The sequence below is a fragment of the Amycolatopsis lexingtonensis genome (assembly GCF_014873755.1).
In the GTDB taxonomy this organism is placed as follows: domain Bacteria; phylum Actinomycetota; class Actinomycetes; order Mycobacteriales; family Pseudonocardiaceae; genus Amycolatopsis; species Amycolatopsis lexingtonensis.
The window spans coordinates 8570543-8682809 of the sequence record NZ_JADBEG010000001.1; the positions used below are offsets into that span (position 1 = coordinate 8570543).

General features: G+C 69.7%; 110 protein-coding genes, 1 tRNA gene and 1 pseudogene (2 of these 112 cut by a window edge). 54 read left to right on the forward strand and 58 right to left on the reverse strand.

Annotation, left to right across the window (positions count from 1 at the left end):
• The 6 genes from H4696_RS39950 to H4696_RS39975 all read left to right on the forward strand — a co-directional run.
• Window positions 1-561, forward strand: partial view of a hypothetical protein gene (locus tag H4696_RS39950; protein WP_143265312.1) — the 3' portion only. 246 nt of this gene lie to the left of the window's left edge; 561 of the gene's 807 nt are visible here — the last part of the coding sequence; its start codon lies beyond the left edge, outside the window; the stop codon is at window positions 559-561.
• A gap of 66 nt (window positions 562-627) precedes the next feature.
• A complete protein-coding gene (locus H4696_RS39955) occupies window positions 628-1383 on the forward strand; it encodes a hypothetical protein (protein ID WP_192782793.1) in 756 nt (251 codons plus the stop codon).
• A complete protein-coding gene (locus tag H4696_RS39960) occupies window positions 1380-2159 on the forward strand; it encodes a hypothetical protein (protein ID WP_143265143.1) in 780 nt (259 codons plus the stop codon). Before H4696_RS39955 ends, H4696_RS39960 begins: the two co-directional genes overlap by 4 nt.
• 48 nt (window positions 2160-2207) lie before the next feature.
• Complete coding sequence (locus H4696_RS39965; RefSeq protein ID WP_143265144.1) at window positions 2208-2993, forward strand: hypothetical protein; 786 nt, start codon at window positions 2208-2210, stop codon at window positions 2991-2993.
• Window positions 2990-3817: a hypothetical protein gene (locus tag H4696_RS39970; RefSeq protein WP_086861735.1), complete on the forward strand. Its 828-nt coding sequence runs from the start codon at window positions 2990-2992 to the stop codon at window positions 3815-3817. Before H4696_RS39965 ends, H4696_RS39970 begins: the two co-directional genes overlap by 4 nt.
• A complete protein-coding gene (locus tag H4696_RS39975; protein WP_086861736.1) occupies window positions 3814-4608 on the forward strand; it encodes a hypothetical protein in 795 nt (264 codons plus the stop codon). The genes H4696_RS39970 and H4696_RS39975 overlap by 4 nt, the downstream gene beginning before the upstream one ends.
• Here H4696_RS39975 and H4696_RS39980 read toward each other — a convergent pair.
• On the reverse strand, window positions 4586-6079 hold the full coding sequence (locus H4696_RS39980) for a S10 family peptidase (RefSeq protein ID WP_086861737.1): 1494 nt from the start codon (window positions 6077-6079) through the stop codon (window positions 4586-4588). The genes H4696_RS39975 and H4696_RS39980 overlap by 23 nt on opposite strands.
• Before the next feature lie 31 nt (window positions 6080-6110).
• Between H4696_RS39980 and H4696_RS39985 the strand changes: the two genes are divergently transcribed.
• From H4696_RS39985 to H4696_RS39995, 3 genes are all read left to right on the forward strand, one after another.
• Complete coding sequence (locus tag H4696_RS39985) at window positions 6111-6770, forward strand: endonuclease V (protein WP_086861738.1); 660 nt, start codon at window positions 6111-6113, stop codon at window positions 6768-6770.
• Window positions 6767-7450, forward strand: a complete 684-nt coding sequence (locus H4696_RS39990; RefSeq protein ID WP_086861739.1) for a uracil-DNA glycosylase — start codon at window positions 6767-6769, stop codon at window positions 7448-7450. The genes H4696_RS39985 and H4696_RS39990 overlap by 4 nt, the downstream gene beginning before the upstream one ends.
• Window positions 7451-7534: 84 nt before the next feature.
• Window positions 7535-8869 carry an NAD(P)/FAD-dependent oxidoreductase gene (locus tag H4696_RS39995; RefSeq protein ID WP_086861740.1) on the forward strand — a complete coding sequence of 445 codons (1335 nt, stop codon included), beginning with the start codon at window positions 7535-7537 and terminating at the stop codon, window positions 8867-8869.
• Between the two features lie 52 nt (window positions 8870-8921).
• Here H4696_RS39995 and H4696_RS40000 read toward each other — a convergent pair whose 3' ends face one another.
• Complete coding sequence (locus H4696_RS40000; RefSeq protein WP_158104339.1) at window positions 8922-9089, reverse strand: hypothetical protein; 168 nt, start codon at window positions 9087-9089, stop codon at window positions 8922-8924.
• A 78-nt stretch (window positions 9090-9167) separates the two neighbouring features.
• Window positions 9168-9878, reverse strand: coding sequence for an NUDIX hydrolase (locus H4696_RS40005; protein ID WP_086861741.1), 711 nt, complete (start codon window positions 9876-9878; stop codon window positions 9168-9170).
• A 169-nt stretch (window positions 9879-10047) separates the two neighbouring features.
• Here H4696_RS40005 and H4696_RS40010 point away from each other — a divergent pair, with 169 nt between their 5' ends.
• The 5 genes from H4696_RS40010 (at window position 10048) to H4696_RS50440 (ending at window position 15111) form a co-directional block, all read left to right on the forward strand.
• Window positions 10048-10920 carry a 5'-methylthioadenosine/S-adenosylhomocysteine nucleosidase family protein gene (locus H4696_RS40010; RefSeq protein WP_086861742.1) on the forward strand — a complete coding sequence of 291 codons (873 nt, stop codon included), beginning with the start codon at window positions 10048-10050 and terminating at the stop codon, window positions 10918-10920.
• Window positions 10917-13052, forward strand: coding sequence for a hypothetical protein (locus H4696_RS40015; RefSeq protein WP_086861743.1), 2136 nt, complete (start codon window positions 10917-10919; stop codon window positions 13050-13052). The genes H4696_RS40010 and H4696_RS40015 overlap by 4 nt, the downstream gene beginning before the upstream one ends.
• A 188-nt stretch (window positions 13053-13240) precedes the next feature.
• A complete protein-coding gene (locus H4696_RS40020) occupies window positions 13241-14569 on the forward strand; it encodes an RICIN domain-containing protein (protein WP_086861744.1) in 1329 nt (442 codons plus the stop codon).
• 23 nt (window positions 14570-14592) lie between these two features.
• A tRNA-Leu gene (locus H4696_RS40025) sits at window positions 14593-14669 on the forward strand.
• Window positions 14670-14733: 64 nt separating this feature from the next.
• Window positions 14734-15111, forward strand: coding sequence for a hypothetical protein (locus H4696_RS50440; RefSeq protein ID WP_225955938.1), 378 nt, complete (start codon window positions 14734-14736; stop codon window positions 15109-15111).
• 105 nt (window positions 15112-15216) lie between these two features.
• Here H4696_RS50440 and H4696_RS40030 read toward each other — a convergent pair.
• The 12 genes and pseudogenes from H4696_RS40030 to H4696_RS40085 all read right to left on the reverse strand — a co-directional run.
• Window positions 15217-16347 (reverse strand): annotated as a pseudogene (locus H4696_RS40030) (recombinase family protein); the annotation flags it as partial.
• Window positions 16348-16377: 30 nt separating this feature from the next.
• Window positions 16378-16830, reverse strand: a complete 453-nt coding sequence (locus tag H4696_RS40035; protein WP_086861745.1) for a recombinase family protein — start codon at window positions 16828-16830, stop codon at window positions 16378-16380.
• A gap of 181 nt (window positions 16831-17011) precedes the next feature.
• Complete coding sequence (locus H4696_RS40040; RefSeq protein ID WP_225955939.1) at window positions 17012-17446, reverse strand: hypothetical protein; 435 nt, start codon at window positions 17444-17446, stop codon at window positions 17012-17014.
• On the reverse strand, window positions 17443-18480 hold the full coding sequence (locus tag H4696_RS40045; RefSeq protein WP_086861747.1) for a DNA-methyltransferase: 1038 nt from the start codon (window positions 18478-18480) through the stop codon (window positions 17443-17445). Before H4696_RS40045 ends, H4696_RS40040 begins: the two co-directional genes overlap by 4 nt.
• Complete coding sequence (locus tag H4696_RS40050) at window positions 18477-19289, reverse strand: replication-relaxation family protein (RefSeq protein ID WP_249027049.1); 813 nt, start codon at window positions 19287-19289, stop codon at window positions 18477-18479. Before H4696_RS40050 ends, H4696_RS40045 begins: the two co-directional genes overlap by 4 nt.
• A 128-nt stretch (window positions 19290-19417) precedes the next feature.
• Entirely contained in the window at window positions 19418-21580 is a 2163-nt protein-coding gene (locus tag H4696_RS40055; protein WP_086861748.1) for a type IV secretory system conjugative DNA transfer family protein, read from the reverse strand.
• A 529-nt stretch (window positions 21581-22109) separates the two neighbouring features.
• Window positions 22110-22277, reverse strand: a complete 168-nt coding sequence (locus H4696_RS40060) for a hypothetical protein (protein ID WP_158104340.1) — start codon at window positions 22275-22277, stop codon at window positions 22110-22112.
• A gap of 60 nt (window positions 22278-22337) precedes the next feature.
• Window positions 22338-22499, reverse strand: a complete 162-nt coding sequence (locus H4696_RS40065; protein ID WP_192782794.1) for a hypothetical protein — start codon at window positions 22497-22499, stop codon at window positions 22338-22340.
• Complete coding sequence (locus tag H4696_RS40070) at window positions 22496-22726, reverse strand: hypothetical protein (RefSeq protein ID WP_225958356.1); 231 nt, start codon at window positions 22724-22726, stop codon at window positions 22496-22498. Before H4696_RS40070 ends, H4696_RS40065 begins: the two co-directional genes overlap by 4 nt.
• 14 nt (window positions 22727-22740) lie before the next feature.
• The gene (locus H4696_RS40075) at window positions 22741-22986 is read right to left on the reverse strand and encodes a hypothetical protein (protein WP_086861750.1); all 246 of its coding nucleotides are present in this window, start codon (window positions 22984-22986) and stop codon (window positions 22741-22743) included.
• The gene (locus H4696_RS40080) at window positions 22986-23291 is read right to left on the reverse strand and encodes a hypothetical protein (RefSeq protein ID WP_143265145.1); all 306 of its coding nucleotides are present in this window, start codon (window positions 23289-23291) and stop codon (window positions 22986-22988) included. Before H4696_RS40080 ends, H4696_RS40075 begins: the two co-directional genes overlap by 1 nt.
• A 59-nt stretch (window positions 23292-23350) precedes the next feature.
• Window positions 23351-23764, reverse strand: a complete 414-nt coding sequence (locus H4696_RS40085) for a hypothetical protein (protein WP_086861752.1) — start codon at window positions 23762-23764, stop codon at window positions 23351-23353.
• A 369-nt stretch (window positions 23765-24133) separates the two neighbouring features.
• On the opposite strand from H4696_RS40085, the gene H4696_RS40090 reads away from it, so the two are divergent.
• Window positions 24134-24652: a hypothetical protein gene (locus H4696_RS40090; protein ID WP_158104341.1), complete on the forward strand. Its 519-nt coding sequence runs from the start codon at window positions 24134-24136 to the stop codon at window positions 24650-24652.
• Window positions 24653-24845: 193 nt separating this feature from the next.
• Window positions 24846-25385: a hypothetical protein gene (locus H4696_RS40095; protein ID WP_143265147.1), complete on the forward strand. Its 540-nt coding sequence runs from the start codon at window positions 24846-24848 to the stop codon at window positions 25383-25385.
• 152 nt (window positions 25386-25537) lie between these two features.
• Here H4696_RS40095 and H4696_RS40100 read toward each other — a convergent pair whose 3' ends face one another.
• From H4696_RS40100 to H4696_RS40130, 7 genes are read right to left on the reverse strand one after another with little or no spacing between them, the layout of a single operon-like run.
• Window positions 25538-26713: a methyltransferase domain-containing protein gene (locus H4696_RS40100; RefSeq protein ID WP_086861753.1), complete on the reverse strand. Its 1176-nt coding sequence runs from the start codon at window positions 26711-26713 to the stop codon at window positions 25538-25540.
• On the reverse strand, window positions 26710-27678 hold the full coding sequence (tgmB, locus tag H4696_RS40105; protein WP_086861754.1) for an ATP-grasp ribosomal peptide maturase: 969 nt from the start codon (window positions 27676-27678) through the stop codon (window positions 26710-26712). Before tgmB ends, H4696_RS40100 begins: the two co-directional genes overlap by 4 nt.
• 29 nt (window positions 27679-27707) lie before the next feature.
• Complete coding sequence (locus H4696_RS40110) at window positions 27708-27959, reverse strand: hypothetical protein (protein ID WP_086861755.1); 252 nt, start codon at window positions 27957-27959, stop codon at window positions 27708-27710.
• Window positions 27960-28019: 60 nt separating this feature from the next.
• Entirely contained in the window at window positions 28020-28436 is a 417-nt protein-coding gene (locus H4696_RS40115; RefSeq protein WP_143265148.1) for a hypothetical protein, read from the reverse strand.
• Window positions 28433-28831, reverse strand: a complete 399-nt coding sequence (locus H4696_RS40120; RefSeq protein WP_086861756.1) for a hypothetical protein — start codon at window positions 28829-28831, stop codon at window positions 28433-28435. Before H4696_RS40120 ends, H4696_RS40115 begins: the two co-directional genes overlap by 4 nt.
• Window positions 28828-29214 (reverse strand): hypothetical protein, encoded by a 387-nt coding sequence (locus H4696_RS40125; RefSeq protein WP_225955940.1) that lies wholly within the window; start codon window positions 29212-29214, stop codon window positions 28828-28830. The genes H4696_RS40120 and H4696_RS40125 overlap by 4 nt, the downstream gene beginning before the upstream one ends.
• Window positions 29215-29246: 32 nt before the next feature.
• Window positions 29247-29492 carry a hypothetical protein gene (locus tag H4696_RS40130; protein ID WP_086861758.1) on the reverse strand — a complete coding sequence of 82 codons (246 nt, stop codon included), beginning with the start codon at window positions 29490-29492 and terminating at the stop codon, window positions 29247-29249.
• 233 nt (window positions 29493-29725) lie between these two features.
• Between H4696_RS40130 and H4696_RS40135 the strand changes: the two genes are divergently transcribed.
• Complete coding sequence (locus H4696_RS40135; RefSeq protein ID WP_086861759.1) at window positions 29726-31180, forward strand: helix-turn-helix domain-containing protein; 1455 nt, start codon at window positions 29726-29728, stop codon at window positions 31178-31180.
• 139 nt (window positions 31181-31319) lie between these two features.
• Here the strand turns inward: H4696_RS40135 and H4696_RS51570 are convergent, their stop codons facing one another.
• Window positions 31320-31529, reverse strand: coding sequence for a hypothetical protein (locus H4696_RS51570; protein WP_158104342.1), 210 nt, complete (start codon window positions 31527-31529; stop codon window positions 31320-31322).
• A gap of 134 nt (window positions 31530-31663) precedes the next feature.
• On the opposite strand from H4696_RS51570, the gene H4696_RS40145 reads away from it, so the two are divergent.
• Window positions 31664-31861 (forward strand): hypothetical protein, encoded by a 198-nt coding sequence (locus H4696_RS40145; protein ID WP_086861761.1) that lies wholly within the window; start codon window positions 31664-31666, stop codon window positions 31859-31861.
• A 141-nt stretch (window positions 31862-32002) separates the two neighbouring features.
• Here H4696_RS40145 and H4696_RS40150 read toward each other — a convergent pair whose 3' ends face one another.
• Entirely contained in the window at window positions 32003-32830 is an 828-nt protein-coding gene (locus tag H4696_RS40150) for an alpha/beta hydrolase (protein ID WP_086861762.1), read from the reverse strand.
• Between H4696_RS40150 and H4696_RS40155 the strand changes: the two genes are divergently transcribed.
• Window positions 32829-33209 (forward strand): NUDIX hydrolase, encoded by a 381-nt coding sequence (locus H4696_RS40155; RefSeq protein ID WP_086861763.1) that lies wholly within the window; start codon window positions 32829-32831, stop codon window positions 33207-33209. The genes H4696_RS40150 and H4696_RS40155 overlap by 2 nt on opposite strands.
• A 206-nt stretch (window positions 33210-33415) precedes the next feature.
• Here the strand turns inward: H4696_RS40155 and H4696_RS40160 are convergent, their stop codons facing one another.
• From H4696_RS40160 to H4696_RS40170, 3 genes are all read right to left on the reverse strand, one after another.
• Window positions 33416-34285: a hypothetical protein gene (locus H4696_RS40160; protein ID WP_143265150.1), complete on the reverse strand. Its 870-nt coding sequence runs from the start codon at window positions 34283-34285 to the stop codon at window positions 33416-33418.
• Between the two features lie 1391 nt (window positions 34286-35676).
• Window positions 35677-36540 carry a DUF3825 domain-containing protein gene (locus tag H4696_RS40165; protein ID WP_086861764.1) on the reverse strand — a complete coding sequence of 288 codons (864 nt, stop codon included), beginning with the start codon at window positions 36538-36540 and terminating at the stop codon, window positions 35677-35679.
• Between the two features lie 174 nt (window positions 36541-36714).
• Complete coding sequence (locus H4696_RS40170; protein WP_143265151.1) at window positions 36715-37314, reverse strand: hypothetical protein; 600 nt, start codon at window positions 37312-37314, stop codon at window positions 36715-36717.
• A gap of 379 nt (window positions 37315-37693) precedes the next feature.
• Between H4696_RS40170 and H4696_RS40175 the strand changes: the two genes are divergently transcribed.
• Complete coding sequence (locus H4696_RS40175; RefSeq protein WP_086861766.1) at window positions 37694-39292, forward strand: ATP-dependent nuclease; 1599 nt, start codon at window positions 37694-37696, stop codon at window positions 39290-39292.
• 133 nt (window positions 39293-39425) lie between these two features.
• On the forward strand, window positions 39426-40313 hold the full coding sequence (locus H4696_RS40180) for a UvrD-helicase domain-containing protein (protein ID WP_338064931.1): 888 nt from the start codon (window positions 39426-39428) through the stop codon (window positions 40311-40313).
• 16 nt (window positions 40314-40329) lie between these two features.
• Here H4696_RS40180 and H4696_RS40185 read toward each other — a convergent pair whose 3' ends face one another.
• The gene (locus H4696_RS40185; protein WP_143265152.1) at window positions 40330-40716 is read right to left on the reverse strand and encodes a helix-turn-helix domain-containing protein; all 387 of its coding nucleotides are present in this window, start codon (window positions 40714-40716) and stop codon (window positions 40330-40332) included.
• A 420-nt stretch (window positions 40717-41136) separates the two neighbouring features.
• On the opposite strand from H4696_RS40185, the gene H4696_RS40190 reads away from it, so the two are divergent.
• The gene (locus tag H4696_RS40190; RefSeq protein WP_086861769.1) at window positions 41137-45222 is read left to right on the forward strand and encodes a DUF7507 domain-containing protein; all 4086 of its coding nucleotides are present in this window, start codon (window positions 41137-41139) and stop codon (window positions 45220-45222) included.
• Between the two features lie 79 nt (window positions 45223-45301).
• Here H4696_RS40190 and H4696_RS40195 read toward each other — a convergent pair whose 3' ends face one another.
• A complete protein-coding gene (locus H4696_RS40195) occupies window positions 45302-46519 on the reverse strand; it encodes a cytochrome P450 (RefSeq protein ID WP_086861770.1) in 1218 nt (405 codons plus the stop codon).
• 64 nt (window positions 46520-46583) lie between these two features.
• On the opposite strand from H4696_RS40195, the gene H4696_RS40200 reads away from it, so the two are divergent.
• The 5 genes from H4696_RS40200 (at window position 46584) to H4696_RS40220 (ending at window position 51396) form a co-directional block, all read left to right on the forward strand.
• Window positions 46584-47192: a TetR/AcrR family transcriptional regulator gene (locus tag H4696_RS40200; RefSeq protein WP_086861771.1), complete on the forward strand. Its 609-nt coding sequence runs from the start codon at window positions 46584-46586 to the stop codon at window positions 47190-47192.
• Between the two features lie 273 nt (window positions 47193-47465).
• Window positions 47466-48596, forward strand: a complete 1131-nt coding sequence (locus tag H4696_RS40205; RefSeq protein ID WP_249027051.1) for a thioester domain-containing protein — start codon at window positions 47466-47468, stop codon at window positions 48594-48596.
• 131 nt (window positions 48597-48727) lie between these two features.
• Window positions 48728-49624, forward strand: a complete 897-nt coding sequence (locus H4696_RS40210) for a helix-turn-helix transcriptional regulator (RefSeq protein ID WP_169735032.1) — start codon at window positions 48728-48730, stop codon at window positions 49622-49624.
• Window positions 49625-49703: 79 nt separating this feature from the next.
• Window positions 49704-50525, forward strand: coding sequence for a dioxygenase family protein (locus H4696_RS40215; protein WP_086861774.1), 822 nt, complete (start codon window positions 49704-49706; stop codon window positions 50523-50525).
• A 124-nt stretch (window positions 50526-50649) separates the two neighbouring features.
• Window positions 50650-51396 (forward strand): thioesterase II family protein, encoded by a 747-nt coding sequence (locus H4696_RS40220; RefSeq protein WP_086861775.1) that lies wholly within the window; start codon window positions 50650-50652, stop codon window positions 51394-51396.
• Window positions 51397-51418: 22 nt separating this feature from the next.
• Here the strand turns inward: H4696_RS40220 and H4696_RS40225 are convergent, their stop codons facing one another.
• Together H4696_RS40225 and H4696_RS40230 are read right to left on the reverse strand one after the other, a co-directional pair.
• The gene (locus tag H4696_RS40225) at window positions 51419-52435 is read right to left on the reverse strand and encodes a chitinase (RefSeq protein ID WP_086861776.1); all 1017 of its coding nucleotides are present in this window, start codon (window positions 52433-52435) and stop codon (window positions 51419-51421) included.
• Window positions 52436-52758: 323 nt separating this feature from the next.
• On the reverse strand, window positions 52759-53007 hold the full coding sequence (locus H4696_RS40230) for a hypothetical protein (protein ID WP_086861777.1): 249 nt from the start codon (window positions 53005-53007) through the stop codon (window positions 52759-52761).
• A gap of 317 nt (window positions 53008-53324) precedes the next feature.
• Between H4696_RS40230 and H4696_RS40235 the strand changes: the two genes are divergently transcribed.
• Both H4696_RS40235 and H4696_RS40240 read left to right on the forward strand, forming a co-directional pair.
• The gene (locus tag H4696_RS40235; protein WP_086861780.1) at window positions 53325-53501 is read left to right on the forward strand and encodes a zf-HC2 domain-containing protein; all 177 of its coding nucleotides are present in this window, start codon (window positions 53325-53327) and stop codon (window positions 53499-53501) included.
• Between the two features lie 44 nt (window positions 53502-53545).
• The gene (locus H4696_RS40240; RefSeq protein ID WP_086861778.1) at window positions 53546-54178 is read left to right on the forward strand and encodes a class I SAM-dependent DNA methyltransferase; all 633 of its coding nucleotides are present in this window, start codon (window positions 53546-53548) and stop codon (window positions 54176-54178) included.
• A gap of 3 nt (window positions 54179-54181) precedes the next feature.
• On the opposite strand, the gene H4696_RS40245 is transcribed toward H4696_RS40240, so the two are convergent.
• Entirely contained in the window at window positions 54182-55129 is a 948-nt protein-coding gene (locus tag H4696_RS40245; protein ID WP_192782796.1) for an Lrp/AsnC family transcriptional regulator, read from the reverse strand.
• A 172-nt stretch (window positions 55130-55301) separates the two neighbouring features.
• On the opposite strand from H4696_RS40245, the gene H4696_RS40250 reads away from it, so the two are divergent.
• A complete protein-coding gene (locus H4696_RS40250) occupies window positions 55302-56762 on the forward strand; it encodes an MFS transporter (RefSeq protein WP_086856787.1) in 1461 nt (486 codons plus the stop codon).
• On the opposite strand, the gene H4696_RS40255 is transcribed toward H4696_RS40250, so the two are convergent.
• The 6 genes from H4696_RS40255 to H4696_RS40280 all read right to left on the reverse strand — a co-directional run bounded on the left by H4696_RS40255 (window position 56740) and on the right by H4696_RS40280 (window position 62266).
• On the reverse strand, window positions 56740-57147 hold the full coding sequence (locus H4696_RS40255) for a hypothetical protein (RefSeq protein ID WP_086856785.1): 408 nt from the start codon (window positions 57145-57147) through the stop codon (window positions 56740-56742). The genes H4696_RS40250 and H4696_RS40255 overlap by 23 nt on opposite strands.
• A 44-nt stretch (window positions 57148-57191) precedes the next feature.
• Entirely contained in the window at window positions 57192-58061 is an 870-nt protein-coding gene (locus H4696_RS40260) for an oxidoreductase (RefSeq protein ID WP_086856784.1), read from the reverse strand.
• A 707-nt stretch (window positions 58062-58768) separates the two neighbouring features.
• Window positions 58769-59995: an RNA polymerase sigma factor gene (locus H4696_RS40265; protein ID WP_086856783.1), complete on the reverse strand. Its 1227-nt coding sequence runs from the start codon at window positions 59993-59995 to the stop codon at window positions 58769-58771.
• Window positions 59992-60315: a YciI family protein gene (locus H4696_RS40270; RefSeq protein ID WP_086856782.1), complete on the reverse strand. Its 324-nt coding sequence runs from the start codon at window positions 60313-60315 to the stop codon at window positions 59992-59994. The genes H4696_RS40265 and H4696_RS40270 overlap by 4 nt, the downstream gene beginning before the upstream one ends.
• Before the next feature lie 31 nt (window positions 60316-60346).
• Window positions 60347-60961 carry a dihydrofolate reductase family protein gene (locus tag H4696_RS40275; RefSeq protein WP_086856781.1) on the reverse strand — a complete coding sequence of 205 codons (615 nt, stop codon included), beginning with the start codon at window positions 60959-60961 and terminating at the stop codon, window positions 60347-60349.
• A gap of 114 nt (window positions 60962-61075) precedes the next feature.
• Window positions 61076-62266 (reverse strand): glycoside hydrolase family 3 N-terminal domain-containing protein, encoded by a 1191-nt coding sequence (locus H4696_RS40280; RefSeq protein ID WP_225955942.1) that lies wholly within the window; start codon window positions 62264-62266, stop codon window positions 61076-61078.
• 137 nt (window positions 62267-62403) lie between these two features.
• Here H4696_RS40280 and H4696_RS40285 point away from each other — a divergent pair, with 137 nt between their 5' ends.
• Genes H4696_RS40285 through H4696_RS40305 form a run of 5 tightly spaced genes read left to right on the forward strand, consistent with a single transcriptional unit; the run spans window position 62404 to window position 67376 of the window.
• A complete protein-coding gene (locus tag H4696_RS40285) occupies window positions 62404-62982 on the forward strand; it encodes a helix-turn-helix transcriptional regulator (protein ID WP_086856779.1) in 579 nt (192 codons plus the stop codon).
• A gap of 8 nt (window positions 62983-62990) precedes the next feature.
• Window positions 62991-64247, forward strand: a complete 1257-nt coding sequence (locus H4696_RS40290) for an ABC transporter substrate-binding protein (RefSeq protein ID WP_086856778.1) — start codon at window positions 62991-62993, stop codon at window positions 64245-64247.
• Window positions 64247-65152, forward strand: a complete 906-nt coding sequence (locus H4696_RS40295; RefSeq protein WP_086856777.1) for a carbohydrate ABC transporter permease — start codon at window positions 64247-64249, stop codon at window positions 65150-65152. Before H4696_RS40290 ends, H4696_RS40295 begins: the two co-directional genes overlap by 1 nt.
• Window positions 65149-65973: a carbohydrate ABC transporter permease gene (locus H4696_RS40300; protein ID WP_086856776.1), complete on the forward strand. Its 825-nt coding sequence runs from the start codon at window positions 65149-65151 to the stop codon at window positions 65971-65973. Before H4696_RS40295 ends, H4696_RS40300 begins: the two co-directional genes overlap by 4 nt.
• Window positions 65970-67376, forward strand: a complete 1407-nt coding sequence (locus H4696_RS40305; RefSeq protein WP_086856775.1) for a GH1 family beta-glucosidase — start codon at window positions 65970-65972, stop codon at window positions 67374-67376. Before H4696_RS40300 ends, H4696_RS40305 begins: the two co-directional genes overlap by 4 nt.
• On the opposite strand, the gene H4696_RS40310 is transcribed toward H4696_RS40305, so the two are convergent.
• Both H4696_RS40310 and H4696_RS40315 read right to left on the reverse strand, forming a co-directional pair.
• Window positions 67335-70958: an ATP-binding protein gene (locus H4696_RS40310; RefSeq protein WP_225955943.1), complete on the reverse strand. Its 3624-nt coding sequence runs from the start codon at window positions 70956-70958 to the stop codon at window positions 67335-67337. The two genes, H4696_RS40305 and H4696_RS40310, sit on opposite strands and share 42 nt — an antisense overlap.
• A gap of 193 nt (window positions 70959-71151) precedes the next feature.
• Window positions 71152-74409 carry an ATP-binding protein gene (locus H4696_RS40315; RefSeq protein WP_086856773.1) on the reverse strand — a complete coding sequence of 1086 codons (3258 nt, stop codon included), beginning with the start codon at window positions 74407-74409 and terminating at the stop codon, window positions 71152-71154.
• Between the two features lie 175 nt (window positions 74410-74584).
• On the opposite strand from H4696_RS40315, the gene H4696_RS40320 reads away from it, so the two are divergent.
• The 4 genes from H4696_RS40320 to H4696_RS40335 are packed head-to-tail and all read left to right on the forward strand — an operon-like array spanning window position 74585 to window position 77096.
• A complete protein-coding gene (locus tag H4696_RS40320; RefSeq protein WP_086856772.1) occupies window positions 74585-74845 on the forward strand; it encodes a WXG100 family type VII secretion target in 261 nt (86 codons plus the stop codon).
• Window positions 74842-75099 carry a hypothetical protein gene (locus H4696_RS40325; RefSeq protein WP_086856771.1) on the forward strand — a complete coding sequence of 86 codons (258 nt, stop codon included), beginning with the start codon at window positions 74842-74844 and terminating at the stop codon, window positions 75097-75099. Before H4696_RS40320 ends, H4696_RS40325 begins: the two co-directional genes overlap by 4 nt.
• A 46-nt stretch (window positions 75100-75145) precedes the next feature.
• On the forward strand, window positions 75146-75748 hold the full coding sequence (locus H4696_RS40330; RefSeq protein WP_086856770.1) for a helix-turn-helix transcriptional regulator: 603 nt from the start codon (window positions 75146-75148) through the stop codon (window positions 75746-75748).
• Between the two features lie 22 nt (window positions 75749-75770).
• Window positions 75771-77096, forward strand: coding sequence for an amidase (locus tag H4696_RS40335; RefSeq protein ID WP_086856769.1), 1326 nt, complete (start codon window positions 75771-75773; stop codon window positions 77094-77096).
• A gap of 61 nt (window positions 77097-77157) precedes the next feature.
• Here H4696_RS40335 and H4696_RS40340 read toward each other — a convergent pair whose 3' ends face one another.
• From H4696_RS40340 to H4696_RS40355, 4 genes are all read right to left on the reverse strand, one after another.
• Complete coding sequence (locus tag H4696_RS40340; RefSeq protein WP_086856768.1) at window positions 77158-78315, reverse strand: coiled-coil domain-containing protein; 1158 nt, start codon at window positions 78313-78315, stop codon at window positions 77158-77160.
• Between the two features lie 116 nt (window positions 78316-78431).
• Window positions 78432-80426, reverse strand: a complete 1995-nt coding sequence (locus H4696_RS40345) for an SDR family oxidoreductase (RefSeq protein WP_086856786.1) — start codon at window positions 80424-80426, stop codon at window positions 78432-78434.
• Between the two features lie 100 nt (window positions 80427-80526).
• The gene (locus tag H4696_RS40350) at window positions 80527-81195 is read right to left on the reverse strand and encodes a class F sortase (RefSeq protein WP_225957932.1); all 669 of its coding nucleotides are present in this window, start codon (window positions 81193-81195) and stop codon (window positions 80527-80529) included.
• A gap of 187 nt (window positions 81196-81382) precedes the next feature.
• Complete coding sequence (locus tag H4696_RS40355; protein ID WP_086856766.1) at window positions 81383-82828, reverse strand: MSCRAMM family protein; 1446 nt, start codon at window positions 82826-82828, stop codon at window positions 81383-81385.
• A 320-nt stretch (window positions 82829-83148) separates the two neighbouring features.
• Between H4696_RS40355 and H4696_RS40360 the strand changes: the two genes are divergently transcribed.
• The 3 genes from H4696_RS40360 (at window position 83149) to H4696_RS40370 (ending at window position 86216) form a co-directional block, all read left to right on the forward strand.
• Entirely contained in the window at window positions 83149-83982 is an 834-nt protein-coding gene (locus H4696_RS40360) for a Bax inhibitor-1/YccA family protein (RefSeq protein WP_086856765.1), read from the forward strand.
• Between the two features lie 194 nt (window positions 83983-84176).
• Window positions 84177-84872, forward strand: coding sequence for an LppU/SCO3897 family protein (locus tag H4696_RS40365; protein ID WP_086856764.1), 696 nt, complete (start codon window positions 84177-84179; stop codon window positions 84870-84872).
• A 75-nt stretch (window positions 84873-84947) separates the two neighbouring features.
• Window positions 84948-86216, forward strand: coding sequence for a YeeE/YedE family protein (locus H4696_RS40370; RefSeq protein ID WP_086856763.1), 1269 nt, complete (start codon window positions 84948-84950; stop codon window positions 86214-86216).
• Window positions 86217-86264: 48 nt separating this feature from the next.
• Here H4696_RS40370 and H4696_RS40375 read toward each other — a convergent pair whose 3' ends face one another.
• The gene (locus tag H4696_RS40375) at window positions 86265-87485 is read right to left on the reverse strand and encodes an acetyl-CoA C-acetyltransferase (RefSeq protein WP_086856762.1); all 1221 of its coding nucleotides are present in this window, start codon (window positions 87483-87485) and stop codon (window positions 86265-86267) included.
• 101 nt (window positions 87486-87586) lie between these two features.
• The gene (locus tag H4696_RS40380) at window positions 87587-88579 is read right to left on the reverse strand and encodes a GlxA family transcriptional regulator (protein ID WP_086856761.1); all 993 of its coding nucleotides are present in this window, start codon (window positions 88577-88579) and stop codon (window positions 87587-87589) included.
• Window positions 88580-88663: 84 nt separating this feature from the next.
• Here H4696_RS40380 and H4696_RS40385 point away from each other — a divergent pair, with 84 nt between their 5' ends.
• The 8 genes from H4696_RS40385 (at window position 88664) to H4696_RS40420 (ending at window position 96162) form a co-directional block, all read left to right on the forward strand.
• On the forward strand, window positions 88664-89254 hold the full coding sequence (locus H4696_RS40385) for an isochorismatase family protein (protein WP_086856760.1): 591 nt from the start codon (window positions 88664-88666) through the stop codon (window positions 89252-89254).
• A gap of 61 nt (window positions 89255-89315) precedes the next feature.
• The gene (locus tag H4696_RS40390; protein WP_192782798.1) at window positions 89316-90263 is read left to right on the forward strand and encodes a pentapeptide repeat-containing protein; all 948 of its coding nucleotides are present in this window, start codon (window positions 89316-89318) and stop codon (window positions 90261-90263) included.
• Between the two features lie 52 nt (window positions 90264-90315).
• A complete protein-coding gene (locus H4696_RS40395) occupies window positions 90316-90477 on the forward strand; it encodes a hypothetical protein (RefSeq protein WP_192782799.1) in 162 nt (53 codons plus the stop codon).
• A gap of 130 nt (window positions 90478-90607) precedes the next feature.
• Entirely contained in the window at window positions 90608-91978 is a 1371-nt protein-coding gene (locus tag H4696_RS40400; protein WP_086862882.1) for a cystathionine beta-synthase, read from the forward strand.
• A 128-nt stretch (window positions 91979-92106) separates the two neighbouring features.
• The gene (locus H4696_RS40405) at window positions 92107-93609 is read left to right on the forward strand and encodes a hypothetical protein (protein WP_086862881.1); all 1503 of its coding nucleotides are present in this window, start codon (window positions 92107-92109) and stop codon (window positions 93607-93609) included.
• Window positions 93610-93984: 375 nt separating this feature from the next.
• Complete coding sequence (locus H4696_RS40410) at window positions 93985-94380, forward strand: hypothetical protein (RefSeq protein ID WP_225955945.1); 396 nt, start codon at window positions 93985-93987, stop codon at window positions 94378-94380.
• Between the two features lie 46 nt (window positions 94381-94426).
• Complete coding sequence (locus H4696_RS40415; RefSeq protein ID WP_086862880.1) at window positions 94427-94867, forward strand: hypothetical protein; 441 nt, start codon at window positions 94427-94429, stop codon at window positions 94865-94867.
• Window positions 94868-95004: 137 nt separating this feature from the next.
• Entirely contained in the window at window positions 95005-96162 is a 1158-nt protein-coding gene (locus H4696_RS40420; protein ID WP_086862879.1) for a cystathionine gamma-synthase, read from the forward strand.
• 4 nt (window positions 96163-96166) lie between these two features.
• Here the strand turns inward: H4696_RS40420 and H4696_RS40425 are convergent, their stop codons facing one another.
• On the reverse strand, window positions 96167-96610 hold the full coding sequence (locus H4696_RS40425) for a VOC family protein (RefSeq protein ID WP_086862878.1): 444 nt from the start codon (window positions 96608-96610) through the stop codon (window positions 96167-96169).
• 10 nt (window positions 96611-96620) lie between these two features.
• The gene (locus H4696_RS40430; RefSeq protein WP_086862877.1) at window positions 96621-96884 is read right to left on the reverse strand and encodes a hypothetical protein; all 264 of its coding nucleotides are present in this window, start codon (window positions 96882-96884) and stop codon (window positions 96621-96623) included.
• A 96-nt stretch (window positions 96885-96980) separates the two neighbouring features.
• Between H4696_RS40430 and ilvA the strand changes: the two genes are divergently transcribed.
• Window positions 96981-98183: a threonine ammonia-lyase gene (gene ilvA / locus H4696_RS40435; protein WP_086862876.1), complete on the forward strand. Its 1203-nt coding sequence runs from the start codon at window positions 96981-96983 to the stop codon at window positions 98181-98183.
• Here ilvA and H4696_RS40440 read toward each other — a convergent pair.
• The 6 genes from H4696_RS40440 to hppD form a co-directional block, all read right to left on the reverse strand.
• Window positions 98168-99013 (reverse strand): ferredoxin, encoded by an 846-nt coding sequence (locus H4696_RS40440; RefSeq protein WP_086862875.1) that lies wholly within the window; start codon window positions 99011-99013, stop codon window positions 98168-98170. The two genes, ilvA and H4696_RS40440, sit on opposite strands and share 16 nt — an antisense overlap.
• 2 nt (window positions 99014-99015) lie before the next feature.
• Window positions 99016-99840 (reverse strand): hypothetical protein, encoded by an 825-nt coding sequence (locus H4696_RS40445; RefSeq protein WP_192782800.1) that lies wholly within the window; start codon window positions 99838-99840, stop codon window positions 99016-99018.
• Between the two features lie 25 nt (window positions 99841-99865).
• Window positions 99866-103870: a hypothetical protein gene (locus H4696_RS40450; RefSeq protein ID WP_225955946.1), complete on the reverse strand. Its 4005-nt coding sequence runs from the start codon at window positions 103868-103870 to the stop codon at window positions 99866-99868.
• Complete coding sequence (locus H4696_RS40455; protein WP_086857447.1) at window positions 103870-104178, reverse strand: type VII secretion target; 309 nt, start codon at window positions 104176-104178, stop codon at window positions 103870-103872. The genes H4696_RS40450 and H4696_RS40455 overlap by 1 nt, the downstream gene beginning before the upstream one ends.
• A 10-nt stretch (window positions 104179-104188) precedes the next feature.
• Window positions 104189-104743 carry a YbaB/EbfC family nucleoid-associated protein gene (locus H4696_RS40460; protein WP_086857446.1) on the reverse strand — a complete coding sequence of 185 codons (555 nt, stop codon included), beginning with the start codon at window positions 104741-104743 and terminating at the stop codon, window positions 104189-104191.
• Between the two features lie 122 nt (window positions 104744-104865).
• On the reverse strand, window positions 104866-106065 hold the full coding sequence (gene hppD, locus H4696_RS40465; RefSeq protein WP_086857445.1) for a 4-hydroxyphenylpyruvate dioxygenase: 1200 nt from the start codon (window positions 106063-106065) through the stop codon (window positions 104866-104868).
• A 109-nt stretch (window positions 106066-106174) separates the two neighbouring features.
• Here hppD and H4696_RS40470 point away from each other — a divergent pair, with 109 nt between their 5' ends.
• Window positions 106175-106648 (forward strand): Lrp/AsnC family transcriptional regulator, encoded by a 474-nt coding sequence (locus H4696_RS40470; RefSeq protein WP_086857444.1) that lies wholly within the window; start codon window positions 106175-106177, stop codon window positions 106646-106648.
• Between the two features lie 31 nt (window positions 106649-106679).
• Here H4696_RS40470 and H4696_RS40475 read toward each other — a convergent pair whose 3' ends face one another.
• From H4696_RS40475 to H4696_RS40485, 3 genes are all read right to left on the reverse strand, one after another.
• Window positions 106680-107492, reverse strand: a complete 813-nt coding sequence (locus tag H4696_RS40475; RefSeq protein ID WP_086857443.1) for an MBL fold metallo-hydrolase — start codon at window positions 107490-107492, stop codon at window positions 106680-106682.
• 49 nt (window positions 107493-107541) lie between these two features.
• Window positions 107542-108045 (reverse strand): transcription elongation factor GreA, encoded by a 504-nt coding sequence (greA, locus tag H4696_RS40480; protein ID WP_086857442.1) that lies wholly within the window; start codon window positions 108043-108045, stop codon window positions 107542-107544.
• Window positions 108046-108240: 195 nt separating this feature from the next.
• The gene (locus H4696_RS40485; RefSeq protein ID WP_086857441.1) at window positions 108241-108684 is read right to left on the reverse strand and encodes a DUF4307 domain-containing protein; all 444 of its coding nucleotides are present in this window, start codon (window positions 108682-108684) and stop codon (window positions 108241-108243) included.
• A 136-nt stretch (window positions 108685-108820) separates the two neighbouring features.
• On the opposite strand from H4696_RS40485, the gene mca reads away from it, so the two are divergent.
• Entirely contained in the window at window positions 108821-109726 is a 906-nt protein-coding gene (gene mca / locus H4696_RS40490; protein WP_086857440.1) for a mycothiol conjugate amidase Mca, read from the forward strand.
• Window positions 109723-110046, forward strand: a complete 324-nt coding sequence (locus H4696_RS40495) for a hypothetical protein (RefSeq protein WP_086857439.1) — start codon at window positions 109723-109725, stop codon at window positions 110044-110046. Before mca ends, H4696_RS40495 begins: the two co-directional genes overlap by 4 nt.
• Here H4696_RS40495 and H4696_RS40500 read toward each other — a convergent pair.
• Window positions 110043-112267: the 3' portion of a polynucleotide kinase-phosphatase gene (locus H4696_RS40500; protein ID WP_086857438.1), read on the reverse strand. Its footprint extends 265 nt past the window's final position; only the last 2225 of its 2490 coding nucleotides appear in the window; its start codon lies beyond the right edge, outside the window; the stop codon is at window positions 110043-110045. The genes H4696_RS40495 and H4696_RS40500 overlap by 4 nt on opposite strands.

Here is a 112267-nt window from a genome sequence, read left to right on the forward strand (position 1 = left end):
CTGATCGCCGCGGTGTTCGCGGTCTGGCTGCTCGTCCGCGGGCAGGGGGTGTGGAACCGCGACGCCCTCGCCGGGCACCCGAACCCGCCGGGCGACCGCCCACGCGCGGCAGCGGGACTGCTCGGCGGCTGGTACTTCGCGTCGCTGGCGTGGACGTTCGCCGGCGGCGCGGCGCTCTACGCGGCGCTCGCCGTGACGAGACCGGAGGACCGCACCGGCGCGTTGCTGTCACTCGCGATCCTCGCCGTGGGGCTCGTGCCGGCCGCGCGCGTGCTCTTCCGTGCGTTCTTCGCCCGCGTGATCGCCGAGGACGAGCCATCGGCGGCGGTCGACGGGGTGGTGCGGGCCCAGGACGCGCACGTGTTCGCACTGCCCGCGCTGTTCGCGGTGCTCGCCGCGGGCAACGCGTGGACGTCGTGGGTGGTGGTCCAGGGCGGGCACGCGGTCATCGCGGTGGGGACGCAGCTGACCGCCTGGCTGCTGTTCGGTCGCCGTCCCCTCCCGCCGGGTGCGTACGGCCTGCCGTTCGAGGTCGGTGGGGGTGCTGGTGGAGGTGCGTGACGTGGGGCGCGCCCGGTAAACCGATTCGGCTTCCCGGACGTGCAAGACGGGACAGGGGGAGGTCCGATGGTGGAAGTGGCGTGGACGACGCTCGCCGAGAGACAGGCCGCGCGGACGTGGCTGGCTCGCCACGGCGTGGAGGTGGCCGAGCCGACGCCGCTGCTCGCCGTGCGTGCCGGGGCCCGGGTGCGGGCCACGCGGTCCTACCCCGCCTACAGCGTGCTCTCCGTCGTGATCTGGTTCGTCGCCGTCTTACCGCCGGTCCCGGTGCTCGCCCGCTTCCTGGCGTTCGCCGCGTTCACCGCGGCTTTCCCACTGCTGCAGTGGCGCCGGGTCCGCGCGGCCGATCGCGCCGCCGCCCGCCTGGTCGCCGCGGGCGCCCGGCCGTCGTTCCGGGTGGCGGCGGGGCAGGTGGGCCGGTGGTACCTGGCCTCGGTGGTGACGACGTTCGGTGGCGGCGCTGTGCTGTGCGCGACGCTCGCCGCCAACCCGGTGAGCTGGGCCGCCGCGCTGGTGGTCGGCGGCGCGGGCGTGGCGCTGGTCCTCGGCCGGGTCCTGCGCGCCCCGGTGATCGCCGAGGACGCGGCTTCACGTGCCGTCGACGCGGCTTTGCGGACCTACGACTCCCGGGAGTTCGCGGCGCCGTTCGTATTCACGTTCCTCGCTTGGCTCGACCTGGCCACCGACTGGCCGTCGCCCCCGACGCGGATCGTGCCGGTGGCCGCGTACGTCGTCCTGGTGCTGGTGGTCCACATCCGCGCCGCGCACGAGGTCCGGGGCCGGCGCCTGCCGCCCGGCCACTACGGAACGGAGATCCGGTGAGTGGCGTGACGGAAGCGGAGCGGGCGGCGGCGGGGCGCTGGCTGGCCAAGCACGGCGTCGAGGTGCCGACGATGACCGACCTGCTGGCGTCGCGCCTGGGTTTCCGCGCCGGCGCGCGCCCGCCCGGGTGGTGGCGGTGGTTCGCCGTGGCGCTCCTGGGGTTCGTGGCGGCGACCATCGGGTTCACGAGCCTGGGGTCGCTGCCCGGTGTCCGCGGCGGGGAACTGACGGGCAGCTCGTACGTCTTCTTCCTCATCATCGCCCAGCACCTCGGCTACTGGCTGCCGGCGCGGGTCCGCGACCGCCAGGCGCTGGCGCGGTACGGGACGCTCGGCGGCCCGCCGCGTACCGAGGTGTTCGGCTGGTTCCTCGCGGTGCCGGTGGTCACCTTCGGCGGCGGCGCCGCGCTCGCCGTGACGATCTTCGCCACGACCCCGTTCCGCACGTACGCGGGGAGCTGGCTCCTGCTGCTGGTCGTGGGCGCGGCGGTCACGGCCGCGATGGTGACCGACGTCCAGCGGCGTCCCGTCATCGCGGAGGACGCGACGTCCCGGGCCGTGGACACCGCCCTGCGGCCGCACGACCTGCTGACGGCGCTGCCCGCGGTCTACGCCGTTCCGGTGCTGGTGGATCCGCTGGTCGGCGACGCGCAGCCGCCGCAGTGGCGGCCGTGGCTCTTCGGCTACGTCGCTCTCGCGGTGGCGATGCAGGTCGTCGTGGGCGTCGCGCAGCGGCGGCGGGTGCGGGCCGCGCTCGGCGAAATCGGCGGCCGGTAAACCTTTCCGCCGCTTCGGGCGTGTACGCGGGACAAGGGGGAGGTTTCCGTGGGTGGAGAGGTACCGAGACCCATCGACGCGGCGATGGCCGTGCAGTGGCTGGCCCGGCACGGGGTCGTCGTGGGGACGCCGGTCCCGCTGCTGTCCCTGCGCCTCGGCGTGCGGGAACGGCTGCGCACCAAGCACCCCGGCGTGGGCTTGGCGGTGGGGTTGGTCATCGCCTTCGTCAACACCTTCGGCATGGAGTTCGCGCACGAGGCGTTCGGGGACCTGGCGGTCGGCAGCGGCTTCATCCTCGGCGCACTGGTCGTCCTGGCGCAGGTCTGGCGCTGGGTCACGGTCCGCGAATCCGACCGGCCGGCGGCCGCGCTGGTGCGCCCGGCCGCGCGGCCGGCCCTGAGCTGGACCCTCGGTCTCCTCGGCGGCTGGTACCTGGCATCGGTGGTGGTCGCCTACGCCGGCGGGCTGGTGCTCTTCCTCGCGCTGGCGTCGTCGGCCGCGCCGTTCTGGCTGGGGCTGCTGGCGCTCGGTGCCGTCCAGTCCGGGTTCGTCTGGTGGTCCGTGCTGCGGGAGCCGGTCGTCGCGGTCGATCCCGCGTCGTTCATGGTCGACGCGGTGCTGCGGGTGGAGGACGCGCACTCCTACGCGGCGCCGGCCGTCCTGCCGTACCTGGCCTGCGGTGACCTCCTCTTCGCGGTGCCGGTTCCGCCGTCGTCCCGGCCCGCTGTCGTCGCGTACGCGGTGCTCGCGGTCGGGACGCAGGTGGTGGGCTGGGTCCTGCACCGCCGCCGGTCCCGTGTCCTGCGGCCGAACCTGGAGGTGGTTCCCCGATGAGGTCCGAACCGAGCCGCGCCGAGTTCGTCCGCGCCGCGGTGTGGCTGGGCAGGCACGGCGTCCGCGTGGGGGTGCCGACGCCCCTGCTCGCGACGCGCCTCGGCGGCCGCACGGGCGGGAACGCGCTGCCGCTGCTGATCCGGCTGGCGGTGTTCCTCCTGCTGGCGGCCGCCGCCGCGGTCGGCTACCAGTGCCTGCAGTACCTGCCCGGCGTCCGCGGCGTGGAGATGACCGAGAGCAAGGTCCTTTACTTCCTGCTTGCCGGCAATCAGCTGGCCTTCTGGTCCATGATCCGCGCGGGGGACCGGCGAGCCGCGCGCCGCCTGGGCGCCCGGCGGCTCGACCGGCCGCGCCCGTCGTGGCGGGAAGTGCCGGGCGGCTGGTTCCTCGCGTCGACGGCGGTCACCTTCGCCGGGGGAGCCGCGCTCGCGATCACGATGTTCCTGGCGACCCCGTACCGGACCTACGCCTGGAGCTGGCTCGGCGTGCTCGCGCTGGGCGGAGTCGTCTTCGGCGTGATCGCGACCGGGATCGTGCGGCGGCCGGTGCTCGCGGAGGACGAGCCGTCCGCCGCCGTCGACGCGGTGGTGCGGATCGAGGACCTCTACCTGGTGATGCCTGCGTACTACGCGTTGCCGGTGCTCTTCGACCTGCTCACCACCAACCGGCAACCGCCCGGCTTCGGGCCCTGGCTGATCGGCTACGCGGGGCTCGCGCTGGCCCTGCAGCTCGTGGGCAGCCTGCGCCACCGGCGGCGCCGCCCGGTACTCCCGCCGGGCGACTACGGCGTCCCGCTGCCGGCCCAGCCCGGGGTGGCCCGGTGATCGCGGTGACAGCCGCCGAGCGGGCGGCGGTCAAGTGGCTGGCGGTGCGCGGTATCCGCGTTTCCGAAGCGACCCAGCTGCTGACCTACCGGCTGAGCGTCCGCCGCGGCAAGAGCGAGCCCGGTGCATTCACCTACGTGTTCGTCACCAACGCGGTGCTCGTCATCGGCGTTTTCGGGTACCAGGTGGTGCCCTGGCTGGACCGCGCCGACCTGCCCGACGCCGGGGTCCCGTGGTTCGTCTGGACGTCGCTGGTCCTGACGAACTGGCTGCAGATCCGCGCCGGCGACCGGCGGGCGGTCGCCTGGCTGGGCGACGAGCGGCTGATCCGGCCCCGCCCGCCGTGGCGGGAGGTGGTGAACGGCTGGTACGCGGCCTCGCTGGCGGTCACGTTCGGCGGCGGCGCCGTCCTCGCGGTCACGATGGTGGCCGGCGGCTCGGTCTGGGCCCGCTTCTGGCTCGGCGCGATCGTCCTCGGTGCGGCGGTCGAGGCCGTCGTCCTGACGAGCATCGTCCGCCGCCCGGTCATCGCGGAGGACGAGGGTTCGCTCGCGGTCGACACCGTCACGCGGCTCCAGGACGTCCACTGCACCGTGCCGTCGTTGTTCGCCGTCCCGGTGCTCGTGGACCTCGGGTACCCCGACCTGCCGGGCAAGGCGTGGCTCGCCGGTTACGTCGCGCTGGCGGTGACCACGCACGTCATCGGGTACTTCGCCCAGCGGCGGCGGGTTCCCCCGCTGCCGCCGGGCGCCCGCTACGGGCCGGGACTCAGCGGTTCGACGCCTTCTTGACGAACTTCGCCAGGTCCTTCGACTGCTGCACCCGGCTCGGCTCGTGGATGTACATCATGTGCCCGGCCGGGTAGTACGCCGTGTCGATGTTGTCGCGCAGTTCCTCCGGGATCCGCAGGTGGGCCAGCACGTGCTCGGCCGCGAAGTACGCCGTCGCGCCGTCGTAGTGGCCGAACGCGACGTGGACCTTCAGGTGCGGGTTCGCGCGCATCGCCGAGCTCAGCGAATCGACCACCGACACCGAGCGGCCCTCGAACTCCTTGTACGACCAGGCCTTGAACGTGTCCTCGTGGATGATCTCGTACGGCAGGTCGTTCTCGTACCCGAGCTCCGCCCGCACGTAGTGGTTGAACGCCGCCGCGTAGGCGCCGACCACGCGGGAGATCGACGGGTCGTCGCTCATGTGCTCGCGGCCGCCGTCCGGCTCCCACGTCGTGAACCGGCCGTCCATCCGGCCGACCGTCAGGCCGCGGTCGCGCAGCAGCTCGGTGAAGAACCGGACGTGCTCGATCCGCAGGTTCACCCGGTCCACGTAGGACTCGGTGAGCCCGGTCAGCGACGCCAGCGTGGCCACCGCCTCGGCCCGGTCCTGCGTGGACAGCCGCGCGCCGCGGGAGAGCGCCCACGGCAGGTCCTTGGCCGCGAAGTCCTCGGCGTCGGCGAGGACGTCGTCGAGCGGGCGGTCGCCGTGCAGGCCGTGGTAGTGCGCGATCGCCGCGTACGTCGGCACGTACAGCGAGTACGGCAGGTCGTTGCCCTCGGTGAACTGCAGCGTGCCCAGGTCGAGCACCGACGAGATGAGCAGCAGGCCGTTCACGTAGAGCCCGTGCCGGTCCTGCAGGTGCGCGGCCAGCCCGGCGGCGCGCAGCGTGCCGTACGACTCGCCGGCCAGGAACTTCGGCGACAGCCAGCGCTGGTGCCGTGACACCCACAGCCGGATGAGCTCGCCGATCGACTCGATGTCGCCCTGGTAGCCGTGGAAGTCCTTGGTCTCCTCGCCGCCCGCGACCCGCGAGTAGCCGGTCGACACCGGGTCGATGAACACCAGGTCGCTGTGCGCCAGCAGCGTCTCGGGGTTGTCGGCCAGCCCGTACGGCGGCGGCACCAGGTCGTCGACGTCGCCGGAGAGCACCCGGCGCGGGCCCAGCAGGCCCAGGTGCAGCCAGATGCTCGACGAGCCGGGGCCGCCGTTGAAGGCGAACGTCACCGGCCGCGTGCCCGGGTCGGCGTCGTCGAGGGTGTAGGAGGTGACGAACACCTCCGCCTTCGCCTTGAAGCCCTCCGACTTGCCGTCCTTGACGACCTCCTTGCGGAGCACGACCCGGCCCGCTTTCGCCGTGTACGCGAGCTTCTTCCGCTTCACGGTGAGCGTGTGCTGGGTCGTGACGATGTCATCGGTCGGCTCGGCCGGGATCTCCGTGGTTTCCGGCGCCTTCTTCTCGGGAGCCTCTTCGGGGGTCGTGTCCGCCATGGCCCCAACTTAGTTGTGGCAGGGTGACTTGGTGCACACCGGGGACTGGCCGTCGACGGCCGAGGAGGCCCTCGCCGTCCAGGAAGCGTTGCGCGGCCGGGTCGAGCTCACCGGCGACCTGCCGGAGCTGCCGCCGACGGTGACCGGCCTCGACGTCGCCTACGACGAGGACGACGGCATCGCCGCGGCGGTCGTCACCCTGGAGACCGCCGGCCTCACCGTGGTCGAGGAACGCACGCACCGCGCGAAGGCCGTCTTCCCGTACGAGCCGGGCCTGTTCGCCTTCCGCGAGCTGCCACCGCTGCTGGCCGCCCTCGACGCGCTGGAGCACGAGCCGGACGTCCTGGTCTGCGACGGCCACGGCCTCGCCCACCCGCGGCGCTTCGGCTTGGCCTGCCACCTCGGCGTGCTGACCGGGCGGCCCGCGTTCGGCGTCGGCAAGACGCGGTTCGTCGGCACCCACCCCGAGCCCCCGGCGACCCGGGGCTCGTCGGTGCCCCTGGTCGACGCCGGCGAGGAGGTCGGCGCGGTGCTGCGGACCCAGGACGGCGTCAAACCGGTGTACGTCTCGGCCGGGCACCGGATCGACCTGGCGCACGCCTGCCGGCTGACCCTGGCGCTGACCCCGCGCTACCGCCTGCCCGAGACGACCCGCCGCGCCGACCGGCTGTCCCGGGCGGCGCTGCGATGAGGTCCCTGGCCGAGCTGGACGCCGCCGTGGCCGGGTGCCGGGCCTGCCCCCGGCTGGTGACCTGGCGCGAAGGCGTCGCGGGCACGAAAGCGGCCTTCCGCGGTGAGGAGTACTGGGCGCGCCCGGTGCCGGGCTTCGGCCCGCCCGACGCGTCGCTCGCGGTGGTCGGGCTGGCGCCGTCGGCGCACGGCGCGAACCGCACCGGCCGCATGTTCACCGGCGACCCTTCGGGTGACTTCCTCTTCCGGGTGCTGCACGAGGTCGGGCTCGCGTCGCAGCCGACGTCCGAGCGCATCGGGGACGGCCTCGAGCTGTACGGCACGCGGCTCGTCTCGCCGGTGCGCTGCGCCCCGCCGGAGAACAAGCCGACGCCGGCCGAGCGGGACACGTGCCGTCCGTGGCTCGCGGAGGAGCTGACGCTGTTACGTCCGACACTGCGCTCGATCGTGGTGCTCGGCGCGTTCGGCTGGCAGGCACTACTGCCCGTGCTCGCCGCGGCCGGCTGGCCGGTGCCGCAGCCGCGGCCGGCGTTCGCGCACGGCGCGGTCCTGGAGCTGGGCGACCTGCGTGTTTTCGGCTGTTATCACGTGTCGCCGCGCAATGTCCAGACACGGCGCGTGACCCACGCCATGGTGGCGGACGTCTTCCGCGCCGCGACCTCGGTGACAGGCCACGACTGAATCGTTACGGAAACCGCAGCGACGCTGGTCACAGCCGGATGGGGCCCCCGAGCGAGGTCGCGGCGAAGGTGTCACCATGAGGACATGGCTGCTGCGAAGTCGAAGTCGGAACCGACTCGGATCCTCGTCCTCGGTGGTGGGTACGTCGGGCTCTACACGGCCTACGGCCTCCAGAAGATGCTCCGGGCCAACGAGGCCTCCGTGACCGTCGTTGACCCGCAGCCCCACATGACCTACGCGCCGTTCCTCCCGGAGGCCGCGGCCGGCGCGATCGAGCCCCGGCACGTGGTCGTGCCGCTGCGGCGGGTGCTGAAGCGCTGCCACGTGCTGACCGCGCGCGTCACCAAGATCGAGAACGACAAGAAGTCGGTCACGGTCGAGGCCGCCGACGGCCACATCGAGCAGCTCGGCTACGACGTCCTCGTCGTCGCCCTCGGCGCCGTCGCGCGCATCCTGCCGATCCCCGGCCTGGTCGAAGAGGGCATCGCCTTCAAGACCATCGGCGAGGCGATCTACCTGCGCAACCACATCATGACCAAGCTCGACGAGGCCGCCAGCACGCTGGACCCCGAGCTGCGCAAGCGCCTGCTGACCTTCACCGTCGTCGGCGGCGGGTTCGCCGGCATCGAGGCGCTGGCCGAGCTCGAGGACATGACCCGCTTCGCGGTGGAGAACTACTACCCGAACATCCAGCCGTCCGACGTCCGCTGGGTGCTCGTCGAGGCCGCCGGGCGCATCCTGCCCGAGGTCCGCGAGACGCTCGGGGTGTACACGGTCGAGCAGCTGGAGAAGCGCGGCATCGAGGTCTACCTGTCGACTGCGGCGAAGTCGTTCGAAAACGGCCACGTCGTGCTTTCGGACGGCACGGAGTTCGACACCGACACGATCATCTGGACCGCCGGCGTGAAGGCCAACCCGGTGCTGGCCAACTCGGACCTCCCGCTCGACAAGCGCGGCCGCCTCGAGGCGACGGCCGCGATGCAGGTCGTCGGCCACCCGGACGTCTGGACCGCGGGCGACAACGCGGCGATCCCGGACCTCTCGCGCACCGAGGAAGACCCGACGGCGACGTGCCCGCCGAACGCGCAGCACGCGGTCCGCCAGGCGACCCTGCTGGCGAAGAACATCATCAAGGTGATCCGCGGCGGCAAGCCGAAGGACTACTACCACAAGAACCTCGGCGCGGTCGCCAGCCTCGGCCTGCACAAGGGCGTGGCCGACGCGCTGAACCTGAAGATCAAGGGCTTCCCGGCGTGGCTCTTCCACCGCGCGTACCACCTCAAGGCGATGCCGACGTGGAACCGTAAGATCCGCATCCTGTTCGACTGGATCCTCGGCGGGTTGTTCCGGCGTGAGGTCATTTCACTGGGGCAGATCAACAACCCGAAGGACGAGTTCGCCCGGGTTTCGAAGTCCTGACGGTTTCGCTTTCGAAGGCCTCCTGCTTTGGTGCGGGAGGCCTTCGGCGTTTTCAGGGGTCGCCGACAGCCCGGACATCACCTTGCGTCGCGTGCACCTCGGTCTGGCCGACGGGCTCGGCCGAGGCGTAGCCGACGATCCCGCCACCCAGCACCGCGCCGATCGTAAAGGCCAACGCCACCATCCGGATCGCGCGCCCGGCTTCACAGTGGATCTCCATGCCGCCACTTCCCGTCAATCTGACGATTACTGTCCCCATGACGGTAACCCCGCCTGTCAGTTAACGTCAAGCTGACGATTAAGGACGACTCCGCAACATCGCCGGGTGCAGCACGGTCGCCGGCCCGCGCCGGTACAACGCCGCCGGCCGGCCCGGCTGCCGCGAAACGCGTTCCCCGGTCGGGATCAGGAACCCCTCGACGCCCGTGATCTTGCGGTGGAAGTTGCGCGGGTCGAGCTGCTCGCCCCAGACGATTTCGTACACCTCGCGCAGGTCCGTCATCGTGAACTCCGGCGCACAGAACGCCGCCGCCAGCGTCGTGTACTCCAGCTTGGCGCGGGCGCGCTCCACCGCGTCGGCGATGATCTTCTTGTGGTCGAAGGCGACCTGCGTCCGGGGCCGCAGGACCTTCTCGACCGGCATGAGCACGGCGTCGCGCGCGTCGCCGCCCGCGACGGGGGCCGGGAGCTGGGGCGAGAACGCGACGTAGCAAACGGTGATCACGCGCTGCCGGGGGTCTCGCCCGGGTGTGCCGTACGTGCGCAGCTGCTCCAGGTGTAACGCTTTCGCGTCGAGACCCGTTTCTTCGGACAGCTCACGAGTGGCGGCGTGGTCGAGGTCCTCGGACGTGGAGGCGAGGAAACCGCCGGGGAGCGCGAGCATTCCCTCGTACGGGGGGATTCCCCGCTTGATCAGCATGATCTGCAGGGAACCGTCGTGGATCGTCAAGACGGCGAGGTCGACGGCGAGCGCGACCTCGGGGATCTTCCACTCCTCGGGCTCAGGCATGTTCGACAGCCGGGGAAGCCACCGCGACGGAACTGTCCATAGTGCACAGTGTAGCGGGCGGTCAATATTCGTCTCGTTGACGAGAACGGTCCGTCAGGTCTACCTTGCACCCTGCAAATCGCAACGAGGGAGGAAACGCCATGGTGGAACGCGGGGAAGTGGTGATCGCGTGATCGTCGTCCTGACCGCGCTGGAGGTCGAGCGGTCCGCCGTGCTCGACCGGATGACCGGCGCCACGGTCCGCGCGCACCGGGCCGGCACGCTGTTCCACGTCGGGCAGCTCGGCCGGCGCCGGGTGGCCCTCGGGCTGGTGGGAGCGGGCAACGCCCCGGCGGCCGCCATCGCCGAGCGCGCCGTGGCGGAGTTCTCGCCGGCCGCGATGGTGTTCGTCGGCGTCGCGGGCGGGCTCCGCGACTGGACCCGGCTCGGTGACGTCGTCGTGGCGACCAAGGTCTACGCCTACCACGGCGGCCGCAGCACCGACGGCGGCATGCGGAGCAGCCCGCAGGCGTGGACGCCGGCCCACCGGCTGCTGGAGCTGGCCCGGTCGGTGGGGCGCGCCGGCGAATGGTGCGCCGCGGTGCCGGCGGGCGGCCGTCCCGGCGTCCACTTCGAGCCCGTCGCCTCCGGCGAGGTCGTGCTCGACTCGCGGACGTCCGAGGTCGCGCGGTGGCTGCACGAGCATTACACCGACGCCGTCGCGGTCGAAATGGAGAGCGCCGGCTTCGCGCTCGCCGGCCACCTCAACGACGACCTCCCGGCGATCAGCGTCCGCGGCGTCAGCGACCACGCGGGCGGCGCCAAGGCGGTCACCGACGGGGCCGGGTGGCAGCCGGTCGCGGCCGGCAACGCGGCCGCCTTCGCCGAAGCGCTCATCGCCGAGATCGACGACGAGGACGCGGAAAGCACCGGCGGCCCGGCGGAAGAGCCGCGCGGGTTCAGCAACCTCAACCTCGCCACCGGTGACTCACGGGTGGGGCAGCAGATCGGCGCCGTGTACGGCAACTTGACCGTCGGGCCGCAGCGAGGAGACCGGAAATGACGTTCCCCCAAGGGTTCCCGGGAGTGCGCAACACCAACGAGGCGAGCGGCCAGGCGCACGTCGAGCAGCAGGTGGGCGCGATCTTCGGGGGCACCTTCCACCGCAACGAGACGACCTACCACATCCACGAGTCGGACCCGCCGGAGCGGAAGTTCGAGGTGGCCCTCAACCACCTGCGGGGCGGCACGGCCCGGATGGCGGAGTCGATCTTTGAGGACCTCCTGCACCACGGCGACGCGTCGACCCGCCTCGCCTACCACTACGCCCTTTCGGTGCTGAGCGACCGCTCGCTCAACGAGATCGGCGACGACGTCTACCAGCGGTTCCGGACCGCGGACGTCACCGCTCGGCGGTTCCCGCACGACAGCTGGCGCGCCGCGCTCGACGTCGTGTGGGAGCTGATCTCCTGCGTGTGGCGGCAGGAGATCGGCGAGACGCTCGCTTCGGCGGACCTCGCGAAAGCGCTCTCGAACTTCCGCGAGCTGCCCCGGGACCGGCAGGGCGAGATCACCCGGCACCTCGCCATGGTCCTCGGCGGCGCGCTGCAGGACAGCCTCGACGCCGAGGACGCGCAGCGCGTCCGTGAGGAACGACTGCAGCCCGACCGCGCGGGCCGGGCGTGGAAGTTCTTCGAGCCGGACCCCGCGGCGCCGCGGTACTTCACCACCCAGGCGCCGGCGGTTTCGGCGTCGGAATGGGCGAAGCCGGTGCTCGGCGGCCTCGGTCTGCTGCTCGGCCTGATCACCTTCCTCGGCAGCTTCGGCACCGGACGGCCCGGGATCGCCATCCCCGCGTTGCTGCTCTTCGCGGGCGGCGTCGCGGCCGCGTTCTGGGGTGGCGCGGAACGGGAACTGGCCTCGCGCCGGCTCGTGCAGCGCGATCGCGAACACGGGATCCCGCTGCAGTACCAAGCCGCCGTCTCGCCGGGTCACTGGGTGCGGACGGACTTCGTCGAGCAGATCCACAAGCTGGTCGAGGCCCGGTTCTGGGACGCGCGCCCGCACGTCGAGGGCAGCTGGCTGAACGACACCAGGGGGCTCTGCGAGTACTACAAGTGGCGCTTCGTGGCCCTGTTCGGGAACGCGCAGGTCGAGGCCAACGCCGTCGACTGGCTCATCCGGTGGCACGCGAAGCGGGCGGCGGCGCAGTGGCGCGCGGGGACGTTGTTCGCCTACCGGCAGGAGCTGCGGCCATCGGGCACGGCGGTCGCCGTCCACCGGATCGGGCTCGCCGTGGTGATCTTCGCCGCGCTCTTGATGCTGGCCGGCCAGAGCGGGTTCGCCGTGGCGGCGGTCTTCCTGGCGGTGGGCGGGTTCTTGGCGTTGACCGGCGTCACCAAGATCGTGGCGGACCGGCGGCACCGCGCCGAGGAAGAGCTGCGCGGCCGAGAGCTGCTCGCGGAAGAGGAGCGGGGTTACGCGGACTGGCTCGAGGTCCTGCGCGACCGGCCGGACGACGCGGAAATGGCGCGCTGGCTCGACCTGGACAAGACCTTCCTGAAGACCGAAGCGCTGCGCCGACACGGGCTGAGCAACCGGGACCTGGTCACGCACGTGGTGCTGACCGAAGGGGCGGCGAACGCGCTGCGGGCGCGGGTCATCCACGGCCCGATGCGGTACTCGCGGTACGTCGTGCTGATCTTTTTGCTGTCCGAAAGCGGCGTGCGCGAAATCGAGGTCGAACTCGATTTCCTCACCGGGAACGTGCACAACGAGCAGCGGACGTCGTTCCAGTACACCTCGCTCGCCGCCGCGCGGGTGGCCGAAGTGGGCATCCGGTACGCCGACGGGTGGCGCTACCAGATCCTCAGCGGCGACCAGGCGACGCTGATGCAGTCGGAATCCCTGCGCCGGCGCGCGTTGCGGCTCAGCCTGATCAGCGGTGAGCAGATTTCGGTGGTGGCGGAGAGCTTCGACGGCCTGACCGACACCAGCCTCGAGAGCCAGACGGCGCTCCAGCGCCTCGCGCTCGAGGTGTCCGGGATCGCCGGCGCCTTGCACGTCCTGGAGGCGGTGTCCGCGGAGGGGCGGGACTGGATCAGCCGCGAGCAGGAGCGGCGGCGCCGCCGCTCGGAGGACTGGCGCCGCGAGCGCGGTCCGGGGCTCCTCGACGGCGGCGTCATCGGGGTGTGAGGGGGGATCCGTTGTTCCGGCATTCTGCGCCGGAACAACGGATTTCGGCGTATTGCCGGAAAAAGGCGATTGTGTGCCGGTGAGCGACATGGTCTGGACAACTGGGCGGCGGAGCGGGTAAACCCTTTCTTCACAACGCGGAATAAGTCCGCGCCGGCTCCCTCCCCTCACGGTCCCCTGGAGCTCCCATGTCCTTTTCCCGTACCAGAGCGGCTTTCGGCGCGGTGGCGCTGAGCGCCGCGGTCGTCACGATCCCGTCCACTGCGGCCGCGGCAAGCCCGGCCTTCCCGGCCCACTACGCGGCGCCGTACCTCCAGATCAGCGACGCCGACGCCGGCCAGATGGCCGCCGACCAGAGCGCCACCGGCACGAAGTTCTTCACGCTGGCGTTCCTGACCCCGCAGTCCGGCTGCACCCCGGTCTGGGAGGCGAACGGCACCGGCGTCGGCTCGTTCAAGTCCCAGATCAGCACCCTCCAGGCGGCGGGCGGCAACGTCATCCCGTCCTTCGGCGGCGCGGAGGGCGGCGAACTGGCCCAGACCTGCACGAACACGGCCAGCCTGACCGCGGCGTACGCCAACGTCGTCAACACCTACGGCACGCCCCGCCTGGACTTCGACATCGAAGGCGGCGTCCTGGACGACACGACGTCCAACCAGCGCCGCAATGCGGCACTGGCGGCCCTGCAGCAGCAGAACCCGGCGGTCCAGGTCGACTACACGCTCGCGGTCGACCCGACGGGCCTGCCGTCTAAGGAGCTGGACCTGCTGCGCGACGCGAAGAGCAAGGGCGTGAAGGTCAGCGTCGTCAACCTGATGGTGATGGACTTCTACGACGGCCAGCCGGTCCTGTCCGACGCCCTGTCGGCTGCCCGCGCGTCGGCGTCCCAGCTGGCTAGCCTGTACGGAATCTCGACCGCGGCGGCGTACGCGATGATGGGCCTGACCCCGATCGCCGGCCGCAACGACGACGGCGCCCAGTTCAGCCAGTCCGACGCCCAGCAGCTGGAGAGCTTCGCGGCGTCGAACGGAGTGGCGGAACTGTCGTTCTGGGAGCTCCAGGACTACGACCGAGCGACGGGCTACGCGTACTCGCGCATCTTCAACGCGATCACCGGCGGCACGACCACGCCACCCCCGTCTTCGGCCGGAACGATCACGGGCTACGGCGGCAAGTGCGTGGACGTCGCGGGAGCTTCTTCGGCCAATGGAACGACGGTCGACCTGTACACGTGCAACGGGACGAACGCGCAGCAGTGGACCTCGACGTCGGGCACCCTCCGCGCGTTGGGCAAGTGCCTGGACGTCGCCTCGGCGGGCACGGCGAACGGGACCCGGGTGCAGCTGTACGACTGCAACGGGACGGGCGCCCAGCAGTGGAGTCGGTCGGGCACGCAGCTGGTGAACCCGGCGTCGGGCAAGTGCCTCGACGCGACGGGGCCCAGCTCAGCGGACGGAACACCGCTGCAGATCTGGACGTGCACGGGCGCGGCGAACCAGTCGTGGACGGTGAACTGAGCGCGTGACCTAGAGTGTGTGGTGCCCCCGTAGCCCAATCGGCAGAGGCAGTCGACTTAAAATCGATCGAGTGCGGGTTCGAGTCCCGTCGGGGGCACCAAGTCCTTATCTTTCACACCCGGACCGATGAAAGCGACATCACCCATGGTGATGCCACTTTCACGTTGGGTGCCCGTTTTCTGGTTGGTGACAAGCGCGGCGAAGGGCTCCGTCAAGGTGGCTCGCTCCACCGAGCCGTCCTCGCCGATGTAGAGCTTCTCGAAGAACCCGCGGTTGATCTGCCGCTTTACGTGGTCCGGCGCGGTCAAGTAGGCCTGCTCGCAGTGGCTGGCGGCTATGATCGCTCGCCGGAGGATGTCTTCCACTTCAGTGGTGGCAACCTTGGCCGTCTTGATCTCGGTCTCAGCCTCGGCCAGCTCCTGTGTCAGACGCTTCATCTCGGAGCCAAGGACGTCTTGCGGGATGGCCCCGGCGTAGTGCGCCTGGAGCAGCTTCTGGCGCTCGTTGGTGACGCGAGCCTTGCGAGCAGTGGCTCGCTCTAAGCTGAGGCTCGCTTCAGCTTGCTGGGCGGCCAGCTCTTGTCGGACGGCCTCGCGAATCTGGTCCGCATGCTCTGGCGTCACCTTGAACTGGCGGTAGTAAGTGGCGACGCCGTCCTCAATGCGTTCAAGTCGCACGGCAGGCCGACGGCAGTTATTGGTCTTTGTCTTCTTCTTGACGCACATGAAGTAGTCGTAAGTCCCGCCGCTCTTGCCGCGGTTACGAGAGAAGACGAGGCGGCCCTCGCAGTCTGAGCAGTAGATAGTGGAGCGCAGGTAGTGGTTGTGTGTGCGGTCCTTCTCTCCGGTGTGGTTATGTGCCGTTAGGATGGCTTGGTTAGCTAGCCACGTCTCCGGATCAATGAGCGCCTCGTGTTTGCCTTCATAGTGAATGCCTTGGTAGCTCACGACGCCGATGTAGTACGGGTTGCTGAGAATTTTGTACATCGTTGTAATGGAGACGGGCTTAGAAGGAAGCTTCGGCGTGGGCCTGCTCGTCAGTCCCTTGGTTCGAGCGGCCAGCGTCAAGTCGAGGGCGCTCCACTGGCCTGTTGAGTATTCTTCCAAACACCAGCGGATGATAGGTGCGCGCTCCTGGTCAAGCTCGACCCATGAGAATTCGATCCCGTCGCGCATTTCGCGTCGGTTGCGGTAGCCGAGCGGAGCGCGGAACGGCGTCCCGCCCTCTTGTGCCTTACGCACAAGCCCCTTCATGACCTCCTGGGCCAGGTTGCCCGAGTAGAACTGGGCGATCTCGGCCATGAGGCCGTACAACAGCCGGCCGCTCGGAGTATCGTCGATATTCTCAGTGCAGGAGATGAGTTTGACGCCGTGCTTGCGCAGCATGAGGTTGATCGCTATGTCGTCCTCACGGTTGCGCGCCAATCGGTCGATCTTGTGGACGATGACGTAGTCCGGCCGGATGGTCTTGATGTCCTTGAGTAGCTTCTGTAACTGCTCGCGGTCGGCCGACCGAGCCGACTCGCCCGCATCCACGTACTCCGCGTGTACGGTGACGCCCAACTGTTGCGCCTTGGCGTAGCAAGCCTCGCGCTGGGCGGGAATGGAGTAGCCCTCTGCGCCGCCGCCGGTACGGGCCTGCTCCTTGGTGCTGACTCGCAGGTAGGCGAAGGCGATGCCGGTTTCGCGCTTGAGCGCGGGTGGTATCTGCCCCGACCGGGTGCGTCCGGCTTTACGTGCGGCGTCCAGCGCGGGCGAATTGGTGGTCTGCTCGGTCATGGTGACCTCCTCTCGTCAGTAACTGCTCTCTTAGTTCTCGTGTTCTTGATTTGCCGGATCGTCAGGAGTGGTGTCCGTCAGCTGCACTGACCCGATATAGCTAATGAGCTGTTTGGTGTGCTCATCTGCCTCGTAGTGCGGCGCGGATGCGATCTCCAGTCGCGAGCCGGATTTGGCGATCGTCCAGGCGATGCTGGCGTAGCGCGCGACCTTGCGGGCGATGCGGTCATGGTCGAAGGTGATGACATAATTCGGCTTCATCGTGGCCAGGTCGCCGAGCAGCTTGGACAAGCTGGGTTGGTCGGTGGGCTCAGCGGTACCGCCGTGGTCGACGTATTCGCCGAGGACTTGCAGGTTTAGCTCATTGGCTCGCTGTTGGCAGGCCACGCGCTGTCGGGCAAGTCCATGCAGCACGTCGCTCACGCGAACGCCGCCGCTGCGTAGATAGAAGACGGCCGTCTGAGATGACTGATTCTGACTCATAACGCCCTCCTTTCGGCTTCATGATGGATTTAACGGTTTCTCTGTAATCATTTTCTCAGCGTTTCCGATAAGTGCCAAGATAGGTATTCCTGTCCTTATTGAGGGTGTCCTTTTGGGAGGGGTGGTGCGGAATGACAGCTTGTGGCTGTCATTCCGCACCGGTCGACACATGCGAGGGCGCTTACTCGCTCTCGCCGGTCGCGCCCTTGCGGCGGGACGTCGGCTTCGGGGGTTCGGGCTTGTCCGGCGCTTCGCCAAACAGACCCTCAATGGCTCCGCGCCGGGCGGCCGCTTCACGCTCGATCTCCTCGAGTGCGGCGGCGGCTCGGGCGGCGAAGTCCGGCTCCTGCCGCTTCGTGGCGACGTACTGCTCGACGGCTCGCAGGACAGCATCGGCTAGCGAAATCCGGTCGAGCTGGGCGATGAGCGAGAACTGCGCGTGCAGCGCGTCGGGCAACTTGATCCCGAGCGTCTTCACGCCGGGTCGGGGTTCGGACATAACGGTGCCTTTCTTCTCGGCGTTGGTGGGACCGTTCACACGCGGCAGGCAGGTGTCTGCCGGGCGATGGCTTGAGCGGCCCCACGCCGCCGGGAAACCCGGGGCGAAACGGGTCATGCGGCGGGAGCCGCCTTGGCTCGGTGGTCGGCGAGGCGAGCTTGCGCCAGCGCGGCGTACGCCTCGTTGAGTTCGATGCCGACCCAATCCCGGCCGTAGGTTTCGGCGGCCACAGCCACGGTTCCCGCGCCCATGAACGGGTCGAGCACCCGTCCGGATCGGAACCTCCGGTGTGGACAGTTCGGGGTCAGCGGTCCGGTAGCCAGCTGCCGCCCGCCCGTGTTCTGCATGGTTCGTCGCCACGGCAGGTCACAGACGGCGCAAATGCGTTCAGGACAGGTGGTCAGCAGCGGACGGCGGACAAGCGCCAGCGGGAACGTAGCGAAGTGGGCACCCCGATAGCTGCCCGTAGGAATGATCCAGACGTCGCCGGGGCTCTTGCCGAGTGGGTGACTGGCCAGACCCGTGGTCTTCATCTGGGCGAGCCCGTGGTTGAGGTCTACTCGGGGGCTGCTGCCACCGTTCAGGGACGGCACGGCCTCGCGGCTCAGGTAGGTGCGAGCCGTGCTACGCCTGGGGCCGGCGGGCGCCGTCCGTGCGGGCTCCCGCACCGGGTCGAGGTCGAAGAAGTAGCGCGGCTGACGAGTCAACAGAAACAGCAGCTCGTGACTGGCGGTGAAACGATCTCGCACGCTGGACGGAGTCGGGTTGGGCTTGGCCCAGATGATCTGGTTGCGCAGCAGCCAGCCGGAGGCGGTCAGGCGCAGGGCCACCCGCTGCGGCCCCAGCAACAGGCTCTTCTTGGCCGCGCCTTCACGTTCGTGACGACTAAAGCCGTCGCCGAGATTGAGCCACAGGCTGCCGTGAGGCACGAGCACGCGGGCCAGCTCGGTGCAGACCGCGGCGATGGCTTCGGCCCAGGCGTCCACTGTGGGCTCGGCCCCGATCTGCCCAGGGTGCCCGTAGTCGCGCAGCGCCCAGTACGGCGGGGAGGTGATGACGCAGTCCACGGACGCGTCCGGCAGCTCGGCCAAGCGTTGGCGGACATCGCCGATGAGGATGCGGCGGACGAACTGGTCGGGAGTCAAGGTCATAGGGCACCTCCTTCGTCGTTGGGGATGGCAGTCAGGTGGGATACGGCTTCATCGGTCAGGCAGACCGCGAACAGGTCGTGGGCTTCGGCGGGCAGGCGGCGGATGACGCTCTGGATGGCGTCGCGCCGGGCTGGGGTCGGCACCGTCCACCAGGTGCGAGGAAACACCCCGCGGGCGGCCTGCTCGGTGCCGCTGCGCCAGTAGGCGACGTAGACGGTGAGCTTGCGCTGGATCGTCGGCAGGCTCTCGGTCGCCATATCGACTTCCACGAAGTTCGTCAGTTCGTAGCCGTCCCGCTCGACGCACACGTAGGCGTCCGGTTTCAAGCTGACGACCTCGCCACCCGACCCTGGGAAGCGTCGCCAGCACAAGGGTTCGGCGGCGAAGGCGACCTGAGCGTCCGGGTGCTGGTGGCCGAACTCGGTCAGCTGCACGCGCAGTTCCGTGACCGCCAGCGCGTGATAGGCGAAGGCGGGCTTGGTCTCCACCACCCGCCGGTGCCGCTGCGGGTTCGGATTGCCTACGTCAAGCACGGCTAGGCCGAGGCCCGTCAGGCCGTAGACGTAGCCCTGGCTGCCGCTGCGCACGCCGCCGATGCGCCGCCGCAGCCGGACAACGAGCCCGAGGCGGTGAAATCGGGCGAGTGCGGCGCGGGCTTTGCGCGCCTGCGTCTCGGCCTGGCCGTCCGGGAAGTGCTGGCGCAGCACCTGGCCACCTGTCATGAGCCTGAGCACCTGGAGGTCGCGCAGGACCGCCAGGTCCCGGGGGGGTGAGCCGGGCCGCCAGCCGTCCGGCTCGTCCGCGGCCACTCATCTGACACCTCGGGGAGTGGCTATGTGTCGGTGGCGGTAGTCGCGGATTCCCGCACGTCGGGGCGATTTCGACACCAGCGGACCGGTAGGGCGAGCGGTAGGGCTGATGAAGCTGTCGCGCGCGTTCACTGGTTGGTCCTCCGGACCCCGACGGGCCCGTCGGGCGGCGCTTCTCCGGCCCAGCGGTTCAGCAGCGCGGCGTCGATGGCGGCCGGGTCGGCCCCGTAGCGCTCAGCGCTGGCGCGCCGTAGCTCGACTGGGTCACGCAGGGCGTCTGGTAGCGGCGGGGTGACGACCTCGAACGCGGCCTGCGCGTTCCCGTTCACCGTCGTCTTGACGGCTGCCCGGTGGGCACCGAGCTGCATCAGGTCCTCCGGCGTGACCGGCTCACCGAGCAGGCGGGCCAGAGGCTGGGCGTCTTCCTCGGCCGGCCGGAAGACGACTTGCGTACCGAGGTTGGCGAGAGCGGCACTCCGCAGCGCGGGAGATAGCTGGCCCAGGTTCTGGTGGGCTGCTACGAAGTTGACCCCTGCACCTCGGGCGCGAGCCAGGGCGTCGCCGAAGTCGAGTCCGGCGGTGAACGTGTGCCACTCGTCCACCATGATCGTGACGGGGCGGCGGAAGGCGGCGGGGCGGGTGGTCTGGCGCTGGACGAGGTGCCACGCCTGTTGGAGCAACAGGCTGCCGAGCAAGCTGGTGGCTTCCGGGCCGAGGAGGCCGGCGTTCAAGCTGACGAGCAACACGGTTGGGCGGTCGAAGACCTGAGCCAGATCGAATTTCGGCGTCGGCTGGCCAAGGAGGTGCCGGATCGCCGGTCTCGCGGTCCAAGCCGTGAGCTTGTTGCGTACCGGCATGACGACTTGCGCTCGCTGTTCTTCGGAAAGCGCGTCGAACCAGTTCAACCATGGCGAGATGGTCAGCGGGTCGCCGACCTTGGCGGCCACCGCCCGGCGGTACTGTGGACTGCTCAAGATCGGCCCGACATCGCACAGGGTGCCGTCATCCAGGCGCGCGGCCATGACGAGCGCGTGGAGGAGAACGTCAGCCGACCGGGGCCCGATGGCCGAGCCGAAGACCTCGCGCAGTAGGCCGAGGACGGCGTCAGCTCGGCGCTCGGCGTCGTGGCGCGGTCCGCTCAAGGGGTTCAGGCCAATGACCGGCCCATCCGTGCCGGGCTCCAGGATGACCACGTTGCCGTGATCGCCGAGGCGAGCCGCGATGGCGGTCACGAGATCGCTTTTGGGCTCCAGGACGACAATGGAGCCACCGGCCTGCGCCTCACGAAGTGCCCAGTGAGCCAGTAGCGTGGACTTCCCCCGCCCGATTGGCCCGATGACGTGGCTACCGGTGACGTAACTGCGCCGAGGAAGCCAGACGCCTTGTCCGCGCGAGGCTGGGTGCGTACTTACTCCAACCGGGCGGTCCGCGGTGGCCGGCCGAGGTGGAGTGGCCCGCAGCAGGCTCGCCGGGGCCGGAGCGAACCGTCCGGCGCCGCCCGGCACGTCGAGCCCACCGAGGCACCAGCCCATCATGACGGCCAGCTCGGCGGCGTTTGCGATGCCTGACCAGGAGCGCATCCGACCCATGACCTGATGCAGCTGAGTGGCTGTCTTGCTGGACTGCGGACTGGCGTACAGGCGACTGTGCGAGCCGCTGACGAGCGACAGAGCGGACACCGCTGGGCGCAGCAGCTCGCCTGCGCGACGGGGATCGCCTGCCACAGCGCCAATCCGACCCCGGACGCCGAAGAGGGGCTCGGCCAGCTTCTGCTTCCAGGCGCGCTGGTCGTCGCTGGACGGTTCGCGGCGAGCGGCGAACCCCAGCAGTTCGAGCGGCGACTCCGTCACCGGCACTTGCGTCCTGGTCTGGGATGGGCCGACCACCCACTGGATCACGACGGATTCCCCGGTGCGTAGTTGACGCTGTGCCTGGAACAGCCCAGCCGTCACGGCGCGGGCGGTCGTCACGCGCAGCGGGTAGATCAGGCTGGTGAGGCGAAGCTCCCGCCCGGTCACCGGGGCCGGCCGCACCGGCTGACGAGACTCCGTCAAGGTCAGCTGCGGCAGTTGGGCGGCCAGCTCCCCGGGCAGAGTGCGGGCAAGCTGAGGCTCTACGCCGACCAGCCACTGCACGCGATCGGCATGGAGCCAGACCTCGAAGACGACAAGCGGTTGTAGCCGCCGCAGGCCATGATGGGGGCGGGCTGCCAGCACGCGCACCATCTGCGTCAGATCGTCGAAAGCGGCGTCCCGCGGCGGCACGGCTTCAAACCAGGTCAGCTCAATCATGGCGGGCCTCCTTCTGGGCACCGCCGGCGGCGGGTGGGCTGGTTCGACGATTAGTCGCCAGCTCGTGACGAGCCAGCGCGATGCAAGCGCGCGAAAGCACGCGCAGCGCCGGGTGGGCGCGTTCTTGCGCCGTAACGTGTACCTCTCTGTTTGCATAGTGTTGAGACATGGAAAACCCTCCTTCCGGGACACGCCCGGAACGAGGATTCGTGTGCTTGCATACCGAACAGAAACCAGCCTTGACGCTAAAAGTGTCAGGCGTTTCAATAAGGAAGCACAGTGGTACCCGTTCGCGGGCTATTGTGTGATTCACCTGAGATGCGTTGTCCGTTCCGGCGTTGACTGTCGAGAAGATGTTCACGCATCTTCTTTCCATAGTCGGGACGGCTTCGCATTCAGGACTTTCAATTATTCCCTAACTATATTTCGTAAAGCAATTAGCTTTTCCACATCTAAAAAACCGACCGGTGGGCTTATCTTCTAGAGAAACGCCACAGGAAAGTTGACGAAAAAATCTGTAGGGTAGCTCTCAATAGGTCGACAGAACGCTGTCTTGAGACTTTGACAGAGTTGACATCGACTGGCTTTTGCGTATCTCGATGCTGCGCCTGAGTTCCTTGAAGAACTCGACGTTCATGGCAAGCTCAGCATTCTCCTGATGCTTGCCGACGATTGTCTTGCGGGAGTTTCGAGGCATAGTTGTCCTCCTTCGCGAATAGGAGATTTGTGCGGCGCCCGTCTGGAAGCGCGACGTTCTCTAGTGCTTCACTGCTGAGATGAGCACCGCGACCGCCAAGGTGAACAGCAGCAGCGGCACGAGCATGGCGGCTACCGGCTCAAACACGATGATGCCGATGCCGACGAGCGTGAAAAGGGCGAGCAGCCGCACTGGCTGCCGCTCGCCTCGACGGCGCGTCATCGTCGCCTACTCGCGACGACCCAGCCCAGTCCGGCCAGGATGAGAACGGCCGCGATGGGCCCGAGCGCCGGGCTCAAGATGCTGATGAGCGTGGCCCACCCCTGATCCAGCGCGTTCATCAGCACCGGCGGTAGAACCGGACGCAAGATGAGCTCGGTCAGGCGCATGACGACGCCGACGAGCAGAAGTCCGGCCAGGACACCGAGGCATCGGCCGATGACGGTCACGAGGACGGGCCGCATTACCGGCCTCTGGCCTGACGCTGGCGGTCGGCGGCGTCGAGCAGGGCTTTGGTCTGTCGCCAGTGCTCGACAGACAGCCGCAGGCTTTCGCGGAACATCCGTCGGTCAGCCGCCGCGATCGACCGGTAGATGTACCAGCGCCGCCGGAGCCTGTCCCAGGCGTCCCATGCGAGCATCCAGCCGATGAACAGCAGGACCAGTACGAACACGACGCCGAGGCCGGCCGCGACGTACAGCCAGGTCATCACAGCGTGCCCATCTTGCGCACCGTCGACCGAGCCACGTGCACGTAGTCGTCCACGAAGCCGGACAGGTGGTCCGCGATCACCGGGTCACTGGCGGCCAGGCGAGCTTCAAGGGCCGACAGCAGCGAGGCGCGCGTCATTGCCTCGGCGACGACGTACGCCACCGCTTGAACGTGGGCGGCACCCACCAGGCCATTGATCTGCGGCTGATCGACCTCGGTCTGTACGGCCCGCGTCAGTCGTCGCCGTGGCGGCGTCAGTGGGACCAGCTCCACGGCTTGCTTGGCCGGAACGAGTTCAGACATCTCGCTTCTCCTCTCGATATAGAGAAGCCCGGCGCACCTCACGCCAGGCTCGTGGCGTGTTAGTACGGCCGGTTGGTGATCAGCGACTGGTAGGACTCCTCGATGGCGGCGAGCTGGTCCATCACGTCTGGGTGGAACTCGGCCGCCAGCGCGATTTGCCGCGCGATTGCGCGCACCGGCTGCTCGACGACCTTCAGAACCCACAGACTCCAGGTCGTGCGATCGCGCGGCACTGTCATGCCCCCCGCCAGCCAGTCGGCGGCGGCAGGCCAGTCGTCCAGCTCCCAGTCGAGGTCGAACGTGCCGTGGTCGTACAACTTGAACACGTCGGCCCAGGCCCGGTCGAGCTCTGTCACGTGTTCGCGTGCGGACTCTCCGTACACCTGCAAGAGACGGGTGCCGATAAGGCTTACCTCCTCACGTAGCACCGCGAGGTTCCTGGCCCGGTACTCCCGGTAAGCGATCTTGGTCATCGGTGCTCCTCACTTGAACCCGCGTCCGGCGGGACGGCCCGAGCGGCCGCATCTTCTGGTCTAAAGGAGTCATTCCGGACGGGACTAAGCACCGGATTCCGCATTACCGCAGGTCAGGACCTCGACAGTCCATCTAGATAACAAGTCGGCAACGAGTGGTACGACGCATGTGAGAGGATGGACGATCCCATAGATCGATCGGAGGTGACGCCTAGCGCGAAACGACATCAACCACCAATCAAGTGTTGAAAACGAGAGTCAGTAGCGCTTGATCTGCTCCCGCAACGATTCCGCTAGTACGGAGGGAGGTGCATCAAATGATTTGTAGTTCTATCGTCGTTGTTGGTCCTTATTCGCAGCGGCAGACTCGTGAGCATCCGGTCACAAAAAGAAGCGGCTAACGGGTGCGTGAAAGAAACACCTGAGTGGGTTACGGCACAAGTGGCCAACCTATTTGACAAGGAAGGAATGGGTGTAAATCAGCTTCGTGGCAGTGAAGCACGCGAACTTGTGCAGTTGATTTGCCCAGCAGGTCGGTTCCCAGGAAAGTCGAAACAGCAGTTAGCCGACGAGTTAGGCGAAGAGCTTCTTCGCCTGTTGCCGGAAGTGGCGACGGTGCTTGTGGCTCACATCATGACGCGGTACAGAAAGAAAGCTCGCCGAGAGCTTCGTGGCGATATTCACGCGGCAGCGAAAGAAGCGTTGCTGATTTTGTTTGGCCTCCGTGGCAGCGCATCTGCTAACTTATCGTCCGCAGATCGCCGAGATAAGGCGACCGGGCGACTGCGACGAGCTGGTATCCACATGGAGCCCGAGACGTTCAGCAAGAACTATCAAGACGCCTGCATTGAGGCTCTGGGCAATTGCCTCTACGAGCTAATTAAATAGAACGCCTAGAGGTAGCCCCGCGACGCCAATCGGCATCGCGGGTTTTTTTGTGCCGTTGACTATTGACCGTAACGATAAAACCTGTATTAATAGTTGGGTTGCGAGCCAATGCTCAGACTCTTTGGTTTCGGCGGATGCACACTGCAAGTCAGCCCTGATTTGCGGTGACCATCGTCCGACGCTTGGGAGCACCTTGGGGTACATAGACGATCACAGGCCACCTGAAGGCTGGTCGACCGATACGCCCGAATGGTTTGAGGAGCAGGCCACCGCCTTGCTGGCCAAACTACTGGAGCACGGCGCTCAGGTGGATTGCATCCTCCGGGATGCGCCTGAGTTTGTCGACATCTTTGTGGCTCCGGAGTCGCATCCGAACTTGAGTCAGCCGGAGCGGGCGCTAATCTTGGAGCGAAAGCTGCTGGCTGCCATGCGTCGCTGCGCCTACCGGTCCCGCAGATACCGCGGGATGGATTCAGTACTCTTTGGCCTTTCTGGCCCAAGTCACGTGCGCCGCGCTCCATTGAAGGAGCGTAAGGCGGCAGCCGCTCGGCATTGTGGCATCAAACCGGAAAGCTTTAGCAGACGCCATATAACCGCTTGTGTCCAGTCCATTGCCGTAAACTTCGAGCAAATTGAGCGTCCCAGCGACTACGAGCTGTCTGATCCGAAACTCCGCAAAAGAAGAGAGCTTGAGCAAGCTAGAATCTATAAGGGCTTCGAGCGGCCTGTGTAGGTCAGCTTCGCGTCTGGCTTAACTACTATTCGCCCAGCCGGTACCGGTTGGGCTTTTTCTATACTTTCTCGTGAGGTGCGAATCGTCTCCACATTAAATGAGGCTCCTGCAGACCCAGCCGGTCCGCAAGAGCCTCATTGCTGCCTCTTCCGCTACAACGGCAGCGACCACCGCGTGTCCGAGGCCGGAAGGGCCACGACCTGTTCGCCGCCGGGTCTGATCAAGATGGTGAAGTCCTCCGGACGCGGCTGCCCGAGCCGGAGCCACTGCTCGTGCGCGGCCTCCAGTTCGTCCCACAGCTGCCGGTCACCGCCTTGCGTGACCTGGCGGTCAGCGGCGGGATCACCGGGGGTGACCTCAACGCGAGCCCATGCTCCGGTGCCGGGGTCCGTGACGCAGAAGTAGATGGGACCGTCCGTGACCTTGACGTGCCCGGACTCGGTTCCGGGCATCGCCAGCTGGGCGAAGAACGCGAACACCCGCCCGCGCTCACGCAGCGCCCCCGGAGCCAGCCGGGTCGTACGGGATTTGCCGGCCTCGTGAACAGCGCGGCTGGACAGCTCGGGCAGGAGGCGGAAGGGCTGGTCAGGGCTTCGCAGCGGCATGAAGTTCAACTTCGTGGGTAAGAACTGGCCGCGGGCGGACTGGTCGGAACCCACGGTCAGCCGGGCGAGGTTGCCAGCGAAAGCGCCGCGGATGTCCGTGAGGATGGTCCCGCCGGGCCGGGTCTGGGCGAGCCAGGCCGGAGGCACCTTCCGCAGCGACGCCGTAGCAATGATCCGGTCGTACGGCGCGCGCTCCGGGTAGCCGCCGTACCCGTCCGCCACTGCGAGCCTCGGGGCCAAGCCGAGAGCGTCCAGCCGCTCGCGGGCTTGGTCCACGTACGCCGGGTTGACGTCAACGGAAGTCACCGACTCAGACCCCAGCCGGTGCGACAGCAAGGCGGCGGTCCACCCGGTGCCGGTCCCGATCTCTAGTACCGAGTCGCCCTCGGTGGCCCCGCTCTGCTCCAGCATGGTGGCAACAACGGTCGGGGCGGAACACGAGCTGACGAGCACGCCCTGCTCGTCAAAGTCGGTCAGCAGGGCCTCATCGTGGTAGACCGCGCGCAGCCAGTCCTCTTGCCGCTCGGGGTCGGCGGCATAGTGGGACTGGCCGCCCAGGTTGTCCGGCAGGGTGAAGCGCGGTACGAACAGGTGCCGCGGGGTCTCCTCGAAGGCCGCGCGCCACGCGGGCGTGGTCAGCACTCCCTTGTCGGCGAGTTGCCGGATCAATGCCTGGTTGAGTTCGTCGGCCAGCTGCTGCAGGCGGTGGTCGAGGTCGGTCACAGGGCTTCTCCTGTCAGGTGCGCGGCCAAGGCCGCGGCGATGGGAAGCCCGGTCGCTTCCTCGATCCAACCCCATTGGCCGCCCGGCTTCAGGTCGACGAAGTGGTGCTGGCCATCTGCGGTCACGACGAAGTCGGCCGCGGCAAAGACCAGGCCGAGCCGGTCCAGTAGGGCCAGCAGGGCGGCTTCGACCTCGCCCGGCAGGTCTACCGGCTCGTAGCGCAACCCGGCGTAGTTCGTCCGCCAGTCGATGGCACCTCCCTCCGGCGACAAGATGTTGGCGGCGAACACCCGCCGGCCGACCACGGTTGCCCGCACGTCGCCGACTTTCGGCACCCGCGTTTGGAACTGGTGCGCCGTCAGGGCTACGCGTGGGTCGGCCAGGTCCGAGGTCGCCACTTCGGTCGTGGGGATGAACGCCACCCGGTTGCCATCCGCAACGGTGGCGGAGGCCAGGGCTTTGTACACCGCTAGCCCGAGAAAGGTGCTGTGCTCGGCGGCGTCCTCCGGGATGTTGGTGATCACGGTTCGCGGCACGGACAGCCCGCACGCGGCAGCGGCCTGGAGCTGCAGGGGCTTGTACTCAGCGTCAGCCGCCCGAGACGGGTGGTTGACCCAGGCGCACGGCAGGCTGAGGAGAAGCCCGCCGATGCCTCGACGGGCTTCCCGACCCGCGAACCGCTGCTCCGCATCGGTCATCGCCGCCGAGAACCTGAACATGGTCGGTCGGCGGACGTAGACGCTGCGGATGTCGCCCAGTTCAACGGCACGATCCACGCTGCGAATCTCACCGTGCCACGTGCCGTCGAACTGCGCACTCACTTGGAGCGAGAGCGGAAAGTCGGCAGTGTCGACGCGCAGCACCGAGGCGCCCCGGTTGGCCAGCTCCTTGACCACCAGGTCGGCCGTCGTGTCGGTGGCTTCGGTCAGCACCAGCACGGTGCTGGCAGCAGGTTGCGGGTTCATTAGCTTTAGCCTGTCTCTCCGCACGGCCGTTAGTCGTCGGTGACGTCGAAGGCCACGTCCTCGTCTTCCCCAGAGCCGTCGCTCGTCACCTCAGTGACGGCCTGAGTAGGGTCCTTCTTCGCGTTGGGGGTGCTGATGCGGTTGGGCGCGGTCCGCAGCGTGAGGCCGAAGGGCGTCACGGCAGTGTCCGAAATAGGCTCGGCCGTGGGCGTCCACCCCAACGGCGGCCCGAGCACAAACCGCTTGTCGGCGTCGGTGAGGGGCAGCTCAACTGTAGTCATCTGTCCTCTTTCTGTTGTGATTCAACAAAACCCCGGCCTGTCGGTTCAAGCCGGAGGGCCTTAGGAGTCCGGATCGCCAGGCGGCCAACTTGGCGGTGGAGGTGGCCGGTCCGGCAGGTTGCGCAGACCTTGAAGCACCCGGGCGGCAAGATCGGCGGGCGGCGACGAGAGCGGGCGGCGCGGGTACGGCGTGGGCTTGCCGACGTAAGGCCGGGTTCGTTTCGGCAGTACCGGTGGTAGTTCCACGGTGGGCTCGTCGGCCGGGGCCGGCTGAATCCGGGGCAAGACTTCTGTGGGGGCGCTGGCGAAGTCGGCTGCGGCCTGCTCTCGCGCCAGGCGCTCTCGGATGCCGTCCACCGTCCGGTTCGGCTGAGCCCGGACGCGCCGGTTGTGCCAGGCGTCCGAGATGAGCACCACCAGCACCCAGACCACCGGCACCGCCATGACGACGAGCACCGCCAGCGCCCCGCCGTTCACGGACCTGGGGACTCGGACAGGTCGGGTGGGCCCGCGGTGGCCGGCGGGACGGGCAGCTTGCCTGCGTAGAGGCCGAGCACTTCGGCCAGTGCCACGAGCAGCCGGGCGACTTCCTGCAGGTCGGGACCGCTGAGCGCTTCGGCCTCCAGCTGCGCGGCAACCCGCAGCAGCTCACGGCCAGTGGTCCGGACCCGATCAGCCAGTGTGACTGGGCCGTTCGGCTCCTGCTCGTCGGCGTGAGCAATCAAGAGGCTGGCTAGGCCCACAAGCAGCCCGGCGAATTCACGCTGTTTTTCAGCGGCCATCGCTTCGGTCAGAAGTTCGGTGGAGATACGCGGCATGTGCTTGTTGACGGCGGCGAGCGCGCGAACGAGATCGCCGGTCTCGCGTTTCACGTCACCGCCTCCGCCAGCTCGTCTGAGAGCACTTGCAGCTGGGCGCCGGTTCGCCGGATGGCGGCTTGCTTCACCAGCGCGGCTCCGATGTGGAGTGAGAGGTCACCCGGCTCGACCAGCAGCACGGCCGCTCGGGGGTAGACCGGCAGCGCGTCCACCAGGCCGGTGAAGCCGGGCTCGATGACTTCGTCCGGTCCGCTGGCAGCGTCCACGAACATCGCGCCGAAGATCCAGCCCTCGGTGTAGCACCAAAGCTCGAGGAGTGCGGCGCACGCCTGAGTGGCTTGCCGGTCATTCCCAGGCGCGGTCACGTAGCCATAGGCCACGAGGGGGTTTACGGCCGGCGCCGCTGTGAAGGGCCTTGTGAGCAGTGCATCCGCCATCGCGTCGAGGCGGGGTGGCATGTCGGGGTGCACTAGAACCCCTCCCGCAGCCGATACGCCTGCAGTGCCGACGGGCACGGCCAAGCCTCCTCGCACCACAAGCAGCCGCTTACGCCCGGCTCGTGGATGAGCAGCGTCAGCGTGATGAGCGAGTACAGCTGGGCCGGTTCCGGCAGTCGGGCTTCGGTGACAGGAGCCAGTGCCTGGCCGCGCTGCCAGCACCGAGGTACCAGCGTCAGCGGTCGCCTCCGGTGGTGGTGGGTTACGCGAGCCGCCATGTCGTCCCTGCTTCCTTGTGGGGTCTGGGAGCACCCCGGCGACCAGGACCCGTGTCGGAACGGGCATGGAGGACATGACCCGTGGACGGTTCAACCGATCGCCGGGGTGCCGAAATGACCATGGAGCGGCCGCCCCTGGTCCACCAGGGCGCAAAATCGACACGTTTCTTGCATCCGGCCGTCTGACCTGCGGTAATGTGACGATCTCGCACTGTCACCGAGGGGAGACGATCATGGGTGGCCGACGCATCGGGCTGGCACGGGCCCGCAAAGCGGCGGGCTACACCCAGGAGTCACTGGCCTACACGCTCGACGTCGATCCCGCCACGGTGAACCGGTGGGAGCGCGGAGCCACGGAGCCGCTCGTGTACAAGCGGCCGAAGCTGGCCAAGCTGCTGCACGTCACTCGTGAGCAACTGGAAGTCCTGCTGGCGGAGGGCACCGAGGCAAGTCCCACGCAGCCGGCGATTGCCGCTGAGCGCGGTGATCAGGAGCCGGACGAACGGGACGAGACGAGGAGGATGCCGCGCGGCGGCTTGCTTCTCCCGGTTAGGGTGAATGGACGGCCCGTACTGGTGCCGCTGGATGGGGCTACCGTCGCCGTCAGCGAGCTAGGGTCGCTTCTGCCGCCTGCTCTCGTCGTCGGTGACGAGGCCAACCTTCCAGCGGTTCAAGCCGCGGAATGGGACGCCATGAGTCCACTCAACCGCCGTTCGCTGCTCAAGCACGGCTTAGCAGCGACGGCTTTTCCCGCCCTCGGCCTTGACGAACTCGGGCGCGTCGCTGAGGCCATGGCCGACGCGCGTCGCTACTTCGACGGCCCGGTGCTCGACTACTTCACCCGCCAGCTGGCCGCCTGCAAGGCCGACGACGGCACGCTCGGCCCGGCAAAGACCTTGCCGCTCGTCCTCGGCGTGGTGGGCGCAATCGAGGAGCACGCCCGCGACGTCAAGCCGAGCATTCGGCGCGACCTGCTCAGGCTTGGAGCCGAAAGTGCCGAGTTCGCGGGCTGGCTCTACCGCGACGTGCGCGATTTCGGCCGAACGCTGTACTGGTACGACCGGGCCATGGAGTGGGCACAGGAAGCCGGTGACACCGCCATGCAGGGCTACGTCCTGCTCAAGAAGGCCCAACTGGCCTTTGACCAGCGCGAACCGCAGCGGATGCAGACGCTGGCGCAAGCGGTGCAGCACGGGCCGTGGTCCCTGCCGAACCGGGTCCAAGCCGAGTCGGTGCAGCAGGAAGCGCGGGCCGAAGTCATGCTTGGGGCGACCGCCGACGCCGTGGCGCCGAAGATCGACCGAGCTCGTCAGCTGCTGGGCGCTCGCGACGACGGGGCGTCGACGTTGGGAACGCACTACAACGACACGTTGCTGACCATGCAGACCGCGATCTGCTACACCGAGGCCGGGGCACCGCGGCGGGCGGTGGAGCTGTACGACGAATCGTTGATGGAAGACCGGTTCTCGCCGCGTGACTACGGGTTCTTTCTGTCGTTGCGGGCCGGTTCACTGGCGCTGGCTGGTGAGCCGGACGAGGCCGCCCGGACCGGCGTCGAGTCGGCCGCTCGGGCCGACAGCACCAGCTCCCGGCGCACGAAACAGGAGCTGATCCGCGTGCTCGAATACCTCCGACCCTGGACGAACCGGCCAGCCGTGACGCAGCTGCGCGAGGCCGTCACAGCCTAAGGTTGACATCGCTTACTCCAAACGGGTTAAAGGTTGAAGCTGGCGTAACCACGGCTTGCTGTTTGCCGACCTGGACTGCATATCGGGCTTCGTCCGAGAGGAGGCGACCATTCGGCGACGTGGCGCCCAGGCTTGTCGCCTACAGAAACAAAGCCTTCAAGCCGACGTAGGCTAAGTAGCGTCGACGCATCTGTTGGTTCTTGTAGAAGATGCGCATATGACTCCAGTCTTTCGCTTTGCGGTGGATTCCGTCATAAGCCTGACGGACCTCGACGGCGGGTATCTCCATATGCCGAGCTACTTCGTCGAGAGACATTACCGAGTCGCCCGCTGCGTCGTAGCGCAGCATCAGGACCTTCCTCTCAAGCGGCGAAAGGAGGTGAAAGTAGGACTCTGATGTAAAGATAAGCGCCCGCGCTTTTGCCATGAACCATTCCAACTCTATGCAACCAGTATAGCTACATTGAGTAGATTGGGGAAATAATGTCCGAAGACCCCGGCGACTCGAACGATATTGAAACTGAGTGGGAGGCGCAGCACCTGGATCAAGACCACGCCCACCTGTCGGCATCCGCCGACGACGAGGGCCACATCGATTGGGACCGAGCCACGACGCAGTACCACGGCGACGACAAGCCGGAGACCTCGTCCATCTTCGATCTCCCCGACGACAAAGGCTGACAGGCGTGCTGGCTGCTGAAATGCAGCCGTTCGTTCTTCGCTACCCCGCGGTCGGAGCGCCAGGGCTCGCCCTCGGTTATACGCGGGGGCGGGCTCTGGCTGTCACTAGTCGTTCACTGCCATCGAGCTACAGAAACAGCACTACACCGCAGATGGCGTCAGCCAGTCGCGGACGGCGGCGATGACCTCGGCCTGCCAGGACTGGCTCTGCGGGTCGGCGTACGTCGGGTCGTCGTGAACGGCGATGCCGTGCTGCGCACCCTCGAGCTCAAGTAGCCGGTGCGGGGCCGTCAGCCGGCGATCTGCGTCCCGGGACGACTCCACCGGGATGAAGGTGTCCCTGGTGCCGTGCACGATGAGCGTGGGCGCCTGGATGTCGGCCAGCGCACCGCGGGCATCCAGCCAGAACACCTCATTGAGCAGGGCCCGGCTGAGCTTGAAGCTCGGAGAGTGCGGCAAGAATCCCTGCTCGGCCAGGTCGCGGGCGGCTTCGTCGGTCAGGTAGTCGTCCTGCCAGAAGTCCTTCTGATCCACGAACCGCTGCTTGTAGTCAAGCAGCGGGTTGAACAGCACCAGCCGCTCGATGTCGGTCGGGCGCCGGGCTGCGTAGTAGGCGGCCAGACCGCCGGAGAAGCTAGCCGCCACCAGCGACGCCGACGTAAGGCTGGTCTCCTGGCAGAGGTGGGCCCGAGCTGCCCGGACGGCGTTGAGAACCCCAGCGAGCGACAAGTCCTCCTGACGGCCTTCGCTCTCGCCGTGACCAGGGAGATCGAAGCGGAGCGAGGCTACGCCGCCCTCGGCCAGGCCGGCGGCCAGCCGGGTGAAGAAGCCCGCCTCGTGGCGCGTGACGCCGCCACCGTGCACGAACACCGCGGCGCGGTGCGGCTGGTCGCCTGGCTGAACCAGCGTTCCGACCAGGTTGAGGCCGTCTGGAGTGCGGACGGTTGTCTCGATGTTACGTGCGGTCATGCTCCAAGCCTACTTTGGCGGCGACATCCTGACCGCAGAGCAGGCCAACGGGATCCGACCGGCGGCCGACGAAGTGAGTCGCTTCGCGTTCCTGGAGGTCACTACCGCAAAGCAGAGCTTGCAGCCATCCGCGGCCTGGCGGGTGAAGTATCGCTCATGCCAACTCAGTGGGATCAACGCGGCGGGCTTGACTGAGGTAGCCAAACGGTCGGTTAACGTGCGCAAAAGCGACTTCGACAGCGCTCTCGGCAGCGTAGCCTTCGCAGTGCGCTGCGTGATCAGAGACGGCCTGGCAGAAAAGGTAACGTTGATGTTAGTCTCAGCGACTTCAACAGTGAAGCATATTATAAAGGCAGTCCAGGAGAGGAGTCCGGCGTAGATGTTCACACGTTTGCGTGATAACGTGTGACTTTAACGCGCAGCGAGGTCTTGCTGCAGATAGACTCCGCAACCTGTAGGACCTGTGCACAGTTGAATACTTAGAGTAATATATATGCGAAAGGGATTCATTAAATGAAGAAGTATGGTGACGAGGGCGGCAACTAGCTGTTGCTCCTGATGCAGTAGTCTAGGCGAAAGCCGGGACTACTGCATTTTTATGTACATGCCAACTGTTTTGTTTTCGGGTACATTTTTTGCAATGAGGTTAATCTTGCGTTGCCCAACAGTGTTCGTGCCTGGTGTGAGGGTCATGTCGTTGTCTCCGGTTCGGAAGCCGAGTGGCTCGTAGTGCGCCACTGTGTCTGGCGGCAAAACGACGGTGTAGTCTATCTGGCCGACAATGTTAGCAAAGCAGAGCGAGAATTTCTCGGTCTCTTTATCGCGTACCAGTGGGCGGCACTTGGCTGGCCAATGTATCTCGGCAACTATCATGAATTCTTCGCCGACTTTGATGGGCGATGGAAAGTGCACCAGTGTCTCTAGTGCATTCTCGTCTCGCCATGCGGTAGTTACATGGTATGGGATACCACCTTCGTCGCCCCTGATCGGCGTTCTTGCCTTCACTTGAATCTTGCGACGCTGACGTACAGTCTGGTCTTTTCCTGGACTGGTGCGAAATCGATAAAATCCGAGATCTTGCCCAGTGGCCTTGCCTGAAATGGTCCAATATTCTTTGCAGTCTCCATTGCTGTCGATAGTTAGGACTTTCTGTACACGCTCCACTGACCAGAATGATGCAGCACGAGCGCTGATTTCTGCCGTGTATCGTGTGATCATCTCATGATCGCGCTTGCTCTTAACTCGCTGCCTGGTTTGTCCGAACGAAAGGTAAAGAATCGTCAAGATTAGCCACGCCGCACCGACTCCCAGCAGGTACATCGTGAGAACAGTGACCTTGAAGAAGGGGCTCAGGATGCCCACAAAGGAGATCAGTGTGAAGACGACGCGCAGCAAACGCGGCCACGACAACTCGCGAAGATAGTCGGCGATATGCTGCCGTGCCTTGCGGGTCATACTCGGGACCCCTTCCGTTTCCTCCGCATTTTGCGATGAACGTGCCAGGAGGTGTAGCTGTTTTCTGCCTAGAGTGAGTCGGGGTGCACTGACCGAGTGTTACAGGTCGGTTAGCTGGCCAGGTCAATCTGGCTCGCCGATGCTCATAGGTGTTCGCGGCCAGGCGAGGTGGACTGACTTTCCACGAGGTTGACCGCCGCAGGTACAGAGTAGATCTCAGGTCTGTCGATAGGCCGGCTGGGACTCATCTAAGCAAGTCACAACTGCGTGACGTTCAGTAACAGTCTGATGATCGTCGACGACTGGTGTGGTGGTCGGACACCTTGCCCGACCACCAGCGCATCACTCGCGCAGGAGGCACTGTCATGTCCATTGCGAACGCTTTCGCCACAACCACGACCTCTGCTCAAGTTACGAGCGGCAACCTCGGGAATGCTGCCCCGGCCGGCACGAAGAGCGTCAGTGACTTCGTTACCGTGCAGTCGTTGACCAACTTTGCTGCTATGACGGGTGGTATCGCAGCGGCTTGGGGCGGGGCGCAGAGTCTTTGGGCTCCACTACGAGGTCTATGGTTCCCCTTCGTACTGTGCGTCCTGTTCGGCACGGTGTCACTGGTGGCTTCTCGGCCTGGAGCGGCAGTCATGGGGACTGATGGTCAAGAGGTGTCTGACCAGCCGTCGTCATTTGTGCGATGGTTGCAACCGTCATTCATCGCATTGGTCAATACCTTCGTTCTGTATGGAGCCATCTTGGGCACAGGTCTCGCAATCAAGGCAAGCTGAGGGTCTGAGTGGGGCGGTGAAGTGCGCCGGAGCCGGCGAGATTGAAGCGATGCTACGTCACCCTCGGCCGAAGCCCGCCTCATGACGCGTGACACCACCGTGCATGAGTACAGCGGCGCGACGGCCCTCGCTGTTTGGCTGGACCAGTGTTCCGCCAGTTTAGGCCGTCGGGCGTGCGGACTGTGGTCTCGGTGCTACGTGCGGGGCATGGGGTTTAGAGCCTTCCCCGGCGGCAGCCTCGCGTCCGGGCCAACTGTCTGTGAGGCTGTCTTACCACTGAGTCATGCCTATGCCGGGGGAACTCTGGGGAGGTGGAACCGGCGAGACGAGATCGTCGCTCGGCTGCGGGCTTTGGCGGGGAGGCCAGCGTGTCCGAAATAGCATAAGCCCCCATCTCGGTCCGAGATGGGGGCGTGTGAGCCGGAAGCTCTGAGTAAGCAACTACATGTAACCGACTGTGGAGCCTGTTCGCGCGAGTACCGGTTAAGGCGAGTCTTGCTGGTGAATCAACGCTTGCACTATGGCGGTACTGGTTTGTTGCTGCGAATCGAACATCACTACCGCTGTAGTGATTGCATTAATTTATCACATTTCTATATCGCTGTCAACCTATGGTCTCAACCAATCGCTGTCAGGCTTGGCAACGAGCCTGGCGTTACTGTAGGCCCAATTCATTTCCAACGGGGTGTATCCTCGGTAACTGTAGTCACCATCGATCTCGACGGGCAGCGCAAAATCTACTCTGGCGGCCGTGTCAAGACAGATTGGCAGCAGCAACTGCAGGCGTCCCGGCTCATTGCCAGGCCAGTAAAATTGAGGAATCGCGGCACGATAACTCTGCTTGACCCTGAACTCAGCGTGCTTGAGCGCGGTCTCGAACGCCCGGTGTCGCCGTTCGACCGTGTCCGGGTCGTCACCCTGGAAGTGAGGAGGAAAGCGGCTGACTCGGTCAATGAGAGCGTGGTCCTGCAATATCAGTCGCCGTGACGTGTCGTACACGAGGTGCTCGGGCTTATCGAAGTACGTTGCGCGCTCTGGTAGCGTCGCGAAGTGGTTGAGTCGGCGATCAGCGTCGGTGACAAACTCAATAAAGTGCCAAGGGCCGTGTTGGGTGTTGCGCGCCTGATCCAGCAGGCCGAAAATCTCTCGATAGCGTTCAGTTACAAGTCCAGTATTAAAGCTGGCCCACTTCTGATCGGCGCTCACGCTAATCCGGTCTTGCTCGCGCAGCCGTCTAAACGTGTAGTCGATGTAGCGTCCTAAAACAGGGAATGCCTCAGGTCGATCCGCGATCTCGGGTACCGGATGATCCCATGACTCAGGCCTGGCTAGCGTCTCGGCGAGATACTTTAAGTGGCGATACCGGACTAGCATCGGCCAAGTGCAGAACCCCTGGAAGCTGCTCAGCGGTTTGGTGTACGGGGTCTCGTTGGCAGGCTTCGGACGGTCTGGCGCAATCATGTTATCGTTCATGTCTCCTCCGGTAGCGGTCAAGTGTGGTTGTCGAGATAGCTACTAATGCGTTACTGCCGGAGGGGAACAGTGCCCGATTGGAGACGCGACCGTTAGTTCAAAGTTATCGTCGACTATTGAGACTTGATGTGGCTCGTTTCCGGGCGGCTGGGTAGGCGGTGTGGATGACCCAGCTCACCGTTTGGCTGCTCGGGTCACTCGTACGGTCACAGCCCGGAAGTCTTCTACGGCCCTCTCCAAGCCTTGGCTTGCTCGCTTCCATCCGCGCGACGACGTCGTGGGCGCCTTCATGAGGTCAGTGAGCGCGTCGAGTAGCCCATGAGCCGCTCGGCGCAGGTCCTCGTTGCCAGCCAGAGATACGCGAGTCAGGACAAGTGACGCGCGTTCCATTGGCCCAGCTACGGCGCTCCAGGCGAAGTCGTTTGCGCTCCGGCGGAGGTCAACTGCCCGCGTTAGCGCGGCGGCCCGTTGCTGTATTGCGTTGTCGCCTCGGGCGAAGAGGTCGCTCATGATGCTGACTCCGGACGCAACGGCCGGCAGGCCACCCGAGCGCACCTTGACGGCTTCAAGGGCCATCCTGACGCCGTAAACTGCGGCCATCGCCTCGGCTGCCAGCATGGCCAGCCGTTCGCGTTCGTCCCGCCTGCGCTGGCGCCACGGCTGGAACAGGGCGACGAAGACGGCTGCAACGGTAGCTCCGGCACCGAAAATCTGGCCGATGGCCGACCACCAAGCTGCTTCCGTCGCGGAGTCGCCGAAGAGGTGCGTGAGCATGTGCTCGTGATACACCACTCATCGTCCATGACCTCAAGACGCGCGAGCCGATCATTCGGCAACTAGCTCCGCTGTCGGTAAGAAACTGACGACTGCTGCAGCCTGATCACTCGAAAGTTTAACGGAGCCACGTAACACCGGGTCGCTACGCTGTTCATGATCTCCTGATGAGCCTACATTCGCCCCGGAAGTTCGCTATCGGGTGACGGTGGCGATTTCGCGTAACGGCATGCGGCCTTCGAGCGACCATGTCAACATCAACTTCGATATCTGTGGGATATAAAGGCGAGGAGGATGCTCGCAGCCATCGAGTGACGATCTGGGTAGCTTACGCCCAGGGCTGACACCGCGAAGTAGTCGCCGTATACTGAGGGAACCCATGCTTACCAAGATTGTCATTAAGAACTACCGAAGCTTTCGAGACTTCACGCTTGAGTTTGACCCTAAGATGAACATCTTGGTGGGCGACAACGATGCGGGCAAGTCAACCATCCTTGAGGCGATCGGGCTTGCCCTGACGGGTCGTGTTCGTGGTCGGCCGTTACTGCAGGAGTTGTCGCCGTATATGTTCCATATGGGCGCCGCCGCCGAATACATTAAGGGGGTTCAGGAGGGGCGCCCGGTTCAGCCGCCCGAGATTATTATTGACCTCTTTCTGGATGCTGACTCAGCGCCGCCTGAAATTCAGGGAACGAATAACCTTTGTAAGACTAACGCGCCCGGTGTTCGCATTCGTGCTCACCTCAACGAGGACTATGAAGATGAGTATCGCGAGTTTGTGAAAAACCCCGATCAGGTCAAGCTGATCCCGACCGAGTACTACCGAGTTGACTGGCTGGCTTTTTCGGGCAACGGCGTCACGTTCCGGAGCGTCCCAGCGACAGCTTCACTTATTGACGCCGCCAGCATCCAGCTGCAGAGTGGCGTTGACTACTACTTCAACGGCATCCTCAACTCCCATCTTGCGCCGGCTGATCGCGTTGGACTTGCTCGGACCTATCGCGGCTTGCGCGAAGAGTTTTCTGAGAGTGCTGCTATTCAGGATATCAACAAAAAGCTCCGTGGTGATCCCGCTGATGTTAGCGAACGCACGCTTACCTTAGGTATCGATGTCTCGCAGCGAACGAGCTGGGAAAGCAGTATCGTGCCACATCTGGACAATCTGCCCGTGCAGTACGTCGGTAAGGGTGAGCAGAGCACGCTAAAGATCCTTCTTGCTCTGAACAAGAAGGTTGATGACGCTCATGTCGTCCTCGTTGAAGAACCCGAAAATCACTTGTCTTTTCCAAACCTGGGCAAACTTGTTAAGAGGATCAAAGATAAGTGCAGCGGCAAGCAAGTATTCGTTACCACTCACAGCTCGTATGTACTCAATAAGCTTGGGCTTGAAAGTCTGGTACTCCTGTCGCTGACGCAGGGGATTCGTCTCAATGCGCTGTCGCGCAGTACGCAAGACTACTTCCGCAAGCTGTCGGGCTACGACACACTTCGCGTCGTTCTGGCACGCAGAAGCATCCTGGTTGAGGGGCCTTCGGACGAGCTTGTAGTTCAGCGGGCGTACCTTGATGTGCATGGGTGCCTGCCGGTGGATGGTGGCGTAGATATCATCAACGTGCGCGGGCTGTCGTTCAAACGCTTCCTGGATATCGCCGCTTTGCTGCCGCAGAATCAAGTTGATGTCGTAACCGATAACGATGGTAAAGAAGCTGCCGAGGTTAAAGCTGGATACGTCGCTTACGATCAGTACGGGAATATCGGCGTCCATGTCGGCGAAAACGCGGCATACAAGACGCTGGAGCCGCAGTTGCTCTTGGCTAATGATCGAGCGACGCTAAACGGCGTCCTTGGGCAGGACTTCGACACCGACGACGAGCTGTTGAAGTACATGAAGAACAATAAGACAACGTGCGCCCTCGCCATCTTCTCAAGCTCGACCACCATCAACATGCCGGGATACATTAAGAATGCCGTCGCATAACAATCGGGCCGTCATTGCGGCGGCGGGATCGCGGAAGACTCAGCATGTCATCGATAGTGCGCTGAGCAACAGTGCTGAACGCGTGCTGGTAACTACGTATACCAACGAGAACCTACTCCAGTTGAGGAGTCGGATGGCGGCCGTCAGGGGTTCTATCCCGTCAAATATTACCTTGACGGGATGGTTTACGTTGCTGCTAAACGAGTGCGCTCGGCCGTATCAGAGTAGTGTTTTGGGTGAGGTTGGGTTGATTCGAGGTCTCGACTTTACCGGACAACGGCCTATCTATGTAGGTCAAAACACGCCAAGACAGTACTATCTTGATAGTCGCCGAGACGCTTACAGGGATGAGTTATCCGCGCTCGCCGTTAAGGCTAACGAGGCGTCCGGCGGAGCGGTCGTGCGTCGCCTGTCGGAGATGTTCGATCATATCTACATCGACGAAGTTCAAGACTTGGCTGGCTACGATCTCGACTTACTTGATCTGCTAATGCGGTCGCCGATTGCTGTCACCATGGTTGGCGACCCGCGACAGGCGACGTTTTCGACTAATAACAACCGGAAGAACAAGAAGCATAAAGGGAGCGGGATTGCTAGCTGGCTTAACGAGCGTGTCAATCTTTGCGAAATCGAACCGCGGGCGGTGAGCTACCGTTGCAACCAGGAAATCTGCGATTTTGCTGACGGGCTTTATCCTGAAATGCCCGCCACGACTTCAATGAATAGCGAAACTACCGGCCACGACGGCGTGCTTGCTATTAAGCCATCGGATGTATCGGAGTATGTTGCTGAGCATGACCCTGTGGTACTCCGATATGATAAGAGGGCAGACACTGCAGGCTTGAATGCGATCAACATCGGCGTATCAAAGGGTAGCACCTATGATCGAGTTCTGATTTTTCCAACTGGCCCAATGAAGAAGTACTACCAGTCTCGCAACCCATTGGACGCCGGGGCTCGGGAAAAACTTTATGTGGCGGTGACGCGGGCGAAGTACAGTGTTGCGTTTGTGATTCCTTAGTTCGAGCGTGGAATTTCTACGCATTGCCTCGGTGGGGGAACCGACCTCTCGGTCGCAATTCGATCCCATCGGCAAGCAAGTACTCTCGCACCGTGCTCGCGACGACGTGATACCGCTTTGCAATCCTGTCGAGCGTCCAGCCGTTCGCGTACAGTCCGACGGCCTCATGTACCTGCGCCGGCGTCAGCTTCGAGCACCTCGTCGTAATGCCCAGTCCCTGGAGCCGCTTCAAGATCGTCGTGCGGTGCACGCCGAGTTCATTGGCGATCTGCTGCATGCTGGCTCCGGCCTCGTGCCGAGCGATCATCTGACCCACTTCTTCGGGGGTGAGTTGACGTTGCGTCTGATACGGCCGAGACACGGGCCCGACGTCCGGGAGGGTATCTGGCCAGGTGGCGGCCATCTCTAGGAGGCGTCGGGCTGGTGGGGAAGGGTTTGCAAAGGCCTCGAAGACCTGCACGTACGCAAGCCGCACGTTTTGTCGGCTGTGCCGGCCGGCCCGCCGTGCGCGTCATCGGTCAGCCTGTCGGCGGGCAGGTAAGTGGCCGGGCCGGGCAGTGCGTCCGGCAGTTCCAGGTTCTCCGGTGCAGGCCGGTGGCTCGCAGGGCTTGAACGGGTCGTCCGGGTGGCGACCACTTGGTCCACGACGTTCCCGCGCACCTTCCCGACCGACTGCCGGCCGGGCGACTCACCGCGACCGGCGACGCGTGCTGCCGGCGAACGTTCCACTATGGACTGATTGCCCACCTTCTCGGATGCCGGAACGGCCCCTCTCGCGGACGATGACCGGTGAGCGGTAGCCGAGTCGAGGGGTCCGAGGTCGATGAGTGGTGTGGTGTTCGGTGCCCGGAAGTCCCGGCGAGGGGTGTCCGGGCTGCTGGTCGTGGTGCTCCTGGCGCTCGGTGTGCTCGCGCCCGGCACGGCGCCTCGCGCGTCGGCCGCCGAGGCGCGGAGCTGCGGGTTCGCCACGGCGGGCACCGGTACCTACGCCCGGACGCTGTGCTGGTTCGACCTGTCCGGCTACAGCGCGGCGGAGGCCACGTCGCCGGCGGGCCAGCGGTTGGTGTTCGCGCTGCCCGGCGGCTACCGGCTCTCGGCCACCCTCACCGTGTCCGGCGGCCCGGTCGCGCCGAGCGCGCTACCCACCTACTCGGCCGCTTACCTGGGCAACTCCGGCCACTACACCGGGGTGCCGGGCCGGCCGGCGCTGTACCAGACCGCCAGTGGCACGACGACCGTTGCCGCGCTGACCGACATCGTCGCCACCGACGCGAGCGGCGCGGTGGTGAAGGGCTACGGCCTGGTGGGCGCGGACGTCGAATCGACGGACGTCGGCGAGTCGATCGAGTGGACCTCGTCCGCTCCGATCGAGTCGCTGACCGCGGACGGTTCCGGGCCGGGCATCGGCAACGCGTGCGGGGGTGGCTACACCGGCATCGGCACCCGGACCGTGCACTGTGCCGGCCGGGTGAACGCCAAGAAGACCGGCACCGCGATCGTCGCCGCGGAGGATCCGGCCACCTTCACCCAGCGCATGGTGGGCGGCGGACGGCAGGCGGTCGGGTTCGGGGTGCTGGTCTCGAGCCTCCAGATGGCCAAGAAGGTGGTGCGGGGATTCGCCGGTGACTCGTTCGCCGTCTCGGTCGCGTCGTCGGGCGGGGCCGTGCTGGGCTCGGCCGATACGCAGGGCGGCACGTCGGCGACCACCGGCGAGGTCACCGTGCTGGCCGGAGCGCGCGGTGGCGATTACACCCTGCGCGAGGCGGCCACTTCGGGCCTCGAATCCAATTACGACAGATCGTGGACCTGCACCCGCAACGGCGCCGCGGACAGCGAGCTGCCCAGTGGTGACGCGGGTGGCTCGGTCCGGGTGCACATCGGCATCGGCGACTTCGTCTCCTGCACGGTCACCAACACCGCGAAGGCGGCGACCCTGCAATTGGTGAAGCACGCGGCCTCGCCGGTGGACGTGAACGGCAACGGGATCACCGACGCGGGTGACACGATCGGGTACACCTTCACCGTCACCAACACCGGCGCGCTGGCGCTGCACGACATCGCCGTGACCGACGCCAAGGCCGGCGTCGTCACCTGCCCCCGGCCGGCGCTCGCCCCGGGAGAGTCCCAGACCTGCACCGCGCGGACCCCCTACCCGATCAGCAAGGCGGACGAGTCGGACGGCGCCGCGCTGAACACCGCGACGGCGTCCGGGCTGCCGCCGGGCGTGACCACCAGGGTGACGTCGAACCCGTCGTCCACCCGTACGCCCACCGAGTCGCCGAAGCCCGCGCTGACGCTGAAGAAGTCCGCTTCCCCCGACGACCCGGAGGCCTATACCGCCGGGCGTCGGATCACCTACTCGTTCCTGGTCACCAACACCGGCAACGTGCCGCTGGGCGAGGTCGGGGTCGACGAGACCGCGTTCTCCGGCAGCGGCGTCCTGTCCACGCCGGTCTGTCCCGTCGCCACGCTCGCCCCCGGCGCCAGTACGACGTGCACCGCCACGTACGTGCTGACGCAGGACGACGTCGACTCGGGCCTGCTGCACAACACCGCCATCGCGCACGGCAAGCAGCCCGGCTCTCCCGACCCGACGACCTCGAATCCCGCCACCGTGTCCGTTCCGACGCCGGCGCACCCGGCGATCACGCTGGTCAAGACCGCCGAGCCGACGATCGTCGGGCGCGCGGGCCAGGTCGTGACCTACACGTTCACCGTGACCAACACCGGTGACGTGACGCTGCGCGGGGTCGGGGTCGACGAGACCCGGTTCACCGGCTCCGGTCCCGCGCCCGCGATTTCCTGCCCGGACGCGGTGCTCGCACCCGGGGCGTCCCAGACGTGCCGCGCGACCTACCCGGTCACCCAGGCGGACATCGACGCGGGCTCGATCGAGAACACCGCGGTCGCGCACGGCACGGCCCCGCGCGCGACCGAGCCGACCACCTCGGCGCCCTCCTCGGCGAAGGTGACCGCCGACCGTTCCGCCGCGCTCGCGCTGGTGAAGTCGGCCGCCCCCGGCGCGGTCGCCGCCGCGGGCGAGCCGGTGCGCTACTCGTTCCTGGTGACCAACACCGGGAACGTGACGCTGACCGACGTGACCGTCACCGAAGAGGCCTTCAGCGGCAGCGGATCGCTGTCGGCGGTCTCCTGCCCGGCGGGAGCCGCCGTGGTGCCCGTGCTGGCGCCCGGCCAGACCGTCACCTGCACCGCGGATTACACCGTGACCCAGGCCGACCTCGACGCCGGCCGGATCACCAACAGCGCGACCGCGGCCGGCACCCCGCCCGGTGGCCTGCCGACGGTGACCACCCCGCCCGCGTCCGCGGTCGTCACGGCGCGCGGTGGAGCCGCGCTGACGCTGGTCAAGTCGGTCGAGCCGGCCACCGTGGACGGCGCCGGGCACACCGTCACCTACCGGTTCGCCGTGACCAACACCGGCAACCGCACGCTCACCTCGGTGGCCGTGCGCGAAACCGCGTTCACCGGTACCGGGACGCCGCCCGTCATCGCGTGCCCGTCGGACACCCTGGCCCCCGGCCAGGCCGTCACCTGCACCGCCACCTACACCCTCACCCAGGCCGACGCGGACGCCGGCTCGGTGACCAACACCGCCGAGGCGACCGGCAGTCCGCCACAGGGTGACCCGGTGACCTCCGGCCCGTCCCAGGCGACGGTGACCGTACCGGGCAGGCCGGGGCTGTCGCTGGTGAAGTCGGCGGACGGCGGGCACTTCGAGGCCGGGCAGACGGTCACCTACTCGTTCGTGGTGACCAACACGGGCAACCGGACGCTCACCGCCGTGACAGTGCGGGAAACGGCGTTCTCCGGCATCGGAGGGCTCTCGCCGCTGTCCTGCCCGGGCGGCGGCGCCACAGTGGCCGTCCTGGCGCCGGGCGAGCAAGCGGTCTGCACGGCCACGTATGTGCTCACCCAGTCCGATGTGGACTCCGGGCACGTGACGAACACGGCGGTCGCCACCGGCACCCCGCCCGGTGGGACCGAGCCACCGACCTCGGACCCGTCGACGGTCGTCGTGCCGACCCCGCCGGACGCCGCGCTGACGCTGGCCAAGACGGCCACGCCGGGCACGGTCTCCGCGGCCGGCCAGCAGATCACCTATGCGTTCCTGGTGACCAACACCGGCAACGTCACGCTCGCCCCGGTGACGGTCCGCGAGACCCGCTTCACCGGCAGCGGCGCCGCGCCGGTGCCGGTCTGCCCGGGCGGTGCGCTGGCTCCCGGGCAGCGGGTCACCTGCACCGCGACCTACCGCGTGACGCAGTCCGATGTGGACGCCGGATCGATCGGCAACACCGCCGTGGCGTCCGGCACCCCACCGGAAGGCGGCAGCCCGGTCGACTCGAAGCCCGCGACCGCGACCGTGCACGCCACCGCGGCCGGCGCGCTCGCGATCACGAAGGCCGCCGGTCCGGTGGACGTGAACCGCGACGGGAGCATCGGAGCCGGGGACCGGATCGGGTGGACGATCACGGTCACCAACACCGGCACGGCCACCGTCGGTGAGATCAAGGTCGACGACCCGTCCGCCGGCCCCGTGACCTGCCCGGGCACCGTGCTCGCCCCGGGCCAGGCGATGACCTGTACCGTGCCGCCGCACACGGTCACCGCGGCGGACGTCACGGCCGGCCGGGTCCGCAACGTCGCCACCGCCACCGGGACCGGTCCCGACGGCAAGCCGGTCGCGGGCGGCGAGGCGACCGCCGTCGTCCCGGTGGTTCCCGTGCCGCCGCCGGGATCCCGTCCAGGACCGGCGACGGGACCGGGGGAGCCGCCGCACCGGTTGCCGGACACCGGTGTGGACGTGGGACGGCAGCTCGCCTTGGCAGGCCTGCTGCTGATCGCCGGGCTCGCGCTGTGCCTGGCCGGGCGACGACGGCGCGCCTGAGCAAAACGGGTCGTTCGAGGTCCGGCTGGAAGCGTCCCGGTGTATGCCGGGTGGGCTTTCCGGCCGGGCCTCGAAGGTTTCACCCGACGGTAACCGGAAACTTCGCCGGACCACGCAGGTTGATCCGCCCGTTCCACTCCAGCGTCCCGGCGAACCCGAGGTCCGGGAACCGCTGCACCAACCGGCTGATCGCCACCTGACCCTCCAGCCGCGCCAACGCCGCACCCAGGCAGTGGTGCGGCCCAGCACCGAACGAAACCTGGTGGCGCGCCTCCGGGCGGTCCAAACGCAACTCCGCGGCATCCGGCCCGAAGAACCGCTCATCCCGGTTCGCCGAACCCAAGCAGGCCAACACGAAAGTCCCCGCCGGAATCTCCTTACCCGCCAATGAATAAGGCGAAGTCGTGATCCGCCGCGTCTGCTGCACCGGCGAGTCGTACCGCAAGAACTCCTCCACCGCATTCGACGCCAGCTCCGGCTGAGCACGCAGCAGCGCAAGCTGATCCGGGTTCCGCAGCAACGCGTTCACCCCATTGGCGATCAGGTTGACCGTCGTCTCGTGACCCGCCACGTACAGCAGCACCACCTGCGCCACCAGCTCGTCCCCGTCCAGGACCTGCCCGTCGTGCTCAGCCGCGATCAACGCCGTAAGCAGGTCGTCCGCCGGGTGGTTGCGCTTCCACTCGATCACCGAACGGGTGATCGCCGACAGCTCCGCGTCCGCCGACGCGATCGCCCGCGCCGTCTCCTCGTCCGCCACGATCTCCAGTGAGCGCACCAGGGTTCCGCTCAGCTCGCGGATGCGTGCGTGGTCGGTCGGCGGCATGCCGAGCATCGTCGAAATCACCGCGAACGGCAGCGGGAACGCCAGTTCCTCGACCAGGTCCGACGTGCCCTTCTCCGCCATCCGCTCCAACGAGGCGTCGACGAGTGAGACGATCTGCGGCTCGAGCGCCGCGACCGCGCGGCGGGTGAACACCTTCGTCACCAGTGAGCGCAAGCGGGTGTGGTCGGGCGGGTCGCGGTCGAGCATCGACAGGTTCAGCGCGCCGGGGTCCGCGGCCGGGGCCAGCGCGGCCTGCTGGTCGAGGAATGGGCCCGCGGCCAGGTTCTGGATCTCCACCGAGAGCCCCGCGCGCAGCAGCGCCGAGACGTCTTCGTAGCGCGAGACGAACCAGAAACCCAGCGGGTGGCTCTGCACCGGATCCTCGTCGCGAAGCACCTTGTACTGCGCGTACGGGTCTTCGAAGAACCCTGGCGCGAACGGGTTGAAGAGCAGCTCGTCGGTGTTCGTCATCGCAAACCCCCAGAGACCTACGCCGTGTCTGTGACATACACAGTGTATGTCCTATGCTTTGCGCATGTCGACCGTCAAGAGCCGGCGGGAGCAGTACTCCGAGGCCACCCGGGCCGCCCTGCTGTCGGCGGCCACCCGCCGGTTCTTCGAGCACGGCTTCGGTGGCACCGCCCTGGAGGACATCGCCGCCGACATCCAGGCGACGCGTGGCGCGATCTACCACCACTTCGCGAACAAGACGGCGCTCTTCGAGGCCGTGTTCGAGCAGTTGGAGACCGAGGCGATGGAGCTGTCCGCGGCCGCGGCGGCCCGTGCGGACGATCCGTGGGCGGCGGCCTTCGCCGCGCTCGACGCGTTCCTCGACCGCTGCTGCGACCCGGTGTACGGCCGGCTGGTCTGGCAGGAAGCCCCGATCGCCCTCGGCTGGCTGCGCTGGCAGGCGGCCGAGGAGCAGTTCGCCTACGGCCTGGTCGAGCAGCTGATCAAGGCGCTGGTGGACGGCGGCGACATCGACGACCAGCCGCTGGAGACGACGACCCGGCTGGTGTTCGGCATGCTCGGCACGGCCGGGATGGCGCTGGCCGAAGCGTCCGATGTGGACAAAGCGCGGCTGAAGGCGGAATACGCCGCGGTCATCGGGAGGATGGCTTCGGGACTACGCCCTTCGGCGTAACGGCGATGATTCGCCGCCGCGGTGCCGCCTGGTCCGGAAAGAACGGCGTCGAAGGCCATTTTCAAGAGTGCTTCCGCGGCTATTCGGGCCCATTCGTGTTTAAGGGGGCACCCTGTGTAGTGCTTGTGCGGTCTGTGTAAGCTCCGGATTCGCTTGACCGGGTGATCACTCACCCGAATCGGTGGCCGCCGCGATCGACGCCTGTCATCTGCGCGGCCCTCACGTCGTGGTTCGGGCTCGGATAGGAGATTTATGCAGGTCAGGTCAGCTCTCGTGCGTGGCGGGATCGCGGTGCTCGCCGCGGCTGCCGCGGTCATGGTCGGTGCCCCCTCGGCCCTCGCGGACGACGGCGCGGCGCGCGGCCGGGTCAGCGAAAACGCCGGCACCGTCGGCTACCGGCTCAACCTCGAGGGCGGCGGTGACTACATCACCAAGCTGTTCTCGCTGAAGCTGTCCGACGGCAGCACGCTCAAGCTCTACTGCGTGCAGATCACCGTCGGCATGCGCACCGACGTCGACATGGTCGAGACCCCGTGGAACAAGTACCCCGCCGCGAACTCGCCCTTCGAGAAGAACAGCGCGAAGATCAACTGGGTGCTGCACCACGGCTACCCGGGCGTCGGGCTGGACGCGCTGGGCAGCACGCTGTCGAAGGCCGGCGTCAAGGTCAACGACGGCATCTCCGAGCGCGAAGCGATCGCCGCCACGCAGGCCGCCGTGTGGCACTTCAGCGACGGCGTGAACCTGAACCTCACGAAGCCGCTGGCCGAGAACAACCCGGCCGAGGCCAACGCCGACGTCGCCGCGCTCTACGGCTACCTGACCGGTGACGAGAACAAGGGCATCGCGCAGCAGCCGAAGCCGACCCTGAACATCGCCGCGGACAAGACCGAAGGTGCCGCGGGCACCAAGATCGGCCCGTTCAGCGTCGCCACCTCCGGTGACATCACGTCGCTGACCACCGAGCTGCCCGACGGCGTCAAGGTCACCGACGCCGACGGCAAGGAGCTGAAGTCCACGGACGTCAAGGACGGCAGCAAGCTGTTCGTCGACGTCCCGGCCGGCGTGAAGCCGGGCAACGGCTCGTTCTCGCTCAAGGTCACCGGCGAGCTGGACACCGGCCGCCTGTTCGTCGCCGACAACTACGCCAAGAAGCCGGCGCAGTCGCTGATCGTCGCCGACTCGGAGAAGACCCAGGTGACCGCGAAGGCGGCCGCGACCTGGACCGAGGCGGGCGCCCCGGCCACCAGCACCGCGCCGACCACCCCGGGTGGCGCGCAGTCCGGTGGCGGCGACCTGGCCAACACCGGTGTCGACGCCGCGGTTCCGTTCGGTGTCGGCGGCCTGCTGCTGGGCGGCGGCGCGCTGATGCTGCTGGTCAACCGGCGTCGCAGCCGCGCGTAAGCAAGTCCCGTGAACGGGGCCGGTCCACTGTGGACCGGCCCCGTTTTCGTGTTCGGACCAAGACGTTCGGATTGCGATCATCGGGGCACAACCGGACGAAACGCCGGGTAATTGGTCTAGACTTTTTCGCCATGCGCGGTACCACCGTTCCGCCCGGGACGCCCTGCCCGCCGACGAGGCCGGGCGAACTGCCGATGCACCGGCTGGAAGTGCCGGCCCCGCACTCACCCCCGATCGCCGTCGGCACGTTCGACGCGCTCGGGCCGCTGTCACGCGCGGAGTTCCCGCACCGGCACACCTTCCACGAGCTCGTCCACGTCACCGGCGGCACCGGCGCGCACGTCGTCGAGCTGGCGCGCTGGCCGTTGCGGCCGCCGCACCTCGGCGTCATCGCGCCGGGCCAGGTACACCAGTGGGCCGACGTCCGCGGCCTCGACGGGCACGTCGTCGTGTTCACCGACGACTTCCTCCTCGACTACCCCGCCGACCGCGAGCTGCTGCGGCGGCTGAGCGCGCGGCCGTGGCTGGAACTGGACGCCCGCGCGAACGCCGGTGTCACGCGGCTGATCGCCGATCTGGAAGACGAATACCGGCGCGGTGGCGATGACTCCGAGTCGGTGCTGCGCGCGCTGCTGCACGTCCTCGTCGTGCGCGCGGGACGCCTGCCGGGGACGCCGGAAGCGCCGCCCGCGCCCGCCGGCGCGGTGGCCGCGGAGTTCGCCCGGCTCTCCGCCCGCACCGAACTCGGGCTCTGGTCGGTGACCGCGCACGCCGAACGCATCGGCGTCACCCCCGGTCACCTCACCGAAGCGGTGAAGGCGGCGACCGGCCGCACCGCCGCGCAGCTGCTGCGCGAGGCCAGGACCCGGGAGGCGCAGCGGTTCCTGCTCCGGACGGACCTCACCGTGCGGCAGGTGGCGAGCCGCGTCGGGTTCGCCGATCCGGCCTACTTCTGCCGGTTCTTCCGCCGGGAGACCGGGCTCAGCCCCGGCGATTTCCGGCGCGCCGGGGAGATTCACCACGACTGACCGGTCCAGTCCATCGTCGCCCGGGGAGTGCGCTGCCTACGTTCGAGGGGATCCCCGACGCCCCCACGAGGAGCAAGGCATGGACGAAGAGAACAAGCTCAGCCGCAAGACGGTGCTCAAGGCCGCGCTCGCGGCGGGTGTCGCCGCGCCGGTCGCGCTGATCGGCGGCCCCGCGCTCGCCCGCACCACCGTCGCCGGCGGCACCGTCCCGGCGCTGACCCCGGAGTGCCACGACGGCGACGAGCCGACGATCGAGCAGACCGAAGGCCCGTACTTCAAGCCGAATTCGCCCGAGCGGACCAACCTCGTCACGCCCGGTACCCAGGGCACCCGGCTCACCGTGACCGGGTACGTCTTCGGCCTCGCGTGCCAGCCGGTGAACCGCGCTCTGCTGGACTTCTGGCAGGCGGACGTCAACGGCGCCTACGACAACACCGGCTACACCTTCCGCGGCCACCAGTACACCGACGCACAGGGCGCGTTCACGCTGTCCACGATCGTGCCCGGCCTCTACCCGGGCCGGACGCGGCACATCCACGTCAAGGTGCAGGCCCCCGGCCGGCCGATCCTGACCACGCAGCTCTACTTCCCCAACGAGCCGCGCAACAACACCGACACGATCTTCGACGCGCGGCTGCTGATGACCGTGCGCGACAACGGTTCCGCGAAGGAGGCGGCGTTCGACTTCGTGCTCAACGTGCCGCAGACCGGCACCCCGACGCCGACGACGGGCGTGCCGACTTCCACGCCACCCGGGGGCACTTCCTGGGCGGTGGGCACCAGTTTCGCGGCGGGTGCCCGGGTCACCTACGGCGGTCAGGGGTACGTGTGCCTGCAGGGGCACACCGCCCAGCCGGGCTGGGAACCCCCGAACGTCCCGGCCCTGTGGCAGGCCGGGTGACCTCCCGCCCGAGGTGTTCCTGAGGAGGGAGGCGGGTCCCGGTCCGCACGCCGGGGCCCGCCGACCCCCCAGAATCCGCCGTTAGGGGTCGACGCGGGACGGCGCGCCTGCCAGATTGGCGGGCATGAGCATTTCCATCGAAGCCGCGGAGTGGATCCGGCGCTTCCACCCGGCGCCGGCCGCGCCGGCGCGGCTGGTGTGCTTCCCGCACGCCGGGGGATCGGCGAGCTACTTCCACCCCGTGTCGGCCGCGCTGGCGCCGTCGGTGGAGGTGCTGGCCGTGCAGTACCCCGGCCGCCAGGACCGGTACGCCGAAGCGCCGGTGGACGACCTGTTCGTGCTCGCCGACCGGCTGGTCGACGTGCTGGCCGCGGAGCTCACCGGGCCGGTCGCGTTCTTCGGCCACAGCATGGGCGCCAGCCTGGCGTTCGAGGTCGCACGGCGGCTCGAGGAGCGTGGCACGCGGCTGCTCGCCCTGTTCGTTTCCGGGCGGCGCGCGCCTTCGGCGTTCCGCGACGAGCGGGTCCACGAGAAGGACGACGACGCGCTGCTGGCCGAGGTCAAGCGGCTCAGCGGCACCGATTCGCGGGTGCTGGAGGACGACGAGATCCTCCGCATGGTGCTGCCCGCGCTGCGCAGCGACTACAAGGCCGCCGAGCTCTACCGCTACCGTCCCGGCCCGGACGTCAGTGCCCCGGTGGTCGCCCTGATCGGCGACCAGGACCCGAAGGTCACCGAGGCCGAGGCGCGGCAGTGGGCGGAGCGCACGTCCGGCGGGTTCGAGCTGCACAGCTACCCGGGCGGGCACTTCTACCTCAACGACCACGCCCCGGCGGTCATCCGGCTGATCGGCGAACGGCTCGCCCGCTGAGCGAGCCGTTCGCGTCCGGAGTTCAGCAGTAGAGGTTCGCGCCGGGGTCGACGCCGAGGACCGAAGCGATCTGGCGGTACTTCGAGACCCGGCTCTCGACCTGGGCGGGGTTGCCGCCGTTGCACTCGATCGAGCCGTTGATGCTGCGGATGGTCTCGCCGAAGCCGCGGCTGTTGACCATCGCGTTGTGCGGGGTCATCGTGCCGGGGCCGGTCTGGGTGTTCCAGTACCAGAGGCCGGTCTTCCAGGCCACGGCCGAGTTCTGCTCGACCTGCCAGGGATTGCCGAGCAGGTCGATGCCGAGCGCGTCACCCGCGGCTTTGTAGTTGAAGTTCCAGCTGAGCTGGATGGGGCCGCGGCCGTAGTAGGCGGCCTGGCCGGCCGGGCAGCCGTAGGACTGGCTCCAGTCGCAGTAGTGCGGGTAGTTGGCCGTGTTCTGTTCGACGATGTAGACGAGGCCGCCGGTTTCGTGGTTGACGTTCGCGAGGAACGCCGCCGCTTCCTGCTTCTTCACGGTGTCGCTGCCCGTGTTCGCGAAGCCGGGGTACGCCGAGAGGGCCGCGGTCAGGCCGCTGTAGCTGTAGAAGCTGTTGCGGCCGGGGAAGATCTGGTTGAACTGCGCCTCGCTGACGACGAACGAGCCGGGGTTGCCCGGATCCGTGCCGCCGCCGCAGTTGTACGGCTCCCAGTACCAGGTGCTGATGATGGGGTCGTAGCCCGGGTTGGCGTTCTTGGCGCGGTAGTAGCCGCCGTTGGTGTACTTGACGATCGCACCGACGTCGTACCACTGGCCGGCGACCCAGTTCGGGTAGCTGCACGTGGTGCCGCCCCCGCCGTCGCAGCTGTAGGGCTCCCAGTACCAGGTGCTGATGATCGGGTCGTAGCCCGGGTTGGCGTTCTTGGCGCGGTAGTAGCCGCCGTTGGTGTACTTGACGACCGCGCCCACGTCGTACCACTGGCCCGCGACCCAGTTGGGCGCGCTGCAGGCGGCGGCCGCGGCCTGCGGGGCCTGACCGGTGGCGGCGGGCACGCCGAGCACGAGCCCGGCTACGGCGGCGAACGCTGACAGGACCGCGACAAGACGTCTTCTCAAGACTGGCTCACTCCTTCGGCCACGACAGAGTCCGGGCGCGGGGGCGCCCGGTGTCGGAGGGGGTGTGCTCATCCGGCCGGAACGAGGGTGACACCGGTCACTAGAGCAGATTGGTCTAGTCCAGTCAAGAAACCCGGCAATCGGGGCAAGGGGTCTGCGCGAACGTCCGCTCCGGCCCGGCTCCGTACGCGGTCTCGGAGCCGGTTCTTCACCGCGGGATCACGTGCTTCGCGGGGGAGTGGCCGGGCCCGGGCCCGGCCGTCCCCTCGTCACCGCGCCTGCGGGATCCGCACCTGTGCGGCCGGCGCGAACTGCAGGATGCGCTGCAGCCGCGCGCGGCCCAGCCGGTGGAGCATCTCCCCGAGCTCCTCCGGCGCGATGCTCCCTTCGAGGTCGACCCGCGTCACCTTGACGACGCGGTCGATCTCCGAGGCGGGGAGCCGCCCCGCGAACTCCCCGGCCAGCCACACCCCGACCTCGTCCACGACGTCGTCCGCCCGGTGGCTCCGTACGGTCATCGCTCTCCTCGTTTCGGATCGCCCTGCTTACCCAGGTCGAAGCCGGAAAATCCCGGTCCGACGCAGGTCGGACGACGCAGCCGGGGAGCCATGACGCGGAATCGGTGAAGTTCCGCGCACAAACGCTTTCCGTGTCGTGACCGGTCGGTACCGTGACCGGCTTTGTCACTCACACGGCTCGGTTGCCTACGCCCGTTGTCCGCCGATCGGGTGGAAAACGGGGGAACCTCGCCGATGGCGCGTCCCGGCCAGGACCCTGGAGACGTCCGGTAGTGCGGGTGTTCCTTCGCGGGGACGCGGAAACGGAGACGCGATCCATGGGCCGGTACGACCGGACCGACCTCGGGGCCTACAGCCTGGGGTTGCTCGAGACCGCCGAGGCGGCGCGCGTGGAGCGGCACCTGGCGGCGTGCCAGGACTGCCGCCAGGAGGTTCGCGAGTTCGAGGCCGTCCGCGGCATGCTCGACCACCTGGTCCAAGTCGAGTCCACTTAGGACTATTCCCGGAATTGTCGGTGCCCGCCGGTAGCGTCCGCGCCGTGACCGATGACGAGTTCCTGAACCCCACCCGGGCCACGTACGCGATCGTGGCCGAGAGCTACGACCGGTTCGTGCCCCCGCTCGCCGAAGACGTCCAAGACCGCGCGCTGTTCACCGCCTTCGCCGACCTGGTGCGCGACGGCCCGGTCGCCGACCTCGGCTGCGGTACCGGGCGCGTGACGGCGTTCCTGGCCGAAGCGGGCCTGGACGTCACCGGTGTCGACCTGTCGCCCGAGATGCTCGCCGTCGCCCGCCGCGAGCGCCCCGGCCTGCGGTTTTCCGAGGGTTCCCTGCTCGCGCTCGACCTGCCGGACGGCGGTCTCGCCGGTGCGGTGGCGTGGTACTCGATCATCCACACGCCGCCGTCGAGGTTGCCGGCGGTGTGCGCCGAGCTGTTCCGGGTGCTGCGCCCGGGCGGCTACCTGCAGCTGGGGTTCCACGTCGGCGACAAGCGGCACCACCGCAGCGACGGCTACGGCCACGACGGGTTCTCGCTCGACATCTACTGGCTGCCGGTGGAGCGGGTCTGCAGGCTGGTGACCGATGCCGGGTTCGAAGTCATGACGCAGGTGCTGCGCGATCCGGCGGCGCGGGTGCCGCAGGGGAGGGTGCTGGCGCGGAAACCGGAGTGAACTTCAGCGGGACGCGGCGGCCTTGATCGTCCGCAGCACGGGCGCGGTTTCCAGCGTCCGGATCGCCTCGAGCGCGCCCAGCCGGCGGGTCAGGTAGCGGTGCAACGCGGCCGCGTCCGGGCAGAGGGCCAGCGCCACCAGGTTGGCCGGCCCGGTGGTGGCGGCGACGAGCGCGAGTTCTTCGTGCGTCGCGAGCGTCTTCGCGACGTCGTCGAGGTGCGCCGGCGCGACGGCCATCCAGAGCAGCGCCTGCGTCGTCGCGCCCAGCAGCGCCGGGTCGATCTCGAGGTCGAAGAACACCGTGCCGCCGGCTTGGAGGTCCGCCAGCCGGCGTGCGACGGTCGCCGCCGACCAGCCGGTCGCCACGGCCAGCTCGGCGAGGCTCGCGCGGCCGTCCCGCTGCAGCGCGGCCAGCAAGGCGGCGTCTTCGCCGGTCAGCGGCTTGCCTTCGCCCGATGACGGCGGCGTCAACGCCGAAACCTGCGCCGCGTCGAGCGAGTTCGCCCGGCCGAGCCACGCGGTCGGGCCGCCGAAGTAGCGGTGCAGCAGCTGGTGCGCCGACACCGCGGTGACGCTCGCCGTGCGCGGGATGTCCCGCAGCAGCAGCGAATGGTCGCTCGCGGCGGGCGTCTGGACGTTGACGCAGATCTCGGTGCCGCCGGACATGAGCTTGATCCACGCGGTGTCCGCGCGGCGCGCGAGCGCGCGGGCGAGATCTTGCGCGGCGTGCGGTGTCGCGGTCAGCCGGACCATCCACTCGGCCTGCCCGGCGCGTTGCGGGTCCGGTAACCCGACAACGCGAAGGGACGCTTCGGCGCGAAGCCGCCGGTAGCGCCGCGCCACGGTCTGCGTCGAGACGCCGAGGACGTCACCGATCTTCGTGAACGGCGCCCGTCCGTCGACGTGCAGCGCATGGATCAGCGCGCGGTCGATGGCGTCAAGGATGGCCATATCTAACATTTTAGAGGTCCGTCTGGAAGAAATCTGCAATTTCACGGCCGTGAGTGGAAGCAGGGTTGCCGGAGCGGTCAAGGTGGCGGCCGACGAAAGGGTTTACCTCGTGCCGATCACCTCATACCGCCTCCGCTGGGCCGCACTCGCCGTCCTGCTCACCGCCGAGGCGATGAACCTCCTCGACGCCACGATCGTTCAGGTCGCTGGCCCGGCGATCCCGGGCCTGGCGGCCGCGATCCCGTGGTTCAGCGCGGCGTACACGCTCCCGTTCGCGGCTTTCCTGATCACCGGCGGTCGCCTGGGCGACGTCCTCGGGCGCGCCAAGGTGTTCAAGATCGGCATGGCGGGCTTCGTACTCGCTTCGCTGGCGTGCGCGGCCGCCCCGGACGCGGGCGTCCTCATCGGCGCGAGGGCCGCCCAGGGCGCAGCGGCGGCACTGGTCATCCCGCAGACGATCGGCCTGATCCGAGCCCTGTTCGACGGCGCCGAACTCGCGAAGGCCCTGGGCACGGTAGGCCCGGTGATGGGTTTGTCGGCGGTCACCGGGCCGTTGCTGGGCGGGCTGCTCACGCAGGCGGTGTCTTGGCGAGCGGCGTTCCTGGTGAACGTCCCACTCGGCCTCGCGGTGCTCTTCGCCGCGCGGCTGCTGCGCGAAGACCATGTTGCCGCGCGGTTGGGGGGTGACCCGGCCGGTGCTGCGCTTGCCGGTGCAGGGCCGCGCGAGGACCGGGCCACCACGCGGCCGCACCTGGACCCGGCTGGCACTGCGCTCCTCGCTGGTGCGGGGCCGCGCGAGGACCCGGCTGCCGCTCGGCCGCGGGTCGACTCGATCGGCTCCGCCGATGCGGGGCCGCGCGAAGACCAATCCTCCACTCGGCCGCGGATCGACCCGATCGGCACCGTGCTCGTCGCCGCCGGCGCGGGGCTCCTCGTGTACCCGCTGCTCGACCCCGCCGGCCCGGACTGGCGCTTGCTCGCGGCCGGCGTCGCGCTACTCGTGGCGTTCGGATTCCACCAGCGCCGATCGGCCGCACCCCTGGTCGAGCCGAGCCTGTTCACCCACCGCGGCTTCCCGGCGGCGCTCGCCGGATCGCTGCTGTTCTTCGCGGCGATGACCGGGCTGATGCAGGTGGTACCGATGCAGCTCCAGCTCGGCCTGGGCGCCGACGTCCGCACCGCGGGCCTGACCCTGCTGCCGCTCTCGGCCGGGCTCGCGGTCTCGTCGTGGTTCGCCGGCACGCGGCTGGTGCCGAGGTTCGGCGCGCGCGTGATGTTCGGCGGGCTCGCGTTGTTGCTGCTCGGAATCCTCGCCGCGATCGCGGTCTACGCCTCGGTGCCGGGCTACCCGTGGCCGCTGCCGATCGCGCTGGCGCTGTGCGGGCTCGGGATGGGCACGTTCACGGTGCCGTTCTTCACCGCGGCACTGGCCCGCGTCCGGCCGCACGAGACGGGCTCGGCGGCCGGACTGCTCAACGCCGTCCAGCAGCTGGGTGGCACCCTCGGCGTCGCCCTTCTCGGCGGGCTCTACCTGGGCAGCGGCACGGCGACGGCACCGCTCGGCTTGGGGGCCGGGCTGGTCGTCGCCGCGGCCGCCGCGGTGGTTCCCCTCAGTAGTCGTCGCGGCCGGTGAACTGCTGCTCCAGCAGCTCGGCCGCGCCGGCGACCAGCTCGAGCGGGTCGATGAACTCGTTGATGTCGAGGTTGATCAGCGGGAGCGAGTGGCGCAGCACGAGGTGGTCGCCCATCACGGCGATCCCGCCCACCACGATCGCCTCGCCGACCTCGGTCAGCACGGCGAGGAGGTCGACCTCGTCGTGGCGCGCGAACGGCGTCGCGATCTGCACCCAGTCCTCGCGCTGGTCGAGGATCTCGCGAGCGATCACGACGATCTGCGCGCGCTGTTCGGTGTCGGGCTCGTCGCCGAAGATCAGGCGGATGCGGATCTCGTCGGGCTCGTCGCGCACCACCCGGTACGACTCCCTGATGTAAGCGACCAGATCGCCCCACTGCGCCACGCTGTTCTCCGTTCTCGTGCCTGTGTGCGCGCTCAGCGTAGCGATCAGGGCGCGCCGATCCGGTCCAGATCGGCGAGAACATCGCCGGGCAGTTCGAGTTCGGCGGCGGCGAGGTTCTCCCGCAGGTGCTCCGGCGACGAGGTCCCGGGAATGAGCAGCATCGACGGCGACCGCTGCAGCAGCCAGGCCAGCGCAACCTGCATCGGCGTGGCCCCGACCCGCGCGGCGCAGTCGTCGAGCAGCCCGGACTGCAGCGGGCTGAACCCGCCGAGCGGGAAGTACGGCACGAAGGCGGTCCCCTCGGCGGCGCACTTGTCGACGAGCGGATCGTTTTCGCGGTGCGCGAGGTTGTACTGGTTCTGCACGCAGACGACGGGCGCGATGGCCTTGGCCTCGTCGAGCTGCTCGGCGGTGACGTGACTGACGCCGAGCTGCCGGATGAGCCCCTGTTCCCGCAGTTCCGCGAGCACCCCGAACGGTTCGGCGAGCGACATCGCCACGGGGTAGTCCCCGGCGGCGTTGCTCAGCCGGAGGTTGACGACGTCGAGCGCGTCGACCCCGAGGTTCCGCAGGTTGTCGTGCACGGCCTGGGTGAGCTCTTCGGGCGACAGCGCGGCGGGCCAGGCTTTGTCTTCGCTCCGCCGCGCGCCCACTTTCGTGACGATGCAGAGGTTTTCGGGGTAGGGGTGGAGCGCTTCCTTGATGAGCGCGTTGACGGTGTGGGGACCGTAGTAGTCACTGGTGTCGAGGTGGGTGACCCCGCTGTCGACGGCTTCCCGCAGCACGGCGACGGCGGTGTCGTGATCCTTCGGCGGCCCCCAGACACCGGGGCCGGCCAGCTGCATGGCGCCGTATCCCATGCGGGTGACCGTGAATTCGCCGCCGAGGGGGTAGGTGCCGCCCAGGTTCGCCATGCCACTCCTTGCTTCGGGTGCTGTTGTGAGGAGTGTAGGCGGGGTGCCGACGCGACCGGTTTTGTCGGTGGTCGACGGTAGGATGGAATTGGGGGCTGCTTACGTCGATTTCCGTTGTGGGGCAAGGGAAATCGATGGGTTGGTTTCACCCGATTCAGCGATGATCTTTCGCACGCTTGTTCGGTAGCGTTGGTGGTGTGGCCGGGAGAGCGGGCCTGCGAAAGGAGATCACTGTGGAGATTTGAGACTTGGCCGTCGAGACGCCTTGCTGTGCCTGTGTCGCGATTCCTGCGTTGGCTGCCGTTGCTTCCCGATGACTGCGGCGCGGGACCGGTGTCGGCGGGTCGGCTCACGGGCGGGGCGGCCTTGGCTGGTTTGTGTTGCTGCGACCGGACTCCGCGCGCCGGTCCGATCACGGCGACAGGCCTGGACGATCCGGAACGTGTGGGCTGCCCGCTGCCCGCTGCCCGCTGCCCGCCGGTCGCCCGTCGCCCGTCGGCCGCCCGCCGCCGGTTGCCCGGCCGCCGGCCGCCAGGTCGCCTGGCCACTCCGTCATCCAGTCTCGCGCCTTGGGCCTCGGGACGTCCGGCCACCGGGGCCACCCGGCTACCCGGCCGGATGTCCGGCAGCGGCGCCCGCGCGACAGGTCGATCATCGTGCGGGCGTGCGGGCGTGCGGGCCTGCGGCAGTCCGGGTGCGATCAGCCGCTACCCCAACTGATCGCGCCGGCGAGTCAACGCGGCGGTCTCCGCGGTGTTGCCCGCCAAATCGATGGCCTCGTCATAAGCCGCCCGCGCCTCCTCACTACGACCCAACCGACGCAACAACTCAGCCCGAGTGGCATGGAAAGGGTGATAACCGACCAACCGAGACTCGAGACGGCCCACAGCCGCCAGCGCCACCTCAGGACCGTCGAGCTCAGCGACCGCAACGGCGCGGTTGAGCGCGACCACCGGCGACGGATCAAGACGAACGAGCTGATCGTAGAGAGCGAGGACCTGTGACCAATCGGTATCGCGCATATCCCGGGCGGAGGTGTGCACGGCATTGATCGCGGCAAGAATCTGATACCGCCCCGGAGCAACCCCGCTGGCAAGGCGTTCGCGCACCAGCTGATGGCCCTCGGCGATGAGGTCCGCGTCCCAGGCCCCGCGGTCCTGCTCGTCGAGCGCGACAAGCTCGCCGCTCGCTGAAAGGCGGGCCGAGCGGCGGGCTTCGGTGAGGAGCATCAACGCCAGCAGTCCGGCTACTTCACCGTCGGCGGGAAGGAGAGTACGGATCAGGCGGGTGAGGCGGATCGCCTCGGTCGTCAGGTCTTGGCGCACGGGGTCGGTGTCCGGTCCCGTCGCCAGGTAGCCCTCGTTGAAGACCAAAAACAGAACAGCCAGCACGCCGGAAACACGAGAAGGGAGGTCCTCCGCGGACGGCACACGATACGGAATGCGAGCGGCCTTGATCTTGGCCTTCGCGCGGGTGATCCGTTGCCCCATGGTGGTCTCGGCGACCAGGAAGGCGCGGGCGATCTCGGGCACCGTCAGGCCGCCGACCATGCGCAGGGTCAGCGCCAGGCGGGCTTCGGTCGCCAGGGCCGGGTGGCAGCAGGTGAAGATCAGGCGTAGCCGGTCGTCGTCGATGGCGCCGACGGGGGTGGGTGGGTCGTCGTCGTACACCAGCTGGGCCTCCTTCTGCTTGTCGTCGCGTTTGCTCTCGCGCCGGATCCGGTCGATGGCCTTGCGGTTGGCGGTGGTGGTCAGCCAGGCGCCGGGGTTGGGCGGCACGCCGTCGGACGGCCAGCGCTCGACGGCGGTCGCGAACGCCTCGGCCGCGGCCTCTTCGGCGATGTCGAGGTCGCCGAAGCGTCTGGTCAGCGTGGCCACCACCCGTGCCCACTCCTCGTGGTGGGCCCGGGTGATCGCTTCCTCGGCGTCGCTCACAGGAACGGCCGGACCTCGATCTTGCGGTCGCAGACCTTCGACGCTTCGGTGGCGAGCTTGAGCGCGACGTCCAGATCGGGGGCCTCCCACACCCAGACGCCGGCGAGGTACTCCTTCGACTCCACGAAGGGGCCGTCGGTGACCACCGCCTGCTCGCCGCGGTTGTCAACGACCGTGGCGGCGTCGGTGGCCGCGAGGCCGCCCGCGAACACCCAGTAACCCTCGGCGATCAGCCGTTCGTTGAACGCGCTGATGGCGGGCTGCCGGTCCGTGCTGCCGGGGTTGTCCTTGTCGTCGATCACGGAAACGAGGTACTGCATCGGAAGCTCCTGTCTGTGGTGGTGGGGGACTTCACGCCGCGGGCGCGTACTGCGGGCGCCCGGCCGGCCGGAACACCTGGGTCGTCACGCCCTTCGTGTCGACGCGTGACTCGACCAGGTCGAGCGCGAGATCGGGGCCGGCGGCCGGGAACAGCCGCGTGCCCTGGCCGAGCACGACCGGGACCACCATCAGGACCAGCTCGTCGACCAGGTCGTTCGCCAGCAGCCACCGGACCAGGGTGCCACTGCCGTGCACCTGCAGCTCGCCGCCGGGCTTGGCCTTCAGCTCGGCGATGGCTGCCGCGAGGTCGGCGGGCAGGACGGTGGTGCCCGGCCACGCCGCGTCGGCGAGCGTGGTCGAGGCGACGTACTTGGGCGCCTCCTGCAAGGCCACGCCGATCGGGTGCGCGCGCATCTGGTCCACCGAGCCCCAGGACCCGAAGAACAGGTCGTAGGTGCGCCGGCCGAACAGGAACGCGTCCGCGCGCTGGTAGGTCCGCGTGATGAACGCGCGGGTCTCGTCGTCGCCGCGGCCCAGGGCCCAGCCGCCGCGATCGAAGCCGTTGCGGCGGTCCTCGTCGGACGCGCCGCCGTTGCCCTGCACGACTCCGTCGACGGTCAGCTGGGTCACGGTCGTCAGCTTCATGATCGGGGCTCCTCCGCTCCGGCGCCACCCCTCGCGGGCGGCCTCACCCCTGCTACGAACACGACCGCGCCGATCCGACAGCGCCGCCGGAACTTTTTTCGAGGGCGCTCGCGGTCAGCCGCAGAGGCCCTTGCCGCGCAGCACGCGCGTCACCGACTCCTGCACCCGCGACGGCGGCAGCTCGCCGGACTGCACCGCCTTCACCAGCCGGTCCAGCACCTCGTCCACGCGCCCGCCGGACGACCACAACGCCTGGTCCGCGCCGGCCTGCAAGGCCTTCAGCACCGCGTCCGGCAGGGAATACTGCGCCGTGATCGCCTTCATCGCCCCGAGGTCGTCCGTGACGACCGGCCCGGTGAAGCCGAACTCGCCGCGCAGCAGCTGGTACGCCGGGGGTGACAGGGACGCCGGGACCCCGGCGGTCAGATCGGGCACGTCCAGGTGGCCGACCATCACCGCGACCGGGCCGTAGTCGGCGAGGTCGCGGTAGGGGACCAGGTCGACCGACCTCAGCTGGGCGAGCGGGGGCGTCACGACCGTGCCCTTGTGGGAGTCGCCCGAGCCGTGGCCGTGGCCGGGGAAGTGCTTCAGCACCGGCTGGATGCCCGCCTCGCGGAGGCCCTCCGCGTAGGCCTTCGCGTACGTCTTCACGCGCGCCGGGTCCGGGCTGAAGGACCGGTCGCCGATCACGTCGTCGTCCGGGGCGTCCGTGACGTCGGTGTCCGGGGCGAAGTCGACCGTCACGCCGCGGGCGCGCAGCTGGCGGCCGCGCTCGGCGGCCAGGGCGCGGACCTGCTCCGGGGACTTCGTCGCGGCCATCGTGCGGGCCGACGGGATGTCGCCGTCGAGGTCGTCGATGCGCTGGACGCGGCCGCCCTCCTCGTCGACCGAAACCGCCACCGGCACCTTGGCCACCGCCTGGACCGCGGCCAGGGCGCGGTCTTTCAACAACGCTGTTGCGTTACCGCCGATGAAGATCCCGCCGACCTGGTGGTCGCGCACCAGGGAGACCGTTGCGGCCGGGTTGTCGCCGGTGACCCCGACGACGACCAGCTGCGCGACCTGGCCACGGACGCCGAGGGAGCCGGCCAGTGAAGCGCAGTCGCCGGGGCGAGCCAGCCGAGACGTCGGGGCGGGCGCCGCGGGCGGGACAGCCGCGCTGAAGGATGAAGGAGGAGGCGGCGGGGTGGAATCCAGGGGCAACGCCAAACCGGACACCGTCCGCGGCTGCAGGCCCACGACCAGCAGACACCCGGCCACGATGGAGAACGCCACCCCGAGGGCGGCAAGACGTCGGCGGTTCATCGGTCCCTTCACTCGTCTGCGTGCCCCACGACCGTAGTCGACTTCACGGCGTGAAGAACGGCTCCACCGCGGTTAGAGAATTCGTGAAGGCGCCCCCAGCAGAGTGAGGCTGTCGGAAAATGGCTGAGGAGGGCTTGATGGATCAGGTGCGAGTGGCCGCGTGGGCGTCGGACCCGATCGCCCTGACCGGGCTGATCAACCACCTGAAGTCGCGCCCGGAGCTGCTGGTCGTGCCACGGGCCCGCCGGGCCGAGGCGTCGGTGCTGGTGTTCGCCGTCGGGCAGGTCGACCGGGAGGTCGTCGCCGCGCTGCGGGCCGCGGCCGCCGAGTCGCCGGCCGCCATCGTGCTGGTCGCCGGGCACGTGGACCCGGCGCACCTGAGCGTGCTGGCCGATTGCCACGTCTCCGCCGTGCTGCCGCGGACCGCGCTCGACCGGCTCACCGAGAGCGTGCTCGCCGCCGCGCGGGGGCGCACGACGTCGCTGCGCGAGCAGGTCGAGGCGCTGGCGCAGGAGGGCAGCGGTGCGGCGCTGACGCCGCGCGAGGTGGATGTGCTTCGCTTGATGGCCGAAGGCTGGGACACTGCCGAAATCGCGGGCAAGCTCTGCTACTCGGAGCGGACCGTGAAGAACGTCATCTACGCCATGACCAACCGGCTCAACCTGCGCAACCGGCCGCACGCGGTCGCGTACGCCGTACGGGCCGGGGTGATCTGAGGGAGCCCGTGCCCACGACCGTTCGCCGGACCGCCGCCGCGGTCGCCGCGCTGACCCTGCTCGCCGCCTGCAGTCCCGCCGACTCGGGTGACCGGACGAAGCTCACGATCGCGACCTTCGGCGAGTTCGGTTACGCGCCCCTGATCGCGGAGTACGAGAAGCTGCACCCGGACATCACGGTGCAGAACCGCGTCACCGACTTCGACACCCACCACAAGGGCCTCGCGACGCAGCTCGCCACCGGACGCGGTGCCGCCGACGTCGTCGCGATCGAGGAGCAGTACATCCCGCAGTACCGGCGGGCGAAGGACAAGTTCGCCGACCTCGCGTCCTTCGGGGCCCGCGACCTGCAACAGCAGTGGGCGCCGTGGAAGTGGGCGCAGGGCACCGACGGCGACTTCGTGCTCGGGCTCGGCACCGACATGGGCAGCCTCGCCCTCTGCTACCGGCGCGACCTCTTCCAGGCCGCGGGCCTGCCGACCGACCGCGAAGAGGTCGCGAAGCTGATCCCCGACTGGCCCGCCTACGCCGCCGCGGCCGACCGGTTCACGCAGAAGACGCCCGGCGTGAAGTTCGCGGACTCGGCAGGCACCGTCTACACGGCGATGCTCAACCAGTCGCCGGAGAACTACTTCTCGCAGCGGGACGACTCGTTCATCGCCGACACCAACCCCAGCGTGCGCGCCGCTTTCGAGCTCTCCGGCGGTATCGCCGCGAAGGGGCAGACGGCCGCGGCGACCACGTTCACGCAGGCGTGGAACGTCGCCATCAAGCAGGGTTCGTTCGCCACCGTCGCCTGCCCCGCGTGGATGCTCAGCCAGATCAAGGAAGCCGGCGGGGACACCAACAAGGGCAAGTGGGACGTCACGACCGTGCCCGGCAAGAGCGGCAACCAGGGCGGCTCGTTCCTGACCGTGCCGAAGCAGGGCACGCACCAGAAGGAGGCCTACGAGCTCGCCCGCTGGCTGACCGCGCCGGAGCAGCAGAAGAAGCTCTTCCTCACCGACGGCATCCTGCCCAGCGAGCCGTCCGTCTACCAAGACCCCCAGGTCATCGCGCACACCGATCCGTACTTCGGGGACGCGCCGACCGGGCGGATCTTCGCGGCGTCGGCCGACCAGCTCCGGCCGAACTACCGGGGCCTGCACGACGCCGACGTCCGGCCGGAGTTCGGCCGCGCGCTCGGGCGGATCGAGGACAAGACCCAGACCGTCGACCAGGCCTGGGCGCAAGCCGTCCAGCAAGCCCGAGCCCTGCTGAAATAGTGCGCCACCGGCTCGCCCGCTTCGACCGCAAAGTCACGCCGCTGCTGCTCGTCGCGCCGTTCTTCGGGCTGTTCGCGGTCTTCGGCGTGTACCCGCTGCTCTACACCGCGTGGGTTTCGCTGCACGACTGGAACCTCCTCGAGGGCAGCCAGGGCCGGCTCGGCCTCGCCAACTACGGCGAGCTGCTCGCCGACCCGCACTTCTACAACGCGCTCGCCAACACCGTGAGCATCTTCCTACTGGCCGCCGTCCCGGAATTCCTGCTGGCGCTGGGCATCGCGGCGCTGCTCGACCGGCCGCTGCGCGCCGCGACCTGGTGGCGCACCGGGATCCTGCTGCCGAACGTCGTCTCCGTCGTCTCCATCGGTCTGGTGTTCGGGCAGCTGTTCAGCCGCGATTACGGCGTCGTCAACGCGGTGCTCGGCTGGTTCGGCGTCGCGCCGGTCAACTGGCAGGCGTCGACCTGGACGTCGCACCTCGCCGTGGCGAGCATGGTGCTCTGGCGCTGGACCGGCTACAACGCCCTGATCTACCTGGCCGCGATGCAGGCCGTCCCCGGCGACCTCTACGAAGCCGCGGAGCTCGACGGCGCCTCGCGGTGGCGGACGTTCTGGTCGATCACCGTGCCGGGCATCCGGCCCGCGATCGCGTTCACCGCCGTCGCCGGCACGGTCAGCGGTCTCCAGCTCTTCGCCGAGCCGCAGCTGTTCGACGCCGGCGGTTCCGGTGCCACCGGCGGCAACGACCGCCAGTTCCAGACGCTCGTCATGTACCTCTACGAAAAGGGCTTCACGCAGTTCAACGCCGGGTACGCGGCGGCGCTGACGTGGGTGCTGTTCGTGGTCTGCGCGCTGTTCGCGCTGGTCAACTACCGGCTGGTGCGCCGGTTCGTGGGTGCGGCGTGACCGCGCGGCGCCGTCCGGGCGGCTGGGTGTACGCGGTGCTGACCGGCGTGCTCGGCGCGTCCGTCTTCCCGCTGTACTGGTCGTTCGTCGTGGCCACGCGCGACAACGCGGCGATCGGGGAGCCGGCGCCGGTGCTGGTGCCGGGCGGGCACCTCGTCGAGAACGTGCGGCGCGTCTTCGACACCGTCGACTTCTGGCTCGCCATCGGGAACTCGCTGATCGTCGCGACCACGGTCATGGCGGCCAACGTCGTGCTGGCCAGCCTCGCCGGATTCGCCTTCGCGCGGCTGCGTTTTCCCGGCCGCAACACGCTTTTCCTGGTCGTCGTCGGCTCGGCGATGGTGCCGGCGCAGCTCGGTGTCATCCCGCTGTACCTCGTCGTCGGCGACCTCGGCTGGTACGGCCGGCTGGAAGCGGTGATCGTGCCGGCGCTGGTCAGCGCCTTCAGCGTGTTCTGGATGCGTCAGGCCTGCGAGAACGCGATCAGCGCCGACCTCGTCGACGCCGCCACCGTCGACGGCTGCTCGATCCTGCGCACCTACTGGCACGTCGCCGTGCCCGCGTTGCGCGCGCCGGCCGCGGTGCTCGCGATGCTCACCTTCATGGCCACGTGGAACGACTACTTCTGGCCACTCGTGGTACTCGACCCCAACGAAACACCGACCGTGCAGGTGGCCCTGTCGCGGCTGGCGAGCGGTTATTACACCGATTACGCGCTGATGCTCACCGGCGCGACCGTCGGCGTCGTGCCCGTCATCGCGTTGTTCCTGCTGCTGGGGCGCTACATCGTCCAGGGGATCCTGAAAGGGGCGCCAGTGTGACCGGACCCGAATTCCCGCCGGGGTTCCTGTGGGGCGCGGCGACCGCGTCGTACCAGGTGGAAGGCGGCGTCGGCGAAGGCGGCCGCGGACCGTCCATTTGGGACACCTTCGCGGCCACCGACGGCAAGGTGCTCGGCGGCGCGACCGGCGACGTCGCCTGCGACCACTACCACCGCTACCCCGAAGACGTCGGCCTGCTGGCGGACCTCGGCCTCAACGCCTACCGCTTCTCGGTCGCCTGGCCGCGGGTGCTGCCGGACGGGCGGACGAAGTCGGCGGCCGGCCTCGCCTTCTACGACCGGCTGGTCGACGAGCTGCTCAGCCGCGACGTCGTCCCGGTGCTGACGCTCTACCACTGGGACCTGCCGCAGGCGCTGGAAGACGACGGCGGCTGGCCGGAACGCGACACCGCTCAGCGGTTCGCCGACTACGCGGTGGTCGTGCACGACGCGCTCGGCGACCGCGTGAACCAGTGGACGACGGTCAACGAACCGTTCTGCGCGGCCTTCCTGGGCTACGGGAGCGGGGTGCACGCGCCCGGCGGCCAGGACTACGACACCGCGCTGGTCGCGGCGCACCACCTGCTCCTCGGGCACGGCCTGGCGACGCGCGCGCTGACCGAGCAGGCGCGGCCCGGGCACGAGTTCTCGCTGGCGCTGAACTTCGCCCCGGCGATCCCGGACGGCGACACCCCGGCCCACCGCGAGGCGGCGCGGAAGTTCGACGGCATCCACAACAGGTTCTTCCTGGACCCCGTGCTGGGCAAGGGATATCCGGCGGACGTCGTGGCGGACGTCGAGCACCACGGCGGCCGGTTCGCGGCGGCCGTGCGCGACGGCGACACCGACGTCATCGCGGCGGCGATCGACTGGCTGGGCGTGAACTACTACGCCCCCGCGCGCGTCACCCCGCTCGACGACCCGCTGGGGCCGGGCAACTGCCCGCTGCCCGGCTTGCGCGGCCTGGACGTGCTGCCCGCGCCGCCGCCGGTGACGGCGTTCGGCTGGGAGCAGGCGCCCGGTTCGCTGACCGGCCTGCTGCAGTGGATCGACGAGCGGTCCGGCGGGCTCCCGCTGGTCGTGGCCGAAAACGGCGCGTCCTTTGTGGACGAAGTGGTCGACGGCCGGGTCCACGACACCGACCGCGTCCGCTACTTCGCCGAGCACTTGGCGGCGGTGCGCGACGCGATCCGCGGCGGCGCCGACGTCCGCGGGTACTTCGCCTGGTCGCTGCTGGACAACTTCGAGTGGGCAATGGGGTACACCCAGCGCTTCGGCCTGGTGCACGTCGACTTCGACACCCAGCGGCGGACCGTCAAGGACTCCGGCCGGTTCCTCGGCCGGGTCGCGAAGGCCAACGCGCTAGGTGCGCCGCCGGACGGCGTCGGCGACGCCGGAGCGTGAGGGCGTCTCCAGTTTTCCGAGCAGCCGGGCCACGTGCGCCTGGACCGTCCGCCGCGGCAGCGACAGCTCGGCCGCGATGTCCGGGTTGGACCGGCCTTCGGCGACCAGGCCGGCGATGCGGACCTCGATCGGCGTGAGCGACTCCCAGCCGTGCCCGGGCCGGATCGGCGAGAACAGCGCGCCGCGCCGGACGCCGAGGCGGCGCAGCCGGGTTTCCGCGCGCCGCAGGTCCCAGCGCGCGGACAACGCCGTGTAGAGCTCGGCGGCCTCCTCGAACGCCGCCTGCGCCGCGTCCAGCCGGCCCGCGCGGGCCAGCAGCACGGCCGCGTCCTCCAGCGCCGTCGCCAGTTCCGGGCGGCGGCCGACCGCGCGGAAGTGCTCGGCCGTGGCCAGCACCGCGGCCGGGTCCTCCTCGATCAGCCCGCGGCACCACGACGCCGCCGCGTGCGCCCGCGCCGGCCGCCGTTCCTTCGCCGCCTCTTCTTCGCAGACGTCGAGGGCGCGGCGCGCGCGGACGCGGTCGTCCTGCTCCATCGCCAGCCGCACGAACGCCGGCAGCCACTGGTGCCGCAGCATCATCGCCGCGTACGTCGGGTTCAGGATCGGCTCGAGCACGGTCAGCGCGCGCACGCGGTCGCCGCGCTGTTCGGCCGCGAGGGCGTCGGCGACCAGCAGGAAGTCGAAGCTCTCGCGCTCGGCGCCGGTCGCCGGGGCGTACTCCTCCGCCGCGTCGAGGTGGGCGGCGGCCTGCGCCCGGTCGTCGCGGCGGCCGGCGATCAGCGCGGCGACGCCGTGCAGCAGCAGCGCGGCCGGGCCGGGCTCGCGCAGGCCGTAGAACGTGATCGCCGGGCCGTCTTCGATGACCGTGTCCAGCTCGACCAGCGCTTCGTCCCAGCGGCCTTCCCAGTACCGGTGCACCGCCGCGGACACCTGCAGCCCGACCGGCAGCGAGTGCCGCGCGGCGACTTCACCCGCCGCGCGCAGGGCGTCGCCCGCTTCGGCCAGGCGGTCGAGGTTCTGCAGCGTGAAGACGCGGTTGTCGAGCAGATCGAGGTGCAGGTCGGCCAGCTCGTGCTCGTCGCCGACGGCCTCGATCGCCGCGTCGACGTGGCCGAGCGCGCGGTCGTGCTCGCGGCGCACCGAATCGAGCAGCCACAACGTCTGCAGCGCGTGCGCGGTCACGTACCGGTCGCCGCCGGCGAGCGCCTTCGTCTCGCGCGCCGCCTTTTCCGCGGCGTCCAAATCGGACAGATCGCCGCGGCGGAAGTTGGCCAGCAGCTGCCGGTGCTTGACCCGCCAGATCTCGGGCACGGCCGGGTCGTCGACCGCGCCGGCCAGCGTGGCGACCGCGCCTTCGGTGTCGCCACGGCGGTGTCGCAGCGCCGCGGCGATGTGCCGCATCTCCTCGACGGCGTCCGGGTCGGTGGCGACCTCGATGGCCTGCTGCGCTTGGGTTTCCGGGCTGCGCTCCAGCCGGAACAGCACCTTGACCAGCGCGACGAGCAGCACCTCCCGGCGCGGTCCGGCCCCGGCGGCCAGCGCCCGTTCCAGCAGCTCGACGGCGATCAGCGGCGCCCGGTTGGACACGGCGGCGTGGTGCCCGGCGAGCCAGTCCAGCACCCATTCGTCCACTGTGGCCGGTGCGGCCACCAGCTGTTCGGCGACCCGCTTGACCGGCGCGCCGATCCCGGCGAGCGCCTCGGCCGCCTGCCGGTGCAGCGCCGCCCGCGTCGCGCCCGGCAACCGGTCGTAAAGCGCTTGGCGCAGCAGGGGATGGCGGAACGCGAGCTGCGTGCCGGTGTCGATGAGGACGTTCGCCGCGACGGCTTCTTCGAGCGGCTCCAGCAGGTCCGACGGCCGGGTACCGAGCACCGCGGCGACGTCGCCGACCGCGAACTCCATGCCCAGCAACGCGCCCCAGCGCAGCACTTCCTGCGTCCGCGCGGTGAGGAAGTCCAGCCGCCGGTCGACGGCGGCGACCAGCGAACTCGGCGCCTCGAACTCGGCCGGGTCGTCGACGTCGGCCTCGCCGCCGCTCACCTCGACCGCGCCGGCGCGCAGCAGGACGTCGACCATTTCCTTGACGTACAACGGGTTCCCGGCACCACGAGCGGCCAGCTCGCGCAGCCCCGGCCCCGGCGGCGCCCCGATCCGGTCCTCGATCAGCCGTCCGACGTCTTCGCCGGTCAGCGGCGCGAGGTCGAGCACGACGCCGTCGCGCGCCTGGACACCGCGGCGCAGCTGGGCGAGTTCCGCGCGGTCCGGTGCTGGGCGGGTCGCGGCCACCAGCAGCAGCGGCAGCTGCCGGGTCGCCGCGCAGAGCCGGTGCCAGACCAGCACGGACGCCTCGTCCGCCCACTGGAGGTCGTCGAGGACCAGCACCTGCGGTGAGTGCGCGCAGAGCTCGTCGACCAGCGCGAGCAGCCGGTCGACGGCGCCGAGCACCGGGTCGGCCGGGCCCCAGCTGCGCCGCACCGGGCCTTCGCCGGCGAGTTCCTGCGCCACCCGCGCGCGCCGCGGGTCGGCCGAATGCACGTCGATCGCCAGGCACTCCAGGATGACCTGCAGCGGGAACCGGGTGCTCAGCTCGTCCGCGGCCGCCGAAAGCCGCTGGTAGCCGGGGCCGTCCGGCAGCGAGCCGGCGAGCAGCTCGGACTTGCCGATGCCCGCCTCGCCCTCGATCCAGACGGCCCGCCCGCGGCCGGCGCGGACGTCGGCGACGAGCCCGGCGAGGGTCTTGGTTTCGGCTTCCCGGCCGAACAGCCGGTGCCCGGTGACCACGACCGGCGCCGCGGGCGCGTCGAGCCCGGGATCCTGGGCGAGGATCCGCTGGTGCAGCCGCCGCAGCGCCGGGCCGGGCTCGACGCCGAGCTCCTCGACGAGCGTGGTGCGGGCGTCGCGGTAGACGTCGAGCGCGTCGGCGTGCCGCCCGCTGCGGTAGAGGGCGAGCATGAGCGACTCGCGCAGGGACTCCCGCAGCGGGTGCTCGCCGGCCAGCACGGCCAGCTCCGGCGCGAGGTCGAGGTGCCCGCCGAGGGCCAGCACCGCCTCGGCCCGCCGTTCGAGCGTGTTCAGCCGCAGCTCGGCGAGATATTCGCGGTGCCGCTCGGCGAACCCGCCCGGCACCCCGGAAAGCGCTTCGCCCTGCCAGAGCGCGAGAGCGGCGTCGAGTTCTTCGACGGCGGCCCGCGGATCGCCGCCGTCGAGGTGGCGCTGGGCGTGCTCGCGGTGCCGTTCGAACCGGGCGGCGTCGAGGGCGTCTTCCGCGAGGAGCAGCGAATACCCGGCCGGATCCGACACCAGGACACTCGCCGCCGACCAGCGTGACCGGTCCGGTTCGAGCGCGCGGCGGAGCCCGGAGACGTAGGTGTGGACGCTGCCTTCGACGCTCGCGGGCGCGGCGTCACCCCAGACGCCGGCGATCAGCTCGGCGCGGGGGACCGGCCGCCCGGCGTTGACCGCGAGCACCGCGAAGATGGCGCGCTGACGCGCGGGGCCGAGGCCGATTTCGGCCGCCCCGCGCCAGGCCCGCAGCGGGCCGAGCACACCCACCCGCAGGCCGCTGTCCGCATCCCCTGGCATTCCACTGCCGTCCCCTCTGGGGCTCCGGCCCCAGACCCCATTCCCCCAGGGACATCTCGGTTACACCGTGACCTTACTGACGTGGCAACCCCCAGCCGGGTTGCGCGCTCGCCCGAAGGCCGTGAATGCCACATCGAGGGACCTAAAGGCTGTGAATGTGGCATTCACGGACTTCGGCGGGGCCGTAGGGCAGTCACTCGCCGGCGGCGGCGCGGGAGCGGACCGCGTGGGCGCGCCGGATGCCGAACGGCTGCATGCGGCCCTCCGCACGCCGGACGTCCCACACCGCGCCCATCCCGGTGTACGCCGTCAACGCGCCCCGGAACGCCGCTCGTGCCTCGTCCAGCCGGTCGGACTCGGCCAGCAGGATCGCCGCGTCCTCCGTCGCCTTCGCCTGCTTCAGCAGCCGGCCGGCCACCCGGTAGTGCCCGGCGGCGGTGAGCACCGGCTCGGGGTCGCCGGTCACCAGGCCGCGGCAGTGCGCGGCCGCCGCCGCGTGGGCCGGTGGGGCGTCGCCGTCGACGTCGAGCAGGCGCAGTGCCTGGTGGGCGCGCTGGGGTTCGCCGAGCCGCAGCGCGAGCCGGACCAGGTCCGGGAGCCACTGGTGGCGGGCCGCGGGCGGGTAGTTCTCCTCCAGCAGCGGCAGGAGCGCGGCCAGCGCCGCCTCCGGACGGCCCTCCTGCTCGGCCAGCAACGCGCGGGCCGCGAGCAGGAAGTCGCCGCCGTCGGGCTCGAGGCCCGGTGGCCACTGCCGTCGGTCGGCCGCGTCCAGGTGCGTGCGGGCCTGGTCCGGGTCGCCGCGGTGGCCGGCGATCAGCGCGCCGACGCCGTGCACCAGCAGCGTCGAGCCGGGGCTGCGCAGCACGTACGACGCCGTTTCCGCGCCGTCGCGGATCACCGCGTCCAGCTCTTCGAGCGCCTCGGGCCAGCGCCCCAGCCAGTAGTAGTGCACCGCGCCGGCCAGGTGCATCTCGCCCGGCACCGCGCGGGTCGCGGCGATCCGGCGGGCGGCGTCGAGCGGCTCCGCGGCCTCGTCGAGGCTGTCGAGCTTCGGCACCGAAAGCGCCGCGTCGTCCAGCGGGTGCAGCCCGGCGGGCGCCAAGGCCGTTTCCTCGCCGAGGCGCTCCAACGTGGCCAGCAGGGACTCGTGCCGCCCGCGCCACATCTCCGGGACGTCGGTGTCGTCGAGGGTCCGCTTCAGCTCGGCGGTCGCCTCGGCGAAGTCGCCGCGGCGGTAGTAGACGTAGGCCAGGATCCAGCGCATCTCGGCCGCGCGCCTGCTGTCGGACGTCCGCGCGACGACCGAGCGCGCCTCGGCTTCGGGCTCCCGGCCGAGCCAGAACAGCAGCCGGGCCAGGGTCGCGGTCAGCGTCTCGCGCGCGTCCGGCGCCAGCGTGCCCTGCGTGAGGGCGTGGCGCAGCAGGTCCACGGCGATCCGCGGGGTCTCGGTGGCGACCGTCCCGATGTGGTCGAGCAGCCACGTCGTCACCCACGGGTCCACCTGCGCGGGCGCGGCGGCGAGCTGTTCGGCGACCCGGACGGCGGGCGCCCCGGCCGCGGCGAACGCTTCGGCCAGCTGCCGGTGTAGTGCCACGCGCATCGCCGCCGGCGTCTTTTCGTAGAGGACCCGGCGCACCAGCGCGTGCCGGAACGCCAGCCGGTCGCCCGATTCGACGAGCACCCCGGACGCGATCGCCTCGTCGACCGCGCCGACCAGCGCCGTCGGCGGCCGTTCGGTGGCGACGGCGATGTCCGACAGCGAGAACTCGCGGCCCAGCATCGCGGCCCAGCGCAGGGTGTCGCGCGTGCCGCTGGAGAGGAAGCTCAGGTACAGCGTGATCCGCGACCCCAGCGGCGCCGGGATGCTGTGGCACGAGTTGCCGTCCAGGTGCGCGTGGACGCCGTCGAGCACGATCATCGACTGCCCGAGCAGCGTCTCGACGATTTCCCTGGTGTAGCGCGGGTTCCCGGCCGCGTAGGAGACCAGCAGCTGCAGGCCCGGCCCGGGCGGCGCCCCGACCAGCTCGGTGGCCAGCTCGCGGGTAGCGCTTTCCGGCAGCGGGGGCAGCACCAGGACGGTCGTGTCATCGTTGTCAAGCTCGGCCCGCAGCTCGTCGAGCGCGGCCGGTCGTGGCACCGGGCGGCAGGCGCCGACGAGCAGCAGCGGCAGCTGCCGCGTCTCCCGGCTCAGGTACCGCCAGACCCGCAGGGTGGCGTCGTCGGCCCAGTGCAGGTCGTCGACCACGAGCACCAGCGGCGCTTCCGTGCACAGCTCGCGGACCAGCGCGAGCAGGCCGTCGACGGGATCCTCGCCCGGCTGCTCGGCGAGCCGGGCGGCCAGGACCGCGCGGTGCCCGGCGGCGCCGGGGTGCACGCCCAGCGCGTCGAGCAACGGCCGCAGGGCGAACCGCTGGTCGAGCGCGTCCGCGGCGGCGAAGGCGGGGGTGAAATCCGCGGCCATGGTGAGCAGTTCGGCCAGCAGCGCCGTCCGGCCGCTGCCGGGCTCGCCTTCGAGCCACACCGACCGGCCGACGCCCGCGCCGAGCCCGTCGACGGCTTCGCGGAGCCGGGCCAGCTCGGCTTCCCGGCCGACGAAGAGGTCGGCGCGCTCGGGCATGGCCGCGACCGGGAGCCGTGCCGGGCGCGCGAGCGGCGCGGGCTTCGGTTCCGGTGCGGCCGCGGGCTTTTCCCGCAGCTGGTCGTACAGCCGCCGCAGCGCCGGGCCGGGCTCGGTGCCGGACGACTCGACCAGCCGGTCGCGGACGTCGGTGTAGACGGCGATCGCCTCGGTCCGCCGGTCGGCCCGGACCAGGGCCCGCATGAGCAGCCCGCGCAGCGTTTCGCGGAACGGGTGCTCGCGGGTCAGCGCGGTCAGCTCGGCGACGAGTTCGGCGTGCCCGCCCGACTCCAGGACGACTTCGGCGCGCCGCTCGACCGTCGCGAGCCGCACCTCGGTGAGCCGCGCGCGCTGGGCGGCGGCGAACGGGCCGGGCAGCCCGGACAGCGGGACGCCGTGCCAGAGCCCGAGCGCTTCCTCGAGATCCTCGCGCGCGCCGCGGAGATCCCCGGCCCCTTGCTTGCGCAGCGCCTGTTCGCGCAGGGCGTCGAACCGGTGGACGTCGATCGCGCCGGAGTCGAGGCGCAGGGAGTAGCCGGATCCGATCGACGCGAGCAGCTGCGGGCCTTCGCCCTTGGCGCGGCCGGGTTCGAGCGCCCGCCGCAGGCCGGAGACGTAGGTGTAGATGGAGCCCTGCGCGCTCTGCGGCGGCGCTTCGCCCCAGACGGCGTCGATCAGCTCCTCGCGCGAAACCGTGCGGTTCGGGTTCACCGCGAGCGCGGCGAGGACCGTCCGCCGGTGCGCGGAGCCGAGGTCGAGCTCCACTTCACCGGACCACGCCTTGACCGGGCCGAGCAGCTGGAGTCTCGGTGCGGAGCCGTCCGCAGCCGACATCGGTCTCCCTTCGTGCGCTGACGAAACGTCACACGCCGGATGCCTGACGTGAGCATACGCGGCCGTCGTGAACCGGCAGGCAAGGATGGCGGACATTCGGGCAACGGGCGGAGAGCGGGGTTCCGCCGGTGCCGCGGTGTTTGCCACCCTCGGAACGCCTCGAGAGGAGTTCCGCATGGCCACAGCCGCGCCGACGGACGAGATGCGGCGGGCGGCCGCCCGCTTCGCGCACACCATCGAAGCGGCCCGCTCCCGGCTCCGCGACGTCAACAGCGAGATGGCGACGGTCCAGGCGTCGTGGCGGGGCGAGTCCGCGGTGCGCTTCGGCCAGGCGATGAACGACTGGGAGCAGGAGTTCGACGTGATCCTCTCGCGACTGGCCCGGCTGCTCGAGACGACCGGCGGCGGCCCGGTGCCGCGGCAGCGCGTGCCGTGACGCGCCAGGAGCTCGAGTTCAGCTTCGCCGGCCTCGTGCTCGACCGGATGGGGTCGATCACGGGCGAGCTCGGCGAGCTGCTCGCCGAGCTGGAGGCCGGGGTGGAGCCGGGGCTGGCCGGCTGGACCGGTGCGGCGCGGGAGGAGTACGCGCGGGCGAAGCGCGACTGGGCGCGGGCGGCCGGGCGGCTGCCGGACTGCCTGGAGCGGGCCCGGGCGGCGTTCGAGGAGCTGGAGACGTCTTCACGCGCGTGAAGACGGAATAGGGAAGGCGTGAAGGCGCGCCCGCCACACTGCGTCCATGAAGCCCGTGGAAGTGACCGTCCTCGCCTCGGACCCGATCACGCACGCCGGCGCCGAGAGCCTGCTGGAGTCGCATCCGGACATCCGCGTGACCGACCTGGTGCCGGACGTCCTGCTGGTGATGGAGGAGCACGTCACCGAGACCGTGCTGGGCGAGATCCGCGCGGCCAAGGCGTCCCACGTGGTGCTGGTCGTCGAGCACTTCCGCGAGAGCGACCTGATGGCCGTGCTGGAGTGCGGGGTCGTGGCGATCCTGCCCCGGCGCGAGACGGGCGGCGCCGAGCTGGTGACGGCGGTGCTCGCGGCGGGCGACGGCACGGCCAACCTGCCGCCGCGGCTGCAGGGGGCGCTGCTTTCGCAGGTCCAGCGGATGCGCAAGGACGTCCTGGAGCCGAACGGGCTCACGCTGTCCGGGCTCGCCGCGCGGGAGTGCGACGTCCTGCGCCTGGTCGCCGAGGGGTTCGGGACGGAGGAGATCGCGGCGAAGCTGTGCTACTCCGAGCGGACCGTGAAGAACGTCCTCTACGGCCTGATGACCCGCTGCGGCCTGAACAACCGCGCCCACGCCGTCGCCTACGCGTTGCGAGCAGGCGCCATCTGAGCTGTCGGCTAGGGTCGCGATCATGGTGCTGACGGCAGTGGAGATCGCGGCCTCCGTCCGGGCCGGGACCCTGGACCCGGTGAGGGTGACCCAGGAGGCGCTCGACCGGATCGCCGCGGCGGACGGCGTCGTCGGTGCCTTCCGGCGGGTGCGCGCCGAGGAGGCGCTGAAGGAAGCCGCGGAGGTCGCCGCGCGGCCCGACCTCGCGTCGCTGCCGCTGGCCGGGGTGCCCGTCGCGGTCAAGGACGTCACGGACATCGAGGGTGAGTCCGTTTCGCACGGTTCGCTGGCGGGCTCGACTGCGCGGGCGGCGTCGGATGGCGTGATCGCGACGCGGCTGCGGGCCGCGGGCGCGGTGCTCGTCGGGCTGACGCGCGTGCCGGAGCTGTGCATCTGGCCGATGAGCGATACCCCGGACGGCATCGCCCGCAACCCTTGGGACCCGACGTACGCCTCGGGCGGCTCGTCCGGCGGCAGCGCGGCGGCGGTGGCGGCGGGCCTGGTCCCGCTGGCCCACGGCACCGACGGCATGGGCTCGGTCCGGCTGCCGGCGGCGATGTGCGGCCTGGTCGGCCTGAAGCCGAGCGCGGAGCTGCTGGCCGAGGACGGCTGGTTCGGCATGTCGGTGCACGGCCCGCTGGCCACGACGGTCGCCGACACGGCGGTGCTGCTGTCGGTGCTGGCCGCGGATCCTTCGCTGGCTTCCATCCCGACGCTCGATCCGGTCCGGATCGGCATGTCCACGACGGTGCCCCTGCTGCACACGCCGGTGCCGAAGGAGCTGGTGGCGGCGGTCTCGACCGCGGCGGGTCACCTGGCGGCGGCGGGTCACACGCTGACGTCGTCGGCCCCGCGCTACCCGGCGACGATGGTCCTGGGCATGACGGCCCGCTGGCTGGCCGGCCCCGCCGTCCAGGCCCGCGATTTCGACTTCTCACGGCTGCAGCGGCGGACTCGCGCGCACGTCCGCGCGGGACGGCTGATCGAGCGCGCGGGCCTGATCCGCGAGCGGACGCGGCAGAACTGGCTCTCGCGGGCGGCGGAGTACTTCGAGGAGCACGACGTCCTGCTGACGCCGACGCTGTCGCACTGGCCGGTGAAGGCGGGCCGCTGGCACGAGAAGCGGTGGCTGACGAACGTGTTCCCGTCGACGCGCCTGGCCGGGTTCACGGGCCAGTGGAACTTCGCGGGCTACCCGGCGATCACGGTCCCGGTGGGCCGGTCGGTGGTCTCCGGCCTGCCGACGTCGGTCCAGCTGGTGACGCGCCCCGGCGGCGAGTCCCTCCTACTGGGCCTGGCCGCCCAGCTCGAAGCGGCCAACCCCTGGCCCCGCACCGCCCGCAAGTAAAAGCCGTGAAGGCCTCCTTACCGGCTTTTTTGCCCGGTAAGGAGGCCTTCACGGCTTTTGATCAGGAGCCGGGCTTGCTCGCGGTCGGGGAGAGCGGCTTGGCGCCGTTTCCGTTGCCGTTCGCGGGCTTCGTGGCCGGGCCGTTCGAGTTGGCCGGGGCGTTGCCCGGCTTCGGCGCGGGCGCCGGCTTGGGGGCCGGGGCCGCCTTCGCCGCGGGCTTCACCGGGATCGGCGGCTGCACCACCGGGACCACCGGCGCGGCGGGCGTCGTGGCCGATTCCGTGTCGCCGCCCACCAGCTTGGACGCCTGGGGGATCACCGCTTCCTCCGGCAGCGTCGCCAGCTGCGTCTCGCTGCGGTTGAGGATGTCCTCCGCCATCGCCAGGCTCTTGCGCGCCTGCTCGCGGATCTCCGCCAGCCGCTCGACCTTGCGGTTCGCCACCGTCGTGCGCTGGGCCGCCTGAGTGGTCGCCTCGTCGAGGCGGCGCTTGGCTTCCGCCGTGGCCTCGTCGAGCCGCCGCTTGGCTTCCGCCGTCGCCTCCGCGATCCGGCGCTCGGCCTGGTTCTTGCTCGCCGTGCGCTGGTCGGCGATGTGCTTTTCCAGCGCCGTCCTCTGCGCGGTCTGCGACGCCTCGAACTCGCGCTCGATCTTCCGCCGCTTCCGCTCCGCCTCGTTGTCGAGCAGTTCCCGTCGCTGGGCCGCCTCGACGGTCAGCCGCTGCACCTCGGCGCGCGTCTCCGCCAGCGCGTTCTCGTGCTCGGAGTGCAGCAGGTCGGCCTGCTTGTCCAGCTCCGCGACCAGCTTCGTGTACCGCTCACGCAGCTTCGTCGACGCCTCGGTCGAGCTCGCCCACGTCTTCTCCGCGGCGGCCTCGGCGCGCTTGACGATCTCGTCCGCGCGGGCCTGCGCGAGCGTGACCGTCCGCTGCATCCGCTCGTCGAGGTCCTCGAGGCGCTCCGGCGGTTTCTTGAGCTCCTCGACGCGCGCTTCCAGCGAAGCGACCTGCTGCCGGACGGACTCCGCCTCGCGGGTCGCGGCCGCGGCCTGCGCCACGGCGGCGTCGCGCTCGCTGAGCACCCGGCGCAGCTGTGCCTCGACGTGATCGAGGTACTGCCGGACTTCGTTGCGGTCGAAGCCGTGCCAAGCCTGGGTGTACTCACGACGGAGGGGGAGGAGGCCGTTGAGGGCGGTTGCGGCGGGGTCGCGCTCAGGAACCATGCGCCCGACCGTACCTGGGCACGGACCGCTTACGCCCTTCGGCTTAACAAATCACCAACACGTGTCGCCACCCGGGCGGCGCGTCGCCGGAACGGCCGCACCCCGGAAACACTGCGTCACCAGTGAAAGCCCCGGGACAGCCGGGCGAGCGCCATCGCCGCGCGGGAAAGGTGTTTCTCGCCACGGCCGATCTTGAGCTCGCCCGAACCACCGGCCGCGGCCGAGTCCGGGAAGATGCGGAAACCCTGGTACGCGATGGCGTCGGTGAGGCCCGGCGTGAGCGTGTAGGCCAGCCCGATCGCCTGCCCGGCGGGCGTGCCGATGTGCTTGGGCCGCTCGACCAGCGCCTTCAGCACCATGTCCGCCGCCTGTTCCGGCGACTTCGTCGGGAACGCGTCGTAGATCTTCGTCGGGCGGATCATCGGCGTGCGCACCAGCGGCATGTGGATGGTGGTGAACGTGATCCCGTCGCCGTGGGTCTCGGTCGCCGCGATCCGCGAGAAGTAGTCCAGCGCCGCCTTCGACGCCGCGTACGCCGAGAAGCGCGGCGCGATGCCCTGCACGCCGATCGACGACACGTTCACGATGTGCCCGAACTTCCGCTCCGACATGTGCGGCAGCACCGCGAGGATCAGCCGCACCGCGCCGAAGTAGTTGATCGCCATCGCGCGCTCGTAGTCGTGCATCCGGTCGTAGGACAGCTTGATCGACCGGCGGATCGACCGGCCTGCGTTGTTGACCAGCATGTCGATCCGGCCGTGCTCGGTCAGCATCGCGTCGACGGCCTTGCGCACCGAGTCCTCGTCGGTCAGGTCGGCCGGGTACACCGACGCGGTGCCGCCGGCGGCGACGATCTCGTCGCGCACCTCTTCGAGTTCGTGCTGGCGCCGGGCGACGAGCAGCGGCACGCCACCCGCGGCGGCCACCTTCAACGCCGTCGCGCGCCCGATGCCCGAGGACGCGCCGGTGATGATCACGCGACGGCCGTCCAGCTCGCCGCGCGGGCCGTGCTTGCGCGCGCGGAACGGGTCGAGGTGCTCGCGCCAGTAGCGCCACAGCGTCGGCGCGTACTCCTCCAGCCGCGGCACCTCGACGGTGCCGGCCAGCGCCTTGCGCGTCTCGGCCGAGGAGAACACCGACGGGAACGCCATGGTCTCCAGCAGCACCGGCGGGATGCCGAACCGCTCCATGACGGCGTCGCGGGCGATGGTGACGCCGGGGATGTGCTCGGTCAGCTTGACCAGCCCGACGATCCGCTTGGAAATCCCTTCGCCCAGCTGCACCGAGATCGTCGGCGCGCCCGCGGCCCGCGCGAAGGCGTTGTAGACCGACACGACCGGCTGCGGCTCGGGGTTGACCAGGTGGAAGGCGTGGCCGTCGAGCCCCGGCTTGACCACGAGTTCGAGCAGCGCCTTGGCGACGTAGTCGACCGGGACGATGTTGGTGTCGCCGAGGTCGGGGCCGACGATCGGCAGCACGTCCGGCAGCCCGGCGAGCCGGTTGATCGCGGGGAAGAGGTAGTAGGGGCCGTCGACCTTGTCCATTTCGCCGGTCTCGGAGTGCCCGACGACGACCGCGGGCCGGTACACCCGCCACGGCACCTCGGTCTGCTCGCGGACGATCTTCTCGGCCTCGAACTTCGTCCGGTGGTACGGCGTGACCAGCCGCTGCCCGGCGTCGAACATCTCCTCGGTGAAAATGCCTTCGTGGTCGCCCGCGACGGCCACCGAAGATACGTGGTGCAGGCAGCCCGCGCGCAGGTCCGCGGCGAGGTCGACGACGGCCCGCGTACCGTCCACATTGGCCTTGATGCTGGCTTCGTCGTCGGCGGTGAGGTCGTAGAGGGCGGCGAGGTGGACGACGTGGTCGACGTGCCCGCGCAGCTCGTCGCGGTCGGTCTCGGACACCCCGAGCAGCGGCTCGCCGAGGTCCCCGGTCACCAGCGTGACGCGGTCGGAGTGCGGCCACTGGTCGACGAGCGCGGCCAGCTTCGCCCGCGACGACGCGCGGACCAGCAGCGCGACGCGGTCCTCGTCGGGACGGGAGAGCAGCAGCCGGGTGAACTGGCGCCCGATCAGTCCGGTCGCACCGGTCACCAAGAACGTCGCCATCGTCTTCACACCTCTCGCTCCACGCCCTGACCCTGGGCATTGTGCTGCATCGGGAGGTTCGTGACCACCGTGGCGGGACGTGAAGTTACTCACGGGTAACTTATTCGGGCTCCGCGATGACGATGCGGTTCTCCTCGTAGCCGTCCGAACCGCCGACCCAGCGGCCGCCGCAGGTCGCCAGCACCACCCGGTGCGGCCCGGACTGGCCGAACAGGTCGTCCGCCTGCGCGGGCAGGTCGTCCTTGTGCACGGTGAGCAGCTGGGAGATCCGGTAGCGCCAGGTCTTCCCACCCCGGTCCACGACGGTCACCGCCCCGCCGATCCGGGCGGTCCACAGCTCGGCGAACGGCCCGGTGGCGCCCCGCCAGTTGACGTGCCCGGCGAAGACGCTGGCCCCGCCCGCGGCGTCGAGTTCCGCGCCCCACCAGGTCGCTTGGCCGAGGTCGGCGGGGATCGGGAGTTCGCCGTTCGGGCCGAGGTCCTCGCGCACGAGGGTGGCGGTGCCGCCCGCGGGCAGCCGGACGGTGCCGGGCGGTTGCGGGGATGGCGTCGACGGCTGGGCGGCGGGAGCGGCCGGCGCGGTGCTGGTCGGCGGTGGTGGTGTGGCGGAGGTGGGTGGCTGGGTGGCCGGAGCGGCCTTCGGAGCGGCGGCTCCCGCGGCGGGCAGTGCTGTGCCGGCCACGACGGCCGTGGGCGGGGAGGCGACCACGGAGGAGCCCAGTTGTACGGCGAGCACGGTGGCGGCCCCGAGCGCGAACCCGGCGAGCAACCGGCCACGGCGGGGTTTCGGCGCGCGTGAGTTCCGGCGGTCGCCGGACCACGGGTCGCCACCGCCCGCCCAGCCGCTGCCCGGGTGCTGCTCGTCGTCGACCGCGGCCCAGCCGGTGCCGCGGTGCCACTCCTCGATGAACCAGTCCTCGCCCCGCCAGCCTCCACCGGCGTCCTTCGCCACCCCGCTACCTCCGCGAAGCACGCCGCGCGGCGAAGCCGACCAGACCGGCACCCACCAGCGCCAGCAACCCGACACCGGCCACGCCCAGCACCGAATAACTCGTCTCGACCGCGCCCCGCATCTGCGCGATCGGCGCGTCACCCGCCGGGATCGCGCGCGGGACCTCGTTCGGCTTGTTCGTCACGGTCAGCGCGAGCGTCTCGCCCGGCTTCACCGTGCCGCACGCCGACGGCGGGTTCCGCGGGTCGTACGCGTTCGTGTAGCCCGGCGGCGGACTCGCCTCCACGACGCAGATCTCCTGCGGCGCGCGGAGGTTCCCGACCGACACCCCGCCGGTCGCGCCGTCCGTGGTGACCACCGCGGGCTTGCCGTCGGCGCCGAGGAGCGGCTTCCCGTCCGCGCCGAGCGCCGCCGACGTCTTGTCCGCCCCGGTGATCCGCAGGGCCGCGCCGCCGACGCCCTTGCCCGTGTTCGCGTCGGTCTTCGTCACCTGCGCCGTGCCGGGCTTCGCGACCGTGGCGACGCCCTGCGCGGTCAGCTCCTGCTCGCCGCCGGTGGAAACCACTCGCTGCGCCGCGGTGTCGACCGGCACCCGGACGTAGGGCCGGGCGGCCGGCGCGGACAGCGAGGCCACCAGCTTCGGCCGGGCACCCGCCGGGGTCAGCTTCACCTTCACGGTGCCGTCGGCGCCGGTCTTCAGCGTGACGTTCTTCGCGGCCGCCTGCGGGCTCGCGTTGCCCGCGCTCTCGCCGGCCGGGTCGCCCAGGGTGCCGTCGGTCGCCGTCAGCTTCACCGCGACGTCCGGAACCCCCTTGCCCTGGGCGTTCTTCACGGTGGTGGTCCACTCGGCCGCTTCGCCGACGTGCTGGTCGCCCTTCGGCGCGGTCACCGAGGCGGTCCACGGCCCCCGGTTGGCCTCGGCGTCCTTCTTCAGCCGCTCGACGGCGGCGGCCGACTCCTTGCTCATCGCCTTCAGGTATCCGTCAGCGTCGTAGGCGATCTTGTCCGCGGGCAGGCTCGGGTCACGGTCGGCCGGGGTGCGCGACGGCGCGGTCCACGAATGCAGCAAGTGCGCGAGCGCGGTCGCCTCGTCGGCGTTCTTGGTGCCGCCGTAGCGCAGCAGCAGGTACGAGATGTTCGCCGCCTGGTCCGCGGGCAGCTTCGTGCCCCACTTCGTGAGCAGCTCGTCGCCGGGCTTGTACTGCTCGTCGGTGTCGGGCGCGCGGAGCCGGAAGCTCACGCAGAACACCTGCTGCCCGCCGACGACGTACGACCCCAGCCAGACCGGCTTCGGGGCCGGGTCCGCGCCGACCCGGTGGCCGATGCCCTCCTGGCTCGCGGCCGACGCGGCGGGCGCGCCGGCGGTCACGGAGAGCGCGCCGAGCAGCGCCGCGGTGACGAGGGCGGTGAGCGCGCGGAGGCTCGCGCGCGGGCGTGTCGACCACCTCATGGTGTGCAGGCTCCTCTTCAGGCGCACGATGACGACCTGCGGTGTCTCCGCAGGTCACACGATTGATCAACTCCCCGACGCGCGTTCGGTGAAGGACCGGGCACGCCAAGTGAGCGTCGCGCCGGACGGGTCCGGCTGTCTACCGCCCTTCGAGTGGCCGTCGCCGAACGGTCGTGATCTCCATCGCTTACGGTGTCTGCCGTGGCCACGGGCCCGCGGTCGAGTAAAGTCGTCTTTACTCGACGGGAACCGCACGTCCCCGGCGGTCGTTGAACCCGATGCAGCGTCGATCCACAAAGCAGCAGATCCAGGAGGATCAGGTGCGTTCCAGTAGCAACCCGGCGTTCCGCAACCTGCCCCACGGCGGAACCCAGACTTACGGGCAGTACGGGCCCCCGGTGGGCTTCAACCAACCCCAGGGCGGCGTGCCCGGCTACGGCCCCGGCCAGGCCGCCTCCGGCGAAGGCGACCGCCCCATGACGGTGGACGACGTCGTCGTCAAGACCGGCATGAGCCTCGGCGTCGCGCTGCTCGTCGGGATCGTCACCGCGATCTGGGCCCAGACCTCGCTGGCCGAGACGGGCCGGCTCTCCGGCGCCCTCATCGGCGCGATGATCGGCGGCCTGATCGTCGGGCTCGTCATCTCGCTGGTGATTATTTTCCGGCAGAAGCCGAGCGGCCCGCTGACGCTCGTCTACTCCGCCGCCGAAGGCCTGTTCCTCGGTGCGCTGAGCGGCGTGTTCGAGGTGATCTACCCGGGCATCGCGCTGCAGGCGATCATCGGCACCGCGGGTGTCTTCATCGGCATGCTGGTGGTCTACAAGACCGGCGCGGTCAAGGTGACGCCGAAGCTGACCAAGTGGATCGTCGGCGCCGTCGTGGGTGTCGCGATCCTGATGCTGTTCAACCTGATCAGCTCGCTGTTCTTCGGCTTCAACCCGCTGCGCGACGGCGGCCCGATCGCGATCATCTTCAGCCTCGTCTGCATCGGCATCGCGGCGTTCAGCTTCCTGCTCGACTTCGACCAGGCCGACCGGATGATCCGCGAGGGCATGCCGTCGAAGTGGGCCTGGTACACCGCGTTCGGCCTGATGACCACGCTGGTCTGGCTGTACCTGGAGATCCTGCGGCTGCTGTCGTACCTCCGCGAGTAACTTGGCTCACAGTCTCACAGTGAAGGCGCTCCGTAATCAACGGGGCGCCTTTTCTGTGGGTAATTCATGCTTTCGGGGACCCCGCTGCGGATCGTGCTCACCCTGCGTGTTTGATGTGCCGGTCAGTTCTTCATTTCACATGTGTGAGGTTCACAGTGAGCGTTCCCCCTCCGGCCCCCGGGGGCCAGCAGCCGGTGGGTCAGCCCGATCCCTACGGTCCGCCTCCCGGCGGCCACCCGCAGCAGTACGGCCAGCCCGGCACGCCGCCGCAGGGCCAGCCCGGCCAGTACGGCCCGCCGCCCGGGCAGTTCCCGCCCGGCCAGTTCCCGCCGGGCCAGCAGGGCTTCCCGCCCGCGCCGCCGGTGCCGAAGAAGTCGAAGGCCGGCACCTTCATCAAGTTCGGCGTCCTCGGCGTCATCGTGATCGTCGCCGTCGTCGTGGGGATCGTGTCGTTCGCCAACTCGCCGGCCAGCTCCAACGCCGGTGACTGCCTCACGATCACCGAGTTCACCCGGGGCGGGGACGACCCGGCGAAGGCGGACTGCAACGACCCGAAGGCCAACGTCAAGATCGCCGCCAAGCTCGACAGCGCGTCCGACAACTGCCCGGGCGGCTCCGACGCCGGCTACGACACCTACTCGGTCAGCGGCCGCAGCTCGTACAAGCTGTGCCTGATGATCAACGCGAAGCAGGGCGACTGCCTCGCGAACTTCACGTCCACGACCAAGGGTTACGTGAAGGTCACCTGCACCGACCCGACCAAGGACGGCGAACTGGTGAAGGTCGTCTCGGGCCAGGCGGACAAGAACCTCTGCGAGGGCACGGAGGCCACGCGCGTGGCCGTCTACCCGGAGCCCGCGACGACGATGTGCGTCAAGACGAACGAATAGCTCCGGCTCACCGCGGCTCGTCCCACACTGTGCGACGAGCTGCGGTGAATCGATCACCGGATCTAACTTCACCGGGTGGCGACGACCGAATCCCCAGCCGGTGAAAAGAAGTTCCTCGATTTCCCGACCTCCTGCGCGGCGCCCGTGCCGCGGCCCGAGGAGCCTGTCCGCGTGGTCCCGCTGGCCGTCGCCGGCGTGCTCGCGGCCGGCCTGACCGCCTACGTCTGGGCGAGCTACGGCGCCAAGTTCGGCGTCCTGCTGCTGCTCGGTCTCGGCCTCGGGCTCGCGCTGTTCCACTCGCGGTTCGGGTTCACGTCGGCCTGGCGCCAGCTCATCGCCGTCGGCAACGGCCAGGGCCTGCGGGCGCACACCCTCCTGCTCGGCACCGCCGCGACGCTCATCGCGCTGATCGCGGGCACCGGCAGCGGGCTCTTCGGCAGCAAGCCGGCGCCGACGGCGGGCGCGCTCGGCCTCGCCCTCTTCGTCGGCGCGACGCTCTTCGCGATCGGCATGCAGCTCGGCGGCGCGTGCGCGTCCGGCACGCTGTTCGCGGTCGGGTCCGGCCAGTCGGCGATCGTGCTGACCCTCGGCGGCTTCATCGCCGGGTCGGTGCTCTACACCTGGGCGTACCCGGTGCTGTCGGGCTGGCCCGAGGTCAAGGGCGTGCTGCTGGCCGACCACGTCGGCTGGTTCGGCTCGTGGGCGATCACGATCGCCGTGCTCGTCGCGATCGTCTTCGCGACCCGTGCGGTGCAGCGCCGCCGCACGCCGCCGCCCACCGACGCCGTGCCGACCGCGCGGGGCTTCGCCCGGGTGTTCCGCGGCTCGTGGCCGATGCTCGTCGGCGCCGTCGTGCTGGGCGTGCTGGCCGGCGCGGTGTTCCTGGTGTCCGGCGGGATCTGGGGCATCACGAGCGCGTTCTCGTTGTGGGGCGCGAAGATCCTGCAGGTGTTCGGGCTGCACCCGGAGACGTGGGAGTTCTGGCGGCAGAAGTCCAACGCGACGTCGCTGGCCAACCCGATCTGGAAGGACAAGACCAGCCTGACCGACATCGGGATCATGATCGGCGCCGCGGTGGCCGCCGCGGCAGCGGGCGCGTGGAAGATCCACAGCTCGATCCCGTGGCGCACCGCCGTCGCCGCGCTCCTCGGCGGCGTGCTGATGGGCGTCGGCGCGCGCATGGCGGGCGGCTGCAACATCGGCGCGTACCTCGGCGGCATCTCCACCGGCAGCCTGCACGGCTGGCTGTGGGGCGTGTTCGCGCTCGGCGGCACCTGGCTCGGCCTCAAGCTGCGCCCGCTGTTCGGGCTGGCGAACCCGGTGCCGACCGACAGCGTCTGCTGAACACGGCGAAGGCCCCCTGCTCGCGAGCAGGGGGCCTTCGCCGTCAGATCAGGAAAGACGCTCGATGATCAGCGCCATGCCCTGGCCGCCGCCGACGCACATCGTCTCGAGGCCGAACTGCTTGTCGTGGTGCTGCAGCGAGTTGATCAGCGTCGAGGTGATCCGGGCGCCGGTCATGCCGAACGGGTGGCCGACCGCGATCGCGCCGCCGTTGACGTTCAGCCGGTCCAGGTCGATGCCCAGGTCCTGGTAGGACGGGATGACCTGCGCCGCGAAGGCCTCGTTGATCTCGACCAGGTCGATGTCGCCGATCGACAGCCCCGCGCGCGAGAGCGCCTGCTTGGACGCCTCGACCGGGCCGTAGCCCATGATCTCCGGCGACAGGCCGGTCACACCGGTGGACACGATCCGCGCCAGCGGCGTCAGGCCCAGCTCGCGCGCCTTGGTGTCGGACATGATGACCAGCGCCGCGGCCCCGTCGTTGAGCGCGCAGCAGTTGCCGGCGGTGACCCGGCCGTCCGGGCGGAAGACCGGCTTGAGCCCGGCGACGCCATCGAGGGTGACGCCGGCGCGCGGGCCGTCGTCCTTCGAGACGACCGTGCCGTCCGGCAGCGTCACCGGCGTGATGTCCTTGGCCCAGAAGCCGTCCGCGATGGCCTTCTCGGCCAGGTTCTGCGAGCGGACGCCGAACTCGTCCATCTCCTCGCGGGAAACGCCCTTGAGCCGCGCGAGGTTCTCCGCGGTCTGGCCCATCGCGATGTAGACGTCCGGGAGGTTCCCCTCGGCACGCGGGTCGGTCCAGGTGTCGGTGCCGGACTCCGCGGTCGCCTGGGTGCGCCCTTCGGCGTCGGCGAAGAGCGGGTTGTGGGTGTCGGGCCAGGAGTCCGAGCTGCCCTTCGAGAACCGGGACACGGTCTCGACACCGGCCGAGATGAAGACGTCGCCCTCGCCGGCCTTGATCGCGTGGAAGGCCATCCGGGTCGTCTGCAAGCTGGAGGAGCAGTACCGGGTGATGGTGCAGCCGGGCAGGTGGTCGTAGCCCAGCTCGACGGCGACCGCGCGGCCCATGTTGAATCCGGACTCGCCACCGGGCAGGCCGCAGCCGAGCATCAGGTCGTCGATGTCGGCGGGGTCCAGCTGCGGCACCTTGGCCAGCGCGGCCTGGACCATCTGCACGGTCAGGTCGTCGGGCCGCATGCTGACCAGCGAGCCCTTGTTGGCGCGCCCGATGGGCGAGCGCGCGGCGGAGACGATGACGGCTTCGGGCATGACGGACACATCCTCGTATCGACGGTCACTAAGCGGTTGCTCACATAGTGCCGCGCGGAGCGCGGCGCGCAAAGTCGAAGCCGGTGTGAGCTTGCCGGGGGCTACCGGATCCGGAACCGGTCGCGGTACTCGCCCGGTGTCGTGGTCAGCCGGCGGCGGAACGACCGGGTCAGCGTGGACACCGTGCCGAAACCGCAGGTCGTGGCGACGCGGGAGAGCGTGTCGTCCGTGGTTTCCAGCCGTTGCCGGGCCGCTTCGACCCGGGCGTGCTCGACGTACGCGGCGGGCGTCATGCCCAGCTCCGCCTTGAACACGCGCGTGACCTGCCGGTCGGTGAGGTGGGCGCGGGCGGCCAGGTCGGCGACCGTCAGCGGCTCGGCGAGGTGGGTGGCGATGTGGTGGCGCAGCTCCTCGACCCGCCGCGTCGCGGACGCCGGTTCGAGGGACACGCTGAACTGGCTCTGCCCGCCGGGCCGGCGGAGGAACATGACGAGCTGACGGGCGACGCGCGACGCCGGCTCCGGGCCGAAGTCGTCCTCCACCAGCGCCAGCGCGAGGTCGGGGCAGGCGGTCAGGCCGGCCCCGGTCCACACTTCGCCGTCGCGGATGAAGATCGGGTCGGCGTCGACCGCGACCCCCGGGTGTTCCTCGGCGAGCTGCGGGGCGGTGGACCAGTGCGTGGTGGCGCGCTTGCCTTCGAGCAGCCCGGCCGCCGCGAGCACGTGCGCCCCGACGCAGACGGAGGCCACCCGCCGCGCGCGCCCGGCCAGCCCGCGGACGGCCTCGACCACGGCGGGATCGCACTCGGCGACGATCTGCCGGTTCTCCCCGACGGTGACCGCTCCCGGCACGACCAGTGTGTCGATCGCCCGGCCGGCCAGCTCCCCGAAAGTGGTGTCCGGCAGTACGCGCACGCCGGCGGACGTGGTCACCGGGTCCGCCGCCCCGGCCGCGAGGACGACGCGGTAGCCGGACGGGCGGTCCAGTTCCCGTTGCAGCAGCGAGAAAACCTCGGCCGGGCCGGTCACGTCGAGCAGGTCGACCCCGGCGAAGAGGACCACGACGATCAGCCGTTCCACGGTGCTCCGCTCCATGTCGGTTTCTGCGTCTCGCATGTCATTGCCGACACGCTCCGCCGACTTTAGCGTCGGTGGTACCGACAAAGTGGAAGGACAACCATGCCGAGGACGACGCTGCGGGAGCTGAACGGGCTCGACCGGACCCCCGCCGCACTGGCCGGGTCGACGCTGATCCTGGTCGACTACCAGAACACCTACACCCGGGGAGTGATGGAGCTGGACGGGTGGCGGCCCGCGCTGACCGCCGCCAAGGACCTGCTCGCCCGCGCCAGGGCGGCCGGCGCGAAGGTGATCCACGTCGTCCACGACGGTGGCGCGGGCAGCGCGTACGACATCCGGGCGGACATCGGCGGCATCCACCCGGACGTCGCCCCGGCCGAGGGTGAGCCGGTGGTCGTCAAGGCCGCGCCGAACGCCTTCGTGGGCACCGATCTGGGTGAGCGGGTCGACGCCGCCGGGAACGAGAACGTGGTCGTCGTCGGCTTCATGACCAACATGTGCGTCACGTTCACCGCCGAGGGCGCGTTCCTGCGCGGCAACACCCCGACGGTGGTGGCGGAGGCGTGCGCGACCCGGCCGCTGGCGACCGCGGTGGCGGCGGTGACGGCCGAGCAGCTGCACCACAGCGCGCTGGCGACGATCGCCGACCTGTACGGCGTGATCGTGCCGAGCGTGGCCGATCTGCGGTAGCCGGGCCGGGGTCGCCCGAATCCGGTGTGCGACCGCCCGGTGACTGGCAGGATCGGGCCCCGTGTCGAACGAACTCGAGCGCGTGCTGCGGACCAGGACGATCCTGCTGTGGGGCGCCGGGCTCCTGGTGCTCGCCGCGCTGTCGGCCACCTTGCTGCTCAGCCTGCTGGGCGGCGGCCGTCCGGAGGACTCCGCGCGCCTGGAAGCGCTCAAGACCGCCGCCAACATCGTCGTCGGGACCGGGGGCGCCGCCGCGCTGCTGCTCGCCGCGCGGCGGCAGCGGTCCGCCGAGCTCGACCTGGTGCAGAAGGACCACGACGCCACCGAGCGGCGGGTCACCGAGATCTACGCCAAGGCCGCCGACCAGCTCGGCAGCGACAAGGCGCCGGTGCGGCTCGCCGGGCTCTACGCGCTCGAACGGCTCGCCGGCGGGTACGCCGAGCACCGGCAGACGATCGTCAACGTCCTCTGCGCCTACCTGCGGATGCCGTTCGAGCCCGGCGACGAAACCCTCGAGGAGCTGCAGGTCCGCAAGGCCGCGCAGCGCATCCTCATGCTGCACCTGCGGCCCGGCAAGCCCGAGACGCCGAACGACGGCTTCTGGCCCGACATCGACCTCGACTTCTCCGGGGCGAAGCTCGTCGGGCTGACGCTCACGCACTGCTCGATCCGGTCGATCGTCTGCTACGGCACGACGTTCTTCGAACTGGCCACGTTCCGCAGCACCGAATTCCGTACCAAAGCGGACTTCAACAATGCCGAGTTCAACGACCACGCGGATTTCCGCAGAACCGTTTTCGGCGGCGAGGGCGACTCCTTCAACGGTGCAGTTTTCGCAGGTCCGGCCGATTTCGGCACCAAGTCGGCCGCGCGGCTCACGGGCGCGACCGCGCAACGGGGATTTCCCCGGACCTGGCCGCCGGGCTGGGAAGAACGGCCGATCGCCGACCGGCCGGGCTGGGCGGAATTGACACGAAAGGATGTTCCGGGGCAACCGGCCGGCCGATAGGATCGTGTACTCAGTGAAGTCGCCGTTCCACGACACGGGAGGTGAACTGGCGATGATTACGGGTCGGGCCGCCTTCTGGGCGTCCCTGGTTTTGCGGACGGGCTGCCGCGTGCCGATCGGCGCCGGGCGGATCCTCCGGGACGGGATGACGGCTCAGCGTGCGGCGGCCCTCGGGCCGGAACCGGTGTGGACGAGCGGCTTGGTGGCCGCCTGAGGAGTCCTCGCCGGGCGGTCCGACCTCGCTGCAGCTGCCTGGCATCACCGACGCGCACCCGGAGGCCCCCGGGACCCCGATCGCGCGTGAGGTGGACAACGCCACCGGTCGGCCGTTTAGGGTGGCGGTTGTGGAGTACGCAGAGCACATCGCAGACCTCGTGGGCAACACCCCGCTGGTCAAGCTGAACTCGTTGACCAAGGGGCTCAAGCCGCTCGTGCTGGCCAAGGTCGAGTACCTGAACCCGGGTGGCTCGGTCAAGGACCGCATCGCGCTGCGCATGATCGAAGCCGCCGAAGCCTCCGGCGAACTGCGCCCGGGCGGCACGATCGTGGAACCGACGTCCGGGAACACCGGCGTCGGCCTCGCCATGGTCGCGCAGCGCAAGGGCTACCAGTGCGTGTTCGTCTGCCCGGACAAGGTCAGCGAAGACAAGCGCAACGTGCTCAAGGCGTACGGCGCCCGCGTCGTGGTGTGCCCGACGGCGGTCGCGCCCGAGCACCCCGACTCCTACTACAACGTCTCCGACCGCCTGGTCCGCGAGATCGACGGCGCCTGGAAGCCCAACCAGTACGCCAACGCGCAGAACCCGGAGAGCCACTACCTCTCCACCGGCCCCGAGCTGTGGAAGCAGACCGACGGGAAGATCACGCACTTCGTCGCGGGCGTCGGCACCGGCGGCACCATCTCCGGCACCGGCAAGTACCTCAAGGAGGTCAGCGACGGCCGCGTGCAGGTGGTCGGCGCCGACCCGGAGGGCTCGGTCTACTCCGGCGGCAGCGGCCGGCCGTACCTGGTCGAGGGCGTCGGCGAGGACTTCTGGCCGGACACCTACGACCGCAACATCGCCGACGAGATCATCCCGGTCTCCGACGCCGATTCGTTCCAGATCACCCGGCGCCTCGCGCTGGAAGAGGGCCTGCTCGTCGGCGGCTCCTGCGGGATGGCCGTCGCGGCCGCGCTCAAGCTCGCCGAGCGGCTCACCGAGGACGACGTCGTCGTCGTGCTGCTGCCCGACGGCGGCCGCGGCTACCTGACCAAGGTGTTCAACGACACCTGGATGTCCTCCTACGGCTTCCTGCCGCCCGACTCCTCCGGCGCGACGGTCGCCGACGTGCTCACCAAGAAGAGCGGCTCGCTGCCGAACCTCGTGCACTCGCACCCGAACGAGACGGTCGCCGAGGCCATCGCGATCCTGGCCGAGTTCGGCGTCAGCCAGATGCCGGTGGTCAGCGCGGAGCCGCCGGTGATGGCCGCCGAGGTCGTCGGCGCGGTCAACGAGCGCGACCTGCTCGACGCGCTGTTCACCGGCAAGGCGCAGCTGGCCGACCGGCTCGACCGGCACATGTCACCGCCGTTGCCGACGATCGGCGGCGGCGAGCAGGTGGGCTCCGCGATGACCGCGCTCGAGAGCGCCGACGGTGCCCTCGTGCTGATCGACGGCAAGCCCGCGGGCGTGGTCACCCGGCACGACCTCCTGGGCTTCCTGGCCGGGCGTTGAACACTGCCTGAGAAGTGTCTTAATCGGTGAACCCGGCAGGGGCGTTACGAGCGCCCTGCCGGGTGATCCGATAGCGTGGGCGCGAGTAGAACACTTTCGCGTCATCGTCAAGGGGGTTCAAGACCCACATGAGTGCACCGCAGCCACCGAACCAGCCGTGGGGTGGCGGCCAGCCACCTCAGGGTCCGCCGAGTGGCCCCCAGCCGCAGCAGGACCCGTTCGGCAGCCCGGAACCGACCCAGGTCGTCCAGCCCGCCCAGCACCAGGGCGGTTCCCCGTTCGGGGAGACGCCGGAGCCGACCCAGGTCGTCCAGCCTGCCCAGCCGGGTGACGGCGGCGCGGGCGCGACCCAGGCGATGCCACCGGTCGACGCGAACGCGACCCAGATGGTGAACCCGGTCGGCGGCGGCGACGCCCCGGGCGCGGACTCCACCCAGCTGGTCCCGCCGGGCTCCCAGCCGCAGGGGATCCCGTACACCCCGCCGCCGAGCGCGGCCGACAACCCGGCCGCCGCGTTCGGCCAGCAGCCGGGCGGGTTCGGCCAGCACGAGCAGCAGGGTGGCTTCGGCCAGCCCGGTCAGCCGGGCGGGTTCGGGCAGCAGCCGGGTGGCTTCGGCCAGCCGGGCCAGCCCCCGCAGGGCTTCGGCGCCCCCGGGTTCGGCGGCCCGCAGCAGCCCGGCTTCGGCGGGCAGCCGCAGCCGTTCGGGGCCGCTCCGGCCGGCGGCGGCAACGCGCTGTTCGGCTACATCGCCGGCGGCGTCGTCGCGGTGCTGGGCCTGATCGCGCTGATCATCTCCTTCGGCTACATGGGCGACGCGAGCGACTACTCGAAGCTCTTCGACAGCGCGCCGAGCCAGGAAGCGATCAAGGACGTCCTCGACCGGCTGGGCATCATCGGCCCGGGCACGGTGTGGTTCTACGTGATCATGATCCTGGTGGGCTCGCTGCTCTCCCTGGCCGGCGGCGTCGGCCTGGCGCTCGCGGGCAAACTGGGCGGCCTCAAGAAGATCGTTCCGATCGTGGTCGTCGCGGGCGGTGCGCTGCTCACGCTGTTCGCGCTGCTGCTCAAGATCGGCATGACGCCGAAGGCCGAGGCGCTGGCGCAGGTTTCGGCGTCCGCCAAGGACACCTTCGGCCTCGGGCTCCCGCCGCTGATCCTCGGCGTGCTCATCCTCATCGCGGGTGTGCTCGGCCTCATCCCGGGGACCGCGCAGTTCGTCGGCCTCGGCGGTGGCGGCGGTGCCGCGCCGGCCGGGCCGCAGGGCTTCGGCGGTCCGCCGCAAGGCTTCGGCGGCCCGCAGCAGCAGGGCGGCTTCGGCCAGCCGGGCCAGCCCGGTCCGCCGCCGCAGGGCTACGGCCAGCCGCCGCAGGGTTACGGCCCGCCCCCGGGCTACGGCCAGCCGGGCGGCCCCAACCCGTCCAGCGGCGGGTTCCCGCAGCCGTCGAGCGGGGGCTTCCCGCAGCCGGGCCAGCCGCCGCAGCAGGGTGGCTACGGCCAGCCGGGCCAGCCGCCGCACGGCTACCCGCAGCAGCCGGGCCAGCCGCCGCAGGGCTACGGCCAGCCGCCGGGCCAGCAGGGCCCGCCGAGCGGCGGGTTCGGCCAGCCCGGCCAGCCGCCGCAGCAGTGGTGAACTGATCTCCCTTTCGTGCCCCGGAGCCCATTCGGCTCCGGGGCACGCTGCATTGACGGCCCCATTCGCAATTGTCCGAAAAGGACAAAGGTCGCGTGACATGATTTCCGCCGCTACCGCACAATAATGATCTTGGGTTCCGCCGTCCGGCCGAATTCGGTTCCGATTCCGGACTGCTTCCCCCATTCCGGTCTAAGGTGAGCGCCGACGTACTTGGGCTTGCCTGATGGGGGACTTGTGACCGGCTATCCGGTAGCGCGCTCGCATTCGTATTCATCGACTCGGCCATCCGGAGTAACGGCGGTACTCGCCGGCCTGCTCGGTATTCCGGCCGCGGTCGCCGCGGGATACGTACCGGTCAAGATCTTCCTCGACATGCCGGCCGAATTCAGCCTCGGCGCGCTGCCGGGTCTGGTGCTCGCGGACTTCGCGGGCTACCTCCTAGCCGGGCTCGTCCTGCTCCTCGGATCGCTCTCGACGCTGTTCCGCGCGACGGCGGGCGCGGTCCTGCTCGGCGTCGGCGCGCTGCTGGCCATCGGGGCGCTGCTCATCGAGCCGCTGTCGATGGGCGTGCCGCTCGGCCGCTTCGCCGACGCGATGTTCACCCACGGCGGCCTCGCCATGGTCGACCGCGTCGGCCTCGCCACGCTCTCGGTGCTCGTGCTGGTCCTGGCCTTCCTGCCGCCGACGTTCCGGTACCTGCGCTACCGCGCCGCGCTGCCCGTCATGGCCGGTCTGGGCGCGTACCCGTCGTCGTCACGGAGCTGGTGAGGTCCGCCTTCGCGACGTACGGTAACCAGCCGTATCCTCGGCAGCCGTGCCCACCTCCACCGAAGGCCGCACGGCGCTCGCCGCGGCGGCGCTGGCCCTGTTCGGCGGCCTGGTCTACGCGGCCGGGCTCGTGCTGGACGTCGTCACGCTGGTCCGCTTCCCGGCCGACGCGGCCCGCGTCGGCCTCCACGCGGCGGTCGACGCCGTCCTCGCCTCGGCCCTGCTCCCCGGCGGTGTCCTGCTGCTGCGCCGCCACCCGGTCGGCCGGATCGGCTGCGTGGCCGGCAGCTCGGCGGCGCTGCTCGCGACGCTGACGTCGCTGGTACTGGCGGCCACCGGTCTCGCGGTGGTCGATCTCGGCGGCCCCGGCGACCTGGCCGCGGGCGGGCTGGCGGCGCTCGCGCTGGTGCTGCCGCCGTCGATCACCACCCTGGCGCTGGCCGCTTCCCGGCCCGCCGCCCGCTGGGTCGGGGTCGCGGCGGCCTGATCTCCGGGCGTGCGGACTTCCACCCGGCGATGTCGATCGCGGCGAAACCGCTGACCTGGCCGCGGGCCGACTCGCCGGTGACACTGAGACCCATCCCACCTGACGGGAATGTTCACGCCAGGCCTTACGCTGAACAGATGGTGGACGACTACTCCGAACTGGGCTTCGAGACCCGCGCGATTCACGCGGGGCAGAAGCCCGACCCCCGCACCGGCGCGGTGATCGTGCCGATCTACCAGACCTCGACCTACGCGCAGGACGGCGTGGGCGGGACCCGCGAGGGCGACTACGAGTACTCGCGCACCGCGAACCCGACCCGTTCGGCGCTGGAGGAGGCGCTGGCCTCGCTGGAAGGCGGCCGGCACGCGCTGGCCTTCGCCTCCGGCATGGCCGCGTCCGACGTGGTGCTGCGCAGTACCCTCCGCCCCGGCGACCACCTCGTGCTCGGCAACGACGCGTACGGCGGCACGTTCCGGCTGATCGACAAGGTGCTCAGCCTCTGGGGCGTCGAGCACACCGTCGCGAACCTGGCCGACCTCGACGAGGTGCGCGCGGCGATCCGCCCCGAGACGAAGCTGATCTGGTGCGAGTCGCCGACCAACCCGATGCTCGGCATCGCCGACATCGCGGGGCTGGCCGGGGTGGCGCACGACGCCGGCGCCCGGCTGGTCGTCGACAACACCTTCGCGACGCCGTACCTGCAGAACCCGCTCGCCCTGGGCGCGGACATCGTCCTGCACTCGACGACGAAGTACCTCGGCGGGCACTCCGACGTCGTCGGCGGCGCGATCGTCACGAACGAGGACGAGCTGCGCGAGCAGTTCTTCTTCCTCCGCAACTCCGCGGGCGCGGTGCCCGGCCCGTTCGACGCCTGGCTGACCCTGCGCGGCATCAAGACGCTGGCCCTGCGCATGGAGCGGCACAGCGACAACGCCGAGCGCATCGTGCAGGCGCTGGTCAACCACCCGAAGGTGGCCAAGGTCTACTACCCGGGCCTGCCGGAGCACCCGGGCCACGAGGTCGCGGCGAAGCAGATGCGCCGCTTCGGCGGCATGGTCTCGTTCAGCCACGCGGACGGCGAGCAGGCGGCGCTGGAAGTCGCTTCGCGCACCAAGCTCTTCATCCTCGCGGAGTCGCTCGGCGGCATCGAGTCGCTGATCGAGCACCCGGGCAAGATGACGCACGCGAGCACGGCGGGCTCGACCCTGCAGGTCCCGGCCGACCTCCTGCGCCTCTCGGTGGGCATCGAAGACGGCCGCGACCTGGTCGCCGACCTGCTGGCGGCGCTGGACTGAGCGGTCAGTTCAGCTCTTCGGCGAGCCCGACGACGATCCCTTCGGGACCGCGGACGTAGCACAGCCGGAAGATGCCCCCGTACGGCTCGATCTCGCCCACGAGCTCGGCGCCGTGCGGGCGCAGGCGTTCGAGGACGTCGTCGAGGTTCTCGTCGAGCGCGAACATGATGCGGCGGTAGCCCAGCGTGTTCGACGGCGCGATCTTCGGCTCGGGGACGACGGCCTTGGGCTGGTGGAACTGCGCCAGCTCGATGCCGCCGTTGCCGTCCGGCATCCGCAGCATGGCGATGTCCTGCTTGACGTCCTCGAGGCCGATCACGCGTTCGGCGAAGCGCCCTTCGAGCGGGCCCTTGCCTTCGAGCCGCATGCCGAGCTCGACGAAGAACGCGATGACGGCGTCCAGGTCTTCGACGACGATGAGGACGTTGTCCATCCGCTTGAGCGCCAACGGGGGTTCCTCAGGGGTTGTAGTTGCCGTGCACCACGCCGCCGGCCTGCTGGTTGCCCGTGGCCGGCAGCTTCGAGCCGTCGACGCAGCCACCGACCAGCTCGACGTGGCTGTCGTGGCGGATGTACTGGGCCGGCGAGCCGCACGAGGCGTTGTCCACCGTGATGTACGCGGCTCCGGTGAGCGCCGCGGCCGAGGCCAGCCCGATCACGAGCGGGACCAGCCCGGCGGACCGGGTGGCGCGAGCCCGTCGAGCGTCGTTCCCCCGTGCCATGAGTTGCTCCCTGTTTACCGCGTGTTGACGGGATCCAGGGTACCCGGCTCCTGGTCCGGTCAACCTGTGGATCTCCTGAGTGGCATAGTCCGGCCCATGGAACTCGTCACCCTCGAGCGTATCCAAGCCGCCCGGGAGCTCCTAAAAGGAGTAACCCGGGTGACACCGATGGAGCACGCGCGCGACCTGCGCAAACTCCACGGCGGCCCGGTCCACCTGAAGTGTGAAAACCTGCAGCGCACAGGTTCGTTCAAGATCCGCGGCGCCTACACCCGCATCGCCGGCCTGACCCCGGCCGAGCGCGAGCGCGGCGTCGTCGCGGCGAGCGCCGGCAACCACGCGCAGGGCGTCGCGCTGGCGTCGTCGCTGCTCGGCGCCAAGTCCACCGTCTTCATGCCGCTGCGGGCGCCGCTGCCGAAGCTGGCCGCGACCCGCGGGTACGGCGCCGACGTCCACCTCCACGGCGCGCTCCTGGAGGAGACGCTCCGGGCCGCGATCGAGTTCGGCGAGCGGACCGGCGCGGTGTTCATCCACCCCTTCGACCACCCGGACGTCATCGCCGGCCAGGGCACGGTCGGCCTCGAGATCCTCGAGCAGGTGCCGGGCGTGAAGACCGTCCTGGTCGCCACCGGCGGCGGCGGGCTGGTCGGCGGGGTCGCCTCGGCGGTCAAGGCGCTGCGCCCGGACGTCCGCGTCGTCGGCGTCCAGGCCGAGGAGGCCGCCGCGTACCCGCCTTCGCTGGCCGCGGGCGCGCCGGTGCGGCTGGGCCAGACCTCGACCATGGCCGACGGGATCGCCGTCGGCGAGCCGGGCCTGGTCAGCTTCGCGCACGTCGAGTCGCTGGTCGACGACGTCGTGACGGTGTCCGAGCAGTCCCTGTCCCGCGCGGTGCTGCTCTGCCTGGAGCGGCGGAAGCTGGTGGTCGAGCCGGCCGGCGCGGCGCCCGTCGCGGCACTGCTGCAGCACGTCGGCGCCTTCGAGCCGCCGGTCGTCGCGATCCTCTCCGGCGGCAACGTCGACCCGGTGCTGCTCCTGCAGATCATCCAGCACGGCATGACCGCGGGCGGCCGCTACCTGCGGCTCCGCCTGCGCGTCCCCGACCGCCCCGGTTCCCTGGTCGGCGTGCTGTCCTGCGTCAGCGAACTCGGCGCGAACGTGCTCGACGTCGAGCACTCGCGCATCTCCGGCACGCTCGACCTCGGCGAGGCCGACGTCGAACTGGCGCTGGAGACCCGCGGTCCCGAGCACTGCAAGGACGTCGAGCGCGCGCTGGCGGACGCCGGTTACACCGTCGTCTGAGGCTGCTCGCCGGTGATCGCGGTGAGCGCGAGGTCCTTCGCGGCTTCCGGCACCTCCGCGGGCGCGGTGAAGCGCCGGGCCCGGATGTGGGCGACCAGCTCCGGGTCCGGTGGCACGCCGTGCTCGCGCAGGTAGTACGCGACCGCGCCGGGCCACGCCCAGACGCCGTCGGTGCGGAAGTTCATCGGCACCGCGTCCGCGCGGTCGGGCGCGAACGCGTCCGGCCCGTTGCTGCGGGACGCCAGGATCACCGGCGCCGCGTCGAGGTACGCGAGCACCCGCTCGATCTCGGCGGGCAGGAGCGGCTGGCGCCGGATGAGCGGGCGCCCGGAGGCGTCTAGGCCGTCGTAGATGCGCGGGGTGCGCACCTCGCCGTCACCCGGTGGCGGTGTCAGCCCGGCTTTGTCCCGGAGCCAGCCCGGGATGTGCTCGTCCGCACGCGGGAAGAACCGCAGCTCGTCCTGGAACCCGATCGGCGGCGGCTGCTGCCGGAACGGCGGTTCGAGGTCCGGCCGCACGAAGTCGACGTCGGGGGCCTGCCCGGGTTCGAACACGAGGATCGCGCCCAGCCAAGTACCGAAGCCGGGCTGGTACATGCCCGACCGCAGCACGCCGAGCAGCCGCACGGCCTCCGGCGGCGGCTGCGCCACGCGGGGCCGCCCGTCCGGGCCGGTCACCAGCAGGTCGGCCTCGACGTGCCGGCCCGCGGCCCGGTACTCGATCCGCAGCTGCCGCCAGCCCGGCGGCGTCGACGCGGTGAGCGCCGCGCCGATCTGGCGGACGATCTCCTGCTGCTGGTCCGGGCGCAGCGGCCCCGGTGGCTGGGTCATGGTCAGGCTCCTTCGGCGCCTTGGCGCAGCCAGTCAGGCGTGCGCCGCTCCGATCGCGGGTAGCGCCGCAGTTCTTCGGCGAACGCCCCGGCGGGCGGACGCTCCCGGAAGCCCGGGTCCTCGGTCGCGTTGAACTGCGCCTTGACCGAGTCGGGGAACTTCATTTCGTACTTCAGGCTCACCCACGTGCCCCGGCCGTCGGACAGCGAGGCGGCGCGGTGGCGGCGGAGCAGGTCGAGCACCTGGTCCGGCGGGGTCCACGGGTAGACGGTGCCGGTGATCGAGTGGACGACCGCGCCGGACTCCTCGTGGTCGCCCAGCGCCCGGTACTGCAGCTGGACGTAGTCCCAGCCCGCTGGGAGGGTGAACTTCAGGTAGTCGGCGACGTTCTTTAGCAGTGCGTTGGGCTCGTCGGGGGGCCGCTCCCCGGCGGGCTCGCCCTTGATGCCCTCCCGGTACCAGGCGGGCGTCCACTCCGCGTCGCGGAAGTAGGCCTCGAAGTCCTGGTGCCAGACGTCGGCTTCGAGCGGCGGGTCCCACAGCGGGTCGAGGTCGAAATTGTAGGAGACGCGGTACTCGCCGTCCGGCTCGATGACCAGCCGCAGCGACAGCCAGGTGCCGCGGTCGCGCATGTACTTCTTGTTCCGCAACTCGAACAGCAGCGGGCTGACGTCGGGCGGCGGCTCCATGCGCGCGGCCGCGCCGTCCGGCATCACGACGGCCAGCGCGATCTCCTCGACCGCCGCGGTCAGCCGGACGGTCATGTCGATCCGCCGCCAGCCTTCGGGAGCGGCGTCCATGAGCCAGCCGCCGATCCAGCGGACCACCTGGTCCTCGTCCGCCTCCCGGAGGTCAGGTCCGGGTGGGGGGTACCACGGGGGCTGGGTTCGGGACATTCGGGAAGCTCCTGTAGTTGTACGTGCGGGTGCCGTCGGGGTGGATTCTCTCGGACATCACGTGCAGCCGGTCGGGCGTCTCCCCGGTCGACGGCGCGTCGGCGTAGACGCGGGTCGTGCCGTGGTCGCCCCCGCCCCGCTCGAACGTCTGGCGGTCGATCTCCATCTGCCGCCAGTTGTCCGGGTTGCCGACGCTGTGGTTCTGCTCGTAGAGCTGGGGAACCATGCCCATCCGGCCCTGCAGCCCACCCGATCGGTGGTCGGCGGTGTGCCCGCCGCGGTTGACGGTGCTGCCCGGGTGGTCTTCCAGCCCGACGTGGCCGGTGCGTTCCTGCGGGCCGAGGCCGACCCGTTTCGTCGCCGGGCTGGAGTAGTCCGGCTCCCAGGAAACGGCGGCGTTCCCGTGCTCGTCGACGTGGTAGTGCATGTTGTCGGCGCCGATCTCGTACTTGGCGCCGCGCACCGGCATGCCGTCGGGCCGGCCGGCGTGCTGGTCGTGCATCGTGTGCTGGTCACCCGTCTCCGGGTTGATCATGCCGCGCTCGTTGTCGTGCCACGTCTTGATGTGCGTGAACTCCGGCGGGTTGTCGCCGCTGGTGTAGAAGGTGCCGTGCCACTGTTCGGTGCCGTCGGGCGCCGTCGAGTAGATCTCGTACCGGCTGTTCGGCTTGAGGTCCTCCGGCGGCGTGGCGCCGAACGGCCCGTCGCCGTTGTGACTCGGGTCGTAACCGGTGATCCGGCGTTCGACGGGCGGCGGCGTCATCGGCGGGTCGAAGTGGTCGATGTCCAGCTCGGGACGGCCGTCCGCGTCGGTGTGGAACTCGAACTGCCCCTCGCCGGTGTTGACCCGGTAGTCGACGTCGCCGTGCAGGTGCGAGGTGTCGGGGTTCCCGACCTCGACGCTGCTGTTCCCGACCCGGGTGTTCGGCACGTCCGCGTCGATGTGCGTGATCCGCGGCGGGGTCTCGCCGTTCGTGTAGACGCGCGTGAACCGCCCGTCCGGATCGGTGATCTCGTAGCGCGTGTTCGGTTCGAGGTGCCGCGGGTTCGCCGGGTCGAAGAACCGCTCGTTCCGCCCGAGCGTGACGTCCTCGTGGCGCTTGAACTCCGGTTCCCGCCAGCCCTCGTCGAGGTCCCGCATGTCCGGGTGGTCCTTGCCCCGCGCGACCGCGCTGTCGGCGTCGACGTCGACGTCGTGCGCGTCCCCGTGGTGGCTGTCCGGCGCGAACCCGTCCTCGCCGGCCCGGTGGGTGGAGCCGTCGGGGTGGTGGGTGTTCCATTCGCCGTCCGGCGGGATCCGGGGTCGCATGCGGCCGTCGGGTCCGATTTCGTAGTCGGAGGAGAAGACGCGGCCGTGGGAGTCGGTCCAGGCGGGTCGGGTGGGGGCGAGGACTTCGGTGTCGAGTTCGCGGGAGAGGCGGTGGGCGAAGTCGTTGGAGGAGGCGTCGCAGCCGATGAGGCGGATGGGGCGGCCGTCGTAGTCGGCGTTGCGGCGGAGGACGTCGGCGAATTGTTCGGGGGTGTAGAGGCGGTCGCCGATGCGTGCGTGCCCGTCGGGTGTGACGTGGACGTCGACGGTGTAGCGGCCGTGGGGGTCGGGTTGGACGCGGTGGGGGAGGTCGCCCATGTGGGGGTCGCCGGCGTGGTAGGAGGTGCCGGCGGGGGTGTGTTCGGCGTGTCGGGTGTTGATTTCGTCGGGGGTGAGGGGGTCGTGGTGGGGGGTGGTGCCGTCGGGGTCGGCGGGGTCGTGGTGGCTGGGGTTGTTGTCGTGCGGGCTGTGGCCGTCGGGGGTGTGGCCGGTGCCGTCGGGGTGGTGGGTGCCGGGGTTGTTGCCGGTGGGGCCGGGGGTGCCGGGCCGGGTGGCCGGGGTGCCGGCGCCCGGCGTGCGGGCGCCGGGGGTGTCGGGTGCGTGGGTGCCGGGCCCGTAGCCGCCGCGGGCGGCCGGGGCGGGTGTCTCGGGCGTGCGAGGCCGACCGGCGGGCAGGTCGGTGCCGGGGCGGGGACGTCCGGGTGCGTCGACGTGCGCGCCGGGGCTGCCGGGGGTACCGGTCCAGCCCCCGCCGCTGGTGCGCGGGGAGCCTCCGCCAAGCCCGCCACCGCCGCCGGCGGCGGGTGTGCCACCGGGTGGCATTCCCCCGGCCATGGGGGCCCCGCCCTGCGGCGGGACACCGGAGGTGTCGGCGCCGCGGGGTGCGGGCACGCTGCCGGGGTCGGTGGTGCGGGGTGTGGTGGGGGCGGTGCCGCTGGCGGAGGTGGTGCCGTCGGCGCGGGGAGGCGCGGCGCTGCTGGGGGTGTCGGTGCCGGCGTGGGAGCCGGGGCCGTCGGTTCGTGCGGCGGGCGAGGAGCCGGAGTGGGTGGGAGTGCTGTCGCTGCCTCGTATCGGTGACGGGCTGGAGTCCCCGCCGGTGTGGGCGGGTTCGCTGCTGCGCGTCGGTGCGGGGCTGCTGTCGCTGGCCCGGGCGGGGGTGTTGTCCCCGGTGTGCGACGGTGTGCTGTCGCTGCCCCGGGTCGGCGAGGGGCTGGAATCGCCTGTGTGGGAGGGCGTGCCGTCGCTCCCGCGGGTGGGTGAGGGGCTGCTGTCGCTCGCCCGCGACGGCGTGCTGTCCCCGGTGTGCGACGGTGTGCTGTCGCTGCCGCGGGTGGGCGACGGGCTGCTGTCCCCGCCGTGCGAGGGCTCGCTGCTGCGGGTCGCCGACGGGCTCGCATCGCCCGTGTGGGACGGCGATCGAGTCGGCGCGGGACCGCTGTCCGACGGCGCGCCATCGCTGCCGCGAGTCGGCGAGGAACTGCTGTCCCCGCTGTGGGTGGGCGCACCATCGTCGGAGCGTGCGGCCGAGGGGCTGCCGTCCGGTGCCTCGTCCCCGGTGTGGGAGGGGGAGCTGTCCCCGTCCCGGCCCGAGCCGCGGCGGGACCCTCCATCCGGTGTGGAATCGGTGTTCATCGGGTCCGAACTCGGCGAATCCCCGTCCGCGCGACCAGATTCGCCCGACTCACCCCGCGACCCGTCCCCCTCACCGGAGTGGGAACCGTCCCCACCGGACGAGCCGTCCCCGTCCGGGGAGTCGCCGTGGGCCCGGGCATGAACCCCGCCACCTTCGCCCTTGGGGATCTTGTGGACGAAGCCGCCTTCCTTGACCTTCAGCCCGTCCAGGCCGGAGACCTTGCCCAGGACCTTCCCGAACACCTTCGCGATCTTCTCGAAGACGTCGACCAGCTTCGACAGCAGCGGCGACACTTTCCGGATGGTGTCGGTGAGCTTCTTGAGCAGCTCCCCGATCTTCTTCCCCCACTTGGCGATCGCCGCCGACGCCTGCGCGACCACCACCGGGGTGCCGAACCCGAGGGAGAAGACCTCCTCCATCACCCACGCGATCAGTTTCCCGACCAGGTCGGCGATCAGCTGCCGGACCGTTTCGCGGACGAACGACACGACCTGGCCCATGATCATCGTGACCGTGCTGATCGCCCCGGCCACCGTCGCCGCCCCCGACAGCGCCTCCGAATGTTCCGCGGCGAACTTGCGGTAGGCGTCCGCGCCCGCGCCGGTCCAGCCGGTGGTGCCGTTCTTGACCGCGTTGTCGAAATCGGTTTTGCGTTCGCCCAATGCTTTGGAGACGTTGCCCCAGGTGTCGGCGTAGGACTGGATGACCGGCGGGTTGCCGGCGACGGAGTCGAGCATGTCCTTCAACGGCTGCACGTGTTCCATCAGGAACGACGCGACCGAGGACATCAGGTACCCGAACGGGTCGATCGCGGCGCCGGCGATTTCTCCGGCGAGGGAGAGCATGCCGAGGCCGCCGGAGACCCAGTCGCCGTCTTTGATGCCGTTGAAGGCGTCCATGGAGGATTCGGCGATGCCGATGCCGCCGGCCCAGCCGTAGTCGCCGTTGCCGGCGGTGAACGCGCCCGGGCCGTCCGGGTCCTGCTTCGAGTCCGCGACGAGCGGATTCCCCTCCGGCATCACGCGCCGCCGGCGGACTTGTTCAGGTCGTCGGCGACGCCGGTTTCGTACTTGTGGTACGCCGCCGCGGCTTCGCGGACCTTGCCGGACACCGCCGTCATTGCTTCGACCGCGTCCTTCAGCGCGTCGATGCCGTACTGCTCGACCGGGTCCAGCATCATCCGGAACGGCTGGCAGAGGATGCCGTACGCGTCCGTCGGCATGCTGACCTGGTTCGCCGCGTCGACGGCCTGCTGCAACCCGTCACCGATGGCGTCGAGCTGGTGGGCGTGCGCCGTCAGGTCGGTGCTGAGTTCCACATCCGTCATCGGTTCCCCCTCAGGAAAGGATCGGTCCGCCGAAATCGTCGTCATCGTCGTCCACCGGACGGCGGCGCCGCGGTGGTTGCGGCGGCGCGGGCGGCGGCGGCGGGGTGCGCGGCGGCGCCGGTGGCTGCTCCTCGTTGTCCTCCGGCAGGAACCGGCGGACGCGGTCGGGCTCCGGGAACGCGGGTTCCGGCTCCGGCGGCGGCTCCGGGAAGGTGCTCTGCGCCTCGCGCACGATTTCCGCGGCGGCCTGGTCGCCGGTGCCCGTGGTCTCCGCCATGGCCTGCTGCAGCAGCTCCGGGATCCGCGCCTGCGCGCGCTGCACCAGCTGCATCACCTGCGCCGACACCTCGGCCATCCGCTTGCCCGCCGCGGCTTCGGCGATGACGAGGTTCTTCAGCAGCCCGCGCGAATCGACGGTCACCTGGACGGTCCCGTCCTTCGACCGCTCGGTGACCGACTGGCCCTGCACGCGATCGGCCAGCGCCTGGTACCGCACGGCGTTCTCCTCGAGCCGCTTGGTCCAGTTGTCGATCATCGCGTCGCTGGCGTCGATGCTGTCCGGCATCCCGGCCCCTTCTCTCTGCTCCACCACACTGACGGAACCGGGCCGCGCGCGGTTCCCGGGAAACGCCAAAAGCCACCATAGGGGACCCGGAGGTCTCCCACGGTGGCCTTCGCCGAGATGTGTCAGAGGTTGCCGCGGCGCTCCTGCTCGCGCTCGATCGCCTCGAACAGGGCCTTGAAGTTGCCCTTGCCGAAGCCCAGCGAACCGTGGCGCTCGATCAGCTCGTAGAAGACGGTCGGGCGGTCGCCGATCGGCTTCGTGAAGATCTGCAGCAGGTAGCCGTCCTCGTCGCGGTCGACCAGGATGCTGTGCTCCTTGAGCGTCTCGATCGACACGCGGACCTCGCCGATCCGGGCGCGCAGCTCGGGGTCGTCGTAGTAGGAGTCCGGGGTGTCCAGGAACTCGACGCCGGCGGCGCGCATCGCGGTGACCGTCGCGATGATGTCGTTGGTGGCCAGCGCGATGTGCTGGCAGCCCGCACCGTCGTAGAACTCGAGGTACTCGTCGATCTGCGACTTCTTCTTCGCCACGGCGGGCTCGTTCAGCGGGAACTTGACCCGGTGGTTGCCGTTCGAGACGACCTTGCTCATCAGCGCCGAGTACTCGGTCGCGATGTCGTCGCCGACGAACTCCGCCATGTTCACGAAGCCCATGACGCGGTGGTACCAGTCGACCCAGTAGTCCATCTTGCCGAGCTCGACGTTGCCGACGCAGTGGTCGACGGCCTGGAACAGCCGCTTCGGCGCGCCCTCGGGCCGCTTGATCGTGCTCTCGCGCGGCTCGTAGCCGGGCAGGTAGACACCCTTGTAGCGCGACCGGTCGACCAGCGAGTGGCGGGTCTCGCCATACGTCGCGATCGCGGCGACGCGCACGGTGCCGTGCTCGTCGGAGACGTCGTGCGGCTCCTCGAGGATGGTCGCGCCCTGCGAACGGGCGTGCTCGACGCACTTGTCGACGTCGGTGGTCTCGAGCGCCAGGTCGATGACGCCGTCGCCGTGCTTGCGGTGGTGGTCGAGCAGCGGCGAGTCCGGCTTCACGCCGCCGGTGATGACGAACCGGGCCGAGCCGGACTTCAGGACGTAGGACTTGCGCTCGAAGTCGCCGGTCTCGGGGCCCGAGTACGCGACGAGCTGCATCCCGAAGGCGATCTGGTAGTACCAGGCCGTCTGGGTGGCGTTGCCCGCGATGAACACCACCGCGTCCATGGCCTTGACCGGGAACGGGTCGGTCGAGGCGTCGTGGTCGACAAGCCCGACGAGCTGACGCAGCTGGTCGTAGCTGACGTCGTCGAGGCCGCTCTGGGGTTCGGCAGTCTGGGTCATACCCCGAAGGATCACGCCTGCGAGTCAAGATGTGCAATGGTCTCTGTTTTCACTGGGCAATCTGCCGAGTGTTCGCCGCGAATCGGCCGTCATCATGGACAATCTGTGCATGCCGGAGAACCTCGATGCGCTGGATGCGCGACTGCTGCTGTTGCTCACCGACTCGCCGCGTCTCGGCGTGCTGGAGTGCGCGCGCCGGCTGGGGGTCGCGCGCGGCACGGTCCAGGCGCGGCTCGACCGCCTGACCGAGCGCGGCATCCTGGGCGGCTTCCCGCCGGAACTGGACCTGGCGGCGATGGGCTACGGCCTGACGGCGTTCGCGTGGCTGGAGATCGCCCAGGGCCGCCGCGCGGAGGTGGCGAAGGCGCTGTCGGCGATCGACGAGGTCTGCGAGGTCCACGCGACGACCGGGCAGGGCGACCTCTTCGTCCGGATGGTTGCGCGGGGCAACGACGACCTGCAGCGGGTGATCGACGAGGTGGTCGGCGTGCCGGACGTGCTGCGGACGTCGACGTCGATCGCGCTGTCGACGCCGGTGCCGCCGCGGGTCCGCCCCCTGCTGGAGCGGACCGCGCGGGGCTGACGCCGCGTAGCTTTCACGTGAAAGCTACGGCTCAGGCTTCGCCGGCCACGTGGGCCAGGTAGCGCCGGGCCGACCGCTGGACGACCTCGTACCCGTCGGTGCGCACGATCGCGTCCCACCAGGCGCCGTAGATCGCCTCGAACCGGTACCCCGCCAGCAGCTCCGCCGCCCGGCGAACGACGTGCGGGCGCTCCGGGATCAGGTTCGGGTAGCTGTACATGAAGCCGACGTGCGTCCGGTCCGGGATGACCTGCACGATGTCGCCGGACAGCAGCGCGCCCTGCCCGTCCTCGCCGTCCGGCCAGTGCAGGACCGTGCCGCCGGTGAAGTGCACGCCGAGGTTGATCAGGCGCAGGTCGTCGGCGACGTCGAGGGTCGTGCCGGACCACAGCTTGACCGCCGGATCGGGCCTGCCGATCCACTCCTGGTCGCCTTCGTGCAGGTAGATCGGCACGTCGAACGCGTGCGCCCACTCCACCATCGTCGTGTAGTAGTGCGGGTGGCTGATCGCGATGCCGGTGATCCCGCCCAGGTCGCGGACCTGGGCCACCAGTGCGTCGTCGAGGTACGCCGCGCAGTCCCAGAGGAAGTTGCCCGAGCGCGCCTGCACCAGCAACGCGCGTTCGCCGATCGCGAAGCCCGGGTTCGAGCCGACGCCGATGATGCCGCGGCCCTGCTCTTCGATCCGCGGCGTGTACGTGCCGCTTTCGCGGAGCGAAGAAAGGTTCGTCCACTGCTGCCCGGACCGCGGGACGTACTGGCGTTCGTCCTCGCAGACCGGGCAGTCGTCACGGACGGTGGCGTACTGCATTCCGCACGCCAGGCAGATCGGTTCGGTGCTCACGGCTGTGTCCTCCCAGAATGTGGATCCTGGGAGGACACGCTAGCCGGGGCTATTTGGCGTCGGTGTAGGGAACCGCCTTGACGAGGGTGACCTTCTGCAGCTTGCCGTTGGGCAGCTCGTACTCGCGGGACTCGCCCTCCTTGGCGCCGAGCAGGGCCTTGCCCAGCGGCGACTCCGGGGAGTACACGTCGAGTTCGCCCTCGGCGCCTTCTTCGCGGGTGGCGAGGAGGAACTTCTCGTCCTCGTCGTCGCCCTCGTAACGGACGGTGAGAACCTTGCCCGGGCCGGCGGTGCCGTCGTTCGCGGGCGCTTCGCCGACCTTGGCCGAGCGCAGCAGCTCCTGCAGGTGCCGGATGCGCGCCTCGGCCTGGCCCTGTTCCTCACGGGCGGCGTGGTAGCCGCCGTTCTCCTTGAGGTCGCCCTCTTCGCGGCTGTCGTTGATGCGCGCGGCGATGACCGGACGATTCTCGATCATTTCGTCGAGCTCGTGCTTGAGCCGGTCGTAGGCATCCTGGGTCAGCCAGGTCACCTTGGTGTCGCTCACGGTCACCATCTCCTCGTCGGGCCTGCCAGGCTTGCGTGTTCAAGCCGGCCCACACGGGCGTAGTTGCCCGCGTGGCTGAGATAAAGGAAAAACACGGCCCGTCGTGGGCCGTGCTGAGGGGTCAGACTATCACGGCGCGACAGGTCGACGCCCGTTAATTCCGCTGGCCCCGGGCGTTGGGCGCGCGGTTCACCCCGTTGGCCGCTATGGGGTTGACAGATACCGTGGTATGTCGTACGAGCAGCCGTACACGTCGGCGGTCACCGGCTCGCCGATGCTCCTGATCGTGGTGCTCATCCTGCTGTACTTCGCGCCGGCGGGGATCAAGAGCTCTTTGCGGCCGCTCTCGGCGCCGGTCTTGTCGCGGGCCCGCACGATGCAGACGCCCGGCTTGCTGTCGTCGTCCCGCGTCACGTTGATGGTGATTTCCATCGCGTTGCCCGGTTCGGCCTTGAACGCGACGCGCTCGGCGTCGATCGGAGCGGCACCGAGGTTGACGTACGCGACCCACGCGATCACGCCGCTGACCAGCAGGGCGACGGCGAGGAAGAGCCAGCGGCGCCACCGCCGCGACGGCGTGGCCCCCCGCGTGCCGTACCGGCCTTCGGGCAGCACGGGCGCTGCCGTTTCCGCCGGTCCGCCTGCCAACGCGGGGCCTCCTGCTCGTTCTTGTCGTACCCGCGGGGACAATGGTGGGGCGGGTACGGCTTCGAGTATCCGCCCGCTGGGTGGGCGGCCCGCAGGTGGGTCGCGGAATACGGGTAGAGAAGGAGTCGTTCGCAGCATGGTGGACCAGCTGACGAAGACCGCCAAGCCGCGCCTGCGCCTGATGGCCGTGCACGCGCACCCCGACGACGAGTCGAGCAAGGGCGCCGCCACGATGGCGCGCTACGCCGCCGAAGGCCACGAGGTGCTGGTCGTCACCTGCACCGGTGGCGAAGCCGGCAGCATCCTGAACCCCGCCATGGACCGGCCGGAGGTCCTGGCGAACATGGCCGAGATCCGCCGCGAGGAGATGGCCCGCGCGGCCAAGATCCTCGGCGTGAGCCAGCGCTGGCTCGGCTTCGTCGACTCGGGCCTGCCCGAAGGCGACCCGCTGCCGCCGGTGCCGGAGGGGTCGTTCTCGGTCGTGCCCCTGGAGGAGTCGACCGAGGCCCTGGTCCGGGTGATCCGGGAGTTCCGCCCGCACGTCATCACGACGTACGACGAGAACGGCGGCTACCCGCACCCCGACCACATCCGCACCCACGAGGTGTCGATGGCGGCGTGGGACGCGGCGCCCGACCCGGCCCGGTTCCCCGACGCCGGCGAGCCGTGGCAGCCGTTGAAGCTGTACTACGGGCACGGCTTCTCGCGCGCCCGGATGACGATGTTCGACGAGGCGCTGAAGGCGGCCGGGCTCGAGTCGCCGTACACCGAGTGGCTGGCCAAGTGGGACCCGGACCGGGCCGATGTCATGGAGCGGGTGACGACCCGCGTCGAGTGCGGTGAATACTTCGAGGTGCGGGACGAGGCGCTCAAGGCGCACGCCACGCAGATCGACCCCACCAGCCGCTGGTTCGCGGTGCCGCTGGAAATGCAGCGCGAGGTCTGGCCGACCGAGGAGTACGAGCTGGTCAAGTCGCTGGTGGACAGCACGTTGCCGGAGGACGACCTGTTCGCCGGCATCAAGGAGAAGGTGAGCACATGAGTCTGACGCTGCCGGCCGGCGTGGCGCTTCCGGTGACCGCGTCGGCCCTGGTCCTGACGCAGCAGCCGGGCAACGGCGACAACGGCGGGCAGGGGGAGGACTTCGGCAAGTCCTCCCCGGTCGGCTTCCTGGTGCTGATCCTGTTCCTCGTGGCGGTGGCCTTCCTGGTCCGCTCGATGACGAAGCACCTGAAGCGCGTCCCGGCGAGCTTCGACGACCCGCCGGCCGAGGCCGCAACGCAGGAGCCCGTGGCGAAGTCCGAGGAGCCCGCGGCGGCCGAGAAGCCCGCGAAGGACTCCCCGGCCGCCAAGGCCGACTAGAGCCGCGGGTCCACCGGGTCCGACTCCAAGGCGAGCACCGCGAACACGCATTCGTGGACTCGCCAGAGCGGCTCGCCCCGCGCGACGCGCTCCAGCGCCTCCAGCCCGAGCGCGTACTCGCGCAGCGCCAGCGCCCGCTTCCGGTTCAGCCCGCGCTTGCGCAGCCGCTCCAGGTTCGACGGCAGCGTGTAGTCCGGCCCGTAGATGATCCGCAGGTACTCGCGCCCGCGCACCTTCACCCCGGGCTGGACGAGGCCGCGCGTGCCCCGCGTCAGGTTCGCCGCCGGCTTGACGACCATGCCTTCACCGCCGCGGGCGGTCAGCTCCTCCCACCACGAGACGCCCCGGGCGACCGACGCGGCGTCCAGGAGGTCCACCTCGAGCGTCCGGGTCGGTTGGAACCGCGGTCCGGTCAGCCGCTCCAGCATCGACAGGTGCCACGTGTGCGGCCGGTCGTGGTAGGCCGCCCCTTCCGACGCCAGCAGCTGGAACGGCGCCAGCCGGACGCCGTCCAGGCCCGACGTCGGCCAGCAGTAGCGCCGGTAAGCCGCCCGGTAGTCGTCCACTGTGGACGATCGAGCCGCCGTCCGCGCCAGCAGGTCCGAGACGTCGATGCCGCGCGCGGCCGCCGTCGTCAACGCCGACACCGCGGCCGGCAGCACCGCCTGGGCGGCCGCGCCCACCGAGGCGTACTGCTCCGAAATGAGGGAGCCCGCCTTCGCGCTCCACGGCAGCAGCTCGGCGTCGAGCAGCAGCCAGCCCGTTTCCAGCTCCCGGAACAGCCCGGCCGCCGCCGTCCGCACGTCCGCCAGCAGTTCGTCGTTCTGCGCGGCGGAGAAGAACGGCCGCCCGGTCCGCGTGTACACCGCCCCGCCGCCCTCGATGCCGAAGCGCCGGGCCGCGACGCCGTCCTCGCAGACCAGCACGACCGCCCGCGACCCCATGTGCTTCTCTTCGCACACCACGGCTTCGACACCGGCGGCCCGGTACTCGGCGAACGCCTCCTCGGGGTGCTCCAGGTACTCGGGGCGGGACGACGTCGAGCACGGCGCCATCGTCGGCGGAAGGTACGCGAGCCACCGCGGGTCGACCGCGAACCGGCTCATCACCTCCAGCGCCGCCGCCGACTGCTCCGCCGAGACGCCGACCCGGCCGTGGTGCGCGGTCTGCACGATCCGCTTCCCGGTGACGTCGGCCAGCTCCAGCACCGCCGACTCGCGCCCGCCCGGCGGCCGCGAAGAATCCAGCGGGCGGACCGGCTCGTACCAGACCCGGTGCGCCTTCACCGAGACGACCTCACGCTCCGGGTAGCGCAGCGCGGTCAGCTTCCCGCCGAAGACGCACCCGGTGTCCAGGCACATCGTGTTGTTGACCCACTCCGGCTCGAGCGTCGGCGTGTGGCCGTACAGGACCATCGCGGACCCGCGGTAGTCGCGCGCCCACGGCAGCCGCACCGGCAGGCCGTACTCGTCGGTCTCGCCGGTCGTGTCGCCGTAGAGCGCCATGCTGCGCACCCGCCCGGACGCGCGCCCGTGGTACCGCTCGGGCAGCCCCGCGTGGGCGACGACGAGGTTGCCGCCGTCGAGGACGTAGTGCGCGATCAGCCCGTCGCAGAACTCGTGCGCCTGCCGCCGGAACTCCTCGCTCTCTCCGGCGAGCTGGGCGAGCGACTCGGCGAGCCCGTGCGCGGCGTTGACCTTCCGGCCGTGCAGCGCGCGCACCAGCTTCTGCTCGTGGTTCCCGCAGACGACCAGCGCGGTGCCGGCCGCGGCCATCGCCATCACGCGCCGCAGCACGCCGGGGGTGTCCGGGCCGCGGTCGACGAGGTCGCCGACGAACACCGCGGTCCGCCCGTCGGGGTGCGCCCCATCGACGTACCCCAGCTCGGCGAGCAGCTCGTCGAGCTCGGCCGCGCAGCCGTGGACGTCGCCGATCACGTCGAAGGGACCGGTCAGCTCGCGCTTGTCGTTGCGCAGCGGCTCGACGACGAGCTTCGCCTCGGCCACCTCGGCTTCCGAGCGCAGCACGTGCACGCGCCGGAAACCCTCGCGCTCCAGCGACTTCAGCGACCGCTGCAGCTCGCCGCGCTGCCGCCGGACCACGTGGTCGCCGAAATCGCGGTCGGGCCGCGACGCGTTGCGCGCCACGCAGACGCCGAGCGGCAGGTCGAGGACGATCGCGACGGGCAGCACGTCGTGCTCCTTCGCGAGCTTCACCAGGC

Bases quoted from the DNA above. Each gene is read 5' to 3' on its own strand.
- H4696_RS40395 (WP_192782799.1), top strand. From the start codon at position 90,316: ATGATTACGGGTCGGGCCGCCTTCTGGGCGTCCCTGGTTTTGCGGACG.
- H4696_RS40260 (WP_086856784.1), bottom strand. From the start codon at position 58,061: ATGGCGAACCTGGGCGGCACCTACCCCCTCGGCGGCGAATTCACGGTC.
- H4696_RS40375 (WP_086856762.1), bottom strand. From the start codon at position 87,485: ATGCCCGAAGCCGTCATCGTCTCCGCCGCGCGCTCGCCCATCGGGCGC.
- H4696_RS40180 (WP_338064931.1), top strand. From the start codon at position 39,426: ATGGCGGCCGTCAGGGGTTCTATCCCGTCAAATATTACCTTGACGGGA.
- H4696_RS40310 (WP_225955943.1), bottom strand. From the start codon at position 70,958: ATGCCAGGGGATGCGGACAGCGGCCTGCGGGTGGGTGTGCTCGGCCCG.
- H4696_RS40235 (WP_086861780.1), top strand. From the start codon at position 53,325: ATGGGCCGGTACGACCGGACCGACCTCGGGGCCTACAGCCTGGGGTTG.
- H4696_RS40110 (WP_086861755.1), bottom strand. From the start codon at position 27,959: ATGACTACAGTTGAGCTGCCCCTCACCGACGCCGACAAGCGGTTTGTG.
- H4696_RS40335 (WP_086856769.1), top strand. From the start codon at position 75,771: ATGGTGCTGACGGCAGTGGAGATCGCGGCCTCCGTCCGGGCCGGGACC.
- H4696_RS40085 (WP_086861752.1), bottom strand. From the start codon at position 23,764: ATGACCAAGATCGCTTACCGGGAGTACCGGGCCAGGAACCTCGCGGTG.
- H4696_RS40045 (WP_086861747.1), bottom strand. From the start codon at position 18,480: ATGACCTTGACTCCCGACCAGTTCGTCCGCCGCATCCTCATCGGCGAT.
- H4696_RS40040 (WP_225955939.1), bottom strand. From the start codon at position 17,446: ATGACCCGTTTCGCCCCGGGTTTCCCGGCGGCGTGGGGCCGCTCAAGC.
- H4696_RS40055 (WP_086861748.1), bottom strand. From the start codon at position 21,580: ATGATTGAGCTGACCTGGTTTGAAGCCGTGCCGCCGCGGGACGCCGCT.
- H4696_RS40270 (WP_086856782.1), bottom strand. From the start codon at position 60,315: ATGCAGTACCTCGTTTCCGTGATCGACGACAAGGACAACCCCGGCAGC.
- H4696_RS40330 (WP_086856770.1), top strand. From the start codon at position 75,146: ATGAAGCCCGTGGAAGTGACCGTCCTCGCCTCGGACCCGATCACGCAC.
- H4696_RS40125 (WP_225955940.1), bottom strand. From the start codon at position 29,214: ATGGCGGATGCACTGCTCACAAGGCCCTTCACAGCGGCGCCGGCCGTA.
- H4696_RS40340 (WP_086856768.1), bottom strand. From the start codon at position 78,315: ATGGTTCCTGAGCGCGACCCCGCCGCAACCGCCCTCAACGGCCTCCTC.
- H4696_RS40420 (WP_086862879.1), top strand. From the start codon at position 95,005: ATGGTGGACGACTACTCCGAACTGGGCTTCGAGACCCGCGCGATTCAC.
- H4696_RS40150 (WP_086861762.1), bottom strand. From the start codon at position 32,830: ATGACCGCACGTAACATCGAGACAACCGTCCGCACTCCAGACGGCCTC.
- H4696_RS40155 (WP_086861763.1), top strand. From the start codon at position 32,829: ATGCTCCAAGCCTACTTTGGCGGCGACATCCTGACCGCAGAGCAGGCC.
- H4696_RS40320 (WP_086856772.1), top strand. From the start codon at position 74,585: ATGGCCACAGCCGCGCCGACGGACGAGATGCGGCGGGCGGCCGCCCGC.
- H4696_RS40470 (WP_086857444.1), top strand. From the start codon at position 106,175: ATGCCGGAGAACCTCGATGCGCTGGATGCGCGACTGCTGCTGTTGCTC.
- H4696_RS40385 (WP_086856760.1), top strand. From the start codon at position 88,664: ATGCCGAGGACGACGCTGCGGGAGCTGAACGGGCTCGACCGGACCCCC.
- H4696_RS40035 (WP_086861745.1), bottom strand. From the start codon at position 16,830: ATGAGTCAGAATCAGTCATCTCAGACGGCCGTCTTCTATCTACGCAGC.
- tgmB (WP_086861754.1), bottom strand. From the start codon at position 27,678: ATGAACCCGCAACCTGCTGCCAGCACCGTGCTGGTGCTGACCGAAGCC.
- H4696_RS40135 (WP_086861759.1), top strand. From the start codon at position 29,726: ATGGGTGGCCGACGCATCGGGCTGGCACGGGCCCGCAAAGCGGCGGGC.
- H4696_RS40215 (WP_086861774.1), top strand. From the start codon at position 49,704: ATGGACGAAGAGAACAAGCTCAGCCGCAAGACGGTGCTCAAGGCCGCG.
- ilvA (WP_086862876.1), top strand. From the start codon at position 96,981: ATGGAACTCGTCACCCTCGAGCGTATCCAAGCCGCCCGGGAGCTCCTA.
- H4696_RS40065 (WP_192782794.1), bottom strand. From the start codon at position 22,499: ATGACGCGCCGTCGAGGCGAGCGGCAGCCAGTGCGGCTGCTCGCCCTT.
- H4696_RS40130 (WP_086861758.1), bottom strand. From the start codon at position 29,492: ATGGCGGCTCGCGTAACCCACCACCACCGGAGGCGACCGCTGACGCTG.
- H4696_RS40075 (WP_086861750.1), bottom strand. From the start codon at position 22,986: ATGACCTGGCTGTACGTCGCGGCCGGCCTCGGCGTCGTGTTCGTACTG.
- H4696_RS40165 (WP_086861764.1), bottom strand. From the start codon at position 36,540: ATGAACGATAACATGATTGCGCCAGACCGTCCGAAGCCTGCCAACGAG.
- H4696_RS40015 (WP_086861743.1), top strand. From the start codon at position 10,917: ATGACGTTCCCCCAAGGGTTCCCGGGAGTGCGCAACACCAACGAGGCG.
- mca (WP_086857440.1), top strand. From the start codon at position 108,821: ATGGTGGACCAGCTGACGAAGACCGCCAAGCCGCGCCTGCGCCTGATG.
- H4696_RS40280 (WP_225955942.1), bottom strand. From the start codon at position 62,266: ATGAACCGCCGACGTCTTGCCGCCCTCGGGGTGGCGTTCTCCATCGTG.
- H4696_RS39970 (WP_086861735.1), top strand. From the start codon at position 2,990: ATGAGGTCCGAACCGAGCCGCGCCGAGTTCGTCCGCGCCGCGGTGTGG.
- H4696_RS40005 (WP_086861741.1), bottom strand. From the start codon at position 9,878: ATGCCTGAGCCCGAGGAGTGGAAGATCCCCGAGGTCGCGCTCGCCGTC.
- H4696_RS40315 (WP_086856773.1), bottom strand. From the start codon at position 74,409: ATGTCGGCTGCGGACGGCTCCGCACCGAGACTCCAGCTGCTCGGCCCG.
- H4696_RS40380 (WP_086856761.1), bottom strand. From the start codon at position 88,579: ATGGAGCGGAGCACCGTGGAACGGCTGATCGTCGTGGTCCTCTTCGCC.
- H4696_RS40455 (WP_086857447.1), bottom strand. From the start codon at position 104,178: ATGACGGATGTGGAACTCAGCACCGACCTGACGGCGCACGCCCACCAG.
- greA (WP_086857442.1), bottom strand. From the start codon at position 108,045: ATGGTGACCGTGAGCGACACCAAGGTGACCTGGCTGACCCAGGATGCC.
- H4696_RS40060 (WP_158104340.1), bottom strand. From the start codon at position 22,277: ATGCCTCGAAACTCCCGCAAGACAATCGTCGGCAAGCATCAGGAGAAT.
- H4696_RS40220 (WP_086861775.1), top strand. From the start codon at position 50,650: ATGAGCATTTCCATCGAAGCCGCGGAGTGGATCCGGCGCTTCCACCCG.
- H4696_RS40245 (WP_192782796.1), bottom strand. From the start codon at position 55,129: ATGGCCATCCTTGACGCCATCGACCGCGCGCTGATCCATGCGCTGCAC.
- H4696_RS40210 (WP_169735032.1), top strand. From the start codon at position 48,728: ATGCGCGGTACCACCGTTCCGCCCGGGACGCCCTGCCCGCCGACGAGG.
- H4696_RS40460 (WP_086857446.1), bottom strand. From the start codon at position 104,743: ATGCCGGACAGCATCGACGCCAGCGACGCGATGATCGACAACTGGACC.
- H4696_RS40440 (WP_086862875.1), bottom strand. From the start codon at position 99,013: ATGACCCAGCCACCGGGGCCGCTGCGCCCGGACCAGCAGCAGGAGATC.
- H4696_RS40000 (WP_158104339.1), bottom strand. From the start codon at position 9,089: ATGGAGATCCACTGTGAAGCCGGGCGCGCGATCCGGATGGTGGCGTTG.
- H4696_RS39995 (WP_086861740.1), top strand. From the start codon at position 7,535: ATGGCTGCTGCGAAGTCGAAGTCGGAACCGACTCGGATCCTCGTCCTC.
- H4696_RS40080 (WP_143265145.1), bottom strand. From the start codon at position 23,291: ATGTCTGAACTCGTTCCGGCCAAGCAAGCCGTGGAGCTGGTCCCACTG.
- H4696_RS40410 (WP_225955945.1), top strand. From the start codon at position 93,985: ATGCCGGCCGAATTCAGCCTCGGCGCGCTGCCGGGTCTGGTGCTCGCG.
- H4696_RS39955 (WP_192782793.1), top strand. From the start codon at position 628: ATGGTGGAAGTGGCGTGGACGACGCTCGCCGAGAGACAGGCCGCGCGG.
- H4696_RS51570 (WP_158104342.1), bottom strand. From the start codon at position 31,529: ATGCTGCGCTACGACGCAGCGGGCGACTCGGTAATGTCTCTCGACGAA.
- H4696_RS40190 (WP_086861769.1), top strand. From the start codon at position 41,137: ATGAGTGGTGTGGTGTTCGGTGCCCGGAAGTCCCGGCGAGGGGTGTCC.
- H4696_RS40185 (WP_143265152.1), bottom strand. From the start codon at position 40,716: ATGGCCGCCACCTGGCCAGATACCCTCCCGGACGTCGGGCCCGTGTCT.
- H4696_RS40355 (WP_086856766.1), bottom strand. From the start codon at position 82,828: ATGAGGTGGTCGACACGCCCGCGCGCGAGCCTCCGCGCGCTCACCGCC.
- H4696_RS40020 (WP_086861744.1), top strand. From the start codon at position 13,241: ATGTCCTTTTCCCGTACCAGAGCGGCTTTCGGCGCGGTGGCGCTGAGC.
- H4696_RS39980 (WP_086861737.1), bottom strand. From the start codon at position 6,079: ATGGCGGACACGACCCCCGAAGAGGCTCCCGAGAAGAAGGCGCCGGAA.
- H4696_RS40495 (WP_086857439.1), top strand. From the start codon at position 109,723: ATGAGTCTGACGCTGCCGGCCGGCGTGGCGCTTCCGGTGACCGCGTCG.
- H4696_RS40285 (WP_086856779.1), top strand. From the start codon at position 62,404: ATGGATCAGGTGCGAGTGGCCGCGTGGGCGTCGGACCCGATCGCCCTG.
- H4696_RS40275 (WP_086856781.1), bottom strand. From the start codon at position 60,961: ATGAAGCTGACGACCGTGACCCAGCTGACCGTCGACGGAGTCGTGCAG.
- H4696_RS40170 (WP_143265151.1), bottom strand. From the start codon at position 37,314: ATGCTCACGCACCTCTTCGGCGACTCCGCGACGGAAGCAGCTTGGTGG.
- H4696_RS40345 (WP_086856786.1), bottom strand. From the start codon at position 80,426: ATGGCGACGTTCTTGGTGACCGGTGCGACCGGACTGATCGGGCGCCAG.
- H4696_RS40250 (WP_086856787.1), top strand. From the start codon at position 55,302: ATGAACCTCCTCGACGCCACGATCGTTCAGGTCGCTGGCCCGGCGATC.
- H4696_RS40160 (WP_143265150.1), bottom strand. From the start codon at position 34,285: ATGACCCGCAAGGCACGGCAGCATATCGCCGACTATCTTCGCGAGTTG.
- H4696_RS40230 (WP_086861777.1), bottom strand. From the start codon at position 53,007: ATGACCGTACGGAGCCACCGGGCGGACGACGTCGTGGACGAGGTCGGG.
- H4696_RS40145 (WP_086861761.1), top strand. From the start codon at position 31,664: ATGTCCGAAGACCCCGGCGACTCGAACGATATTGAAACTGAGTGGGAG.
- H4696_RS40175 (WP_086861766.1), top strand. From the start codon at position 37,694: ATGCTTACCAAGATTGTCATTAAGAACTACCGAAGCTTTCGAGACTTC.
- H4696_RS39990 (WP_086861739.1), top strand. From the start codon at position 6,767: ATGAGGTCCCTGGCCGAGCTGGACGCCGCCGTGGCCGGGTGCCGGGCC.
- hppD (WP_086857445.1), bottom strand. From the start codon at position 106,065: ATGACCCAGACTGCCGAACCCCAGAGCGGCCTCGACGACGTCAGCTAC.
- H4696_RS40195 (WP_086861770.1), bottom strand. From the start codon at position 46,519: ATGACGAACACCGACGAGCTGCTCTTCAACCCGTTCGCGCCAGGGTTC.
- H4696_RS40450 (WP_225955946.1), bottom strand. From the start codon at position 103,870: ATGCCGGAGGGGAATCCGCTCGTCGCGGACTCGAAGCAGGACCCGGAC.
- H4696_RS40405 (WP_086862881.1), top strand. From the start codon at position 92,107: ATGAGTGCACCGCAGCCACCGAACCAGCCGTGGGGTGGCGGCCAGCCA.
- H4696_RS40430 (WP_086862877.1), bottom strand. From the start codon at position 96,884: ATGGCACGGGGGAACGACGCTCGACGGGCTCGCGCCACCCGGTCCGCC.
- H4696_RS40200 (WP_086861771.1), top strand. From the start codon at position 46,584: ATGTCGACCGTCAAGAGCCGGCGGGAGCAGTACTCCGAGGCCACCCGG.